Annotated in this window: 70 protein-coding genes and 1 tRNA gene; 41 read left to right on the forward strand and 30 right to left on the reverse strand. The window is 70.5% G+C overall.

Annotated elements, in window-relative coordinates:
• Positions 1 to 162 precede the first annotated feature (162 nt).
• Complete coding sequence (locus ASE56_RS11955; protein WP_056229953.1) at positions 163 to 801, forward strand: gamma carbonic anhydrase family protein; 639 nt, start codon at positions 163 to 165, stop codon at positions 799 to 801.
• Between the two features lie 33 nt (positions 802 to 834).
• Here ASE56_RS11955 and ASE56_RS11960 read toward each other — a convergent pair whose 3' ends face one another.
• On the reverse strand, positions 835 to 3,507 hold the full coding sequence (locus ASE56_RS11960; protein ID WP_056229956.1) for a phosphoenolpyruvate carboxylase: 2,673 nt from the start codon (positions 3,505 to 3,507) through the stop codon (positions 835 to 837).
• 271 nt (positions 3,508 to 3,778) lie between these two features.
• Between ASE56_RS11960 and ASE56_RS11965 the strand changes: the two genes are divergently transcribed.
• Together ASE56_RS11965 and hisS are read left to right on the forward strand one after the other, a co-directional pair.
• Positions 3,779 to 4,390: a MazG family protein gene (locus ASE56_RS11965; RefSeq protein WP_156371711.1), complete on the forward strand. Its 612-nt coding sequence runs from the start codon at positions 3,779 to 3,781 to the stop codon at positions 4,388 to 4,390.
• A 140-nt stretch (positions 4,391 to 4,530) separates the two neighbouring features.
• A complete protein-coding gene (gene hisS / locus ASE56_RS11970; protein ID WP_056230144.1) occupies positions 4,531 to 5,778 on the forward strand; it encodes a histidine--tRNA ligase in 1,248 nt (415 codons plus the stop codon).
• A gap of 63 nt (positions 5,779 to 5,841) precedes the next feature.
• On the opposite strand, the gene ASE56_RS11975 is transcribed toward hisS, so the two are convergent.
• Complete coding sequence (locus ASE56_RS11975; protein ID WP_056229963.1) at positions 5,842 to 6,699, reverse strand: helix-turn-helix transcriptional regulator; 858 nt, start codon at positions 6,697 to 6,699, stop codon at positions 5,842 to 5,844.
• Positions 6,700 to 6,825: 126 nt separating this feature from the next.
• Here ASE56_RS11975 and ASE56_RS11980 point away from each other — a divergent pair, with 126 nt between their 5' ends.
• From ASE56_RS11980 to ASE56_RS12030, 11 genes are all read left to right on the forward strand, one after another.
• On the forward strand, positions 6,826 to 8,271 hold the full coding sequence (locus tag ASE56_RS11980; RefSeq protein ID WP_056229966.1) for an MFS transporter: 1,446 nt from the start codon (positions 6,826 to 6,828) through the stop codon (positions 8,269 to 8,271).
• A gap of 109 nt (positions 8,272 to 8,380) precedes the next feature.
• On the forward strand, positions 8,381 to 9,229 hold the full coding sequence (locus ASE56_RS11985; RefSeq protein WP_056229969.1) for an SGNH/GDSL hydrolase family protein: 849 nt from the start codon (positions 8,381 to 8,383) through the stop codon (positions 9,227 to 9,229).
• A 196-nt stretch (positions 9,230 to 9,425) separates the two neighbouring features.
• The gene (locus ASE56_RS11990) at positions 9,426 to 10,217 is read left to right on the forward strand and encodes a cytochrome c oxidase assembly protein (protein ID WP_235556994.1); all 792 of its coding nucleotides are present in this window, start codon (positions 9,426 to 9,428) and stop codon (positions 10,215 to 10,217) included.
• Positions 10,218 to 10,248: 31 nt separating this feature from the next.
• On the forward strand, positions 10,249 to 10,917 hold the full coding sequence (locus ASE56_RS11995) for an O-methyltransferase (protein WP_056229976.1): 669 nt from the start codon (positions 10,249 to 10,251) through the stop codon (positions 10,915 to 10,917).
• Positions 10,918 to 11,013: 96 nt separating this feature from the next.
• Positions 11,014 to 12,294, forward strand: coding sequence for a phosphopyruvate hydratase (gene eno / locus ASE56_RS12000; RefSeq protein ID WP_056229978.1), 1,281 nt, complete (start codon positions 11,014 to 11,016; stop codon positions 12,292 to 12,294).
• 162 nt (positions 12,295 to 12,456) lie between these two features.
• A complete protein-coding gene (locus tag ASE56_RS12005; RefSeq protein WP_235556995.1) occupies positions 12,457 to 13,074 on the forward strand; it encodes a septum formation initiator family protein in 618 nt (205 codons plus the stop codon).
• 43 nt (positions 13,075 to 13,117) lie between these two features.
• Positions 13,118 to 13,636, forward strand: coding sequence for a DUF501 domain-containing protein (locus tag ASE56_RS12010; RefSeq protein WP_056230150.1), 519 nt, complete (start codon positions 13,118 to 13,120; stop codon positions 13,634 to 13,636).
• Positions 13,633 to 14,988, forward strand: coding sequence for a S8 family serine peptidase (locus ASE56_RS12015; RefSeq protein WP_056229982.1), 1,356 nt, complete (start codon positions 13,633 to 13,635; stop codon positions 14,986 to 14,988). Before ASE56_RS12010 ends, ASE56_RS12015 begins: the two co-directional genes overlap by 4 nt.
• The gene (locus ASE56_RS12020; protein WP_235556996.1) at positions 14,985 to 16,388 is read left to right on the forward strand and encodes an NAD(P)/FAD-dependent oxidoreductase; all 1,404 of its coding nucleotides are present in this window, start codon (positions 14,985 to 14,987) and stop codon (positions 16,386 to 16,388) included. The genes ASE56_RS12015 and ASE56_RS12020 overlap by 4 nt, the downstream gene beginning before the upstream one ends.
• 292 nt (positions 16,389 to 16,680) lie before the next feature.
• A tRNA-Leu gene (locus tag ASE56_RS12025) sits at positions 16,681 to 16,756 on the forward strand.
• Positions 16,757 to 16,864: 108 nt separating this feature from the next.
• Positions 16,865 to 17,434 carry a LemA family protein gene (locus ASE56_RS12030; RefSeq protein ID WP_056229986.1) on the forward strand — a complete coding sequence of 190 codons (570 nt, stop codon included), beginning with the start codon at positions 16,865 to 16,867 and terminating at the stop codon, positions 17,432 to 17,434.
• A 39-nt stretch (positions 17,435 to 17,473) separates the two neighbouring features.
• On the opposite strand, the gene ASE56_RS12035 is transcribed toward ASE56_RS12030, so the two are convergent.
• A complete protein-coding gene (locus ASE56_RS12035) occupies positions 17,474 to 18,715 on the reverse strand; it encodes a winged helix-turn-helix domain-containing protein (RefSeq protein WP_056229991.1) in 1,242 nt (413 codons plus the stop codon).
• A gap of 71 nt (positions 18,716 to 18,786) precedes the next feature.
• On the opposite strand from ASE56_RS12035, the gene ASE56_RS12040 reads away from it, so the two are divergent.
• Both ASE56_RS12040 and ilvA read left to right on the forward strand, forming a co-directional pair.
• Positions 18,787 to 19,977, forward strand: coding sequence for an AI-2E family transporter (locus ASE56_RS12040; RefSeq protein ID WP_056229994.1), 1,191 nt, complete (start codon positions 18,787 to 18,789; stop codon positions 19,975 to 19,977).
• The gene (ilvA, locus tag ASE56_RS12045; protein WP_056229997.1) at positions 19,974 to 21,203 is read left to right on the forward strand and encodes a threonine ammonia-lyase; all 1,230 of its coding nucleotides are present in this window, start codon (positions 19,974 to 19,976) and stop codon (positions 21,201 to 21,203) included. The genes ASE56_RS12040 and ilvA overlap by 4 nt, the downstream gene beginning before the upstream one ends.
• 69 nt (positions 21,204 to 21,272) lie before the next feature.
• Here the strand turns inward: ilvA and greA are convergent, their stop codons facing one another.
• Together greA and ASE56_RS12055 are read right to left on the reverse strand one after the other, a co-directional pair.
• Entirely contained in the window at positions 21,273 to 21,764 is a 492-nt protein-coding gene (gene greA / locus ASE56_RS12050) for a transcription elongation factor GreA (RefSeq protein WP_056230000.1), read from the reverse strand.
• Positions 21,765 to 21,867: 103 nt separating this feature from the next.
• A complete protein-coding gene (locus ASE56_RS12055) occupies positions 21,868 to 22,263 on the reverse strand; it encodes a DUF4307 domain-containing protein (RefSeq protein WP_056230004.1) in 396 nt (131 codons plus the stop codon).
• Between the two features lie 63 nt (positions 22,264 to 22,326).
• Here ASE56_RS12055 and ASE56_RS12060 point away from each other — a divergent pair, with 63 nt between their 5' ends.
• The gene (locus ASE56_RS12060; protein WP_056230009.1) at positions 22,327 to 22,602 is read left to right on the forward strand and encodes a hypothetical protein; all 276 of its coding nucleotides are present in this window, start codon (positions 22,327 to 22,329) and stop codon (positions 22,600 to 22,602) included.
• Positions 22,603 to 22,722: 120 nt separating this feature from the next.
• Here ASE56_RS12060 and ASE56_RS12065 read toward each other — a convergent pair whose 3' ends face one another.
• Positions 22,723 to 23,448, reverse strand: coding sequence for a hemolysin III family protein (locus ASE56_RS12065; protein ID WP_056230012.1), 726 nt, complete (start codon positions 23,446 to 23,448; stop codon positions 22,723 to 22,725).
• A 132-nt stretch (positions 23,449 to 23,580) separates the two neighbouring features.
• Here ASE56_RS12065 and ASE56_RS12070 point away from each other — a divergent pair, with 132 nt between their 5' ends.
• Positions 23,581 to 24,354 (forward strand): isoprenyl transferase, encoded by a 774-nt coding sequence (locus ASE56_RS12070; protein WP_056230016.1) that lies wholly within the window; start codon positions 23,581 to 23,583, stop codon positions 24,352 to 24,354.
• 248 nt (positions 24,355 to 24,602) lie between these two features.
• Complete coding sequence (locus ASE56_RS12075) at positions 24,603 to 25,964, forward strand: PhoH family protein (RefSeq protein WP_056230019.1); 1,362 nt, start codon at positions 24,603 to 24,605, stop codon at positions 25,962 to 25,964.
• A 336-nt stretch (positions 25,965 to 26,300) separates the two neighbouring features.
• Here the strand turns inward: ASE56_RS12075 and ASE56_RS12080 are convergent, their stop codons facing one another.
• The 7 genes from ASE56_RS12080 to xseA are packed head-to-tail and all read right to left on the reverse strand — an operon-like array spanning position 26,301 to position 32,778.
• Entirely contained in the window at positions 26,301 to 26,957 is a 657-nt protein-coding gene (locus tag ASE56_RS12080) for a response regulator transcription factor (protein WP_056230022.1), read from the reverse strand.
• Entirely contained in the window at positions 26,954 to 28,369 is a 1,416-nt protein-coding gene (locus ASE56_RS12085) for a cell wall metabolism sensor histidine kinase WalK (RefSeq protein WP_056230026.1), read from the reverse strand. Before ASE56_RS12085 ends, ASE56_RS12080 begins: the two co-directional genes overlap by 4 nt.
• A gap of 49 nt (positions 28,370 to 28,418) precedes the next feature.
• On the reverse strand, positions 28,419 to 29,813 hold the full coding sequence (locus ASE56_RS12090) for a class II fumarate hydratase (protein ID WP_056230029.1): 1,395 nt from the start codon (positions 29,811 to 29,813) through the stop codon (positions 28,419 to 28,421).
• 32 nt (positions 29,814 to 29,845) lie between these two features.
• Positions 29,846 to 30,520, reverse strand: coding sequence for a carbonic anhydrase (locus ASE56_RS12095; protein ID WP_143017995.1), 675 nt, complete (start codon positions 30,518 to 30,520; stop codon positions 29,846 to 29,848).
• 8 nt (positions 30,521 to 30,528) lie between these two features.
• Complete coding sequence (locus tag ASE56_RS12100) at positions 30,529 to 31,161, reverse strand: DUF4245 family protein (RefSeq protein ID WP_056230037.1); 633 nt, start codon at positions 31,159 to 31,161, stop codon at positions 30,529 to 30,531.
• Entirely contained in the window at positions 31,161 to 31,388 is a 228-nt protein-coding gene (locus ASE56_RS12105; protein ID WP_174799685.1) for an exodeoxyribonuclease VII small subunit, read from the reverse strand. Before ASE56_RS12105 ends, ASE56_RS12100 begins: the two co-directional genes overlap by 1 nt.
• Positions 31,389 to 31,398: 10 nt before the next feature.
• Positions 31,399 to 32,778: an exodeoxyribonuclease VII large subunit gene (xseA, locus tag ASE56_RS12110; protein WP_082450580.1), complete on the reverse strand. Its 1,380-nt coding sequence runs from the start codon at positions 32,776 to 32,778 to the stop codon at positions 31,399 to 31,401.
• Between the two features lie 139 nt (positions 32,779 to 32,917).
• Between xseA and ASE56_RS12115 the strand changes: the two genes are divergently transcribed.
• From ASE56_RS12115 to ASE56_RS12135, 5 genes are read left to right on the forward strand one after another with little or no spacing between them, the layout of a single operon-like run.
• On the forward strand, positions 32,918 to 33,979 hold the full coding sequence (locus ASE56_RS12115) for a 4-hydroxy-3-methylbut-2-enyl diphosphate reductase (protein ID WP_176786405.1): 1,062 nt from the start codon (positions 32,918 to 32,920) through the stop codon (positions 33,977 to 33,979).
• Positions 33,976 to 34,566 carry a DUF6264 family protein gene (locus ASE56_RS12120; protein WP_056230046.1) on the forward strand — a complete coding sequence of 197 codons (591 nt, stop codon included), beginning with the start codon at positions 33,976 to 33,978 and terminating at the stop codon, positions 34,564 to 34,566. Before ASE56_RS12115 ends, ASE56_RS12120 begins: the two co-directional genes overlap by 4 nt.
• A 55-nt stretch (positions 34,567 to 34,621) precedes the next feature.
• The gene (locus tag ASE56_RS12125; RefSeq protein ID WP_056230049.1) at positions 34,622 to 35,125 is read left to right on the forward strand and encodes a sigma-70 family RNA polymerase sigma factor; all 504 of its coding nucleotides are present in this window, start codon (positions 34,622 to 34,624) and stop codon (positions 35,123 to 35,125) included.
• Positions 35,122 to 35,820: an anti-sigma factor gene (locus tag ASE56_RS12130; RefSeq protein WP_056230053.1), complete on the forward strand. Its 699-nt coding sequence runs from the start codon at positions 35,122 to 35,124 to the stop codon at positions 35,818 to 35,820. Before ASE56_RS12125 ends, ASE56_RS12130 begins: the two co-directional genes overlap by 4 nt.
• 44 nt (positions 35,821 to 35,864) lie before the next feature.
• Positions 35,865 to 36,410 (forward strand): MOSC domain-containing protein, encoded by a 546-nt coding sequence (locus ASE56_RS12135; protein ID WP_056230057.1) that lies wholly within the window; start codon positions 35,865 to 35,867, stop codon positions 36,408 to 36,410.
• A gap of 260 nt (positions 36,411 to 36,670) precedes the next feature.
• Here ASE56_RS12135 and fbaA read toward each other — a convergent pair whose 3' ends face one another.
• The gene (gene fbaA, locus ASE56_RS12140; protein ID WP_056230060.1) at positions 36,671 to 37,699 is read right to left on the reverse strand and encodes a class II fructose-bisphosphate aldolase; all 1,029 of its coding nucleotides are present in this window, start codon (positions 37,697 to 37,699) and stop codon (positions 36,671 to 36,673) included.
• 177 nt (positions 37,700 to 37,876) lie between these two features.
• Between fbaA and glpX the strand changes: the two genes are divergently transcribed.
• Positions 37,877 to 38,866 (forward strand): class II fructose-bisphosphatase, encoded by a 990-nt coding sequence (gene glpX / locus ASE56_RS12145; protein WP_056230063.1) that lies wholly within the window; start codon positions 37,877 to 37,879, stop codon positions 38,864 to 38,866.
• Positions 38,867 to 39,119: 253 nt separating this feature from the next.
• The gene (locus tag ASE56_RS12150) at positions 39,120 to 39,332 is read left to right on the forward strand and encodes a hypothetical protein (RefSeq protein ID WP_056230066.1); all 213 of its coding nucleotides are present in this window, start codon (positions 39,120 to 39,122) and stop codon (positions 39,330 to 39,332) included.
• A 114-nt stretch (positions 39,333 to 39,446) separates the two neighbouring features.
• On the opposite strand, the gene ASE56_RS12155 is transcribed toward ASE56_RS12150, so the two are convergent.
• Together ASE56_RS12155 and ASE56_RS12160 are read right to left on the reverse strand one after the other, a co-directional pair.
• Entirely contained in the window at positions 39,447 to 40,778 is a 1,332-nt protein-coding gene (locus ASE56_RS12155; protein WP_056230069.1) for a DNA recombination protein RmuC, read from the reverse strand.
• A gap of 54 nt (positions 40,779 to 40,832) precedes the next feature.
• Positions 40,833 to 41,426, reverse strand: a complete 594-nt coding sequence (locus ASE56_RS12160) for a 3'-5' exonuclease (protein WP_056230072.1) — start codon at positions 41,424 to 41,426, stop codon at positions 40,833 to 40,835.
• A 228-nt stretch (positions 41,427 to 41,654) separates the two neighbouring features.
• On the opposite strand from ASE56_RS12160, the gene ASE56_RS12165 reads away from it, so the two are divergent.
• The 5 genes from ASE56_RS12165 to ASE56_RS12185 all read left to right on the forward strand — a co-directional run bounded on the left by ASE56_RS12165 (position 41,655) and on the right by ASE56_RS12185 (position 45,714).
• Positions 41,655 to 42,404 (forward strand): class I SAM-dependent methyltransferase, encoded by a 750-nt coding sequence (locus ASE56_RS12165; RefSeq protein ID WP_056230074.1) that lies wholly within the window; start codon positions 41,655 to 41,657, stop codon positions 42,402 to 42,404.
• Positions 42,405 to 42,443: 39 nt separating this feature from the next.
• On the forward strand, positions 42,444 to 43,517 hold the full coding sequence (gene ychF, locus ASE56_RS12170) for a redox-regulated ATPase YchF (RefSeq protein ID WP_056230077.1): 1,074 nt from the start codon (positions 42,444 to 42,446) through the stop codon (positions 43,515 to 43,517).
• A 284-nt stretch (positions 43,518 to 43,801) separates the two neighbouring features.
• Positions 43,802 to 44,260, forward strand: coding sequence for a hypothetical protein (locus tag ASE56_RS12175; RefSeq protein WP_156371707.1), 459 nt, complete (start codon positions 43,802 to 43,804; stop codon positions 44,258 to 44,260).
• Between the two features lie 189 nt (positions 44,261 to 44,449).
• Positions 44,450 to 44,896: a DUF4279 domain-containing protein gene (locus tag ASE56_RS12180; RefSeq protein ID WP_056230083.1), complete on the forward strand. Its 447-nt coding sequence runs from the start codon at positions 44,450 to 44,452 to the stop codon at positions 44,894 to 44,896.
• On the forward strand, positions 44,893 to 45,714 hold the full coding sequence (locus tag ASE56_RS12185) for a hypothetical protein (RefSeq protein WP_056230087.1): 822 nt from the start codon (positions 44,893 to 44,895) through the stop codon (positions 45,712 to 45,714). The genes ASE56_RS12180 and ASE56_RS12185 overlap by 4 nt, the downstream gene beginning before the upstream one ends.
• 7 nt (positions 45,715 to 45,721) lie before the next feature.
• Here ASE56_RS12185 and ASE56_RS12190 read toward each other — a convergent pair whose 3' ends face one another.
• The 4 genes from ASE56_RS12190 to ASE56_RS12205 form a co-directional block, all read right to left on the reverse strand.
• The gene (locus ASE56_RS12190; RefSeq protein WP_056230090.1) at positions 45,722 to 46,660 is read right to left on the reverse strand and encodes an ADP-ribosylglycohydrolase family protein; all 939 of its coding nucleotides are present in this window, start codon (positions 46,658 to 46,660) and stop codon (positions 45,722 to 45,724) included.
• A gap of 28 nt (positions 46,661 to 46,688) precedes the next feature.
• Positions 46,689 to 47,306 (reverse strand): hypothetical protein, encoded by a 618-nt coding sequence (locus tag ASE56_RS12195; protein WP_056230093.1) that lies wholly within the window; start codon positions 47,304 to 47,306, stop codon positions 46,689 to 46,691.
• Between the two features lie 92 nt (positions 47,307 to 47,398).
• Positions 47,399 to 48,067 carry a hypothetical protein gene (locus tag ASE56_RS12200; RefSeq protein ID WP_056230096.1) on the reverse strand — a complete coding sequence of 223 codons (669 nt, stop codon included), beginning with the start codon at positions 48,065 to 48,067 and terminating at the stop codon, positions 47,399 to 47,401.
• A gap of 122 nt (positions 48,068 to 48,189) precedes the next feature.
• Positions 48,190 to 49,497, reverse strand: coding sequence for a D-alanyl-D-alanine carboxypeptidase family protein (locus ASE56_RS12205; protein WP_235556997.1), 1,308 nt, complete (start codon positions 49,495 to 49,497; stop codon positions 48,190 to 48,192).
• A 152-nt stretch (positions 49,498 to 49,649) separates the two neighbouring features.
• Here ASE56_RS12205 and ASE56_RS16615 point away from each other — a divergent pair, with 152 nt between their 5' ends.
• Both ASE56_RS16615 and ASE56_RS12210 read left to right on the forward strand, forming a co-directional pair.
• On the forward strand, positions 49,650 to 49,820 hold the full coding sequence (locus tag ASE56_RS16615; RefSeq protein ID WP_074697048.1) for a CsbD family protein: 171 nt from the start codon (positions 49,650 to 49,652) through the stop codon (positions 49,818 to 49,820).
• Between the two features lie 114 nt (positions 49,821 to 49,934).
• Complete coding sequence (locus ASE56_RS12210; RefSeq protein WP_056230098.1) at positions 49,935 to 50,903, forward strand: aldose 1-epimerase family protein; 969 nt, start codon at positions 49,935 to 49,937, stop codon at positions 50,901 to 50,903.
• A gap of 69 nt (positions 50,904 to 50,972) precedes the next feature.
• Here the strand turns inward: ASE56_RS12210 and ASE56_RS12215 are convergent, their stop codons facing one another.
• Positions 50,973 to 51,383: a hypothetical protein gene (locus ASE56_RS12215; RefSeq protein WP_056230101.1), complete on the reverse strand. Its 411-nt coding sequence runs from the start codon at positions 51,381 to 51,383 to the stop codon at positions 50,973 to 50,975.
• Between the two features lie 172 nt (positions 51,384 to 51,555).
• Here ASE56_RS12215 and ASE56_RS12220 point away from each other — a divergent pair, with 172 nt between their 5' ends.
• Together ASE56_RS12220 and ASE56_RS12225 are read left to right on the forward strand one after the other, a co-directional pair.
• The gene (locus ASE56_RS12220; RefSeq protein WP_056230105.1) at positions 51,556 to 52,962 is read left to right on the forward strand and encodes a flotillin family protein; all 1,407 of its coding nucleotides are present in this window, start codon (positions 51,556 to 51,558) and stop codon (positions 52,960 to 52,962) included.
• Positions 52,963 to 52,974: 12 nt separating this feature from the next.
• On the forward strand, positions 52,975 to 53,799 hold the full coding sequence (locus ASE56_RS12225; protein WP_056230108.1) for a DNA-formamidopyrimidine glycosylase family protein: 825 nt from the start codon (positions 52,975 to 52,977) through the stop codon (positions 53,797 to 53,799).
• Between the two features lie 145 nt (positions 53,800 to 53,944).
• On the opposite strand, the gene ASE56_RS12230 is transcribed toward ASE56_RS12225, so the two are convergent.
• The gene (locus ASE56_RS12230) at positions 53,945 to 54,493 is read right to left on the reverse strand and encodes a type 1 glutamine amidotransferase domain-containing protein (protein WP_056230112.1); all 549 of its coding nucleotides are present in this window, start codon (positions 54,491 to 54,493) and stop codon (positions 53,945 to 53,947) included.
• 142 nt (positions 54,494 to 54,635) lie between these two features.
• On the opposite strand from ASE56_RS12230, the gene ASE56_RS17030 reads away from it, so the two are divergent.
• Positions 54,636 to 54,776 (forward strand): hypothetical protein, encoded by a 141-nt coding sequence (locus ASE56_RS17030; protein ID WP_156371708.1) that lies wholly within the window; start codon positions 54,636 to 54,638, stop codon positions 54,774 to 54,776.
• Positions 54,777 to 55,058: 282 nt separating this feature from the next.
• Here ASE56_RS17030 and ASE56_RS12235 read toward each other — a convergent pair whose 3' ends face one another.
• Positions 55,059 to 56,549: an MDR family MFS transporter gene (locus ASE56_RS12235; protein WP_056230115.1), complete on the reverse strand. Its 1,491-nt coding sequence runs from the start codon at positions 56,547 to 56,549 to the stop codon at positions 55,059 to 55,061.
• 194 nt (positions 56,550 to 56,743) lie between these two features.
• Between ASE56_RS12235 and ASE56_RS12240 the strand changes: the two genes are divergently transcribed.
• Positions 56,744 to 58,684: an ABC transporter ATP-binding protein gene (locus tag ASE56_RS12240; protein ID WP_056230160.1), complete on the forward strand. Its 1,941-nt coding sequence runs from the start codon at positions 56,744 to 56,746 to the stop codon at positions 58,682 to 58,684.
• Positions 58,685 to 58,818: 134 nt separating this feature from the next.
• On the opposite strand, the gene ASE56_RS12245 is transcribed toward ASE56_RS12240, so the two are convergent.
• The 6 genes from ASE56_RS12245 to ASE56_RS12270 are packed head-to-tail and all read right to left on the reverse strand — an operon-like array spanning position 58,819 to position 65,381.
• Positions 58,819 to 59,715 carry a glycosyltransferase family 2 protein gene (locus ASE56_RS12245; protein ID WP_056230118.1) on the reverse strand — a complete coding sequence of 299 codons (897 nt, stop codon included), beginning with the start codon at positions 59,713 to 59,715 and terminating at the stop codon, positions 58,819 to 58,821.
• Entirely contained in the window at positions 59,712 to 60,842 is a 1,131-nt protein-coding gene (locus ASE56_RS12250) for a cysteine desulfurase family protein (protein WP_082450582.1), read from the reverse strand. Before ASE56_RS12250 ends, ASE56_RS12245 begins: the two co-directional genes overlap by 4 nt.
• Positions 60,839 to 61,696, reverse strand: coding sequence for a carboxylating nicotinate-nucleotide diphosphorylase (gene nadC / locus ASE56_RS12255; RefSeq protein ID WP_056230122.1), 858 nt, complete (start codon positions 61,694 to 61,696; stop codon positions 60,839 to 60,841). The genes ASE56_RS12250 and nadC overlap by 4 nt, the downstream gene beginning before the upstream one ends.
• On the reverse strand, positions 61,690 to 63,306 hold the full coding sequence (nadB, locus tag ASE56_RS12260; RefSeq protein ID WP_082450585.1) for an L-aspartate oxidase: 1,617 nt from the start codon (positions 63,304 to 63,306) through the stop codon (positions 61,690 to 61,692). Before nadB ends, nadC begins: the two co-directional genes overlap by 7 nt.
• Positions 63,303 to 64,634, reverse strand: coding sequence for a quinolinate synthase NadA (gene nadA / locus ASE56_RS12265; RefSeq protein WP_056230124.1), 1,332 nt, complete (start codon positions 64,632 to 64,634; stop codon positions 63,303 to 63,305). The genes nadB and nadA overlap by 4 nt, the downstream gene beginning before the upstream one ends.
• A gap of 12 nt (positions 64,635 to 64,646) precedes the next feature.
• Positions 64,647 to 65,381: an NUDIX domain-containing protein gene (locus tag ASE56_RS12270; RefSeq protein WP_176786404.1), complete on the reverse strand. Its 735-nt coding sequence runs from the start codon at positions 65,379 to 65,381 to the stop codon at positions 64,647 to 64,649.
• Positions 65,382 to 65,692: 311 nt separating this feature from the next.
• Between ASE56_RS12270 and ASE56_RS12275 the strand changes: the two genes are divergently transcribed.
• Complete coding sequence (locus ASE56_RS12275; protein ID WP_056230128.1) at positions 65,693 to 66,868, forward strand: MarP family serine protease; 1,176 nt, start codon at positions 65,693 to 65,695, stop codon at positions 66,866 to 66,868.
• A 54-nt stretch (positions 66,869 to 66,922) separates the two neighbouring features.
• Here the strand turns inward: ASE56_RS12275 and ASE56_RS12280 are convergent, their stop codons facing one another.
• Positions 66,923 to 69,514 (reverse strand): LuxR C-terminal-related transcriptional regulator, encoded by a 2,592-nt coding sequence (locus ASE56_RS12280; protein ID WP_056230131.1) that lies wholly within the window; start codon positions 69,512 to 69,514, stop codon positions 66,923 to 66,925.
• Positions 69,515 to 69,657: 143 nt separating this feature from the next.
• Between ASE56_RS12280 and ASE56_RS12285 the strand changes: the two genes are divergently transcribed.
• The 3 genes from ASE56_RS12285 (at position 69,658) to ASE56_RS12295 (ending at position 80,962) form a co-directional block, all read left to right on the forward strand.
• Positions 69,658 to 78,741, forward strand: a complete 9,084-nt coding sequence (locus ASE56_RS12285) for an Ig-like domain-containing protein (protein WP_056230134.1) — start codon at positions 69,658 to 69,660, stop codon at positions 78,739 to 78,741.
• Positions 78,742 to 78,890: 149 nt separating this feature from the next.
• Entirely contained in the window at positions 78,891 to 79,136 is a 246-nt protein-coding gene (locus ASE56_RS12290; protein WP_162234512.1) for a hypothetical protein, read from the forward strand.
• On the forward strand, positions 79,133 to 80,962 hold the full coding sequence (locus ASE56_RS12295) for an alpha/beta hydrolase (protein ID WP_056230140.1): 1,830 nt from the start codon (positions 79,133 to 79,135) through the stop codon (positions 80,960 to 80,962). Before ASE56_RS12290 ends, ASE56_RS12295 begins: the two co-directional genes overlap by 4 nt.
• The last annotated feature ends 268 nt before the right edge of the window (positions 80,963 to 81,230 follow it).

Below are 81,230 nucleotides of genomic sequence, written 5' to 3' on the forward strand. Positions count from 1 at the left end.
CCCGGTGATCGACCCCGGTCGAACGCCCGGGGATTGGGTTTCAGCGCCGGTGCCCACACCACCTCGAGAAGGTGGTGTGGGCACCGGCGCTTCGCCGTACCCCGGCATATCGATGGGGGCGACCCCGGGTCTACGCTGACGGCACCGAGAAGGGACGCCGTCATGCTCTACACACACCTGGGGGTCGAGCCCCGGGTCCACCCCGATGCCACCATCGCCCCCACGGCGGTGATCAGCGGCGACGTGAGGATAGGCGCCAGATGCCAAGTTCTCCACGGTGCGGTGATCACGTCCGAGGGGAGCCCCGTCGTCCTCGGCGACGACTCCATCGTGATGGAGAACGCTCTCGTGCGCGCGAGCTCGGCGCATGCCGTCCACGTCGGTGCCCACACCCTGATCGGCCCGATGGCGAGCATTGCGGGCGCCGACATCGGCGAGGAGGTCTTTCTCGCGACCGGCACGCGCATCTTCAACGGCGCGGTGGTGGGCGATCGCAGCGAAGTGCGGATCAACGCCGTCGTGCACGTGCGCACCCTGCTGCCCCCGGACACCGTCGTTCCGATCGCCTGGGTGGCCGTGGGGCATCCCCTGCAGATCCTGCCTCCCGACCGGCACGAGGAGATCTGGGCCGCACAGAAGGAACTCGACTTCCCGGGTTACGTCTTCGCCTTGGATCGGCAGACGCCCGATCTCATGGTGCAGCTCACGGAACGTTATGGTCGAAGCTTGTCGCGGCACCGGACGGATCGACGCGTGGACCACGAGACCGTAGACATCACGAAAGACGCGCCGCCCCTCTGAGAGAGGAGCGGCGCGCCGTATCAGTCCTGAACGTCAGCCGGTGTTCTGCAGACCGGCGGCCACTCCGCTCACCGACAGCAGCAGGAGGCGCTGGTGTTCGGCATCCGGAGTCGGGTTGTCGGCGTCCGCATCCCGCAGCGCGCGCAGAGCCCGGAGCTGCAGAAGCGAGAGCGCGTCGACGTAGGGACTGCGCATCTTGACGGCGCGCTGGAGGATGGGCTTGTTGCCCAGCAGGTCGCCTCCGGTGATGCGCTCGACCCAGGATCGGGTGAGGAGCATCTCGTCCATCACGAGCTGCGCGAGGTCGTCGCGGTCGCCGAGGGCCAGGTAGCGGCGGGCAATGCGCTCGTCGGCCTTGGCGAGGCTCATGGCGACGTTGTCGATCATCGTGCGGAACAGCGGCCACTGCTCGTACGCGTCGCGCAGACGCTGCTCGTCGCCCACAGCGTCGAGGGCGGTGCCCAGACCGAACCAGCCGGCGAGGTTGATGCGCGCCTGCGTCCACGAGAACACCCACGGGATGGCGCGGAGGTCCTCGAGCGATTCGACCGACAGACCGCGTCGCGCGGGACGCGAACCGAGCGCCAGATGTCCGAGTTCTTCCATCGGGGTGACCGTCGCGAACCACGGTGCGAAGCCCGGAGCCTTGACGAGGGCGAAGAACCGCTCGCGCGAAGCGACGTCCATCGTGCTCGCCACGTCGGCGAACGCCTCGGCGGCGCCACGATTACGACGTTCGATCGAGGGGGAGGATGCCGTGAGAACGGCGGCCGCCACCTGATCGATGTGACGCATGGCGATGTCCGCGTCGCCGTACCGAGCGAAGATGACCTCGCCCTGCTCGGTGAGCTTGAACCGGCCGTCCACCGAGTGGGGCGGCTGCGCGAGGATCGCGGAGTTGGCGGGCCCACCGCCGCGGCCCAGGGCCCCGCCGCGACCGTGGAACAGCGTCAGTTCGATGCCCTCGGCCTGGGCCCATGTGGAGATCTCGGCTTGGGCCTCGTAGAGGGCGAGGTTCGCCGCGACCGGGCCGACGTCCTTCGACGAGTCGGAGTAGCCGAGCATGACCTCGAGGCGGCGACCCGTGGCATCCAGTCGGCTCACGAACGAGGGGTGCGACACGATCTCGGCCAGGATGCCGGGAGCCGCCTGCAGGTCGGCGAAGGTCTCGAACAGCGGGATGACATCGAGCACCGGAAGCGTCTCGCCCGGGCCCATCGCGTACGAGGCGAGTTCGTGCACGTTGGCGAGGTCTTCGGCCGACTGTGTGAAGGAGACGATGTAGCGTCCGGCGGCGCGCGGTCCGAAGCGCTCCTGCACGTACGCGATCGAGCGGAAGACCTCGAGGACCTCGTCAGTCTGCTCGCTCCGGGCTCCGCCGGCGCGCAGTTCGTCGAGGACCTTGCGGTGCACGGCGGAGTGCTGACGCACCTCGAGCTCGGTCAGGTGGAAGCCGTAGGTCTCGACCTGCCACACGAGACGCTGCAGGGCGCCGTAGGCCTGACGAGCGGCACCCGCCGCCACCAGCGAATCCTGCACGGTGCGCAGGTCGGCGAGCAGGTGCTCGGGGTCGCGGTACGCGAGGTCGGCGTTGCGGGTACGGGTCGCCGCGATCTTGCGGGCGAGCAGCAGCAGGATCCGCCGGTGCGGCTCATCGGGGGAGCGCTCGGCGATCTCGGCCGCAGCGTCCTCGTCGGCGGCGCGCAAGCGGTGCCACAGCGCGACGAGAGCGTCGCTGGGCGGGGTGCTCTCGGCATCCAGGGTCAAACCGCGCCCCACGCGCTGGGTCGTGCGCTCGAGCCCGAGGAGCACGTGCTCGCTCGCGATCGCGGCGGCCTTGCGGGTGACGGATGCCGTGACGAAGGGGTTTCCGTCACGGTCGCCGCCGACCCACGAGCCGACGCGCACGAACGGCTTGACGATCGGCGCGCGGGATCCGGCGTTCTCGCCCTGCAGGATGTCGTCGATGCGGCGGTAGACGCGCGGGACCGCGGTGTAGAGCGTCTCATCGAACACGGACATGACGGAGCGGACCTCGTCGACGGGCGACGGCTTCTCACGCCGTAGAGGGGCGGTGCGCCAGAGCGTGTCGATCTCTTCGAGCATGCGACGCTCGGCACGACGGCTCTCGGTGCCACCCGCGGAGGCATCGTCGTGCTCCGACAGCAGCTCGGAAAGACGTCGGATGCTGGTCGATATCGCGCGGCGGCGGGCCTCGGTGGGGTGCGCGGTGAAGACCGGGTGGAAGCGGAGCGCCTGGAGGCGTGCGAGCGCCGTCTCTTCGCCGACCTCGCTCGAGAGCCGCTCGAAAGCGCTCGCGATCGTGTCGGGGGTGCCGCTGCGCGAGGGATGATCGCCACGCTCGCGCAGCACGCGGACGCGCTGGTGCTCCTCGACGAGGTTCACGAGATGGAAGTAGGCCGTGAAGGCCCGGGCCACCTCGTCCGCCCGCTCGATCGAGAAGCCGTCGGCGATCGCGGCCGCCCGTTCGAACGCCTCGGGCGTCTCGTCGGTGTAGGCCTGGATCGTCGCCGATCGCAGTCGCTCGACGTCGTCGTACAGTCCGGGGGAGCCGCTCTCCTGAAGGACGCGGCCCAAGAGCGATCCCAGCAGGCGCACATCGGCACGCATCTGTTCGGGGAGCTCCTGGCCGGCTTCGAAGCGGCCCACGAGGTCGATGGCCTCGGTCGGGGTCAGTTCACGCACACGCCCCAGATTATCGGCGTCGAGGGGGCATCGATTCACGTGTAACGGCATGCGACGGTCCGGCGGGTCGAACACCGGACAATCTTCGGCCGCGCCCGGGTGTCACCGCAGTGATTCGGGGCGCGGGGGCTCGGCATCCCGAAATCTCCGGCGTACGGCACGGGCGGGCGCCGCACGCCTCGGGGCGGGGGATACTCGTGGCGAGCGGACCGCCGGGCCCGCCGAAGGAGGAACCGTGAGCGACGACGCCCTGCGGGAGGCCGCCGACACCATGCGAACCGTGCGCGCGCGCTGCGCCTGGACGCGGACCATCGACCACCGCGATCTCGTGCCGTACCTCGTCGAAGAGAGTGCCGAGGTCATCGACGCCGTCGAGTCCGGCACGCGCAGCGACCTCCGCGAGGAGCTCGGCGACCTGCTCTGGCAGGTCCTGTTCCATGCCGAGATCGCCGCGGGCGATGTCGACGATCCCTTCGACATCGACGACGTCGCCCGGGGACTCACCGAGAAGATGGTGCGGCGGCATCCGCACGTGTTCGCGGATGCCGTGGCCACCACACCCGAAGAGGTGCTGGTGCACTGGAATGCGGCCAAGGCCGCCGAGAAGAGCACGCGCACCAGCGTGCTCGACGGGGTCAGCGACCACATGCCCGCTCTCGCGCTCGCGCAGAAGGTGATGGGGAAGGCCGCGCAGGTCGGTGTCTGCGCGCCGACGCATCACCTGGCCGACCCCGCGACCGAAGCGGAGCTCGGCGACGCGCTGCTGACCCTGGTGCATCTGGCGCGCTCGCGCGGCTGGGACGCCGAGCGCGCCCTGCGCGAACGCGTGCGCGACCTGCGGACCGAGGTGCGTGAGGCGGAGGCGGAGGCGGGCCCGCGATGACGGGCTCCGCGTGAGCGCACACGGTCCGGTGCGGCCGGAGCGGGTGATCTCGACCGCCGGCGGGCGACGCGCCGGACGACGGACCGCCCGCGCCGCTCTGGAAGAATGGGGCCGTGGCATCCGTGAACCCGCCGCGCGGCATGCGCGACTTCCTCCCCGCTGACAAGGCCCGTCGCGAGCGCGTGCTCGCCGTCATCCGCGAGCGTTACCGCGCCCACGGCTTCGACGAGATCGAGACCCCCGTCATGGAGGACTACGACCGCCTGCACGCCGGGATCGGCGGCGACAACGAGAAGCTGTCGTTCAGCATCCTCAAGCGGGGGATGGATGCCGAGGGCATCCGCGCCGCCGCCGACGACCCTGCCGCGCTGGCCGACCTGGGCCTGCGCTACGACCTCACCGTGCCCCTCGCCCGGTTCTACGCCACGCACCGCGCACAGCTCCCGACGGTGTTCCGCTCGATCCAAATCGCCCCGGTCTGGCGCGCCGAGCGCCCGCAGAAGGGGCGCTACCGCCAGTTCATGCAGTGCGACATCGACATCATCGGCGACGCCTCGGCGCGTGCCGAGGCCGAACTGATGACCGCGAGCCTCGACGTCCTCGACGCGCTGGGTCTCGAGGGCGGGTCGATCCGCGTCAATGACCGGCGCGCCCTCGACGCGATGCTCGACGTCTTCGGCTTCGCGCCCGATGAGCGCCCGGGTGTGCTCATCACGATCGACAAGCTCGACAAGGTCGGCCCCTCGGGGGTGGTGGAAGAGCTGCGCGGACGCGGGGTGAACGCCTCGGCCGTCGACGCCTTCGCCGCCTACCTGGAGCGGGCCGCGGCCGAGCCGTCGTTCGACGAGCCCGGCATCCGCGCGGCGCTGCCCGACGGCATCCCGGACGAGGTCGTCGCGCACCTCGTCGATCTCGGCGACACGGTGGCCGCCGCGCGCGGGGGAGCCGTTCCCCTGGTCTTCGACCCGTTCCTCGTGCGGGGCATGGGCTACTACACGGGCACGATCTTCGAGCTCGCCCACCCGAGCGTCGACTACTCGCTCGGCGGCGGCGGCCGGTACGACGGCATGATCGGGCGCTTCCTCGGCCAGCAGGTTCCGGCCGTGGGCTTTTCGATCGGGTTCGAGCGCATCGTCGACCTGCTGCCGGCCACCGACGCCGACGGCGAGCGCGCGATCGTCCTCGTCCACGATCGCGAGGTGTCGTTCGCGCGACTGCTCGCGCTGAAGACGGCGCTCATCGCCGACGGCGCGCGCGTGCGCGTGGAGCAACGCGCGAAGAACATGAAAGCGCTGCTCGAGCGTTCCGCGGCGGACGGCTACGCCTCGTTCGCGAGCGTGAACGCCGACACGACCCCCGAGACCCTCGAGGTCAAACCGCTCGCCTGACGACGACGGGAGGGGATGCCGGCCACCGCTGCCGTGCCCCGACCCACGGCGCGCGGGTCGGGGTCACGCCACCGCGCTGATGAGGGCTTCGGCAGGGTTCTCCGCGGCGAGGCGTTCCAGGCGAACCGCGGTCTCGGCATCGCGCGGAGAGAACCACACCACGCGCGAGCCCAGACCGTCGTCGATCCAGAGACTGGACATCTCGAGATGGAGTTCGCCCACGCGGGCGTGGACGAGGTGCTTGTTCGCGTTGCGTTCTCCTCCGACGTCGCCGAGCCGCCACAGTTCGGCGAAGCGCGGGGACTCCTCCTCGAGTTCGGCGACGAAACGCTGCCAGGAGGGTTCCTCGTGGTGGCGGCCGTACGCGGCGCGCAGGCGCGCGGCGATCCTCCGCTGGGCGTGGTCGAGGTCGACGTGCGAACGCTGCCACTCGGAATCGGTGAACAGCAGAACGGCGCAATTGCGTCGCTCGGCGGGCATCTCGTCGAGGTCGTCGAAGAGATACCGGTACGCGCGGTTGTAGGCGCGGATGTCGAAACGCGCGGTCTGGACCGCGGCCGGGTAGGGGAGGAGCTTCTCGAGCAGGTCGAGATGAGTGGCTCCGACGCACAGCCGCGCCTCGCGGTCGGGCACCGGCAGGTCGGCGAGGGCGAACAGGTGGTCTCGTTCGTCATCGCTCAGCCGGAGTGCTCGCGCGATCGCGGCGACGACCTGGGCGGAGGCCGCGATCGGACGCCCCTGCTCGAGCCAGGTGTACCAGGTCAGCCCCACCCCGGCGAGCTGTGCGACCTCTTCGCGGCGCAGGCCAGCGACGCGGCGTCGTATCCCCTCGGGAAGCCCCACGTCGGAGGGGCGGAGGCGCGCTCGTCTACTGCGGAGGAACCCCGCGAATTCGGCGCGCACATCGTCGGATCGAGTCATGGCATCCCTCCCTCTCCGGCGATCATAGGACGCGCTTCCATCATCGCGACGTCGGAGGGGAGTGGTGCCACTACCAGGATGAGCGCACTCCTGGTACCAGGATGCGACGGCCCGCATGCTGGCACCATGACGACTTCTGCACACCCCGGCACCGCGACCGCTCCGGTGCCTATCCGCCCCGGCGCTTCCGCCGAGGTGCCCACGTGGCGCTACCTCGGATTCCTCCTGGGGCCCGGGGTGGGGACCTTCGCCTTCAACGCGGTGACCGTGATCCTGCCGACTCTCCGTGAGCGGTTCGGGGCGGGGGACGTCGCCCTCGAGCTCGTGATCGCGGGGTACGGCATCCCGTTCGCCGTGCTCCTCATCCTGGGCGGCCGACTGGGCGATCGCTTTGGGCGGCACCGTCTCTACGTCGTCGGGATGGGGCTCTTCCTCATCTCGGCGATCGCCTGCGCCCTCGCACCGTCGATCGAGACGCTCATCGCCGCCCGCATCGTGCAGGGAGTCGGAGCGGCGCTCTGCACACCCCAGGTGCTCGCGACGATCCAGGCGACATCGCAGGGCGCGGCGCGCACCCGCGCGATCGCCGCGTTCGGGGCGAGCGGCGGCATCGGCGCCGCCGTCGGCCAGGTCGCGGGAGGGGCACTGGCAGCCTTGTCTTTCGGGCCGGTCGAGGGATGGCGCGCGGTCTTCGTGGTCGTCGCGCTCATCGCCGTCGCCGCGATCTCGCTCGCCCCTCTGGCACCTCGCTCCCGCGCGCACGAGGTCGTCGCGATCGACCTGGTGGGCACGGCGGCACTCGGCCTCGGCATCCTGGCTGTCTCGGTGGCGCTGACCTTCGGTCCGGTCTGGAACTGGTCGTGGCCCGTGGCGGTCACGCTGGTCGTCGCGGCGGTGTCTCTGGGGGCGATGTGGATGCACCAGAACGCGATCGAACGCTCGGGCCGGGTTCCCCTGCTGCCGCCCAGCGTGCTGCGACTGCGGCCCCTGCAGCTGGGCCTGGCCGCCGCGGCGCTCTTCTTCGCCGGGTACTCGGCCCTGCTCTACGTCTTCCCGCGCGCGGTCGAGGCCGGAGGGCTGTCGTCACTCGAGGCCGGAATGGCTCTCTTGCCGTTCGCCGTCGTGTTCGCCGCGATGTCGCTGGCCGTCGCTCGCATCCAGGCCAAGATCGGGGACTCGACCCTCGTGCTCGGCGTCTCGATGCAGATCGTCGCGCTCGTCGGAATGGCGGTGACGCTCGTCTTCGGGTGGGGGCACGACATCGGCCTCTGGCTGCAGCCCGCTCTCGTCGTGCTCGGGGCGGGGCAGGCGCTCATCTTCTCGCCGCTCACCCAGCTCGTGGTGCGCGAGGTGCCCGTCGAGGCTGCCGGCCTGTCGGGCGGGATGTTCAGCACCGCGCAGCAGCTCGCCCTCTCGTTCGGTGTGATCGTCATCGGAGGAATCGTGACGCTCACCGGCGTCGCCGGCCGCACCGAGCTGCTCGCGGGGCTCGCCCTCGACATCGTGCTGGCGGTGGCCGTGCTCGCTCTCGCCGTGGCCCTGCGCGCGCGGAGCCGGTCGGCGGCGCGGTGAGTCGCGGCATCCCGTCTGAATGGTGTTCACGGGATGCCGGGAGCCCGACGTCTCCCCACCGTCACGGCGCGTCCACCGCTCGTTCACCGCGGGCGGGTGTCATCGGAGGATGCGAACGCGTCGACCGGTGACCCTGACCGCGGCGTCGGTCGTCGCGCTCGCCGGCGCCGGGGCCGTGGGGCTGCGGACCCTCATCTCCCGTCAGGCGGCGATCGCCCGGCGCCGCATCGGCAAGCCCCTCGGCGAGCAGGCGCTCGACGCCGACCGCGTCTGGCGCCGCAAGAAGCACCCGGGCGAGCCGGTCGAGCTGCTCGTGCTCGGCGACTCGATCGCCGCGGGTCTCGGCGCGGGACACCGTCGAGACACGCTCGGCGCGCGGCTGGCGAAGGGCATCGCCCGTGAGGCCGGGCGCCCGGTGCGGTTGCGGACCGCCGCGGTGGTGGGTTCGGAGACCTCGGCCCTGGCCGGTCAGGTCGCCGCGCTCCCGGAGGGGTACCGGCCGGATGCCGCGGTCATCGTCGTGGGCGGGAACGACGTGACGCACCGCATACCGGCGTCGCGCTCGGCGGAGCAGCTGGAGCAGGTCGTGCGCGAGTTGCGAGGGCGCGGGATACCTGTCGTCGTCGGCACGTGTCCCGACCTCGGGACCCTCCGGGCGATTCCGCAGCCGCTGCGCGCTCTCGCGGCCCGCTCGTCGCGGCAGCTGGCGTCGGCGCAGTCCGCGGCGGTCCACCGTGCCGGAGGGCGGGTCGTGGCCCTCGCGCGGGCGGTCGGCCCGGTGTTCGCCGAGCGACCCGACGAGATGTTCAGCGTGGACCGGTTCCACCCCAGCGCACTCGGGTACCGGCGGACGGCGGACGCGCTGCTCCCGGCGGTGCTCGCGGCTCTCGAACCGGTGCGTCGGCCCGGCGCGCTCGTCGGTGATGTGCCGGACCGCGCGAGCGAGCAGAACTCCTGAATCGCTGATCGGGCGAGCACGTCCCGCGCCGGATTCCTGCGGCTCAGGCGCCACGCGCGCCGAAACCTCAGGAGTTCGGTCCGCCCCCGATCCCCGGCGGACGCATAGCTCGCGGTTCTACCGTTCTTCCACGCCTCCCATCGATGTCTTCCTCAGCACCTGGCGCGCCGATCCGATCACGCTCGGCGTGCTCTTCGTGGCATCCGCGGTCTACCTCTCGGGCGTTCGACGCGTCCGCCGACGCGGAGAGACCTGGCCCGTACTGCGCACGATCGGCTTCTTCGCGCTCGGGCTGCTGCCCTACGCGGTGATCGAGTTCGGCTTCCTCGGGGTGTACTCATCAGAGCTGCGGTGGGCGTTCTCGACGCGCGTCGCCCTGCTCATCTTCGCGGTCCCCGCCGGTATCGCGGCCGGGCGCCCGCTCGACCTCGTCCCCTCGGGCATCCGCGAACGCTTCCTCGCGTCGAGGATCACGCGCGTCTTCGGCAACGCGATGGTCGCCACCGTCGTCATCGCCGCGGTCTTCTGCCTCTTCCTCACCCCGATCGCCGGCATCCTGCGCGTGAATCCGGTGGTCGAAGCCTCGCTCGGGATCGTCGTGCCCCTCGTCGGGCTCGCGATGGTGCTGCCGATGATGGCGCTCGGCGCGGTCCACACCGGCACCTTCATCGCGATCGAGTTCCTGCTCGCGTTCGTCGAGCTGCTGATCGACTCGGTGCCCGGTCTGCTGATGCGTCTGAACGACAACGTGCTGGATCTGATCCCGGATGCCACGCAGGCGGTGTCGTGGTGGCCCTCGCTGCTGCACGACCAGCACCTCGCGGGCGACATGATCTGGTTCATCGCCGAGTTCGCCGACGTGCCGATCCTCGTGATCCTCATGGTCCGGTGGATGCGCAGCGACCGGGTCGAGGCCAAGGGCTTCGACGACCTCTCGGACGAGGAGTACGACGAGATGACGCGCGCCCACCTGCGCGGAGAGCGTTGACCCGCCGCTCGCACGCCGACAGGCTGGGGGAGTGCGCACCCACGAAGACGTCGACGCGTTCCTGACCGAGACCCTCATCGGGGCCGACCCCGCGGGAGAAGCCGCGCTCGCCGCCCAGCACGAGGCCGGACTGCCCGCGATCGAGGTGGCGCCGGTCAACGCGAAATTCCTGCACCTGCTCACGCGGATCGCCGGCGCGCGGCGAGTGCTCGAGGTCGGCACTCTCGGTGGGTACTCGACGATCTGGTTCGCCCGGGCCGTCGGCGAGACGGGACGGGTCGTCACCATCGAGGCGGAGCCGGCGAACGCCGAGATCGCCCGCGCCAACCTCGCGCGTGCGGGAGTCGCGGATCGCGTCGAGGTGCGCGTCGGCCGCGGAGCGGACGTGCTGCCGACCCTCGTCGACGAGGAGCCGTTCGACCTCGTCTTCATCGACGCCGACAAGGAATCGAACGAGACCTACCTCGACTGGGCCGCGCGCCTCGGCCGACCCGGCACGGTCGTGGTGCTCGACAACGTCGTGCGCGGGGGAGAGGTCGCCGACGCCGACACGCCCGACGGCAAGGTGCAAGGCGCTCGCCGCGGCATCCTGATGCTCGGCGCCGACCCCCGTTTCGACGCCACCGCCCTGCAGACCCTCGACCGAAAGGGGTGGGACGGGGTGGCGGTGGCGATCGTGGTGGATCCGACCGCGTCCTGACTCGGCCGCACGCCCGACGGACGGGGTCACTAGACTCGACCACGGACCGACGACGCTCCGCCCCCTCTCCACCCAAGAACCAACGAGGAGTCCTTCGTGGCACTTATCGAGGCTGTCAACGCGCGCGAGATCCTGGATTCGCGCGGTAACCCGACCGTCGAGGTGGAGGTGCTCCTCGACGACGGAATCGTCCAGCGGGCCGCCGTCCCCTCCGGCGCGTCCACCGGCGCGTTCGAGGCCTACGAGCTGCGCGACGGCGACAAGAGCCGCTACAGCGGCAAGGGCGTGCTGAAGGCCGTCGCCGCGGTCGTCGACGAGCTCGGCCCCGCCATCGAGGGCGTCGAGGCCAGCGAGCAGCGCATCATCGACGAGATCCTCATCGAGACCGACGGCACCGAGAACAAGTCGCGCACCGGCGCCAACGCCATTCTCGGCGTCTCGCTCGCCGTGGCCAAGGCCGCCGCCGACAGCGCCGACCTTCCCCTCTTCCGCTACCTCGGCGGACCCAACGCGCACCTGCTGCCCGTTCCGCTGTTCAACGTCATCAACGGTGGCGAGCACGCCGACAACGGCATCGACTTCCAGGAGTTCTTCCTGGCCCCCATCGGCGCCGAGACCTACGGCGAGTCGCTGCGCTGGGGCACCGAGGTCTACCACGTCCTCAAGGGCGAGCTGAAGTCGGCCGGCTACAACACCGGCCTGGGCGACGAGGGCGGCTTCGCCCCCGACCTGCCCAGCAACCGCGAGGGTCTCGACTTCCTGATCCGCGCGATCGAGAAGGCCGGGTTCACCCCCGGCGCGGACATCGCCGTCGGCCTCGACGTCGCCGCCACCGAGTTCTACAAGGACGGCGTCTACACGGTCGAGGGCAAGGAGTGGAGCGTCGACACGCTCGTCGACTACTTCGCCGACCTCGTCGCGAACTTCCCGATCGTCACGATCGAGGACGCCCTCGCCGAGGACGACTGGGACGGCTGGAAGAAGCTGACGGATGCCATCGGCTCCAAGGTCCAGCTCGTCGGTGACGACCTGTTCGTCACCAACCCGAAGCGCCTGCAGCAGGGCATCGACCTCGGCGTCGCCAACTCGCTGCTGGTCAAGGTCAACCAGATCGGCACGCTGTCCGAGACGCTCGACGCGATCTCGCTGGCCACCCGCTCGGGCTACACCTCGATGCTGTCGCACCGCTCAGGCGAGACCGAGGACACCACCATCGCCGACCTCGCCGTCGCGGTCAACGCCGGCCAGATCAAGACCGGCGCCCCGGCACGTAGCGAGCGCGTCGCGAAGTACAACCAGCTGCTCCGCATCGAAGAAGACCTCGGCACCGCCGCGGTCTTCGCGGGCCGCTCGGCGTTCCCCCGCTTCAAGGGCTGATCGACCGACCATCGAGGAGGGGGAGCCGCACGGTTCCCCCTCCTTCGTCGTTTTCGCTGGACGGATGCCGAGCACCCGGCGCGTCCCCAGGGGCCCCCGGGCCGGCGACGTAGACTCACTCGCGGCCCGAATCCCGGGCGGGATGACGACGAAAGGGATGCCGTGGAGCGACCGACACTGCCGCCCCGCCGTCCCGCGGCATCCGAGGCTCCGACGTCGCGTTCCAAGGCGTCGAAGAGCTCGGCGAAGGCGCCCGCGCGTCCCGTGCGACAGCCCGTGCGCCCCTCGGCCGAGGAACGCCGCGTCGACGTGCGCGAGTGGCTCGGGCGGGTGCGCATCTCGGGCTTCGTCGTGATCATGCTGGGCCTGGTCGTGCTCGGGACCTTCGTGCTCGTCCCGACGGTAGGGACGTACATGGATCAGCGTCAGCAGATCCAGGCGTTGCGGAGCGCTGTGCAGCTGAGCAAGTCCGAGGTCGCCGACCTGCAGACCCAGCGCGATCGATGGTCGGACCCCGCGTACATCCGGACGCAGGCGCGCGAGCGGCTCGGGTACACCTTCCCCGGCGAGGTCGTCTACCTCATCGACAACGACCTCCCCGCCTCGGCGACACCGCAGGAGCAGGACGACGTCAGCGGAGACGTGGGGCAGACCCGTACCGACTGGATGGCGCAGCTCGTCCGCTCGGTCACCTCGTCGGGCGCCGCGCAGGTCGCCGTCCCCGACATCACGATCGGCGTCCCGGACCCGACTCCCGCGCCCGACGCCCCGGCCGGCTGAGCGGCCCGACGGAGTGTCGGAGACCCCGGGTACCCTGGAGTCGATGACTACCGCAACGCTTCCCCCCGCCTCCGACGCCGACCTGGCCGTTCTGCAGTCGCAGCTCGGCCGTGTACCGCGCGGCGTCGTGGGGATCGCCGCGCGCTGCGTGTGCGGCAATCCGACCGTGGTGGCGACCTCGCCGCGTCTCGACGACGGCAGCCCGTTCCCCACGTTCTACTACCTCACCCACCCCGCCGCGACGGCGGCGATGTCGGTGCTCGAGGCGGGGCACGTCATGAAGGAGTTCTCCGACGAGCTCGCCGAAGACGAAGAGCTGCAGCAGCAGTACCGCGCGGCCCACGAGGCGTACCTCCGCGACCGCGCAGCGTACGGCGAGCCCGAAGAGATCGCCGGCATCTCGGCCGGAGGCATGCCCACGCGCGTGAAGTGTTTGCACGCCCTGGCGGGGCACGCGCTCGCGGCCGGCCCCGGCGTCAATCCGATCGGCGACCGCGCCCTCGCGCGCGGCACCTGGTCGCCCGAGCGGTGCCAGTGCGAAAGCCCCGGGACCGGCGGATGAAGCGCGTCGTCGCCGTCGTGGCATCCGTTCTTCTCGTGACGGTGCTGAGCGGCGCGACGACCATGCCCGCGGCGGCCGTGTCGGTCCCGGCGTCGGTCAGTCCGCAGGCGCCCGCCAATCCTGTGCCCGAGGATCCGACCGATTCGGTCCGCGCGGGCGAGTACTGGCTCGACCAGTACGGCGTCCGAGAGGCATGGAAGACGACGCGCGGCGCGGGGCAGAAGATCGCCGTCATCGACACCGGGATCGGGCGCGGTCCCGCCGAGTTCAACGGAGCCGTCGCGGGTGGCACCGACGTCTCGGGCGTGGGGGCCGCCGACGGACGCACCCCCGTCGGTGCCGTCGACGCGAACCACGGCAGCTGGGTGGCCTCTCTCGCCGCGGCACGCGGCACCGGTAACGGTCGCGGCATGATCGGCGTGGCGCCCGAAGCCGAGCTGCTGTCCATCTCGGTCGGCTTCGGGGCTGCGAGCACCAAGCCCTTCACCGACCAGATCGCGGACGCCATCCGCTGGGCGGTCGACAACGGTGCGACGGTCATCAACATGTCGTTGACGACCAACACCCTCGACTGGGACACCAGCTGGGACACCGCTTTCGAGTACGCCTTCGACCACGACGTCGTGATCGTGGTCGCCGCGGGCAACAGGGGGAGCGGCACCGACCGCGTGGGCGCCCCCGCCACCATTCCGGGGGTGCTCGCCGTGGGAGGCGTCGACCCGACCGGCGCGGCGAGCAACGACGCGTCGACGCAGGGCATCACCATCGGGCTCTCCGCCCCGAGCGAGCGACTCATCGGCGTCTCGGCCGACGGCACCCTGGTGCAGTGGAACGGAACGAGTGGCGCCGCCCCGATCGTCGCCGGCATCGCCGCTCTCGTCCGCGCCGCGCATCCGGGAATGGATGCCGACAACGTCCTCAACCGCCTGATCCAGACGGCGAAGCCGGCCGCGGGCGCTTCCGCGCGACCCGACAAGCTCTACGGGTACGGTCTGGTGGATGCCGCGGCCGCCGTGTCGGCGCGGGTCGAGACCGTGTCGGAGAACCCGCTGGGGAGCCTCGAGGAATGGATCCGGCTGTACCGCCGGGCGGACGCGCAGCCGTCGCCCGAGCCGACCTCGACCCCGGTCGTCATCCCCCCGCTGCCGCCGATCGAAGCCGCGCCGGCGGCGAGCTCGCCCCTGCTGCCGTCTCGCGATAGCGTTCTGTACGGATCGCTGCCGCTCGGTGCCGCCACACTGACCGCTATAATGATTGCGCTCGGTGTCACTGCTGCTGCCCGGCGAATCCGACAGGCGCGCGTCTCCCGCGAGCCGAGCCGCACCACAAACGAGGAGTCCCTCACATCGTGACCACTACCGTGCCCAGAATCCTCATCGTCGGTGGGGGCTATGCAGGTTTCTACACCGCCTGGAAGCTCGAGAAGCTCCTCGGCCGTAACGAAGCCGACGTCACGCTCGTCGACCCGCTGCCGTACATGACGTATCAGCCCTTCCTCCCCGAGGTCGCTGCGGGCGAGATCGAGCCGCGCCACGTCGTGGTGGGCCTTCGTCGCCACCTCAAGCGCACGACGGTCATCGCGGGCAAGATCACGGGCATCTCGCACGCGACCAAGACCGCGACGATCACGCCGATCGCCGGTGACGAGACCTTCGAGCAGAGCTACGACCACATCGTCGTGACCGCCGGTGCCGTCTCGCGCACCTTCCCGATCCCCGGCATCGCCGACAACGCGATCGGACTCAAGACGATCGAAGAGGCCGTCGCCATCCGCGACCGCCTCACGTCGAACTTCGACAAGGCGTCGGTGCTGCCGGCCGGCCCCGAGCGCGACCGTCTGCTGACCGTCGTGGTCGTCGGCGGCGGATTCGCCGGTATCGAGGTCTTCGCCGAGCTCCGTGCCTACGCGTCGTCGCTACTGAAGCAGTACCCGACCCTGTCGTTCGACGACACGCACTTCCACCTCATCGAGGCCATGGGGCGCATCATGCCCGAGGTCTCGCAGAAGACGAGCGAGTGGGTTCTCGCCGACCTCGCGAAGAAGGGTGCCTTCGTGCACCTCGACACGCAGGTCAAGGGTGCCGTCGACGGCATCGTCGAGCTCTCCACCGGTGAGAACCTCCCGACCGACCTGATCATCTGGACGGCCGGAGTCATGGCCAACCCCACGGTCGTCCGTGGCAGCGACCTCCCCGTCGAAGAGCGCGGTCGCATCCGCACCCGCCCCGACCTGCGCGTCGGAACCGACGACGAAATCGTCGAGGGTGCCTGGGCGGCCGGCGACGTTTCAGCGGTTCCCGACCTCTCGGGTGGCGGTGTCGGCGGTTTCTGCGTCCCCAACGCGCAGCACGCGGTGCGCCAGGGCAAGCTCATGGCCAAGAACCTCGTGGCCGTCCTTCGCGGCGAAGAGCCCAAGGAGTACAACCACAAGAACCTCGGTGCCGTCGCCGGCCTGGGCCTGTACAACGGTGCGTTCCAGTCGGGCAACATTGCTCTGACCGGTCTCATCGCGTGGTTCGCCCACCGTGGGTACCACGGCCTGGCCATGCCCACGTGGGAGCGCAAGTTCCGCGTGGTCGGCGACTGGATGCAGAACTTCTTCCACGGCCGCGAGGTCGTCAACCTCGAGGCCGTTCAGAAGCCCCGTGCCGCGTTCGAGGAGTTCGCCGCGCGTCCGCGTCCGGCAGCTCCCGCCGCCGAGGCCCCCGCGGCTCCGGCCGAGAAGAAGGCCGAGCCCGTCGCGGCCAAGTAAGCCCTCGTTCGAGACCCCCGCGCCCCTGGGTGCGGGGGTCTCGTCGTTTCCGGATGCCGCGGGGCCACTTTCGCCGCCCCGTCACGGGTGAGGCATTCCGCGCCGGGTTGCGGCGTCCGGGGTCCGCGTGTCGGGGTGGCTGTGCCGGGCGTGCGTGATCGGAGCGGTGCGGCGTCTCGTCGTGGCCCCGGGGCCACCTACGCCGCCCCGAGGCCACTTTCGCCGCCCCATAACGGGTGCGGCACCCCGCGCGACCGGCGCGCGGCCGCCCCGCGATACGGTGGAGGCTCGGGCCCCCGTAGCCCAATGGCAGAGGCAGGCGACTTAAAATCGCTTCAGTGTGGGTTCGAGTCCCACCGGGGGTACCAGTGCTCCGTCTCGTGGACATCCCCTGGGAGTCCCCGGCCGCTGCCCGTAACGCTGTGCGGCCCGCGGTTACACTGAAGGGCAATCTCTCGAACGGAGTGTGGGGACTTATGTGGGAGTGGCTCGTACCGGTCATCGTGATCGTCGGCATCCTGATCATCGCCGGCATCTACCTGTGGGCCACCTATAACGCCCTCGTCGCGCTGAACGTGCGTGTCGACGAGGCGTGGAGTGACATCACGGTCCAGCTCAAGCGACGCGCCGACCTGCTGCCCAACCTCATCGAGACGGTGAAGGGGTACGCGGCTCACGAGAAGGCCGTGTTCGAGAACGTCACGCGCGCCCGCGCCGAGACGCTCTCGGCGCAGAGCCCTGCCGAGGCCGGTGTCGCCGAGGGCCACATGCAGCAGGCGCTGAAGTCGCTGTTCGCGGTCGCCGAGGCGTACCCGCAGCTCCAGGCCAGCCAGAACTTCCTGCAGCTTCAGCACTCGATCGTCGACACCGAAGACAAGATCCAGGCGTCGCGCCGGTTCTACAACGGCGGAGTGCGCGAGCTGAACACCAAGATCAAGGTGTTCCCCAACAACCTCTTCGCCCGTCAGCTCGGCTTCCACGAGCGGGAGTTCTTCGAGGTCATCGACGGCGCCGCGATCGCCGAACCGCCCCGCGTGCAGTTCTGACGAATCGCGCCCCCTCCGCTTCGGCAGAAGGGGCGCGTTTCAGTTCGCGCGACCATCGGGGTGGTCATGCCGCTCGGCGCGCAGGGCCCCGGCCAGGTCATCGGTGGCATCACCCCACCGCGACACGGTGACGCGGTCCAGGCCCTGCCAGCGCGCTGCCGTGAGCAGCTCGGCGGCGACACGGTCGGCGGCATCCGGCGCAGCACCCTGCTCCCACCACGCGGACTGGACGCGCAGGGCGCCCGACGCGCGATCGGCCTTGAGGTCCACCCGGCCGACCACGTCGTCTCCGACGAGGACGGGCAGCGAGTAGTACCCGAACCGGCGCTGGGGGGCCGGTGTGTAGATCTCGATGCGGTAGTCGAAGTCGAACAGGCGCTCGGCGCGATCGCGGAACCACACGACCGGGTCGAACGGGGTGAGGATCGCCGCGGCATCCACTCTGCGGGGGCGCGCGGCGTCGCGGTGCAGCCACGCTTTGGCGGGGCGGCCGGCGATCGCCCAGCCCTCGACCTCGACGGGGATCAGCTCTCCGTCCTCGACGAGATCGTGGATCGCCGCCATCACCGCGGGACGATCGCGGACGCGCCAGTAATCGGCCAGGTCGGCGGCCGTCGCGACGCCGTAGGCCACAGCGGCGCGGCGCACCAGCTCGGCGATCGCCTCGGGACGGGGGACGGCGGTCTGCAGGGCCTCGGAGGGCAGGACGTCGGATGCCAGGGCGTAGCGCCGCTCGAAGCCGCGCCGCCCCGCGATGGCCACCTCTCCGAACAGCCACAGGCGTTCCAGGCCGTTCTTGACGTCGTCCCAGCCCCACCACGACCCACGCGACCCGCTGCGCGCATCGTGGTCGATCTCGGCCGGGCGCAGGGGGCCGCGGTCGGCGAGCTCGTCGCGGAGCCACTGCAGGAGGGGCTGATTGGCCTCGGCCCAGGCATCGTGCCCGTACTTCGCCCGCAGATCGTCGCGGCGGAACTGCAGCAGCGGCCAGTCGTCGACCGACACCAGCGAGGCGACGTGCGCCCACGACTCCACCCACGACGGACGCCGGGCGAAGGCCAGCTTGTCGAGCAGGGCCGTGTCGTAGGCGCCGAGGCGCGCGAACAGCGGCATGTAGTGCGAGCGCGAGAAGACGTTGACGGAGTCGATCTGGAGGATGCGCATGCGGTGCAGAGCGCTGGTGATCTGCCGGGTGCCGACGGTGCCGGGCCGGGGGCGGGCGAAGCCCTGGGCGGCCAAGGCGATGCGGCGGGCGTCGGCGCGACGAAGCGTCGTGGTCATGTCTGTCACCGTATCGGCCACCTCCGACATGCTCGGCGGTGCATGTCGGAGGGCGGCGGTAGGCTGACGGGATGAGCGGCACTGATCCCGAACCTCGCGGATCGTTCCTCGACGCCCTCAAGCGGCGCACGGTCTCGAGCGACCTGCAACCGCCGGTGCCCCCGGCGCTGCGACAGGCCACGGCCTACGCCTGGCGCCTGCTCGTGATCGCGGCCGCCCTGGCCGTCGTGGTGTTCGTGGTCATCCAGCTGAAGCTGCTGGTCGTGCCGCTGCTCATCGCGATCCTCGTCACTGCGCTGGTGTGGCCGGCCTTCTCGTTCCTGCAGCGCCACCGGTGGCCGAAGTGGCTGGCCATCGTCGTCACGGTCCTCGGTACCATCGCCGTCATCTCGGGGCTGGTCTGGCTGGCCGTCTGGCAGATCACGCGCGAGTTCGGTTCGGTCCGTCAGCGCACCGTCGACGCCGTCTCGCAGTTCCGCCAGTACCTCATCGACGGTCCGCTCCACCTGAGCGCTCAGCAGATCGACGACGGGCTCCGGCAGGCGGGTACCTTCCTGCAGCAGCAGGCGGAGGTGCTCTGGACCGGTGCGCTGGCGATCGGCACCACGATCGGTCACGTCGGAACCGGCGTGCTGCTGACGCTGTTCATCCTGCTCTGCCTGCTCGCCGACGGCGGCGGCATCTGGCGTTGGACGACCCGGTTGTTCCCCCGCGTCGCGCGTCCCGCCGTCGACGGAGCCGGTCGCGCGGGGTGGCGCACCGTGAAGAGCTACGCGCGCACGCAGCTGCTCGTCGCCACGATCGACGCGATCGGCATCGGCCTGGGCGCCTTCCTGCTGGGCGTGCCGCTGTCGATCCCCATCGCCGTCCTGGTGTTCCTCGGCGCGTTCATCCCCTTCGTCGGCGCCGTCGCCACGGGAGCCCTCGCCGTCTTCATCGCGCTGGTCTACAACGGTCCACTCATCGCCCTGTTCATGCTCATCGTCGTGTTGGCCGTGCAGCAGATCGAGAGCCACATCCTGCAGCCGATCCTCATGGGCTCCGCCGTGAAGGTGCACCCCCTCGCGGTCGTGCTCGTGGTGGCGGGCGGCGCGATGGTCGGCGGCATCGCCGGAGCGCTCTTCGCGGTACCGCTCGCCGCATTCGTGAACGTCGTCGCCGTCTATCTGAGCACCAAGGCGTGGAAGCGCGACGGTGAGGTTTTGGCATCCCCGGATCTGATCTGGCGGACCGTCCCGCGCGAGCGCGGAAGGAGATCATGAACGACACTCCCACCCTGGCCGAGTTCGAGGATGCCGCGCAGAACCTGCGCGGCATCATCACGCGAACCCCGCTCGATGAGTCGCTGCATCTGACCGAGCTCCTCGGCGTGCCGGTGAGCCTCAAGCTCGAGAACCTCCAGCGCACCGGTTCGTTCAAGATCCGCGGCGCGACCTACCGCCTCTCGCGTCTCACGGCCGAGGAGCGCGCGCGCGGCGTCGTCGCGGCATCCGCGGGCAACCACGCTCAGGGCGTGGCCCTGGCCGCGCAGCAGCTCGGCATCGCGGCGACGATCTTCATGCCGTTGGGCGTGCCCGTGCCCAAGCTCCTCGCCACGCGAGGGTACGGCGCCGAGGTGATCCTCGAGGGTGCGACCGTCGAGACGCCGCTCCGCCTGGCCGCTGAGTTCGCCGAGCGCACGGGGGCCGTGCTGATCCATCCCTTCGACCACCGCGACATCGTCGTGGGTCAAGGGACGCTGGGCCTCGAGCTCGTCGAGGACATGCCCGACCTCGAGACGGTGATCGTCGGGATCGGCGGGGGAGGGCTCGCCGCGGGCGTCGCCGCCGCGGTGAAGGCCCGGGCGGCCGCCGAGGGGCGCGAGGTCCGCATCATCGGCGTGCAGGCGCACAACTCCGCCGCCTACCCCTCGTCGCTCGCCGCGGGATACCCCATGCAGGTCGAGACGACGCCGACGATCGCCGACGGCATCGCCGTCGCCCGTCCCGGTGACCTGCCCTTCGAACTGATCCGCCAATACGTCGACGAGGTCGTCACCGTGACCGAGGACGACATCGCTCGAGCGCTCCTCGTCCTCCTCGAGCGCGCCAAGCAGGTCGTCGAACCGGCGGGGGCCGTGGGTGTCGCAGCGATCCTGGCGGGCAAGGTGAAAGCGACCGGCCCGACCGTCACGATCCTCTCGGGGGGCAACATCGACCCCCTCCTGCTGCAACGGGTCGTGGCGCACGGGCTCTCGGCATCCGGTCGCTACATGTCCCTTCGCATTCCGCTGCCCGACCGCCCGGGCCAGCTCGCTCGGGTGTCCGAGCTGCTCGCCGGCGTGGGCGCCAACGTGATCGAGGTGCTGCATACGCGTCACGGTCAGGGACTGCAGATCAGCGAGGTGATCCTTCAGCTGAGCGTCGAGACGCGCGGTGAGGAGCACCGGGCTCTGGTCATCCAGACGCTCGAGGACGCCGGGTTCGTCGCGACCGTCGTCCCCAACTGACCCGAGAGCAGAAACGCCGCGAGCCGCCCCACCCGGTGACGGGGGAGCGGCTCGCGGGCGACAGGCGGGTTACTGGCCCGAGTACGTCTCGACCTTGACGACCTCGACCGAGATCTCTTTGCCGTTGGGCGCGGTGTACGAGCCCTTGTCGCCCTCTTTGAGGCCCATGATGGCCGCGCCGAGGGGCGAGGCCTCGCTGTAGACGTCGAGCTCGGAGTTGGCCGCGATCTCGCGGTTGCCGAGGAGGAACTTCTCCTCGCCGCCCGCGACGATCGCGGTCACGACGGTGCCCGACTCGACGACGCCGTGGCTCTCGGGGGCTTCGCCGACCTTGGCGTCCTTGAGCAGCTGCTGCAGGGTACGGATGCGGGCCTCCTGCTTGCCCTGCTCGTCCTTGGCGGCGTGGTAGCCGCCGTTCTCTTTGAGGTCTCCCTCTTCGCGGGCGGCCTCGATGCGCTTGGCGATCTCTTCCCGGCCCGTCGTCGAGAGGTGCTCGAGTTCGTTATGAAGGCGGTCGTAGGCGTCTTGCGTGAGGAACGTCACCTGAGCGTCGTTGGACACGGGTACTCCTTCGTCGAGGCGCTGACGGCGCGCGTGCGGCCGCCGGCGGGGGATATGTCGAACGCCCCGGCATCGAGCCGGGGCGCGTCGTGATCCCGCGAGTTTACGGCACCCAGCAGGCGTTGACAAAACCGGTCGTCGCCAGCGAGAGCGTCGGAATCGTCTCGGAGAAGGCGCGGGATGCGTCGTCGGATGCCGGGTACTGCACGACCCTCCAGCCCACGGTGCCGTGGTCTTCGTCGCGTGCCTCGAGGGCGCAGGCGACCGGCTTGCCGACGGGGGCGGTGATCTGGAAACTCGCCGTGACGGACTTGTCGTCGGTGACGGTGAAACCGGTGTCTGTGGCCGTGACCGAGGCGGCACTGCTGGCGAACGTCGTGTAACCGAGATACCCGATGGCACCGAGCGCGAGCACCGCGACGATCGACCAGCCGACGATGCGCCGTCGGGGCGACCGCGTGCGCCCGTAACGGTCATCGAGCAGGGCTTGCGTCGTCATGGTCTCCCCGGGCTTTAGGCTGGAGTACCAGGCTACGCGCTTCCGCCCGGACCGAAGGACTCCATGCACTCCGTGATCGTCGCTCTCGCGACCACACCCTCCCCGGTCGTCACGCCCGACGAGTCGATCGTGACGCCCGGGCCGCTCGGCTTCGCCGCGATCGCCTTCATCGGCGTCGCGGTCTTCCTCCTCGTGTGGGACATGCTGCGTCGCATCCGCCGTGGTCGGTACCGCGAAGAAGTGAATGCGGAGCTGGATGCCGAGGAGCAGGCGCGCGCCGCCGAGAACGCCAGCGCAGTCGACGACCAGGACATCGACCCGGCCGCTCCCCGCGACTGAGCGGTTGTCGGAGGCCCCGGCGTCCGGCATCGCCATCACCGTGTGACTCGCTGATGATCGTCGCCTCAGACCTTTCCGAGGCGACGCATCCTGGCGACTCGCGCGGGATGCGTGGCGCGATCAGCCGCCGTGGTACGCGGGGGCGAGCGAGATCAGCAGGCACGCCGTCCAGTGGCAGAGGAACGCCAGCACGGTGCACACGTGGAAGATCTCGTGGAACCCGAAGTGCCCCGGCCACGGGTTGGGCTTCTTGAGCGCGTAGACGATCGCGCCGGCCGTGTAGAGCAGTCCGCCGACGACGACCAGCACCATCATCGCGACGTTCGCCGCGAGCAGGTCGCCGAGGTACATCACGGCGGCCCACCCGAGCGCGAGGTACAGCGCGACGTACAGCCAGCGCGGAGCGTTGATCCAGAAGACCCGGAACAGGATGCCGAGGATCGCTCCACCCCACACGATCGACAGCAGCAGCGTGGTCTTGGGGGTCGGCAGGGCCAGGACGGCCAGGGGCGTGTACGTGCCGGCGATCAGCAGGAAGATGTTGGCGTGGTCGATGCGCTTGAGCACGGCCAGCGTCTTCGGCTTCCAGTGGAAGCGGTGGTAGAGCGCGGAGTTGCCGAACAGCAGCATCGACGTCACCATGAACACCGCCGCCGCCCACTTGGCGGGCGTGCCCTGGGCGAGGGCGATCAGGACGATGCCGGCGACGATCGCGACGGGGAACGTGCCCGCGTGGATCCAGCCGCGCCAGGTGGGCTTGAGATCGGCCTGCGCGCCCAGAGCGCCCGCCTCCAAGAGGGGGAGCTGGGGCAGGTCGGGGCCGTCTGCGGGGGGCGAGCTCGTCACGCTTCGACCCTACGTCGGCCCCCATGCTCCGGGTGGTACATGGGCGATCCGCTCACCGTTCCCCCAGGAAGCGTCACCCGTTTCAGACCCGTGACGTCGCCCGTGACGCGGTAGCGTAGGCGGGTGGCGCGTATGCGGAAGAACGAGGGGCGAGGCCCCCTCTACCGTCTCTACATCTCGCGCCTTCGCCGTCGCATGCCGGCCACCGTGCCGCACCACGTCGCGATGATGATCGACGGCAACCGTCGGTGGGCGCGACAGCTCGGCTACGACAGCGCCGCGCACGGTCACCGCGCGGGGGCGGCCAAGATGCACGAGTTCCTCCGCTGGTGCGACGACCTCGGCATCGAGGTGGTGTCGCTGTACCTGCTCTCGAACGACAACCTCGTCAAGCGCGACAGTCAGGAGCTGCAGGACCTGCTCGAGATCATCGCCGAGCTGGCCGCGGAGCTCTCGCACGAGCCGAACTGGCGGGTCAAGCACGTGGGCCGCGCCGAGGGCCTGCCGACGGAGCTCGCCGAGGTGTTGCACGAGGTCACCGAGCGCACGCGGGGGCACAAGGGTCTGCACGTCAATCTCGCCGTCGGGTACGGCGGTCGGAGCGAGATCGTGGATGCCGTGCGCTCGATCATCGCCAAGCACGATCAGTCGGGTGGATCCCTCGAAGAGCTCGCCGCGAGTCTCACCCCGGAGCAGATCGGCGAGCACCTGTACACGGGCGGCCAGGCCGATCCCGACCTCGTCATCCGCACCTCGGGCGAGCAGCGGCTCAGCGACTTCCTGCTCTGGCAGTCCGCGCACTCGGAGTTCTACTTCGTCGAGGCCCTCGGTCCCGACCTGCGCGAGGTGGACTTCCTGCGCGCGATCCGCGACTTCGCGGCGCGCGACCGACGCTTCGGGCAGTAACACTTGCCCCGCGCGGCGGCGCCGGCGCACGGCATCCGGTGAACTACTTCGCGGCCGCGAGCCGCGCGAACGCGCTGTTCACGAACTCGTCATATTCGCGGCGTGTTAACGACCCTCGAGGGTGTCGCGGAGTCGTACGGTGATCACATCGGACACGGAGTCCGGTCGAGTCGACCTTCGGATCGCGACTCGTGACCCACAGGTCGACTCGTGACAACCGGGTGATTCACCCGGGTCGGGAGTGGGTTGTGACTGCACGAGCACCGTACGACCAGCGTCACGTCGTCGAGAGCACCGAGTCCGAAGCGGGAGTCGACCAGGCTCTTCGCACGTACGTCCTGGACACCTCCGTCCTGCTGAGCGATCCGCGAGCGTTCTTCCGCTTCGCCGAGAACTCCGTCGTGATCCCCGTCGTGGTGATCACCGAGCTGGAAGGGAAGCGTCACGACCCCGAGATCGGGTATTTCGCCCGCCAGGCCCTGCGTCACCTCGACGAACTCCGCATCGAGCACGGCCGCCTGGACTTCCCCGTCCCGGTCGGGACCGACGGCACGCTCCGCGTCGAGCTGAACAACACCGACCAGCAGGTGCTGCCCTCGGGGATGCGCACCGGCGGCAACGACAGCCGGATCCTCGCCGTCGCGATGAACCTCGCGCAGGACGGCGCCGAGGTCACCGTGGTGTCGAAGGACCTCCCGATGCGCGTGAAGGCGGCATCCCTCGGTCTGAGCACCGAGGAGTACCTCGCCGAGCAGGCGATGGACTCCGGGTGGACCGGGATCGCCTCGATCGACCTCTCGGGCGATGAGATCTCCGACCTCTACGAGACCGAAGTGGGCGTCAGCGAAACAGTGAAGGGGCTGCCGATCAACACCGGCCTCGTCATCCACTCCGAGCGCGGATCGGCGCTCGGCCGGGTGACCGGCAAGGGGGAGTACCGCCTGGTGCGCGGTGACCGCGACGCGTTCGGGTTGCACGGGCGCTCGGCCGAGCAGCGCATCGCGCTCGACCTGCTCCTCGACCCCGAGGTGGGGATCGTCTCGCTCGGCGGCCGGGCCGGCACCGGGAAGTCGGCGCTGGCGCTGTGCGCGGCGTTGGAGGCCGTGCTCGAACGTCAGCAGCAGAAGAAGATCATCGTCTTCCGCCCCCTCTTCGCCGTCGGCGGCCAGGAGCTCGGCTACCTCCCGGGCGACCAGGCCGAGAAGATGGGCCCCTGGGGGCAGGCGGTCTTCGACACGCTGGGTTCGGTCGTCTCGGGCAACGTGCTCGAAGAGGTGCTCGCTCGGGGTCTGCTCGAGGTGCTCCCGCTCACGCACATCCGCGGCCGGTCGCTCCACGACGCGTTCGTGATCGTCGACGAGGCGCAGTCGCTCGAGCGCAACGTGCTGCTCACCGTGCTGAGCCGCATCGGCCAGAACTCCCGCGTGGTGCTGACGCACGACGTGGGCCAGCGCGACAACCTGCGTGTCGGTCGGCACGACGGCGTCGCCTCGGTGATCGAGACGCTCAAGGGCCACGGTCTGTTCGGTCACGTCACCCTCACGCGGTCCGAGCGTTCGGCCATCGCCGCGCTCGTGACGGAGCTGCTGGAGGCCGGCGAGCTCTCGTAACGGTGAAGAGAGAGGGGCCGGGATGCCGTGGCATCCCGGCCCCTCTTCGTCTGTGCCGGAGTGGCTGAGGCGTGCCTCGATCGGGGTGACCGGCGCCGGACGAGGCCGCGACGGAAGATGAGAGGGTTCTCATTCGGGGCTCGCCGGGTTCTCACAATGGCCCGTCAGAGTAGAGCCATCGACGAGGGAAACCTCGTCACCCGCCTCGGCGGTTCCCCCAGGAAAAACACGAGAACGTCACGTGCAGGTCACCGCTCTTCGGGTGAGTCGGAAGACCACCGTGGGCGTCTCCCCAAACCCCCGGTTCCCCCGCCGGGGGTTTTCGGGTTTTCTGCGTCATTCCCAGCGATAGCCCGCGCCGCGCACGGTGACGATATGGGATTGGCCGATCTTGGCCCGCAGATATCGCACGTAGACATCGACCACGTTGGACGACGGGTCGAAGTCCATCCCCCACACGCGGCTGAGCAGCTGCTCGCGGCTGAGGACCTGACCCGCGTGGCGGATGAACTCCTCGGCCAGCGAGAACTCGCGCGCGCTCAGGTCGATCTCGCGACTGCCGACCGTCGCCCGCCGCGCGAGGACATCGAGCGAGACGTCTCCGTGCGCGACCGTCATCGGCCCCACGGTCATCGGCTCGCGCATGCGTGACCGCACACGGGCGAGAAGCTCGTCGAACTTGAAGGGCTTGGCGACGTAGTCGTTGGCCCCGGCGTCGAGCCCGTCGACGGTGTCTCTCGTACTCGTGCGGGCGGTGAGCATGATGACCGGGATCTGCGACCCCTGGCCGCGAATGCTCCGCAGCACCTCGAAACCGTCGAGCGTCGGCAGCCCGACGTCGAGCAGGACCAGGTCGACGTCGCCCGAGAGCGCGGTGTCGAGGGCCTCCGCCCCGTCGGCGACGATGAGGGTCTGGTAGCCCGCGGACTCCAGTCCCTTCGCGACGAACGCCGAGATGCGTTCCTCGTCTTCCGCGATGAGGATGCGTGTCATCCGGTGGCCTCTCTCTGCATGACGACGTCACCGGCGCGCACGGGCGTCGGGAGCTCCGCGGGGGACTGGGCCCCGGTCACGGGGATGTGCAGGGCCACGGTCGCGCCACCGCCGGGGGTGTCGCCGACGGTGCAGTGTCCGTCGTGCGCCTTGGCGATGGCATCCACGATCGACAGTCCCAGCCCCGATCCGTCCACTCCGCGCCCGGTCGAGAGCCGGTCGAAGCGGCGGAAGACGCGATGACGCGCGGCGGGCGGGATGCCGGGGCCGTGGTCGCGCACCCAGAGGTGCGCCGTCGTGTCGTCGGCCGTGCTGCCGATCTCGATCGAGGTGCCCTCGGGGGTGTACTTCGCGGCGTTGTCGGCCAGCTGGAGCCACGCCTGCACGAGGCGGTCCGCGTCGCCGTGGATGCGGACGCGAGCCCGCTGGTCGATCGTCCACGTGTGGCCGGGGATGGCGCCGGCGAGTTCGGCGACGCGGTCGGTCAGCGCCCCGACGTCGATGACCGCGGCCTCGAGCGCCCCGCTCTCGACGTCGGCCAGGGTGTCGATGTCGTCGACCAGTCGCGAGAGCCGGTCGAGTTCGGCGATGCCGAGCTCACGCGTCTCGGTGACGTCGTGGGGGTCGGCGGGATTCATCATCTCGAGGTGGCCGCGGACGATTGTGATGGGGGTCTTCAACTCGTGCCGGACGTCGTCGAGCAACTGCCGCTGCGCGTCGACCGACATCGCCAGGCGATCGAGCATCGAGTTCACCGAGGTGGTGAGGTCGGAGATCTCGTCGTTCCCGTGCGCGCGCAGGCGCGTGCCCAGGTCGTCGATCGTGATGGCGTCGGTGGTGTCGCGCAGACGCCGGAGCGGCGAGAACAGGCGTCCCGTCACGAACCAGCCGGCGACCCCGACGAGCAGCAGCACCACGAGCGCCGAGATCCCGTAGGTGACGGTCGAGAGCGTGACGAGCTCCATGCGCTGATCGATCGAGATGACCTGCACGACGACTCCGCCGCGCGTCTCGACGGCCGCGTACAGGACGGGGCCGTGATCGCTGTCGAGGCGGCCCCGGTCGTTGCCGAGGCTGATCTGATCGGCGAGGGATGCCACGAGCCCCGCGTCGTCGCCGACGGAGAGTCCCGGCGGGGCCGGCGTCGTCGCGAGCACGCGGGTGCCGTCGAGCGCCACCGTGCCATCGGTGCGGCCGGGGATGGTCGCGGCGACGAGGGCGGCGGCATCCTGGCTGCTCGTCGACAGCGTCGAATCGAAACCGTCGAGCTGGCGCTCGGCATTGGCCACGACACGTTCGCTCTGCACGAGGAACGTGACGCCGCCCGCGATGATCATCCCGAGCAGCACGACGCCGAGGATCGCGCCGAGGAAACGCACGCGCGTCGAGACGGGTCTCGGCGTGCGGCTCATCCTCTGATTATGGCGCGCCTCGGCGTCGTGGATGTGCGGGTGCGGTCGATCAGCCCGGGTGGGTCATCGACAGCAGGTCGAGCTTGGCGTCGAGCACCTCTTCGGTGATCTCTCCGCGTTCGACGTAGCCGAGGTCGATGACCGCCTCGCGCACCGTGATGCCCTTGGCGACGGAGTGCTTCGCGATCTTGGCCGCGGCCTCGTAACCGATGACCTTGTTGAGCGGCGTGACGATCGAGGGCGACATGCCGGCGAACGCCTCGGCGCGCGCGACGTTGGCCTCGAGGCCGTCGATGGTCTTGTCTGCCAGCACCCGCATCGCGTTGGAGAGCAGGCGGATCGACTCCAGCAGAGCGGTACCCATCACGGGGATCGCGACGTTGAGCTCGAAAGAGCCCGAGGCGCCGGCCCAGGCGACGGTGGCGTCGTTGCCGATCACGCGGGCGCACACCATGAGCGTGGCCTCGGGCACGACCGGATTGACCTTGCCGGGCATGATCGAGGAGCCGGGCTGCAGGTCGGGGATGTGCAGCTCGCCGAGGCCGGTGTTGGGGCCCGATCCCATCCAGCGGATGTCGTTGTTGATCTTGGTGAGCGAGACCGCGATGGTGCGGAGGGCTCCGGATGCCTCGACGAGGCCGTCGCGGTTGGCCTGCGCCTCGAAGTGGTCCTTCGCCTCGGTGATGGGCAGCTGGGTCTCGGCCGCGAGCAGCTCGATGACCTTCTGCGGGAAGCCGAGGGGGGTGTTGATGCCGGTGCCGACGGCCGTGCCGCCGAGGGGCACCTCGCCGACGCGGGGGAGGACGGCCTCGACGCGCTCGATGCCGAGGCGCATCTGGCGCGCGTAGCCGCCGAACTCCTGACCGAGGGTGACGGGGGTGGCGTCCATGAGGTGGGTGCGGCCCGACTTCACGATGCCCTTCCAGGCGTCGGCCTTGGTCTCGAGCGTTGTCGCGAGGTGCTGGAGCGCCGGGATGAGGTCGGTGATGAGGGCCTGGGTGACCGCGATGTGCACCGAGGTGGGGAAGACGTCGTTCGAGGACTGCGACGCGTTGACGTGGTCGTTGGGGTGAACCGTGTCGCCGAGGATGCGGGTCGCGAGGGTCGCGAGCACCTCGTTCATGTTCATGTTCGACGAGGTGCCGCTGCCGGTCTGGTAGGTGTCGACCGGGAAGTGCGCATCGTGCGCGCCCGTGACGACCTCGTCGGCGGCCTGGGCGATGGCATCCGCGATGCCCCCGTCGAGGGTGCCGAGCTCTTTGTTGGCGAGGGCGGCAGCCTTCTTGATGCGCGCGAGCGCCGCGATCTGCGTCGACTCGAGGCCCGAGCCCGAGATGGGGAAGTTCTCGACGGCGCGCTGCGTCTGCGCGGCGTAGAGGGCGTCCTTGGGGACCCGCACCTCACCCATGGTGTCGTGTTCGATGCGGTACTCGATGTCGGTCACGTCGTCGTTCCTCCAGGTCGTTCGTTCGGTTGTCAGATGCGGGCGTCTTCGACGCGGGGGTCGTCGACGCGCGGGTCGTCGACATCGCCCACGATGACGACGGGGAAGGCCTCGCCCTCGTCGAGGCGGTAGTTCGCGCCGACCACGGCGACGCGGCCCTCGGCCACGGCCTCGCTGATCAGCTCGGAGGCGCGCAGCAGCTCGCCCACGGTGTGGCGCAGATGTTCGCGGCCCACGAGCTCGGGGTCGACGACGTCGGGCAGCTGGCCGTCCACGGCCGAGGCGCGCTGAACGCGGCGGACGGCGGGCACGATGGGGGCGATCTGGCGCCAGATGTACGCGGGGAGGGTCGGGGCGTCGACGCCCGTGCTCTCGATCGCTGCGCCGACCGCTCCGCAGGCGTCGTGCGCGAGCACCACGATGAGGGGGACCTCCAGCACGCCCACGGCGTACTCGAGGCTGCCGATGACCGAGTCCGAGATGACCTGGCCGGCGTTGCGGACGACGAACAGATCGCCGAGGCCCTCGTCGAAGATGATCTCGGCGGCGAGGCGCGAGTCGGAGCATCCGAAGAGCGCCGCCGTCGGGTGCTGCGAGCTCGCGAGCTCGGTGCGACGTTCCACGTCTTGACGCGGGTGCGCGGGTGCGCCGGAGACGAAACGCTCGTTGCCCTCCACCATCTGCTGCCAGACCTGACGGGGGCTCATGCGCTCGCTCACGGGACCTCTCTCAACTGCTCAATCTGCGATGTGACGGAGGCGGCCGCGAGGGCCGCGGTCTCGGGGGCGGCATCGCCGTAGACGAGCACGTAGTCGGGCCCGGCCGGGGTGGCGAGGGCGTAATCGACGTTGCCCGTACCCGAGGGGTTCGAGGGGCGGTAGACGTTCCACGTGATGCCGTCGATCTCGGTCGTCTCGGTGCTGCGCGTGCCGTCGAGAACCTGACCGACCCAGGCCTCGTCGGCGTCGAGACCCTGAGCGACGCGGAGGAACCCGCTTTCGCCCGATCGCACGTAGACCATGGTCCACGCCTCGGTGCCGCCGACGCCCTCGGTGCTGGCCTGGTTGACCCGCCATCCCTCGCCGAGAGACGGCGAGAGCACCGGCCGACCGAGATCGCGCTGCATGTCGGCCGCGAGGGCGGGCACGTCGATCTCGGGGCGGGGGGCGGGCTCGCCGCGGGGGACGGCCGCCACGACGACCAGGACGACCGCGACCGTCACGAGCAGGGCCGCGATGAGGTTGCGAAACGTCTTGCTCGAGCGGTACCGACGCGAGGACTCGGCTTTGCGGTCGGCGGTTTCTTGCGGGGTCTCGGGTCGGCCGAGATGCGCGACGACGCGAGCCATCAGTCGTCTCCCTCGCCGCGGGCGGCGTCGAGGCGGCGCTTGGCCCCGAGCAGCCACTCCTCGCAGCGGGCGTAGAGCTTCTCGCCGCGCTCCCAGAGCGCGAGGGACTCTTCGAGGGTCGGGGCGCCCTGCTCGAGTTCGGCGACCACGCGCACGAGTTCGTCGCGGGCCTGTTCGAACGACAGAGTGGCGACGTCGACGGCGGGGCCGGGGGTCGTCGCGGTCATGGCATCCATTCTAGGCGCGCCCCACCGACACCCCGTCGCCGGGTGCCTCGTCGTCGAGCGGACGATCGACGGATGCCGCGGAGCCGGCCAGGTCGGCCGAGGAAGCGCCGTGTGCGACGGCGTCTGGCACGGCGCCGTCCGAACGGGCGGCCACGGTTCCCTGCTCGACCGTGAGCCGCAGGGCGGTTCCGGCCGGGGCGTGGGCGGCGTCGCGCAGCACCGAGCCGTCGGGGAGCTGGGCGATGGCGTACCCCCGGGCGAGAGTGGCGAGCGGCGAGAGGGCGCGGAGCCCTGCCCCGAGCTCGCTGGTGCGCCGACGCTCTCCTTCGATGCGGCGATCGACGATGTCGCGCCCCCGGTTCGAAAGCATCCACAGCTCCTGCGCGCGGGAGGTGAGCAGGGAGTGCGGGTTGCGCAGAGCGGGACGCGAGCGGATCTGTTCGAGCTGCGCGATGTCGTGGAGGACGCGCTGGGTGAGACGTCCGGTCAGTCGGGCGCGCAACTGCGAGACCAGTGCCCGCTGCTCGCTGACGTCGGGGACCACGCGCTTGGCGGCGTCGGTGGGCGTCGAGGCGCGCACGTCGGCGACCTCGTCGAGGAGCGGTCGGTCGTTCTCGTGCCCGATCGCGCTGACGATCGGAGTGGATGCCGCGGCCACCGCACGCAGCAGGCGCTCGTCGCTGAAGCCGAGGAGCGTCTGCGGATCCCCGCCGCCGCGTGCGATCACGATCACGTCGACCTCGGGGTCGGCATCGAGGATCCTCAGGGCCGCGAGCGTTTCGGGAACGCACCGGTCGCCCTGGACGGCGGCGTGCTGTGTGCGGAAACGGACGCGGGGCCAACGCAGTTCGGCGTTGCGGTGCACGTCCTTCTCGGCATCCGAGTTCTCGCCCGTGATGAGACCGATGCAGTGAGGGAGGAAGGGCAGCTTCTTCTTGCGGACGGGGTCGAACAACCCCTCCGAACGCAGCTGCACGCGCAGGCGCTCGAGGCGCTCGAGCTGTTCGCCCAAGCCCACGTGTCGCATCGCCGAGATCGCGAACGAGAAGTCTCCGGTGCGCGGGAAGTAGTCGGCCTTCACGCACGCGACGACGTGGTCGCCGACCTTGAGGTCTTTGGGCAACCGGTTGAGCGTGCTCGACCAGATGCGGAAGGCCACCGTCGACTCGGTGCCGAGGTCCTTCAGCCGCCCGAAGACGTTGCCGCCGCGGCGGTTGAACGAGGTGATCTCACCTTCGACCCAGACCGATCCCCAGCGCTCGATGAAGCCCCGGATCGTGTCGTTCAGCCGGGACACCGAGGTGGGGGCATCGGTGGAGGAGTCGCGGGGGTGCACGCTGTCGGCGGGCGGGGCGTGACCTGCGACGGTCTCGGGCTGGAAAGAGGTCATGTCACTCGCTGGGATGCACGCCGTCGGCGGGGGCCGCGAGAGCCGGACGTCTCTCGGGAGGGAAGGTCCCATGCTATCCGGCCGGGTCGCGTCGGGGAGGTTCGGCCGTCGTCCAGGGGCGCCCCCGTAGAATCGAGGGGTGAGCTCACCTGCCGTGCACCTGCCCGTTCCCCGCATCCCGGGTCGACGCGGGCGGCTTCAGGACGTCCCCGTCCAGGGCAAGAAGAAGGTGTTGCTCGCGGCACCCCGCGGCTACTGCGCCGGTGTCGACCGAGCGGTCATCGCCGTCGAGAAGGCCCTGGAGCGCTACGGCGCCCCCGTGTATGTGCGCAAGCAGATCGTGCACAACATCCACGTCGTGACCGAGCTCGAGAAGAAGGGCGCGATCTTCGTCGAAGAGGTCGACGAGGTCCCCGCCGGCTCCCACGTCGTCTTCAGCGCGCACGGTGTCTCGCCGGCCGTCGTGTCCGCGGCATCCGATCGGGGTCTGCAGGCCATCGACGCCACGTGCCCCCTCGTGACGAAGGTTCACCGCGAGGCCGTGCGCTTCGCCCGTGACGACTTCGAGATCCTGCTGATCGGCCACGAGGGCCACGAAGAAGTCGAGGGCACCGCCGGAGAAGCCCCCGAACACGTCACCGTCGTGAACTCTCCCGACCACGCCGACACCATCGAGGTGCGCGACCCGTCGAAGGTCGTGTGGCTGTCGCAGACCACGCTGTCGGTCGACGAGACGATGGAGACCGTGCGGCGTCTGCGCGAGCGCTTCCCCGAGCTGCAGGATCCGCCCTCCGACGATATCTGCTACGCCACCCAGAACCGCCAGGTCGCGATCAAGAAGGTCGCCGTCGGCGCCGACCTCGTGATCGTCGTGGGTTCGGCGAACAGCTCCAACAGCGTGCGCCTGGTCGAGGTCGCCCTCGAGCACGGCGCGAAGGCCGCCTACCGCGTCGACTACGTCGACGAGGTGAAGCAGGAGTGGCTCGAGGGTGTCGAGACCGTCGGCGTCACCAGCGGCGCCTCGGTGCCCGAGGTGCTCGTGACCGAGGTCCTCGAAGAGCTCGCCGGCGCCGGCTACCGCGACGTCGAAGAGGTGCGCACCGCCGAGGAAGACCTGATCTTCTCGCTCCCCAAGGAGCTACGACAGGATGCCAGCGGCAAGCGCGACGAGCGCGCGCTGGGCGGCCGGGGCCGCGCGTGAGCGACGTCGACCCGCGCACCCCGTCCGCGGCGGACGAGGCTCGTCCCCGCCCGCAGTACGGCGAGTACGCCACCCCCGAGGAGCAGCGGGCGCGCATCCGCCGTCCGGAGGTGACCGAGGCCCTCGAGGCGGGCGTGGCCCCGCAGCCGGAGCATGCCCCCGAACCCCGCGCCGCGGCGAAGCCCGGGCCCATGCCCGCCCCCACAACCCGCGGCGGCCAGGTCGACCGGATCGTGACGTTCGGTCTGTTGATCTACGGGCTGTTCTCCGTCGTCACCACGATCATCCAGCTGCTCAATTTCCCCGAGTACGCGAACAACTTCGCGCGGGTCTTCCAGGTCGACGCGACGTTCACCAACCTGACCGCCGGGTACCTCTGGGGTGCGGCGGCCGCGGCCGTCACCGGGATCGGGTGGCTTCTGACCGCCATGTTCACCTGGCGGTCCATGAGGCGCGGGCGTATTTCGTTCTGGATCCCGATCGTCGGCGCGCTGGTCTCGACGGTCATCGCGGCCGTCCTGTCGCTCATCGGCATGGCGAGTGACCCGCAGTTCCTGACGGCCGTCATGGGCACCGTCTCGAACTGAACCGAACCCCACGGCATCCCGTGTTCCTAGAAGAAGAGGGAGAGGGGATGCCGCTGTGCGAGACGACCACGCGCAACTGACCGCGCTGTACGACGCGCACGCGACCCCCGTCTGGCGTTACGTCGTGAGCCTCACCGGCGATCACGCGGGCGCCGACGACGTCGTGCAGGAGACGCTGCTGCGCGCGTGGCGTACGCCACGCGTCATGAGCGACGACCCGGCCTCCCTGCGCTCGTGGATGTACACCGTGGCCCGCAACATCGTCATCGACGAGGCGCGGAGCGCGCGGCGCCGGCACGAGCAGCCCGTCGACGAACTCCCCGAGACCGTCCGCGACGACGACACCGACGCGATGTTCGACGCGCTTCTGGTCGAGGAGGCGCTCGCCACCCTCACACCCGATCACCGCGCCGTCATCGTCAGCGCCTACTACGGCGGACGCAGCGTCGCACAGACGGCAGACGAGCTCGGCATCCCGACGGGCACCGTCAAATCGCGACTGCATTACGCGGTGCGGGCATTGCGGCTCGCGCTGCAGGAAAGGGGGGTGACCCGATGAACGACGATCACGAACGTCTGTCGATGTCGGACGGCGCCTACGTGCTCGGAGCGCTGTGCGCCTCCGACCGCGCCGAATTCGAAGCGCACCTGGCGGTGTGCGCCATCTGTCGCGCCTCCGTCGCAGAATTGGCTCCGACCGCGGGACTCCTCTCGCGACTGTCGCCCGAACGCGCCCGAGCGCTCAGTGCGACGACGGGCCCCATTCCGCTCGCCTCGCCCGATCCGTCTTTGCGCGGACGCGTGGTCGAGGTCGCGCGGCGTCGCCGGAAGCGGCGCATCACCGCGTGGACGCTCGCGGCATCCATCGCCCTGGTGGCGGTCGCGGTGCCGAGCGTGTTCGCCGTGAACAGTGCGATGCAGCAGTCGGCGGGTACCGTCTACGCCCTCGACGACGTCGCCGGTGCACCCCTCGAGGCCTCGGTGAAGCTCACTTCCGCGCCGTGGGGGACCCGCATCGACCTCGTGTGCCAGTACACCGGTCAGGTGCTCGACGCCCCGCCCGGGGGCTGGCCCTACGCTCTCGCCATCACCGACGACTCGGGGACGACGAGCGTGCTCTCGACCTGGCGCGCCGACCCGGGCTCGACCACCGAACTGAGCGCGGGGACCGACCTCTCCGCCTCGAACATCGGCGCGGTCGAGATCCGCTCTCTCGACGGCGACACGGTCGTGATGCGGCGCGAGTTCGACTGAGGGCCGCGTCCGCGCGCCGCCGCCGCACGCTCTAGCATCGACGCATGCCTCGACTCGTCGCCGTCTGCGTCGTTCACAGCCTGTGCCCGGATTCCGGGTCGATCGGGGTGACGGCGATCGACAAGCGTCCGCTCGAGGGGAAGGTCCGCGTCGGCAAGCTCGGCCTCCGCTCCGACGTGCAAGCGAGCCGCAAACACCACGGCGGGCCGGAAAAGGCCGTCTACGCGTACGCCCAGGACGACGCCGACTTCTGGGAGGGCGAGCTCGATCGGGAGCTGCGCCCGGGATGGTTCGGCGAGAACCTCCGCGTCGAGGGACTCGACGTCAACGGAGCGCGGATCGGCGAGGTCTGGCGCATCGGCGACACCGTCGAGCTCGAGGTCACGATGCCCCGAACGCCCTGTGCGACGTTCGCCCGGTGGGTCGGTGGGTCGGCAGCGCGTGGCTGGGTCAAGCGCTTCTCGGACGAGGGGCGCCTCGGCGCCTACCTGCGTGTCCGTCGCGCCGGAGAGATCCGAGCGGGGGATGCCATCGAGGTGCTCTCGTCGCCCCACGGAGCGCCCACGGTGCTCGAGGTGTACCGCAGCTGAGGCGCGTCCGGCCCCGGTCGGCGCACCCGCGCTCGGCTGTGCGATCGCGCGGGGCGTCCTGCCTCGCCGGTGGCGCGAGACGGCAATTCGCTGACTCGTCCGTTGCAGGCTGACACCCGGTTGTCAGCGAGATGCCGTCTCGGCGTGCAGGAGGGGCGCGTGCGGGGGATGCCGGGACAGCGGCGGGGGCCGAGGCGCGGCAACCGGAAACGACGAACGCCCCGGCGGGAGAGCCGGGGCGTTCGCGGGATGACGAGGTGTCAGCTCTTCGAGTGGCCGAACGAGCCGAGCTGCTTCGTGGCCTCGACCACGCGGACGGCCATCGCCGACTCGGCGACCTTGCCCCAGGCGCGGGGGTCGTACTGCTTCTTGTTGCCGACCTCGCCGTCGAGCTTGAGCACGCCCTCGTAGTTCGAGAACATGTAGCCCGCGATCGAGCGCGTGAAGGCGTACTGGGTGTCGGTGTCGATGTTCATCTTCACGACGCCGTTGGCGACGGCGAGGGCGATCTCGTCGTCGGTCGAGCCGCTGCCGCCGTGGAAGACGAGGTCGAGGGGCTTGGGGCCGGTGCCGAACTTCGCGGCGATGCCCTCCTGGATCTCGCCGAGCAGCTCGGGGCGGAGCTTGACGCCACCGGGCTTGTACACGCCGTGCACGTTGCCGAAGGTCAGGGCCGAGATGTAGCGGCCGTTCTCGCCGAGGCCGAGGCGCTCGACGGCCTTGGTCACGTCGGCGACCGTCGTGTACAGGGCCTCGTTCGAGCCCTCGTGCTGGACGCCGTCCTCTTCGCCGCCGACCACGCCGACCTCGATCTCGAGGATGGCGTTGATGTTCTTCATGCGGGGGAGGAGCTCCGCCGCGATGTCGATGTTCTCGTCGAGGGGAACGGCCGAGCCGTCCCACATGTGCGACTGGAAGATCGGGTTGCGACCGGCCTTGACCTCTTCTTCGGAGGCCTCGAGCAGCGGAAGGACGAAGCCGGGCAGGGCGTCCTTGGGGCAGTGGTCGGTGTGCAGGGCGACCGTGATCGGGTAGTTCTTCGCGACCTCGGTCACGTACTTGGCGAAGGCGAGGGCGCCGGTGGCGCGGGCCTTGACCGTGTGACCGGCGAAGTAGTCGGCACCACCGGTGGTGACCTGGAGGATGCCGTCGGAGCCGGCCTCGGTCAGGCCCTGGAGCACCGAGTTGATGGTCTGCGAGCTCGAGACGTTGATCGCGGGATACGCGAAGCCGCCGGCCTTCGCGCGGTCCAGCATGTCGGCGTACTGCTCAGGGGAAGCGACGGGCATGGAGGTGCTCCTTGGTGTTGTCGGGACACCGTCACTCTAGCGAAGCCGCCGGATCGTGACGGTGCGGGCGCGGCAGGAACCGGGCGGTTCTGCTGATCCGTTAAGAACGGCGATTCCTTCGTTGCACGTCCGGTCAAAACCCGCGATTGTCACCGGATCGCTGGATACAGTGGCCCCATGGTGAGCCTGACTGCCGACATGAGCCCTTTGCACCCCGACCGGAACCTGGCGCTCGAGCTGGTGAGGGCGACCGAAGCGGCATCCATCCGCGCCGTCCCCTTCATCGGCCGCGGCGACAAGGAAGCCGCCGACGGCGCAGCCGTCGACGCGATGCGTGCGTTCTTCAGCACCGTCAACTTCGACGGCACGATCGTCATCGGCGAGGGCGAGAAGGACAACGCCCCCATGCTCTACAACGGAGAGCGCGTCGGAAGCGGCCGCGGGCCCCAGTGCGACGTCGCGGTCGACCCGATCGACGGCACCTCGCTCACGGCCGCGGGCCGCCAGAACGCCCTGTCGGTCATCGCCGTGTCCGACCAGGGCACGATGCTCGACGCGTCCAGCGTCTTCTACATGGACAAGCTTGTCACCGGGCCCGCCGGTGTCGGTGTCGTCGACATCCGCCTCCCCATCGCCGAGAACATCCGCTTGCTGGCCAAGGCCCTCGGCAAGCCCGTCGACGAGATCGTCGTGTCGGTGCTGAATCGTCCGCGTCACGAGAAGCTCATCGCCGAGATCCGCGAGGCGGGGGCGGGCACGCGCCTCATGAGCGACGGCGACGTCGCCGGCGGCATCAACGCCGCCCGCCACAACGCCCGCACCGACATGTGCGTCGGCATCGGCGGCAGCCCCGAGGGCATCGTCACCGCGTGCGCGATCAAGGCGCTGGGTGGTCACATCCAGGGCGTGCTCGCCCCGCGGACCGACGACGAGAAGGAGAAGGGTCGGGATGCCGGCCTCGACGTCGACGGCCAGGTCTACGAAGCCGATGGTCTGGTGAAGGGCAAGAACACGATCTTCGTCGCCACGGGCGTGACCGACGGCCAGCTCGTGCAGGGAGTCCGCCGCGATGGCGACTTCATCTACACCGAGAGCGTCGTGCTGCGCGGCGCCTCGGGAACGCTCCGCCGCATCTCGTCCGAGCACCTGACGTCGAAGTGGCTGTGACGCCGCGGCGCTGAATTCGTCGTTTCCTGAGACAGCATCTCGCGGACGGAGCGGTCGCCCGGGGCAGCCGTGACATCAGCGGGGTGCTGTTTCGGCGTTCGGCGAGAGGCGCACGGTCGTCGCCTCGACGTGCAGATACAGCCGGGCGTGTCGTGACGCAAGCGTGACCGGTAACGGAAGCCCTGTCTGGCAGAATCTCTAGGAGTGTCAACGGCGACGCTGTGTTCTTCCGAGACCCGAAGGGGGATCGTCCATGGCAGCAGCTCCGACGAATCAGACCGCACCTCAGACAGGTGCACAGGCGGTCATCGCCAGCGCGGTCGACCCTGCACGCCGCCCCGACGTGCTGTTGCGCGTCCGGCGCGACGAGGGTCACGAGGTCAGCGCGTGGTGGATGGTCGGCGCGTTCGTCGCCGTCTCCGCGGCCGTGGTGAGCCTGCTGAGCTGGGTTCCCGGCGGGGCCTGAACCTTCTCGTCTTTCGGAAGCCGGCCTCCCGGACGGCGGCTCCCGCATTCTCGGCCCTCGTGCCCGGCTCGATGCCGGTAAGGGTTCGAGCATCGCGCGTGTCGGGCCTTGCGCTCACGACTCCGTGTCGGCCAGTCCCGCTCGCTGGCGGATGACACCCAGGTCGGCCCTCGCGGCCGCCTCGGCCGTCTCGACCGGTGACGGGGTGGCTTCGCCGGCGCCATCGAGGTTCTCGATCATCTCCGGCGCGGTCCATCGGCGGGGAGTCGCCTCGATCGCGACGGGAGCGGCGACCGCATCGAGCTTGGTCTCGTCGATGCCGGGGAACTTCCGCGCCGTGACGAGCACACGTGTCTCGAGCGATCCGGCGAACCGGTTGTAACTGTCGACCGTTTTCTCGATCGCGCGGCGCAGGTCGTTCGCGTGCTCGGCGAGTTTGCCGACGCGCTCGTAGAGCTCTGTGCCCAGGGCGAAGAGCGTGCGCGCCTCGTCGGAGACGTCTTGCTGGGTCCACGTGAACGCGACGGTCTTGAGCACCGCCCAGAGGTTGACGGGCGAAGCGAGGGCGACGCGGCGCGTGAACGCGTAGTCGAGCAGCGTCGGGTCTTCGTCGAGGGCCGAGGCCAGCAGTGACTCGCTCGGCAGGAAGCACACGACGAACTCGGGGCTCGTGGTGAGCCCCGCCCAGTACGCCTTCTTTGCGAGGGCGTCGACGTGGGCGCGCACCGCGCGGGCGTGCTTGGTCAGGAATGCGGCGCGGCGGGCTCCGTCGTCGCCGTGCGCCGTGACGGGGATCGCGCTGGCCTGCAGATACGCATCGAGGGGGACCTTGGCATCCACCGCCAAAGACTTGCCGCCGGGGAGGCGCACCACCATGTCGGGGCGACCGGCTCCGGCGTCGCTCGAGATCGCCGTCTGCAGGTCGAAATCGACGTAGCGCGTGAGGCCGGCGGCTTCGACGACCCGGCGGAGCTGCGTCTCGCCCCAGACGCCGCGCGTGGTTCCGGAGCGCATCGCGGAGGCGAGCGACTCGGTCGTCACGCGGAGTGCCTCGTCGGCCTCGCGGGACAGGCGCAGCTGCTCGCCGAGCGCGGTGTACTGCTCGACCCGGTCGCGTTCGAGGCCGTCGACCTTGCGCTGCATCGCATCGAGCGTCTCGCGCACCGGGTCGAGGGCGCGAAGGACGGTCTGCTCGCGACGCTCGCGTTCTTCGCGGGCTGCCTGATCCGCGCGCGACTGCCCCACGAGCTCGCGGTACAGGGCGACCTGGTGGTCGAGCTGCGCCTGCACGCCCGCCCGCGCGGTCTCGGCGGCGGCGACGCGGGCGCCGAGGGTTCGCTGCTCTTCAGCGGCGCGGGCCGCGGTCCGCGAAGAACCCACGAACCACCCGCCGACGACGCCCACGACGAGAGCGAGGATCACGAAGACGAGAGCGATGGCATCCATGGGGTCAGCTTGCACCAGACCTCCGACATCGCCGGAAAGACGGGCCGAGAGGCGTCAGGCGACGGCGCGCTCGACCGGCTCCGCCGCGATCTGCGATACACGGACGCCCAGGTGCGCGGCGAGGGCGTGCACGTCGTCGGCGCCGGCGCGGCGGGCGCAGTCGATCGTGATCTCGGCGCAGGCGACGGCGTCGGCCAGGGCATCGTGGTGGGCGAACGGGGAGCAGCCGGCTTCCTCGGCGACGAGCGGGAGCCGGTAGGAGTCGAGCGTGTAGGTCTTGCGCGACATCTGCACGCTGCACATGTAGCGGTAGGGCGGGCACTCGTCGCCGGTCGCCGCGCACGCCCGGCGCAGCACCGACATGTCGAAACCGGCGTTGTGCGCGACCAGGACGTCGGCTCCCGCGAAGGCGGTGAGGCGCTCGAGTTGCGTCGTCCAATCGGGCGCGTTCACGACATCGGAGGGGTGGATGCCGTGGATCCCGACGTTGATCGGGGCGAAGTGGTCGTGGCCCGGCGGTGGCTTGATGAGCCAGGCGGCCGTGGCGACCACGCGGCCGTTCCGGACGCGGGCCAGACCCACCGCGCACGCGGACGCGCCGCTGGAGTTCGCCGTTTCGAAGTCGATCGCGGTGAAGTCCAGAGCCACGACTCCACCCTCACCCGCGCTCCCGTGGGGGCGAAGAGGCGCGCCGGGGTCGGCGGCATCCGGTCTGCCGATTCGCTCCGGCGGCGGTCGCTGGAACGTTCCGCAGAAAGATGCGTGCCGGCGAGGACCGAGGGGTGGCTGCGGTTACCCGACGCCGGCCGAAGTCCCTGCGTCGTGACCGCGGGGCTGGGGAGGACGTGGGTCGGAGGGGCGGCGTAGGGTCGGGGCATGACCGATCGCGAGAAGTCGACCTCGTTCGGGCAGGCGGCCTCCGCCTACGAATCCGGGCGGCCCGGGTATCCCGCCGAGGCCGTGGCGTGGCTGCTCGAACCCGTGCGCGAGGCCGGCCGCGCGCTGCGCGTCGCCGACGTCGGGGCGGGGACGGGCAAGCTCACTCGCGCGGTCGCCGAGCTCGGCGCCGACGTGGTGGCCGTGGATCCGGATGCCGACATGCTCGCGACCCTGCGCGAGAACGCGCGGGGCGTGCCCACGTTCGTCGGCACGGCCGAGCATCTGCCCCTGCCCGATTCCGGTCTGGACGCCGTCGTCATGGGCCAGGCCTGGCACTGGGTCGACGTCGAGCCGGCGTCGCGAGAGACCGCTCGCGTGCTGCGCAGCGGGGGAGTACTCGGGCTCATCTGGAACATCCGTGACGACCGCGTCGACTGGGTGCGGCGGCTCACCGCGGCCATGGGCGGGTCGAACGCCGAGGTCCTCCTCGCCACGACCGGTCCGCGCGTCGCCGAGCCCTACGGCGAGCTCGAGCACCGTGAATGGTCGTGGGAGAGGCGCATCACCCTGCCGCAACTGCGCGACCTCGTCGTCTCGCGCAGCGACATCATCACGGCCAGCCCCGAGAAGCGCGCGGGCATCGAGGCCGCGGTCGACGGGGTCGTGGCATCCGTCCCCGAACTCGCCGACGGAGGCTCCGTCGCCCTGCCGTACGTCACCCACGCCTTCCGCGCACGGCGACCGTGACGCGGTGACCGGGCTCCGAGCCGGGTAACCTGGACTCCCGTGGCTCTTACCATCGGAATCGTCGGCCTTCCCAACGTCGGAAAGTCGACCCTCTTCAACGCTCTGACCAAGAACTCGGTGCTCGCGGCGAACTACCCGTTCGCCACCATCGAGCCCAACGTCGGGGTCGTGAACCTTCCCGATGTGCGCCTGCAGAAGCTCGCCGACGTGTTCGGCAGCGAGCGGCTCATGCCCGCTGCGGTGTCGTTCGTCGACATCGCCGGAATCGTCCGCGGCGCGAGCGAGGGCGAGGGCCTCGGCAACCAGTTCCTCGCGAACATCCGGGAAGCGGATGCCATCGCGCAGGTCGTCCGCGGATTCGCCGACGACGACGTCGTCCACGTCGACGGTTCGGTCAACCCGGCGAACGACATGGAGACCATCAACGCCGAGCTCCAGCTCGCCGACCTCCAGACGCTCGAGAAGGCGATCACCCGGTACGAGAAAGAGGTCAAGGGCAAGAAGCTCGACCCCTCGGTGCTCGAGGCCGCCAAGGCCGCGCAGGACGCCCTCCAGCGTGGCGTGCTGCTGTCGGCATCCGGAATCGACCTCTCGCCGATCCGCGAACTGGGGCTGCTGACCGCGAAGCCCTTCATCTTCGTCTTCAACGTCGACGAGGCCGTGCTCACCGACCCGTCGCGTAAGGACGAACTCGCCGCTCTGGTCGCCCCTGCGAAGGCCGTCTTCCTCGACGCCAAGATCGAGTCGGAGCTCATCGACCTCGACCCCGAGGACGCCGCCGAACTGCTCGCGTCGACCGGCCAGGACGAGTCGGGTCTCGACCAGCTCGCCCGCATCGGGTTCGACACGCTGGGCCTGCAGACCTACCTCACCGCCGGCCCCAAGGAAGCGCGCGCCTGGACGATTCCGCAGGGCGCGAAGGCGCCGCAGGCGGCCGGTGTCATCCACACTGACTTCGAGAAGGGCTTCATCAAGGCCGAGGTCATCTCGTTCGACGACCTCGTCGAGCTCGGCTCGGTCGCCGAGGCCCGCGCGAAGGGCAAGGCTCGCCTCGAGGGCAAGGATTACGTCATGCAGGACGGCGACGTGGTGGAGTTCCGCTTCAACAACTGAGCGAACGGCGCGCGGCCCCGGCCGCGCGGTGGGGGCGTGAGCGTCTCCCGGACGGACGGTGACTCCGTATACAGTGGGGCTCGCTTCGGGGGGAGATGTTTGATGACCGTTCAGGTCGGGGAATTCGTGTCGCGAGAGCGCGGAGATCTGTCTGCGCAGTCCGCTGAGACGGACGGTAACGCGAACCGCTCTCGGAGGGGCAGGCGATGAGTTCCGACACGTCTGTCGTCGCACGCTACGACGAAGAAAAGCGTGCGGCGGTCGAACGGACTCTGCGAAAGGCCGTGCGCGCGCAGGGCATCGCGGCGATCGCTCTGGCGGTCGTGTGGGGATTTGTCACGCTGCTGCCGATTGCGGTCGTGGCCGCGGACGGACAGGTGACCGCGGCACTCGTGCTCGCGGTGACGCTCGTGGTCCCTCTGGCAATCGGCGCGTTGGGGGTGCGTCAGATCAGGCGGCGGCCGCGTATGCCCGAGATCGCGGTCGCGATCACCCCGACGAGCGTGCAGTTTCCCGCCCTCGAACGACCGTCTGCTTCTGCTCCCCGGGTGCGTGCTGAGCAGTGGGTCCGCGAAGGCACGACCGCCGAGATCCGCCCGGCATCCGGTCTGTTGCAGGCGCCCCTCGTCGTCTTCACTCGGCAGGACGGCGGCAAGCTCCGGCGCCGCACGGTCTCCGCCGAGAACCTGGATATCGATCCGCGGATCCTCGTCGATGCGCTCGGCGGGACGGCTTCCGCGTAGCAGGTGTTTCGCGGGGCTGCCGAGAGGGTGTGCGAAATCGCGGCGGCCACTGCGGCGGGTGATGGCAGGTGCTGCGAGCGGCGTGCGCTGCTTCTCGGAACGGCTCATATACCCGCCGAACGGGACCCTGCACGCAGCGACTGGGCGCCCGAAGAACGCTCGGTCTGGCGGCGCACTAGCCTTGCGCACATGATCAGGCGCAACCGTGCGTCGCTGTGCGTGTACAGCGACAAGTACAGCGTGCCGCAAATCACCGAGATGCTCGGAGTGGAGCCGGAACGCTCGGGAGACATCGGTGACCCGACGCCGTCCGGGCGCGCCGGTCGGAACCTCACGCCGCCTTACGCGAGGTATCAGCGCACGTTCTGGTGCCTGCACGAAGACGCGGACGACACGGACGCCGAGGATCAGACCGGCTTCTCCGCTGTGCGGAAGGTGGTCGATCGGGTGCTTCCCGTCGCCCACAAGCTCGCCGACCTTCGAAACGACGGAGAGACGATCATCTGGTGGTCGGGCGACTCCGACAGCACGCAGGGAGGCTTCGTCCTAGAAGCGGACCTTCTCGCGAAGATCAGTGTCCTCGGATGCCATCTCTCCGGCACCACGTTCCTCGGCGAGGAAGGGTCGGCCACGTGACCACCCCCGAGCACACGCGCATCGACGATCTCGCCGCCTTCGCCGCGGCCAACGGCTGGACGTCCCAGCCGACCGCCGAGCCTCCCGCGCTCTCGGGTGACATGTGGGAGTACGCCACGGCGGGCAACGTCCAGGACCGCATCGCCGGCGCGGACTGGGAGGCCGGCCGGATCGTCGGCGGGGCGAGAAAGGCCGAAAACGTTCGCCAGAACGGCATCGTCACCATTCGGACGAGCGTGTCGGTCAACGTGCCGGTGAGGAGCATCAACCTCGGCTACCTGGCGATCCGACTGCCCCGGCACCTGCCGCACTTCGTGCTCGATGCGCGGAGCAACGACGGCATCCTGTCATCGCTCCAGCACCGACCGCAGCGGAGGCAGCGACTCTCTCTCGAGGGCGACTTCGACACGCACTTCCACCTCTTCGCGCCGAAGGGCTACGAGCGCGATGCGCTCTACGTCTTCGCGCCCGATCTCATGGCGCTGCTGATCGACGAGACGGGCGACCTCGACGTCGAGGTGCGTGACGACATGCTGATCGTGTACCGGCCCGGCGGGTTCGACCTCCACGATCCCGCGGTCTGGGAGCGCTTCGCGCGCATCCGGGCCACGGTGGGCGCGAAGGCGTGGACCCAGACCGACGGGTACAGCGACGATCGGGCAGCGCCGGGGCTGTCCGCATCCGTCGGTCCGGAGGGGCGCCGACTGAAGCGCAGTCTGCCGCGATGGGTGTGGATCGGGATCGGAATCGCCGCCGCTGCCCTGCTCGTTCCGGTGGGGGTGCTGATCACGGTGTTCAGCGTGGCGAACCCCCTCTGACGCGGCGTCAGGCCCCCACGGCTGCCCGCGCGCGGCGCGCGAGCTCGGTGCCGTCGATACCCGGCCAGCCGTGCAGGCCCTCGGCGTGCGAGGCGGGAAGCGCGTCGGCGCCCCACACGGCGCCCGCGAGCGAGCCGGCGATGGCCGCGACCGTGTCGGTGTCGTTCCCGCCGCGCACGGCGCGCTCGATCGCGTCGAGCGGCGTCGCCGCGCCCGAGACGGCGGCGAGGGCGCCCTGGAACGCCCGGACGATCCACCCGTTCGCCTGTTCGAAGTCCCGCGGATGCCGGCCCTCGGTCGCGTCGATGAGATCGCCCCACCGACCGCGGCGCTCGGCGGGCACGAGATCGAGCTGCGCGCGCATGTCGAGTTCCCCGGTCAGGATGCCGTGGCGGATCGCCCCGCACCACAGAGCGCACGCGTCGAGGTTGTCGTCCTCCCAGTGGGTGAGGCGAGCGACGGCGCCGGCGGCCGCGGCGAGATCCTCGCGCGGGCGATCGAGATAGCCGAGGGCGACGGGACCCGTGCGCATGAGCGAGCCGTTGCCTCCGCTGCGACCCGACGCGTCGTGCACGGCGCGGGATGCCGCGGTGATGGCATCCATTCCTCCGCCGGCGGGGATGCGGGACAGGACCTGGCGCGTCTGGGCACCGACGTCGAGGGCCTCGCGCGCCCACTCCTTCCAGCGGTGCACGATCGTCTCGAGCGAGGAGGGGTCTTCGAGGCGGTGTCCGGCGGCGAGTTCGTCGAGGATCGGAACGGCCATGCTCGTGTCGTCGGTCCACTCGCGCTCGCCGTGGCCGAAATGCCCGCGTCCGAACGCGGGCACGACCTCGTCGGCGAGGGCAGGGCCGAACTCGTAGGCGGAGCCGAGGGCGTCGCCCGCGGCCGAGACGAGGACGGCGCCGATGGCGCGATCGACCTGTGCGGGGGAGGGGGCGCTCATGACCTCAGCCTAGGAGCGACGTCTCTTCTCAGACGCGTGCAGCGCTGAGGGCGCTCGGTGAAAGCTCGACGAGACCTTCCCCGGGCGTCCACCGCCACCTCGTGCCGAGGCCATCGGCGTACTCCAACCGGGTGATGGAGCGATCGCCGGCGACGGTGAAGGGGTCGAGAACGTCAGCCTCGCGGACTGGTCGGGGAATACCGTCCCAGGAGGATTGCAGGGCGAGCCCTCGGTTCTGGACGAAGAACTGTCCGGGCGGCAGCACCTTCATGCGGATGATGTGGGTGTTCTCGCCCGGGCCAGCCACGTGAACTTCGACGTCGTAGAACACGGCCGACGTCGGGCTCTGGTTCGAGACGACGACCCCGTATCGGCGACCGCTTTCATCTCGGTCGGCCGCCCACCATGAGGCGACGCTGCCCGCCAACTGGCGACGGTCGCGCGCTCGGTCGACCTCGTCTCGTTGGGCTTCGCGCGTAGCCGAGTCGCGCGCGGAGGCGACGGCCTCTTGACGCGTCTCGTCAGCGGTCCTGTTCGCGGCGAGCGCGACGCGGAGCGCGAAGATACTCAAGATGCACCCCAGGACGGCGGCGAGCGCCGCGACCCAATCGGCGAGGGTTCCGGGTTCGAGAGGGAGTGGCGACATGCCCCTCACGTTAGGGCGAGGCGCCGGTCCGGGGCGAGGAGATGCACTGTGTTTCACCCGGGGCATCCGCGCGTTTCACCCGCAAAGGGGGATCAGATGTCGCTGTAGTCGTTCGCCGGCAGGATGAGTTGCGTCACCGCGTCGCCGTCGAGCACGAGCATCACGTACTCGCGCCCCACCTCGCCCGGGCGTTGGAGGGACTGCGTCCCCGGTACGTCGCGCGTGTCGAGGCGCAGCGCGGTGGAGTCGAAGCCCTCCGTGGCGCCCGCCGCGACCGCCTCGGCGCGGGTCGAGCCGACACCGATGCCGCCCGTGGTGACGACCGGGTGGCCGGACACCGTGGGCGTGGTCACGCGGACGGTGGCGCCGCGGGGGGATCCGTCATTGGGTACGTTCACGGTGAATCCCGGCCAAGTGAGCGCGGTGAGCTCGAGGGTGCCGCCGTAGGGGCCCTCGACCGCCGACTGCGTGGGGGCCGTGCCGAGCGCCGCCGTCCACGCGTCGACGGAGTTCAGCGAGTACTCGAGGGTCGACCCCGCGGCGATCGAGGCGCTGTCGAGAGAGACGATCAGGACGGCATCGCTCGCCGGGGCTGCCGCGTCGGCCGTGGGTGAGACCGTCGGAGTGGGCTTCTCCGACGGGGTGAAGGCGGGCGTCGGCGAAGCCGCTTCCGTCGGCTCGGGGGAGGGCTGCGGGACGCACGCGCTCAGACCGAGGGCCAGAACGGCCGTGAACGTCAGAAGGGGGACTGTTCGCCTCATAGACGAACGCTATCGGCCCCGCGGTTGGTCTTCAACGAGCCCCGGACGCGCCGCGGTCGATGACACCGCGAGGGTTCGGCATCCGGTCGACTCGTTCCCGGGGAAGCGGGCGTCCTCGGTGCTCAGCCCAGCTCGCTCGGGTGCGTCAGCCGCCACCACAGGGACGGCTCCTCGATCGCTCCCTGGATCTTCACCTCGGCCGACGTCGTCTGCGGCCCCGCGGTCCACGTGACCGAGCCGACGACCTCGCCGTCGGCGTAGTTCTGCGGGGTCGTGGTGTCGAGGGTGACCGAGACGGGTGTGTCCGACCACGTATGGAGTTTGGTCGTCGTGGCCAGCACGAGCGACGCGCTCGAGCCCCACGGGGTCGAGATGGTGCCGAGGTCGTCGCCGACCGTGCCGAGCGGGATGTCGTGGAAGCCGTCGCTGATGCTCTGGAGGAGGTTGCGGACGTCCGCGTCGGTGCTGTCGTGGGTCTCGCCACCCAGTCGCACGCCCGTGATTTGCAGGGGAGAACCGATTCCCACGTCGAGTGACGAGGTGAACAGCAGGTTGAAGGTGCCGTCGCCGAGGTTGCCGGTCTTCAGACCCGTGACGCCGAGGGTCCCCAGCAGGTCGTTGGTGTTGGTGACCGTGCCGGCGCCGGTGATCTGCGCCGATCGGGTGCCGGCGATCTGGGCGATGACCGGGTTCGCCTCGGCCAGTTTCGCGAGCGCCAGCAGATCGCTCGGGGTGCTGGCGTTGCGGGAGTCGATGCCCGTGGCATCCACGATCCGGGTGTCGTTCAGACCGTTCTTGCTCAGCCACGATCGAGCCGCCGACACGTACGCCCCCTCGGAACCAAACCCCCACCGGGCGATGGCGACGGCGTAGTTGGCGGCCGAGGGCAGCAGCATGGTCGTGAGCGAGTCGTGCAGCGACAGCTTCAGTCCGTCGGGCATCGGCGCGATGACCGCGCCCTGCACGTAGAACTGGTCGTACAGATCGGTGTCGGCCTCGGTGTACGAGATGGTCGGCCCGGGGTCGGTCGGCCCGCTCAGCGGGTGGGCGTCGAGGACGACCAGGGCGGTGACGAGTTTCGAGATGCTCGCGAGGGAGCGCGAGTCGTTCCCTCCCGACGCGGCGAAGGACTGGGCCGCATCAGGGCCGAGGTAGTCGGCGCCTCCGTCGACGCGCAGCAGAGTCTCGCCTCCGGCGGGGAGGGCGAGGGATGCCGCCGCCCCGGCGTTCGCGGCAGGAGCCTGCGAAGTGACGGTCGGGGCAGGTAGAGCGGCGGACGAGGCCCACCACACGTAGCCACCGCCCCCGCCGAGGATGAGGAGGGTGACGACGAGGAAGACGATGAGGACGACGCGCCCGGCGCGACCGCTCGGCTGCGGCTCTCGCGGTGCTTCCTCGAGGAGGTCGCCGAAATCGGCGAGCGTGCTCACGAGATATCTCCAGGGTCCCCCACCTCTCGAACCTATTGGTTTCTCTTCCCCACCACGACCTGAAATTCAAGCCCCCCTTTTCTCCGGAGGTCGGCGGCTTACCGTGTACGCACATCGGGAGATACCCGAAGACCACACGGGAGGAGCCGACTATGGGACTCGACGACAAGATCAAGAACGCTGCGGAGAACATCGCTGGCAAGGCGAAGGAAGCCACGGGCAAGGCGACGGACAACGAGCGCCTCGAGGCCGAAGGTCAGGCTGACCAGACCAAGGCCCATGCCAAGCAGGCCGGCGAGAACGTCAAGGACGCCTTCAAGTAAGTCGCCCTCCCCGAAATGCCCCGATCCGTGTGGATCGGGGCATTTCGTCTGTTCGGATGAAATCCGGGGGAGGGGATGCCGGGGTGCCGGGGCCGCGGCCGGGATAATGGCGACATGACCGCTGCCGTTCCCACCGAGACCCCCACCGTGGTCTCGGGCACCCCCGTCGTCCTCCGCGCACACGGCTACGAAGCCGCGATCGCGAGCGTCGGCGCCTCCCTCCGCTCCCTGACGTACGAGGGCCGCGACCTCGTCGTTCCCTTCGATGCCGACGAGCTCCGTCCCGGCTACCGGGGGACGACGCTCGCCCCCTGGCCGAATCGCGTGGTCGACGGCATCCACCACTTCGACGGCGTCGAGCACCAGCTGCCGCTGACCGAGCCGAACCGCGGGCACGCGCTGCACGGGCTGCTGTCATGGGTCGACTGGAACATCCTCGAGGCGTCCGATGACGCCGTCACCCTGACCGCGACCGTCACCGCGCAGGCCGGGTACCCCTGGTGGCTCGTCGTCTCGACCACCTACCGCCTTGCGGCGAACGGCCTCACGCAGACCGTGCGCGCCACGAACCTGTCGGACACACCGGCGCCTTGGGGCACGGGACCCCACCCGTACCTCGTCGCGGGCCCCGCGACCCTCGACGAGTGGACGCTCGGCCTGCCCGCCGACACCGTTCTCGAAGTCACCCCCGATCGGCTCGCGCCGGTGGCACTGGCATCCGTCACCTCCGACGCCGAGCGCTTCGACTTCCGCGACGAGCGGGTGCTGGGTGCCGTCGAGATCGACCACGCCTACGCGGGACTGATCCGGGATGCCGACGGCCGCGCGACCGTCACGCTCACCGATCCCTCGGGCACCGGCGTCGAGATGAGCTGGGCGGGGGAGTGCGCGTGGGTGCAGATCCACACCGCCGATCTGCCCGACGGTCCCGGCACACCCGGTCATCGCGCCGGCCTCGCCGTCGAACCGATGACCTGCGCACCCGACGCGTTCAACGACGACGCCTACGACTTCGACACGGGCGTCGTCTCGCTCGACCCCGGAGCCTCGCACGACGCCGAGTGGACCATCTCGGCGCGCTGAGACCCTGCCAACGACAGAACCGCCCCGGAGTGATCCGGGGCGGTTCTGTTCATGTGGGTGGTCCGTCGGTCAGAGGACCTGGGCCCCGCACATCCCGCAGTCGCCACCCGCGGAGACCTCGACGAAGCAGTCGGGGCACATCGCGCGCGTGGGGCGGTCGGTGATCGGGGTGGGCTTGAGGCTCGGCGCGCGACGCTCCTTGGGAGTGGACGCGGCACGGGCGCGGCGGGCCTCGATGGTGGGGGCCGGCGGCGGCGGCGGGGCGGCCGGCTTGTGTGCCTCGCAGTAGAACCGCACGAACCCGCCGTGGTGCTTGGGGTGGCGGTGCTTCACGGCCCACAGCTCGGTGCGCTCGTACAGCGGACCCTCAGTGCCGCAGGCGACGCAGCGGGTGGCTTCGCCCGGGACGACCTCGGAGACGAGCACGGGAGCATCGAAGCGGATGGCATCTCGCCAGTCCTGCGACGAAACGATCTTCATGGGGGACCCTTCTCGGGCGGTTCGGGCCGCCCACCCTCAACGGTACGCTCCTCCCCACCCCCGCGGGGACCGGAATCGTGCGCAGAAGGGGTGGACACCGCCCGCGGGCCCCCGGATAGGTTGGAAGGAATTCCCCCGTACCGCGGTTCGCGGTACCCGTCGAAGGAGAAGTATGGAACTCGCCGCCCTCGGAGCCATCGGCGTCATCGCCGCCATCGTCGTGGTGGTCGCGATCGTCGTGATGATCGTGCTCAGCCTGGTGATCCGCGGCTGGTACCGCGTCGCGAAGGCCGACGAAGCGCTGGTCATCGTCGGAAAGCGGCAGAAGAGCGCCGACGGCGAGTCCTCGCGCATCACCGTGATCACGGGCGGCGGCGCGATCGTCAACCCGCTGACGCAGCGCGGCGAGATGATCTCGTTGCGCGCGCGCCAGATCAAGATGGAGCCGACCGCGCAGTCGTCCAACGGCGTCACCGTCAACGTCAGCGGCGTGGCCCTGGTCAAGATCGGATCCGACCCGGAGTCGGTGCGCCGCGCGGCCGAGCGTTTCGCCTCGCAGGACAAGGCGATCGAGCAGTTCACGACCGAGCAGCTCGAGGGTGCGCTGCGTGGTGTCGTCGCGACGCTGACCGTCGAAGAGCTGATGCGCGACCGCCAGCGTCTCTCGGACCAGATCGCCGAGGGCATCAAGGCCGACCTTTCGTCGCAGGGCCTGATCCTCGACTCGTTCCAGATTCAGGGCGTCACCGACACCAACGGGTACATCTCCGCCCTCGGTGCGACCGAGGTCGAGCGCGTCAAGCGCGAGGCGGAGGTCGCCCGCATCAACGCGGTCCGCGAGATCCGCGCGCGCCAGATCGCCACGGACGAGGCCAACCTCATCGAGCAGACCAAGCTCGACAAGAACAGCGCCGCGGCCAAGGCCGAGGTCGGTCGCGCCAATGCCGAGGCCGAGCAGGCCGAGGCACTGACCCGCGCCGAGCGCCGCCAGGCCGTCCTGCAGCAGGAGGCCCAGAACACGCAGGCCCGCCTGGAATCCGAGGTCTCCCGCGTCGCCGACGCCGACCTCTACCAGCGCCAGAAGGATGCCGACGCCGAGGCCTACGCGCAGATCAAGGCCGCCCAGGCCCGCGCCGAGATCGCCGAGCAAGAAGCCGCCGCCGTGCGCGTGCGCGCCGAGGCCGACGCCCAGGCCGTCCGCCTGGCCGGTGAAGCCCGCGCCGAGGCGATCCGCGCCGAGGCCGAGGCGTTGTCGCACAACCAGGAGGCCCTGCTCGCGCAGCGCGCCCTCGAGGCCCTGGTGCCGATGATGGCGGAGTTCGCCAAGGGCTACGACCGCGTCGGCAACATCACCGTCCTCGGCGGCGAGGGCGCCAGCGGTCACCTCGCGACGGAATCGGCGACGGGCCTGCGCTCGTCGTTCGAAGCGGTCAAGGCGGCGACGGGCATCGACCTGACGCAGATCATCCAGGGTCGGGTCGTTGCGGACGCGTTCACGAACCCCCAGCACGCCGGCGAATCCGCCCAGACGCGCTCGTACCCGGCCCCGACCACGCCCTCGGCGTCGTCGGAGTCGTGATCGGAGCGACCGGTGCCTGAGGCACCCGAGGTCGAGGCGCTCGCGCTCTTCCTGCGCGAGCGCCTCACCGGTTGCGCCGTGACCGGCGTCGAGCTCGTCGAGGGGCGGGCGCTGAAGACCCGAGCGCGGCCGCTCGACGAGCTCGTCGGTCGTACCGTGACCGCGGTGACTCGCCACGGCAAGCACATCGACCTCGATCTCGACGGTGTGCACCTGGGTCTGGGCTTCGGGCGGGCCGGGTGGGCGACCTGGAGTGACGGGCCCGCGGACGACGACGCCCCCGCGGGAGCGGCTGTCATCGCGCGGATCGTGTTCGACCACGGCATCCTGGGCATCACTGATGCCGCGGAGTGGCTGTCGGTGCAGCTCCATGTCGTCGATGCGGCCGACGAGGTGCCCTCGGTCGCGAAACTCGGACCGGATGCCGCGGACCCCAGCTATTCGCGAGACAAGCTCGCCGAAGCCCTCGGGCGGCGGCGCAAGCAGCTCAAGGCGCTGTTGCAGGAGCAGGAGACGCTCGCGGGCATCGGCAACGCCTACTCGGACGAGATCCTCTTCGCCGCGCGACTGTCGCCCACCGCCCACGCCGCAGCCCTCAGCGACGATGACATCATCCGGTTGCACCATGCGCTGCACGACACCCTGACCGCTGCCGTCATCGCACGTCGCGGAGTCCCGATCGCCGAGCAGAAGGCCGCGAAGGTCGCGTCGATGCGCGTGCACGGGCGTACGGGAGAGCCCTGCCCCGATTGCGGCGGGGTGATCGAGGACATCCCCGGCACGAAGGGCGGCGGGCAGTGGTGCCCGTCCTGCCAGACGCTGCCCGCGGACGCCTGAGCGGCGCGCCCCGGCGCGCAGCCCGTGTGAGGGGTCGATACGTGTCGCCCCGCGCGTCGCTCGGCGACACGTTCTGACCCCTCGGGCGGCGGGGACGACGAAGGGGCCCCGCACCGAAGTGCGGGGCCCCTTCGTCGCGGAATGCTCAGGCGGTCTGGCCGGAGTGCTTTCCTTCGGCGACCTCTTCGACGAGCTTCGCGTTGAACGCGGGCAGGTCATCGGGGTTACGGCTCGAGACCAAGCCCTGGTCGACGTGCACCTCTTCGTCGACCCACGTGGCACCGGCGTTGCGCAGGTCGGTCTGCAGCGTGGGGTAGCTCGTGAGCGTGCGGCCCTTGAGCACGTCGGCCTCGGTGAGGATCCATCCGCCGTGGCAGATGACGGCGACCGGCTTGTGCTGGTCGAAGAAGCCACGGGTGAACGACACGGCGTCCTTCACGATGCGGATGTCGTCGGCGTTCTGCACGCCGCCGGGGAGCACGAGGGCGTCGAAGTCGCCCGCCGAGGCGCCGGAGACGGAGAGGTCGACCTTCTGCTCGTGGCCCTTCTCGCCGCTGATGCTGTCGTCGTTCGGCGAGACGAGGACCGCCTCGGCTCCGGCGGAGGTCACGGCCTCCCACGGGCTGGTCAGCTCGCTGTCTTCGAATCCGTCGGTGGCGAGGAACGCGATGCGCTTTCCGGTGAGGTCGGTCATGGGAAGCCCTTCTTTCTCGATCGGGGGTGCTTCCACGCTAAGAACCGGGCGAGACGGAGAGACGGGGGTTGCGGATGCCGGACCCCGGCGTTACCTGAATCGCGCGGCCCCCGCGCTCGCGCGCAGGCGTAGCATGGAGCGCATGTCCGCTGACACCACCTCTGACACCACCGCCGCGTCGAAGCCGCTGATCGCGCTGCTCAACGCTCCCGGTGTCGAGACCGACACCACAGAGAAGCCTTCCGCGTCGCAGTGCTGCGGCGGCGGTTCCTGCTCGCTCTGATTCCGTGCTGGTGCGTGTCGCGCTGGCCCTCGCCGCCGTGCGCGCTCTGACGGAGCGCCGGCGCGTGTCGTAATGATCTTGCGCCGTGGCTTATCGCTCTGACTTCAGCCAGCGCTCGTCACGCTGACCGCACGCATCGCGTGTCGCATCGACGCCGCGCTGGCGCGTGCCTCAGTGCGGCGCCGCGTAGGACGGCTGCAGACCCTCCGCCCGTCCCGGGTCGGGGAGCTGGCGTGTCTCGCAAGACCGGGCGGGCGCGGGCGCGCCCACCCGGTGCCGAGGTCAGTGTGCGGCGACAGGCGCGTCGGCGTCTTCGGCCTCCGTCGGTTTGCGGACGAAGCACGCGAGGACGACCGCTGCGGTGGCGATGACCGCGCCGACGATGAACGAGGCGTGGACGCCCGACGCGACGGCTCCGGCCTGATCGACACCACCGGCGAGAGCGGCGCTGGAGAACACGGTCATGATGGCCACGAAACCGGCCGTACCCGCCGCGCCGGCCACCTGCTGCGCGGTGCCCACCACGGCACTGCCGTGCGAGTACAACCGGCGGGGGAGCGAGCCGAGCGCAGAGGTCATCAGCGGTGTGAAGACGAGGCCCAGCCCGAGGTTGAGAGCGAGGTACACCGTCACGATCCACCAGATGGGCGTGTCCTGACCGAAAGTGAGCGCCATCGTCCACAGCACCGCGGCCGCGATCAGCATGCCGGGGATGACGAGCGGGGTCGGCCCGAAGCGGTCGAAGAGGCGGCCGACGATCGGGGCCATCACGCCCATGAGCACGCCACCCGGAAGCAGCATGAGACCCACCGTGAGGCTGCTGAGACCGAGCGCCTGCTGCAGGAAGATCGGCAGCAGGATGAGCGAGCCGAAGAGCGCGGCCATCACGATCGCGACCAGCGGCACAGCGAGACGGAACGACGAACTCTGGAACACGCGCAGGTCGAGAAGAGCGGAGTCGGAGCGCTGCAGGCGGAGCTGACGGATCACGAAGACGGTGACGAAGACCGCGCCGACGGCGAGGGGGATCCACACCGGAACGGACGAGTGCCCGGATGCCGACTCGCCGATGGCACTGAGGCCGTAGACGAGACCCCCGAAGCCGATCGCCGACAGGACCACGGAGAGCACGTCGAATCGTGCGTCGGGACGGGTCTGGGTGACGTTGCGGACCCAGCGGGCACCGAGCGCGATGGCCACGAGGGCGATCGGGAGGATGAGCCAGAAGATCGCGTGCCAGGTGAGAGCCGACAGGATGAGACCGGACACGGTCGGGCCGACCGCGGGAGCGACGGCGATGACGATCGTGACGACGCCCATGACCCGACCGCGCTTGTTCGCGGGGACCAGGTTCAGGACGGTGGTGAACAGCAACGGCATCATGACGCCCGTGCCCATCGCCTGGACGATGCGGCCCGCGAGCAGGACGCCGAAGGCCGGAGCGAGTGCGGCGACGAGGGTACCGAGAGCGAAGATGCCCATCGCGCTGAAGAAGACGACGCGGATGGGGAAGCGCTCGAGGAGGAAGCCGGTCAGGGGGATGACGACGGCCATCGTCAACAGGAACGCCGAAGTGAGCCACTGTCCGGTGGCGGCGCTCACGCCGAAGTCGGCCATGATCGCGGGCAGAGCGACGGACATCGTGGTCTCGTTGAGGATGACGACGAACGCGGCGACGACGAGCAGAGCGATGACGGGGCCGGGGCGGGGCGCGGGCGCCGCGGGTGCGGCGGCGTGGGGTCGGGAGACGGGAACGGTGCCGGTGGCGGCCATGACGAGGTCCTTTACGTGCGGGGGGCTTCGTGGCGCCACGGAGGGCGACTGCGAGGGTCACAACGGAGGTGCGGCCCGGGTTATTCCGACGGCGGGTCCACGGATCGGAGGAGACCCGCTCGCGACCCTATCGGGTGCCCCCGACATCGCCGGAGCCGGAGCCGGTGTCGGTGGTCGGACGTAGGCTGACGATCATGAGCATGGGGATGGGCGGGAGTATGTTCCGCGGCGTGGATGCCGAGGTGCAGCGCCGTCGCAACGCGCAGGCCCCGCGCGTGGCCCACCTCGGTCGCCGCGTCGTCGACCTGTTCCGGCCCTATCGCGCTCGCATCGTCTTCACCGCGCTCCTCGTCGTGGTGGGCGCGGCCGTCGCCGTCGTCCCGCCGCTGCTGGTGCAGCGGATCTTCGACGACGCGTTGTTCCCCGTCGACGGGTCGAGCCCCGACCTCTCACTGCTCGCCTTCCTGGTCAGCATCATGATCGGACTCTTCCTGGTCTCGGCGGCCCTCAACGTGGGCCAGACCTGGCTCACCGCCACGGTCGGCAACCGGGTCACCGGAGATCTGCGCACGCGCCTGTTCGATCACCTCCAAGACATGGAGCTCGGCTTCTTCACCCGCACCAAGACGGGCGTCATCCAGTCTCGTCTGCAGAACGACGTCGGCGGTGTCTCGGGCGTGCTGACGAACACGGTCACGAGCATCCTCGGAAACGCGGTGACGGTCATCGCGTCGCTGGTCGCGATGATCCTCATCGACTGGCGACTGACCCTGATCGCGGTCGCGCTCATGCCCTTCCTCCTCGTCGTGCAACGCCGCGTGGGCCAGGTGCGGGCGCGCATCGCGGGCGAGACGCAGGAGTCGCTGTCGGAGCTGTCGGCGATCACGCAAGAGACCCTCAGCGTCTCCGGCATCCTGCTGTCGAAGTCGTTCAACCGCCAGCGCACGGAATCCGCCCGCTTCGACGCCGAGAACGACAATCAGGTCCGTCTACAGGTGCGCCGGGCCATGAGCGGCCAGGGCTTCTTCGCCGTGGTTCAAGTGATCATGTCGAGTGTTCCCGCGGTCATCTACCTCGTCGCGGGGTACCTCATCGGAGGCGGCGCGGGAGCGATCACGGCAGGAACGATCGTGGCGTTCACCACCGTGCAGGCTCGGTTGCTCATGCCGTTGATGGGGCTCATGCGCGTCGCGCTCGACGTGCAGACCTCGTCGGCGCTGTTCGCCCGCATCTTCGAGTACCTCGACCTGCGTCCCGCGATCGTCGACGAGCCCGACGCGCGGCCCGTCTCGGCCGCTCCGGGACCGGTGGGGCGCATCGAGTTCCGCGACGTCGAGTTCCGCTACCCCGACGCCCCCGCGCAGGCGCGGCCCACCCTCGACGGCGTCTCGTTCACGGTGGAGCCCGGCCAGCACGTCGCGTTCGTCGGCCCATCGGGCGCAGGCAAGACCACGATCCTCTACCTGACTCCGCGCATGTACGAGGCGACCGGGGGAGCGGTGATGTTCTCGGGCGCCGACGTGCGCACCCTCGACCGGGCCTCGATCATCGACGAGATCGGCATCGTCTCGCAAGAGACCTACCTGTTCCACGCGACCGTGCGCGAGAACCTGCGCTACGCCCGCCCCGACGCCACAGACGCCGAGATCGAGGCCGCGTGCCGCGCGGCGAACATCCACCACGTCATCGCCTCGTTCGAGGCGGGCTACGACACCATCGTGGGCGAGCGCGGCTACCGTCTGTCGGGCGGAGAGAAGCAACGCATCGCGATCGCGCGCGTGCTGCTGAAGGACCCGCCGGTCCTCCTGCTCGACGAGGCCACGAGCGCCCTCGACACGGTGTCGGAGCGCATCGTGCAAGAGGCCCTCGAGACGGCCTCGCACGGACGCACGACCCTGTCGATCGCGCACCGCCTGTCGACGGTCATCGGCGCCGACCGAATCCACGTGGTGGATGCCGGCCGCATCGTCGAATCGGGAACGCACAGTGAGCTGCTGGCCCAGGGCGGCCTGTACGCGAGCCTCGCGGCCGAACAGCTCGCGGCGTCGTTCGTCCTCGCCGAGGAGCAGCTCGACGAAGCGGGCCTCGCCCGTGCCGCCCTTCCCGCGCGACGCGCCGACGAGGCACCCGCCTGAGGCGCCCGCCATCAGACCGGACGGGCGCGGGTCCGCCGCGTGCACAACGGCGGAGCTTTCCAACCGCGCGCCGTGTAACGGCATCCGCCATCGGCGTGTCGGGCGGGGCTCCGCGGTTTTGCCCCGGGCGGGCGTCAGCCGGGCAGGGTCTCGACGAACGCCTCGAGCGCGATGCGGTACGCGGGGTCGGGGTGCGACTCGGCGATGCGCTCGAGCGGCGGCAGGTCCAGGGTGCGGATCAGCGCCCCGCGTTCCCGCACGGCCGCGTCGGCTCCGGCGGCCCGCAGGACCGCGATTCCCTCACCGAGAGCGTCGAGGTAGTCGCGCAGGATGTCGAGTTCGCTGAGTCGCTGGGTGATCGACCCGCCCTCGCGGCGCTGGCGCCAGTCGACCACGACGTCGGGGATGACGTCGAACGCCGCCGCCAGCGTGTACATGCGCTGCGTGAGGACCTGGTCTTCGTAGTAACGCCCCTCGGGGAACCGCAGGTCGTGCTCGCGCCAGAAGGCGGTGCGGCTCATCTTCGACCACGCCACGATGTTGCCCGAGGCTGCGGGGTGCTCCGCGAGCGTCGTGCGCTCACGGGCGGGATCGGTGGATGCCGACACCCAGGGCTGCACCTCTCCGGCGACGTAGGCGGGGGTGTCGGCATCCGGTCGCAGACGTACGTAGGCGCCCACCGCGAAGTCGCTGCCGGTGCGATCGAGCGTGTCGGCCAGGCGCGAGAGGGCGTGGGGGCGCATGACGTCGTCGGCGTCGAGGAACGCGGTGTACGGGGTGTCGACCCGTGCGAGGCCGGTGTTGCGGGCGGCTCCGAGCCCCCGCCGTGAGGTGTGCCGCTCGAGGCGGAACCGCGGGTCGGCGGAGGCGGCGTCGGCGAAGATGCGCGCTGTGTCATCGTTCGAGGCGTCGTCGACGAGGATCGCGCTCCAGTGCGGGTGCGTCTGCGCCCGCAGGGAGTCGAGGGCTTCCTCGGCGAAGGTGGCGACGTCGAACCCGGGGACGATGACGGTGACGGGGGTGGAACTCACCCGCGCGATCCTACGGCGGTGACGGCGGTGGCGACGGCATCTGCCACGTCGTCGAGAGAAGCGGTGAGACCGTGCGGGAGAGTGAACCGCACGGCGGTGCGGGCGTCGTCGTGCGCGACGCCGATCGCGAGCAGCACGTGCGACGCCTCGTCGCTGCCGGCCGCGCACGCGGATCCGCTGGAGGACACGATGCCGCGCCGCTCTAGCTCGAGCAGCACGGTCTCGCCGTTGGTGCCGGGGAAGACAAAGCTCGCTGTCCCGGGGAGGCGATGCGTCGGGTGACCGGTCAGACGCGCGCCGGGAACGAGGGCGAGCACGCGGGCGATGAACGCGTCGCGCAGGGCGCCGACCCGGGCGACCTCGTCGGCCCTTTCGGTCTCGGCGAGGGTGAGGGCGGTGGCGATCCCCACGGCTCCGGCGACGTCGGGGGTGCCCGAGCGACGGCCGCGCTCCTGCCCGCCGCCGTGCAGCAGCGGCTCGAACGGCAGGCGTCCGCGCACGGCCAGGATGCCCGTGCCCTTCGGGGCGCCGAGCTTGTGTCCGGCGATGGTGACGGCATCCGCCCCCGTCCCCGACAGCGGCAGCCACCCCGCAGCCTGCACGGCGTCGAGGTGCAGGGGCACCCCGCGGGCGTGCGCGACGGCGGCGAGCGCGGCGACGTCTTGCACCGTGCCGATCTCGTTGTTGGCATAGCCCACCGACACGAGGGCCGTATCGTCGCGCAGCGCTGCGGCGAGCGCCTCGGGGGTCAGGGTTCCGGTGTCGTCGACGGGTGCGTGGGTGATCTCGACGCCGTGGAGGCGGTGCAGGTAGTCGGCCGAGGCGAGCACCGATTCGTGCTCGATCGCGGTGGTGACGAGGTGCCGCCGCTCCGACCCCAGGACGATCCCCTTGATCGCGGCGTTGTTCGATTCGGTGCCGCCCGAGGTGAACAGCACGTCTGCGGGGCGCATGCCCAGTACGGCGGCGACGCGACGGCGGGCGTCGTCGAGGGCGGATGCCGCGGCCTCACCCACCTCGTGATGGCTCGACGGGTTGCCGAAGTAGCGGGTGAGGTACGGGGTCATGGCCTCGAGCACCTCGGGGCGCACGGGGGTGGTGGCGGCGTTGTCGAGGTAGAGGCTCACGCCGTCTCGATGCGGATGTCGAGCCCGAGGTCGAGGGCGGATGCCGAGTGGGTGAGGGCTCCGACCGAGATGACGTCGACCCCGGTCTCGGCGATCGCGCGGACGGTCTCGAGGCTCACGCCCCCTGATGCTTCGACCTGCGCGGCGCCGGCGATGCGGGCGACACCGGTGCGCAGGTCGTCGAGCGAGAAGTTGTCGAGCATGATGGTGCCGACCCCGGCCGCGAGCACCGCGTCGATCTGGTCGAGGCGGTCGACCTCGACCTCGACGTGCGTGGTGTGGGGGAGACGCGCGATCGCACTCTCGAGTGCCTGGGTCACCGACACACCCTGCGCGGTCAGCACGGCGAGGTGGTTGTCCTTGGCCATCACGGCATCCGAGAGCGAAAAGCGGTGGTTGTGCCCGCCGCCGTCGCGCACGGCCTGCCGCTCGATCGCGCGCAGGCCGGGCGTGGTCTTGCGCGTGTCGACGATGCGCGCGCCGGTGTGGGCGACCTCGGCGACGTAGCGGGCGGTGAGGGTGGCGATGCCCGACATGCGCTGCGCGAAGTTGAGCCCGATGCGCTCGGCGGTCAGCACCGCACGCGCAGGGCCCGTGACCACGGCGAGCGTGTCACCAGGGGAGAAACGCTCGCCGTCTGCGACGAGATGCTCGACGGAGGTCGAGGGGTCGGTGAGGGTGAAGGCGGCGGCGAACACCGCGGCTCCGCTGAAGACGCCCTCGACCCGCGCGACGAGCTCCGCGCGGGCGACGGCGTTCTCGGGGATGAGGGTCTCACTCGTGAGGTCGCCCCACGGTGCGTCTTCTTCGAGGGCGGCGGTGACGACGCGGTCGATGGCGGAACGGGTCAGCATGCGAGCACCTTCGAGGGGGAGGAGGGGGCGGATGCCGCGGCGGCGGGCCCGCGGGCGGGTGAGGGGTCGCGAGGGTCGGCGTCGGTCCCCGAGGCCTCGACCGCAACGACGGTGGCGAGGACGCGAGTGTCGGCGCCGACCGCCGGCGCAGCGATCGAACCGGTCTCGGCGTCGGAGCGGAAGTGCGCGCCGACGGATGCCGTGCGCCGCAACGCCGCGTCGACCACGTGCGACGCGACGAGCAACAGGTTCGCGTCTTCGACACCGAGGGCTGCGCCGGCTGTGCGCCACGCGGCGAGGATCCCGGCGGCCCGGGTGAGACCCGCGGCGTCGCGCATGAGCCCCGCGTCGGTCCACATCAGCTGCTGGAGCGCCGCGCGGGTGAAGGGCGGGGCAGCGGCGTCCGGGACTTCCCGAAGGGGGACGGGCGCGACGGCGGCGACGGGCCAGAGCGTGTCGCGGCCTACGGCCTCTCCTGCGCGTGCGCCGAACACCGCGCCCTCGAGCAGGGAGTTCGAGGCCAGGCGGTTGGCGCCGTGCACGCCCGTGCGGGCGGTCTCGCCGACCGCGTAGAGCCCGGGGACCGTCGTGCGTCCGTCGAGGTCGGTCACGACCCCGCCCATCAGGTAGTGCGCCGCGGGGGTCACCGGGATCGTCTCGCGACCCCAGTCGAGACCGCGCTCGCGCACGGCGGCGTCGATCGTGGGGAAGCGCTGCGCGAGGCGCTCGTCGCCGATGGCAGTGGCATCGAGCCGCACCGGGCGACCGCCCTGCGCCGCCATCGCGCGCGCGTTGGCGCGGGCCACGACGTCGCGCGGGGCGAGCTCGCCATCGGGGTGGGCGTCGAACGCGAAGCGGCGGCCGGTGTCGTCGACGAGGGTCGCGCCCTCTCCGCGCACGGCTTCCGACACGAGGAACGGTGCGCCCACGGCCAGCGCGGTCGGGTGGAACTGCACGAACTCGAGGTCGGCGACGGCGGCGCCCGCGCGAACCGCCGCGGCGATGCCGTCGCCCGTGGCCCCGAGCGGGTTGGTGGTGTGGGCGTAGAGCTGCCCGGCACCACCGGTGGCGAGGATCACCGCGTCGGCGGTGAGGCGCTCGCCGCCGTCGAGCTCGATGCCGACGACGCGTCCGTTCGCGATCAGCAGGTCGCGCAGCAGCGCGTGCTCGCGCAGCTCGATGGCCGCGGCCCGGACAGCGTCGCCGAGAGCGGCCTGGATCGCCGCTCCCGTCGCGTCTCCGCCGGCGTGCAGCACGCGCGCGACGGCGTGGGCCGCCTCCAGCCCACGCGAGAAGTCGCCGTCGGCGGCGCGATCGAAGTCCACGCCCCGCGCGACGAGCTCGGCGATGCGGGTCGGGCCCTCGCCGACGAGGACGTCCACGGCATCCGGATCATTCAGACCGGCGCCGGCCGTGAGCGTGTCGGCGGCGTGCGAGGCCACGGTGTCGGCGGGGGAGGTGACCGCCGCGATCCCGCCCTGCGCCCACCGCGTGTTGGTGTCGGGCAGGGCGCCCTTCGTCACGACCGTGACACGGCATCCGGACTCGGCCGCGTGCAGCGCCGCCGTGAGACCGGCGATGCCGCTGCCGACCACGACGACGGTGGTCACTTCACCGCGCCGTTCGGCTTGGCCGCGAGCATGCGCTCGAGGGCGACGGTCGCGGGCTCGGCGACGTCGGCCGGGACCGTGATGCGGTTGACGACCTCGCCCGCGACGAGCGACTCCAACACCCAGGCGAGGTAGCCGGGGTGGATGCGGTACATCGTCGAGCAGGGGCACACCACCGGGTCGAGGCAGAAGATCTCGTGTTGCGGGTACTGGGCGGCCAGGCGCTGCACGAGATTGATCTCGGTGCCGATCGCGAAGGTCGTGGGCTCGGTCGCGGCGGCGATGGCCTTGCGGATGATGTCGGTCGAGCCCGCTTCGTCGGCGGCGTCGACCACGTCCATCGGACACTCGGGGTGCACGATCACGCGCACGCCCGGGTGTTCGGCGCGGGCCTTGTCGATCTGGTCGACGGTGAAGCGGCGGTGCACCGAGCAGAAGCCGTGCCAGAGGATGACGCGGCTGTCTTCGATCACCTCGGCTGTCGAGCCGCCGAGCGGCTTCCGCGGGTTCCACATCGGCATCTGTTCGAGGGGCACGCCCATCGCCTTGGCGGTGTTGCGGCCCAGGTGCTGGTCGGGGAAGAACAGCACGCGACGACCGCGTGCGAACGCCCACTCGAGCACGGTGCGCGCGTTCGACGAGGTGCAGACGATTCCGCCGTGACGACCGACGAAGCCCTTAATGGCGGCGGAGGAGTTCATGTACGTCACCGGGATCACGGGGACCAGGCCCTCGGCATCCGGGGTCTCAAGGTCTCCGAGCACGTCTTCGAGCTGTTCCCAGCACTCCTCGACCTGGTCGATGTCGGCCATGTCGGCCATCGAGCAGCCCGCGGCCAGGTTCGGCAGGATGACGGCCTGGTCGGGGCGCGACAGCAGGTCGGCGGTCTCGGCCATGAAGTGCACGCCGCAGAACACGATCGCCTCGGCCTCGGGGCGCTCCTTCGCGGCGTTCGCGAGCTGGAACGAGTCGCCCACGTAGTCGGCGTGACGCACCACCTCTTCGCGCTGGTAGAAGTGCCCGAGCACGACGACCCGGTCGCCGAGCGTCGCCTTCGCCGCGCGGACGCGGGCGTCGAGCTCGTCGTCGGACGCGTCGCGGTACTCCTGCGGCAGCTCGCCCTGGCGCGGCGCCCCGGTGGGGATGACGTCGCCCATCGACGAGCCGGGGCCGTAGCCGGGGCGCGTGTCGAAGTCCCAGGGGCCGACGGCGAGGTCGGTCGTGCAGGTCGCATCGGTCGAGGCGCCCGAGACGATCGCCTGGATCGCGTGGTCGACGCTGGGGTCGATCGCGGGGCGGGGCTGCAGGGTGAGAGGCGTGGCGGACATGGGCGTTTCCGATCAGTGACGGGACGGGAGCGGGCCGCGGTCGGCGAGCTCCACGTCGCGGTTGTAGCGGTAGAGGCGGGCGGGTCGGTGGCTTCCGGTGCGGAAGCGCTCGGTCGGGATGAGGGTGTCGGACGTGTCGACCTGGCGACGGAAGTTCGCCGGGTCGAGGCGCTTGCCGAGGATCGACTCGGTCACTTCACGCAGGTCGGCGAGCGTGAACTCGTCGGGCAGCAGGCCGTGGGCGATGCGGCTGTAGCCGACCTTGTTGCGCAGGCGCCACAGCGTGTACTCGACGATGTCGTTGTGGTCGAAGGCGAGGGCCGGGAGGTCGGTCGCGTCGAACCACTCGACGTTCTCGGGGGCGTCGCCCTCGCGGGCGTGCGCGGCCACCTGGGCGTCGACCTCGTCGGAGCGCAGCAGCGCCCAATAGACGATCGACACCACGCGCGTGGGGGAGCGGTCGACCGCCCCGAACGCGTACAGCTGCTCGAGGTAGCTGGGGGTGAGGCCGGTGGTTTCGGCGAGGGTTCGGGATGCCGCGGCGTCGAGCCCCTCGCTCGCGTCGAGCCAGCCGCCGGGCAGTGCCCACCGCCCGCCGAACGGATCGCGTGTGCGGCGCACCAGGGGGAGCGAGAGGACGGGTTCGTCGTCGGCGTCGCGGCGCACGCTGAAGATCACGGTCGACACCGCGACGCGCACGTCGGCGTCGCGGGACTCGGGCTGAGGGGTTCGTGTCATGGTGACCATATCTCCGGAACCGATCTTAGTGTCATTCCGACTCGAAGGGCGAATTCGCGGTGGAGGCTGCGGGTCGGGGTGTGCGGCGTGGCCCCGGGTCCACGCTCGACGCCCCGGGGCCACGGACGGACGGGGGTTCGGGCGCCCAGGCGGGCTCGGGCGGGGCCGCGTGTCCAGACGGCGTGGCCCCGGGTCCACGTTCGACGCCGCGGGGCTACGGACGGACGGGGCCACGGGCGCACAGGCCCCCCCCCGCCCCGCGCGTCGAAAGGGTTCTCTCAGACGGGCGTTCTAGCCTCGAAGCGAACACAGGAGGTCGGATGCCGATCGTCGACATCGCCCTGATCGCCCTTCTGGCGGTCGCACTCGCCGTGGGGCTCTCCCGGGGCTTCCTCGCCACCATCGGCTTCTTCGCGGGGCTCGCGCTCGGGGCGGTCGCCGCCTACTGGGTGCTTCCGTTCGTGGGGCAGTGGGTCACCGACCTCGCATGGCGAGGACCCGCCATGATCGGCGCGGGCATCGCCCTGCTCGTCATCGGCTCGGGTCTCGGCAGCGCCGTCGGCAATTTCTTCCGGCGCGGCGCCGACCGCATCAAGCTGCGCGTGCCCGAGCGCCTCCTCGGCGGTGTGGTGAACGTGGCCGCCGCCGCCCTCACCATCTCGTTCGTCGCCGGCTCCCTGACCCCGGTCGGCGTGCCCGTCGTCTCCGCCGCGCTCGGCTCCTCGACCGTGGTGCGCACGATCGACGACCTCACCCCGGCACCCGTGCGCGGAGCGCTCGCCGACCTGCGCGGAACGATCTTCGCCGACGGCATCCCTCGCCTGGGCGAGCTCATCCAGATCGGCCCGGTCCCCACGACCCCGAGCATCGCCCTCGACGACCCCGCACTGACCCAGGCGGCGCAGTCGGTGGCGCGGATCTCGGGCACCGCCTACGCCTGCGGCATCACCTCGAGCGGGTCGGGCTTCGTCGTCGCCGACGGCCGCGTCGTCACGAACGCCCACGTCGTCGCGGGCGTGGACACCCCGCTGGTCGAGCTGCCGGGTCGTCCGGCGCGCGAGGGACGCGTGGTGTACTTCGACCCGGTCGACGACATCGCGGTGATCTCTGTGGATCAGTTGGATGCCGCCTCCCTGCCGATCGCGCAGACGCTGGCCGTCGGTTCTCCCGCCGTCGTGCAGGGGTACCCGGGTGGCGGCCCCTTCACCTCGGGGAGCGCGCAGATCCTGTCGGAGGGCACGGTTCCGGTGCCCGACATCTACGACGATTCCTCCGCCCCGCGTGACATCTACGCCCTGGCCGGGATCGTCCGGCCGGGCAACTCGGGCGGCCCGTTGCTGACCACGTCCGGTCAGGTCGCGGGGATCGTCTTCGCTCGATCCGACACCGACGACAACGTCGGCTACGCCATGACCCCCGCCGAACTCGAGCCCGTGATGGCCCAGATGGGGTCGTTGTCGGCTCCCGTGGCATCCGGGAGCTGCACGCGGGGCTGACGGACCACGCCCGTCGGCGGCCGCGTCACACGCCGCGGGCGGGCACCTGCGAGGTCACGCGATCGCGGCGGCGGTGACGACCTCGCGGAGTTCGTCGCGCCCGCTCACGCCGAGCTTGCGATAGACGGCGGCGAGGTGGTTCTCGACCGTGCGGTGCGACAGGCCCAGGCTCTCGGCGATCTCTCGATTGCGTGCTCGTGTGGCCGCGGCGCTGGCGACGGCCCACTCGCGCGCCGTGAGCAGGTCGGCGACGCCGGAGCGCGCCGTCGGCGAGGGCGACAGGAGCGCACCGACGCGGGTGACGATGACGCGAGCGCGGCGGGCGGCGGTCGCCGCGTCGGGGTGGGCTCCGAGCGCCAGAGTCTGGCGGGCCGCGTCGTAGGCGGCGGCGAGGTATCCGGCCGTCTCGAGCCCCTGGGCTGCGGCGACGAGCGCGGTGGGATCCCCCTGCTCGAGGGCTTCTCCGTACGCGACGAACAGGCGCACCGAGGGGCCGGCGTGGTGGGCCGGAAACCGGCGCAGCACCGCGAGGACCGCGGACGGCTGCCCCATGCGGATGGCGCTCAAGGCGGCGAGAGCGAGCCACCAGTCGTGGTGGCGTCCCTCGGCGGCTTCCACGGCGCGTTCGACCGGGGCCGCCGGTGACGGCGCACCCGCACGGAAGGCGAGCCACGATTCGGCTTGCGCCGCCTCGAGGTCGGTGATGACCAGAGCCCGCATGCCCGGGGTGAGCCGGTCCAGGCATTCCTGCGCCTCCGCGGGACGCCCGAGCCAAGCGGCGACCGTCGCGCGCGTGCCGATCGCCAGCCCCTCGAAGGCGAGGAGGTCCCGCCACGCGAGCTCGTACGTCGCCTCGCGGGCGTGCAGCAGGGCGCCGTCGGCATCCCCCTGCATGAACGCACTCCACGAGGCGCCGAGCGTCCAGATGCCCACGGCCTCGCTGAGGCGGTGCGTCGCGTGCTCGCGGAACGCCTCGCGCGCGGCGGGGAGGTTGGCGTCCGCGCAATCGGCGACGGCCTCCGCGTAGTCGAACAGTTCGGCGGCGTGCCGGATGACGGCGAGCGCCGCCCGCGCGTGCGGGCGCCCGGCGGCGATCCCCGCGCGGGCGGCGACCGTGTCGCCCGACAGGCAGGCCGCCAGGACGGCCGACAGCATGGGGTCGAGCGACGCGACCGCCGCCTCGGCTCCGTCGGTGCCCAGGCGACCGCCGGTCAGGGTCTCGCGGGGCAGGTCGCCGAGCATGATCTGCCACTTGGTCATGCTCGTGCGCAGGAACGCGGCTGCTTGGGGATCGGTGATCCGCTCGAGGGCGTCACCCGTCACGCGGTAGGCGCGCGCGGGATCCTCCCGCCGGAGCGACCAGTACGAACCGGCGCGCGACGCGGCCAGCGCCAGGGCGGCGTCATCGGGCGCGACGCGGACGGCGAGGTCCATCGCCCGGTCGGCGTCGTCATGGCGTCCGAGCAGCCACAGGGACTCTCCTCGCAGCACGACCGCGTCGGTCGGTACCGGTTCTCGGCGCTCCTCCGCGAGGGCGAGGGCACGAGAGCCGAGGTCGACGGCGAGCGCGTGGAAGCCCAGGGCGGTGCAGGTCCGTGCGGCGGCGGCGAGCTCTTCCGTCGCGGGCGGGGTGTCGCCGTCGCTGGCGAGGGTGATGCGGGTGAGCCGACTGCGGGGATCGTCGTACCCGGTGAGTCGGGCGGACGCGTGCGCAGCGGTCTCGCGGCGGTGGGCGGGTGGCATCCCGTCCGAGATCACCTCGCCCACGAGCGGCGAGACGATGCGCACGCGATCGGGGGTGCCCACGGCGAGCCCTGCCTCGACCAGGGCGGCGACATCGGCTTCGGCGAGGACGTCCCGGGGAAGCGACGTCGACACCGCCAGCAGTCCGAGCGCCTCCGCTCGAGCGCTTCCGGCGAGCTCGACCCACTCGGCGACGAGCTCGCGCAGACGGCTCGGCGGTGAGGGCCGCCCCAGGTCCAGCCCGAGCGGGGTCTGCCGGGCGAGTCCCGAGCGCAGGGACTGCGCGACGAGGAGGCTGAGGAACAGCGGATGCGCGCCCACGCGGTCCAGGAACGCGACCAGGCTCGGCGGGGAGACCCGGCCTCGCGCGGCCAGGTCGATCACCGCGACGGCCTCGTCGTCGCTGAGCGGGGGCACCGCGATGCGCTCGAGAAGCCCCTCATCACCGAGGCGACGGAGGGGCGCGGGGAGCGTCTGCCCGACGCGCGCCGTCAACAGGACCCGCACCCCGTACGACCGGACGAGTTGATGCACCGTGGCCGCGGACACGTCGTCGAGCCACGCGGCGGCATCGATCACCAGAACCGTCGTCTTCGCCGTGCCGGCCAGTCGCGCCGTCACGCGCTGCAGGCGGCGAGCGGGATCGTCGTCGGCTTCTCGAGTCGGGTCGAGCCGCAGCAGAGGAAGAAGAGCAGCGAGAGGGATGCCACGGAGCTCGGGCAGCGCGAAGGTGCGCACGACGTCGAACCCGCGCTCGCCGAGGCGATCGGCGAGGTGCTCGGACAGATGGGTGGCGCCCGCGCCGGGCACGCCCTCGATGAGCCACGCGCGGCCCCGCCCGGCCTCGATGCGGTCGGCGAGGGCGGCGACCCGGTCGCCGTCGGGGGCACCCGGGCTCTTCACGTCGATCAGTATGCCGTGCGCGTGAGGACCCTCGGCGCAGTCCTGTCCGATTCACGTCGTCGCAGCCGTGCCCGGGTCGTGTCGGCATGAGTAGGTGGGTTCCACCTAGGGGTTGACAGTCCGCCGTCAGCGAACATGAGCACATGCTCTTGGGTGCCCTGCGTGATTCCGGTCGAGCCATCGCGTCGTCGTGGTGGAGGCTGCTGGTGGTGCAGGCGATCTTCGCCGTCGCTCTGACCGTGGTCTTCTTCGCCCTGGGCGTCGCGCTCGCCGCCCAGGGCACTGCCCTGTACGACTGGGTATCCGAGGCGCCGGCGACGGTCGAGCCTCGCATCGCCGCGGTCGGTGTGCTCGCGTCGGCGATCGTCGCCCTGGCGGGTTCTCCCCTCGTGCTCGTCACGATCGCGGCGCTCGCGCGCCTGGTCGACGCCTCGCTGGCGGGCCAGCGCCCGCGGATCTGGCGCTCGGTGGGGACCGGGGTGCGGCTCGTCCCGCGTCTTCTTTTCGCCGCGGGGATCTCCGTCCTCGCCGCCGCCCTCGCTTTCATCTGCGCCCCCTTCGTGAGCGCGCTGGGCCTTCTCGCGCTCGGAGTCCTCGGCATCCGCTCCCTCATCCGCCATCGAAGCGGACGACCGGATGCCACCCGCTGGCGCCTGTGGCTGGTGCTCGCCGTGCCCTTCGGGGTGCTGTGGCGCGTGCTCCCCACGGCGGTGCTGCTCGTGCCCGCCGCCGTGCTGGAGCCGGCGTGGCCGCGCGCGGCCGTGATCGCCGCAGAGAAGGCGGCAGCCGGTCGTCGCTGGCGGATCCTCGGGGCGTGGCTGTTCAGCGTGCTCGTCCCGCTCGCCCTCGTGACCGCGGCCGGTCTGCTCGGGCAGACGCTCGATGCCACCTTCGGCGCTCTGCTGTCGGGGGTCGTGCCGCTCGTGGTCGCTCCGCTGCCTCTGGTGGTGGCTGTCGCGCTCTACCGTCGTGCGGCGGGCCCGTCGGGGCGCATCTTCCGCGTGGCGTCGCCCGTGGTTCCTTCGACGACACCGGTGCCCTCTCCGGTGATGGCGCGCGTGGCGACGGCCGTGGTGATGGCGCTGGTCCTGCCCCTGGGGGCGGCGACCACGGGCTCCGCCGCGATTGCTCGGGATGCCGCCACCCCGGTCACCTCGTTCACGGTCACTTCTGCGACGGACACGACGGATGCCACGGCCCTCGCGTCCCAGAAGGCCTCGTGTCTCGCGGGCAGCGGGGACTGCACCCTGCGCGCCGCGCTCGCCGCCGCGGCGGACGTCGCCGCATCGGGGGCGCCGCGGGCGACCATCACGATCTCGGGTGCCCCGGTCATCACGCTGGCGGCTCCTCTGCGCTTCGAGCCCGACACGGTGACCACCGGCGGGGGGTCCGGCGGCACCGGGGGAGAGGAACAACCCGGAACGGGGGAGGATCACCCTGCGCCGACGCCGGCCCCGTCCGAGACGACGCCCTCGGAGACGATCCCGTCCGAGGCCCCCGCTCCCGTGCAGACCGAGAGTCCGTCGGAGGGCGGTGACCCGTCGCCCACGTCTTCGGAGACACCTGCGCCCTCGCCCGAGCCCTCGGCATCCGAGGCTCCCGCTGCATCGTCGACGGGCGAGCTCGGCAGTGCCGTCATGAAGCTCGCGTCGAACGTCGTCACGTCGGCGCAGACCACCTCGGAGCAGTCGCCGTCCTCCGACGAGTCGCCGTCGCAGGAGACCGGCTCGGGCGGGGGAGCCGGCGGAGGGGGCACCTCGGCGATCACGAGCGGCACTCTCGACATCATCGGCAACGGCGCCGTGATCGACGGTGGCGGAACGATGCGCCTGCTGTGGGCCGCGAGCGATCACTGGGCGCTCTCGATCAGCGACCTCACCCTGCGGGGCGGCTTCGACACGTACACCGGCGGAGCGCTCATCGCCGCGATGACGTCCACGACCCTCACGCGCACGGTCTTCCGCGGCAACCAGGGCGGCTTCAGCGCCGGTGCCGTGTTCGCGCGCGACCTGACCGTCGACTCGAGCACCTTCCTCGACAACACTCTCTCGCTGGGTTCCGAGGGCTCGCGTGGCGCGGCGATCTACACCACGGGTGCGACGACCATCGTCAACTCCACGTTCGGCCGCAACAAGATCACCGACCAGTGGGACAAGACGCGCAATCAAGGCGCGGACGTGTGGGCCGACGCCGGCATGACGGTCGTCAACTCGACCTTCGTCGACTTCGACGGCGGATCGCTGGGCAGCCCGTCGACCAGCACCGACGGGGGCGCGGTGCCGACCTCGACGGTGCGGAACTCCCTGTTCAGCACGAACGCGATCGATACCCCCGCCCTCGCCTGCTCTGGTCGTCTGTCGGGCGACCACAACGCGCACGCTCAGGGCGACGGCAGCTGCCCCGGCTCGCCGACCGTGAACCGCGGCCAGTCGTACTTCGGGGCTCTCGATGAGACCGGCGCCGTCCCCGTCTATCCGCTCGGCGGGGCGCAGCTGAACGTTGTCGCCGGCACGGGAATCGACTGCCCGAGCCTCGACGCGCGCGGCGGCCACCGCCCCGCACAGGGGTGCGATCTGGGAGCGATGCAATTCGACGGCTCCACCGTTCTCTCGGCCAGCGCGGAGCCGGACGCCGATGTGCGCGGCAGCGCGACCTTCCGGGCCACGGTGCGGGCGATCACCCCGAGCGCCGCGCAGGGCACCGTCACCTTCACCGTCGATGGCGCGACCTACGGTCCGATCCCCCTCACGCAGGCATCGATCCCCAACGGCATCACCGACACCGCGGTCGTGCAGGTTCCGAGTCTGAAGGGCGGGGCCTCCTACGATTACTCCGCCGTTTTCACCGGCAGCTCTCCCTATACCGACAGCACCTCGATCACGCAGACGCTCACGATTGCGGGCGACGTCGTCGCGGTCTCGCTGGCCTGCGCGCCGGAGACCCCGCGCGCCGCGTGCTCCGGCTCCGACTGGACCCTCGAAGATGCCGCGGCGCTCACCGCCGTCGTGTCCGTCGCCGATGATCAGCCGGGCACGGTCGTGCTGGCCTCCGACGCGGCCGGCAAGACCGTCGTCGCCGGGCCGGTCGCGGTGGCCGAGGGGACGGCATCCTTCCTCCTCTCCGCCGAGAGCATCGGCGTCGGCCGTCACGCGCTCTGGGCCGTTTACACCCGCGACGACGCGTCCGGGGGTGGCGCGACGGCGAGCGCGCAGACACTGCTGATCCGCTCCGCGGCCACGGTCACCCTGTCGTTCCCCGCCGCGACCGCCGTCTACGGCGACCCCGTCGGAGCGGCCGCGACGGTGACCGTCAGCGGGCGGGGGCCCATCCCGACGGGGACGGTCTCGGTCGGCGGCTATACCGCCACCCTCGACGCGCAGGGCCGCGCGGTCGTGCCAGGCGTGCGCTACGCGTGGGGTGCCGATTCCTTCACCGCCACGTACTTCGGTGACGAGGTGTACGGCCGAGGGACGTCCGAGAGCGTGGGGCTCCACCTCACCGCGGCGGAGACGACCACCGCTTTCGATTCCTCCAGCCCCTCATCGGTGACGGCCGGACTGCCGTTCACGACGACGGTCGTCGTCGACACGCTCTCCCCGAGCACGGCGACGCCGAGCGGGGCCCTGACCCTGCTGTCGGACGGTGTCGCGGTGACGGCGGCGAAGATCGGGGTGGTCTCGGCGAGCGATGCCCGGGCGGTCTACACGGTCGTCGTCCCCGGCGACGCGCTCGCCGTCGGCGACCACGTCCTCACGGCCGCCTTCTCGAGCGCGTCCGGGTTCTCGGCATCCGTCTCGGCGGCGCACCCCGTGCGCGTTCTCTCGACCGCGACGACGACCGCTCTGCAGGCGTCGTCGACGGCCGTGCACTGGGACGATTCCGTCTCGTTCACCGCGACGGTGACCACCGGCGGCGACGCACGGACGCCCACGGGTTCGGTGGAGTTCGTCCGGGGATCCTCCGTGCTCGGATCGGTGGCTCTGGCCGCGTGCGCGACGGGTTCGGGATGCGCCACCGCGACCTTCACCGCCCCGGCCGGGTCGCTCGGCGTGGGCGGCGGCGCCGTCACGGCCCGATACGTCGGATCGCCGGTGTTCGCGGGGTCTGCGTCGACCGCGATCGACGTCACCGTCGCACGGGCCACGCCGACGCTGACCGTCGACGCCCCCGGCTCCGTCGCGTACTCCGCGGGAGCAGCCGTGGAGGTGAAACTCGCCGCGAGCGGGCTGAGCCCCGAAAACGCCACTGTGACGCTCCGTGCCGTCTCGGCCGACGGCACAACGGCATCGCTCGGATCGCTCTCGCTGGCCACGGGTGCCGCGCGCGTCCGGGTCGGCGGCGCGCTCCTCCCCGGGGTGTACACCCTGGTCGCCGACTTCGGTGGTGACGACCAGTTCGACTCCGCGTCGACCTCGCGGTCGCTCTCGGTCACCGCCGCGCCGACGAGCACCACCCTCGACACTGACGAGTCCCGAACCCTGCCGTGGAACAGCGACCTGGGAGTGGGGGTGAGCGTGAAGAACGCGGCGGGAGACGTCCGCCCCGACGGCGTCGTGATCGTCACGCTGACCAACATCGAGGTCGGACGCGTGACCCTGGCGTCCGCCGATGACACGGGCGTCGCAGGTGAGCGCCATGTCGTGGTGCCCGTCACCTTCGGTGCGCAGATCCCGAGTCTCGCGTACTCGGGTGCGCTCACCGCGAGCTTCGAGCCGACCGGGCCTTTCGCCGGGTCTTCGGCGAGGGATGCCACGGGCTCCCTCGCCGCGCAGAAGATCACCCTGACGCCGCGCGAGACGCAGGCCGCGGTCACGGCGACGGCGCAACTCGGCGGGTTCGTCGAGGCCGTCGCGACCGTCAGCGTTCCCGGGGCCCCGGCCGGGTTCGTCGCCCGCGGCGCCGTGCGCTTCGTCCTGACCGGACCGGATGGGCGTGACATCGGCGACGAGACCGCCACGCTGGAGAACGGTGTCGCCACACTCTCGTCGACACGGCTCGGCGGCATCCGCACCACCTCTCTGGGCTGGTACACCGTCTCGGTCACGTACCTCGGACAACCGTGGGACGACCGATACGTCACACCCCAGGGCGGAAGCTACGCGTTCGATCAGGTGCAGCTATTTGCTGGAGCGCCGACGTTCGCTCTGACCGCGCCAACCGCCGTCCAGGTGGGATCGACGCTGTCGGTGCCCGTGACGATGAGCGGCACGGTGACGCCCTCCGGCACGATCCGTATCCGCAGCGCCGACAATCTCCTCGGCGACCTCGGCACGACGGTTCCTCTTGAGAACGGGTCCGCCACGGCGACTTTCCCGCTGCCGTCGACGCTCAGGAATATGGATGCCGACTACCGCTTCGTGATCGACTACTCCGGCGATGACGCGAACACGCGCAGCACGAGCCAGGAGTTCACCGTTCGCGTGACGCGCGTCCCCACCCGGGTGGTGCTCGCCCCGGCCGACCAGCGGCCCGGTGCGACAGCGGTCTTCTCCGACACGGTGACCTCCTACCAGGTGACGGTCGACGCCGACGGGCTTCAGCCGACGGGCTTCGTTCAGCTCACGCGGAACGGAAAGCCATTCGCGACCGGTGCCGTGACCGCCACCGGCACCGTGCGGGTGTCCGCTCGCACCTTCGCTGCGAGCAGCGGCACGATCGAGGCGCGCTTCCTCCCCGACGAGGATCGGTTCGCGCAGAGTTACACCGCGATCGAGCAGGACTGGACGGCCGCCCCGGTTGTGGTGACGCTGGATCCCGGACAACCGCAGGCCGGCCAGTCGAGCCCGGTCACGGTGTCCGTCCGCTACGCGCACGAGGCGAATCCGCTCCTACTCGGTGAGGCCCTCCCGGCCCACGCCCCGCAAGGGTCCGTCGTGATCGACGACGGACAGGGCGCGACGTGCACCGCGTTCGTCGGACCTCGAGACGGAGACGGCGACCGAACGGCATCCGGCACCTGCACCCTCACCTTCGGCGATGGCGGATACCGCATCCTGACCGCGAAGTATCTTGGTGCCGACAACTACGCACCGGGCTCGGGGTCGGCCTTCGTCGAATTCGACCGCTCTAAGCCCACCGTCAGCCTGACTGTCGGCCAGAACGAGCGGTGGGGTGGCCTGACCACCGTTCCCGTGTCGTGGTCGGTGGCGGGGCCGCGTGCGGCAGGCGATCTCGGCACGATCGAGATCCGTCGCGGCGACACCGTGGTGTGCACGGCGGCGGTGCTCAGCGGCACCTGCCAGGTCACGTTGCCGGCGTACCAGCGGACGACCGATGACGCTCTGTTCACCCTCGAGTACAGCGGGACGACGGCGTGGAAGCCCGCAACCGTCACGCGACAGGGCCGGATCGTCGCGTGCGTCCCCTTCGCAGCACCTGCCTCGTCTCCGGCGGGTTCGGCGAACATCGAACTCGTGACGGTCCCCGACTGCGGAGGGGGCGCGGGCTACTTCGAATCGACGCCCGTCTTCGTGCGGGTCACGCCCGGAGAGAAGTACGACGTCGACGACGTCGCCGTCAACGGCGTCTCGCTCGGAGCGACCACCGGCCAGTTCGTCGACCCGCCCGTGTCGATCGCCGGCCCGAACTCCCTCCGCCCCATGACGGTCACCGCGACCACGAGCGTCCGGTGCGTTCCCGTCATCCTGTCGGTGCAGAACTACGATGGGGCCGTCCTGCCGGTCGACGCGCTCCGCTATGACGTTCGCGGCAAGTGCGGTTACACCGTCAAACGCACCGGCGATCGGGTCGAGACCACCGCCGCATGGGATTCCGACCTCACCGTCTCGATCGACCGCTCGAAACTGCGCTCACGCGAGCAGTTCGTGGGATGGGGAGACGGCGCGCAGCTCATCAGCGGCGACGGCGTCCGTGCCGACTCGATCACGGTGAAGGTGACGCCCGACACCGCTTTCGTGTCGGCTGCTGTGGGGCCGAAGTGCTACGCCCTTCCTGAGATCGCCCAGCCGATCGGCGGCACCATCACGATCGACACCGCGTCGAACTGCTACGACCGGGTGGCCGGCACGTCGGCTTACCGCTACGGCACGACCGTCGTGGGAACGCTGAAGGACGCGGGCGCCGGCGCCAAGACGTACTTCGCCTCGTGGGCGGGCAGCACGGATAGATACTCGCCGATCTCAGAGAGCACCGCGCCTCTGGGAAGTCGCCGGTTCTCGTTCTCCGTCGGTGACCGCCCGTTCACGATCGGTGCCACCTACGGCACCTGTGTGTCGCTCTCGACGTCGATGGCGGGCGATCTGTACCAGGACGCGAAAGTCGACATCCAGACGCCCGGCAATTGCCCGGCGGTGGGCGGCACGGCGTCTTCGCCCTGGTACCTCTCCGGCACCGCGGTGACGATGGAGGCCACGGGCGGCTCCAGCGGACTGACCTTCCTCGGGTGGGCGGGGCTTCCGGTGAAGGGGACGGCCACCGCGATCGCGAAGGTGACCGCTGTCCTCACCCAGGACACTTCCGCTGTCGCGGCCTACGGCAAGTGGCAGAACTGCAAGCGCATCGACATTTCGTCGCAGCCGGCGGGCGCTCTCGACGTCAGCCTCGACTTCGGCCCGCAAGGGAACCCGTGCGACGTGCCGTACAAGGGGGTGACCGCCCGCTTCTACGACCAGGGCACCGAAGGCGGTCAGGAGCTCACGGTGAATGCCACCCCGATCAGCGAGGCCGCGAAGGGCGCCACGATCGTGTGGGCCTCGAAGTCGAACACCCTCACCGACGTCGGGAACGGGCCGAAGGCGAAGGAGGACCGCCCCGCGGTCAATATGTGGCAGGAAGGTTCGTACCTGCTGCAGAAGTTCCACGGCGACTCCACCGTCGTGGCGCGAGCGTGCGAATTCGCCTCGATCTCGGCGCGAATCCTCTCGCCCTCGGGTGCGGTGCTGCCCGATCTGTACGCGACCAATCAGGTCAAGGGCAGTCCGATCGAGGACTACATCTCCACCGCTCCGGCCGACTGCGGCGTCGGGGGGAACCCGCGATACACGCGGGGTGGATACGCCTGGCTGGCGGGGACGGATCTGCAGCTCCGGGCGGCCGTCGATCCCGAGGCGTTCAGCGTCGTCTCGTGGGAGGGTGACGCCTCGGGCACCGGCACCAGCCCCGACGCACCCGTGGTGCTCTCCGGTGCGGGCCGAACGGCAGAGGGCGACTACCTGCACAAGCGTGTGACCGCGACGTTGCAGGCCAAGTGCTACACGCTGTCGCTGCCGCACGACACCCAGGAGCTGACGGTCATGACACCGCCGAACTGCCCGGGGGAGGATCAGACGCTGCCCTGGTTGGACGATTCGATGGGCCCTCTGGCGTTCACGATGACGCGCCCCACGACGTATCGCTACCTCGGCGGCACGGACGTCGTCGTGCGCGCCACCACGGGAGGCAACCCGCGATTCCGACACTGGAGCTCAGGCGCGGACTCCACGAGCAGCGAAGACGGAGAGTACGCCGGAGTTCACATGTCGAGCGACAAGACGCTCGTCGCCTACTACTCGTCGACGTCGGTCTCGGAGGACCTCAAGGACTTCGGCGACAGCTTCGTCATGACGATGTCGACGACCGCGAAGGTCATGACCGGCTTCGCCACGGCTGCGGCGGGAGCGTACGTCCGCTCGCTCACCAGCGTGGTGGGCATTGCGGGAGTGGCGCTGTCGGCCACCGCGGACGCGTTGACGGCGTTGAACGTCAGCGGAAAGGCCGTCGACGGGATCCGAAGCGCGGGGCAGACCATCAACTCTGTCGTCGACATGTTGGCGGCTCCGTTCGATTGCCTGACCGCCTACTCCGCCGGGGGCGACGACAACATGCTGTACGCCATGCAGAGCTTCATCGGCGGTGGCATCGCCCTCGGTGCCGGCTACGGAACGCAGACGAAGACGGTTTTCGGTACCTCGACCCGTTTCACCAAGATGGTGAATTCCGTCGAGTCCGCCCTCATCGCGGCTGAGCCCGCACTGGCAGGGGTCTCGGCGACGGGACTGGCCATCAAGGCCACGGTCGCGGCGTCGCAAGCGAAGGCGAAAGCGGCCAAGGGCGGGCAGACGGCGGCCGGCGTGTGGACGGACAAGGCGGGGACCAACGCCTTCGCCGCGTGCATGCAGAAGAAGATGGCCGCGGGCCTCGACACCCTCGCCTACGCGGTCACCTTCGGCGACTACACCCCCTCGAGCGACGCCTCATGGCTGAAGGGCCTGGCTCCCGGTACGGGGTGACGGTCGCCGCGGGGTGACGAGCGGCGCGGGTGAATTCACCGGGTGAAATCCACTCCAGGACTCCGCTGCCGATGCGTCTGATGTCTAGTCTCTTGCGCGTGGGGGACATTTCAATCTGCGTCGACGAGGTGCGGCGGGTGGCGACGAAAATGAGCGATGTCTTGCCGGACCTGTCGCAACTGCGAGACGTTTCCGTTGCCGACCAGCCCGACCTCAGTCTTGCTGTGGCGGAGTTCGTCGGGTGCATGAACGACTGCACCGCGGAGCGTCAGCGCGGTGTCGACGCGCTCGTGACCGGACTCCGTGAGGTGGCGGACATGTTCGAGAGCATGGATGCCGACGCCCAGGCCGACGTGCGAGCGCTGGGTGCCGTCGAGGGGTGGACCGTCGAATGAAAGCCGAACTCGGAAGCACCCGGGACCCCTCCCTGTTGATCCCCGGTGACGTCGGCGAGCTTCATCGCGCCGCAGCCGCGTGGCGGGCGCGCGCTGAGAGCGCGCAGGATGTGGGTTCGGCGCTTCACTCGATGCGAACGGTTCCCGACTGGGCCGGTGAAGCGGCCGATGCGTACGAGACCCGCGCGGGCACGGTGGCATCCGGGTGGACCGCCATGGCAACGGCCTTCCGCTCCGGCCAGTCCGCGCTCGAGGACGTCGCGGCCGCGATTGACGCCGCGCGCGCAAAGGCGGGAGACGCGATCGATCTCTGGGACCAGGCTGACGCCCTCGATGCGGCAGCGTTCGAGGACGCGCCTGCTGAATCGACCGGCTGGCTCGGACCCGACCGGCGAGCTTTCCTGGGGTCCGCGCCGCGGGCCGAGGCGCGGGCGGTCCTCGCCGATGCGCGCACCGCGCTGAGCATTGCGACGCAGAAGGCCGAGGCGGCGCTTCGTGCCGCGATCGCCGCGCCCGGGCTCGGTGCGGATGAATGGGCGGCCATTTTGACCGGCTGCGCGAACTCCAGCCAAGTGCTCGATGCGCTCGCGGGTGCGGATGCCGCCAGCCTTGCGGCCCTTCTTCGGGCGCGACCGAGTCTCGCCGGAGTCCTCGCCCAGGCGGAGCCCGCCGCCGTCGCACCGTGGTGGGCGCAACTCGACGACTCTCAGAGGGACGCTCTCATCCACGCGGCTCCTGCGATCATCGGCAACCTCGGGGGAGTGGCCTATGCGGCTCGCGACGAGGCGAACCGCATCTGGCTCGAGGACCAGCTGGCCGACGCCCGCGCGGCGTTGGCGGAGGCGGAAAGGCCCCCGACGTACGACGAGATCCTCGGCGGCTACGCCGCGGCCCAGGCATATGCCGAGCGGCTCGACCAGGTACGTTCCCGCGTGAAGGGTTTGGAGGACATCGAATCGTCGCTGGCGTCGCCCGACGGGAAGGCGCCGAGGTTTCTCATGTCGCTCACCGCGGATTCCCCGCCGCTCGCGGCCGTCTCGATCGGAGATCTCGATACTGCCGACGACATCACCTACGCGGTGCCCGGCATGGGGACGACAACGGAAGGGATGGGGGATTGGACGCGCGCGGCTCAGAACCTCCTCACGAAACAAGACCGCTCGGATAGTGGAAGTACGCACGCCGTCGTCGCGTGGATCGGATACCAAACTCCTTCGATCCCCGTCGCGGAGGGAGGCTTCGACGTGATGCACAACGACCTCGCCCAGCGCGGGGCGGACAATCTCGCCCGGGATCTGCGCGCGGTCGATGTCGTTCGGGCAGACGCGCAGATCAATGTCGTTGCCCACTCGTATGGCACGACGACATCCTCGTTTGCATTGACGGAGCAGGGGGTGCATGTCGACACCTATGTGACTCTCGGCTCGGCGGGTCTCCCGGCGGGCGTAGAGGAAGCGAGTGATTTGCAGGCCGACCAGGTCTTCGCGGGTCAGGCGCAGGATGTATGGAAGATCGACCCGGCCGGAGGGGACGCATGGGCGTGGACTGGTCGGTTGTCTCCCGACCACCCAATCAACCCGGTGGACCCCGGATTCGGGGCGAACACCTTCAGCGTGGCCGGCGATGCAGGTAGTAAACCCGTTCTCGACCATAATGTTTCCACTCCGGACGGTACGGGATATCTGGACTTCGATACGGAGTCACTGCGCAACGTTGCGCTCGCGACCACCGGCCAGGGGGCACTGGTCTCACCGTACGTACCGCCGGGGCCCACGCCCTTCCAGCAATCGTTGATCGAAGGGATGACCCATGGCCCGATCTACTGACTACGGATATATCAGGGCGCTTGCGGTCGTCGTTATGTTCGGAGCGATTGTTGGGACGCTCGCCGCGTGTGTGGGATCCAAGGAGGATGAGATGAGTCCTGAGCAGGCGAAGGATGCACTTGTTTCAACCGTCGAAGACACTGCTGCCTTGCTAAATGTCAGCGGTTGGACCTGGGACGGGGCGCCGGAGGTCGGAAACTGCGGCCAGCGCAGCGGCGAGCGCGTGAACTACACCTACGGCTATGGCGCCCCGCCGCCCGATGGAGAC

Source organism: Microbacterium sp. Leaf203 (assembly GCF_001421275.1).
Lineage (GTDB): Bacteria > Actinomycetota > Actinomycetes > Actinomycetales > Microbacteriaceae > Microbacterium > Microbacterium testaceum_A.

Bases quoted from the DNA above. Each gene is read 5' to 3' on its own strand.
- fbaA (WP_056230060.1), bottom strand. From the start codon at position 37,699: ATGCCCGTCGCTTCCCCTGAGCAGTACGCCGACATGCTGGACCGCGCG.
- ASE56_RS11985 (WP_056229969.1), top strand. From the start codon at position 8,381: ATGCGAACGCGTCGACCGGTGACCCTGACCGCGGCGTCGGTCGTCGCG.
- ASE56_RS12155 (WP_056230069.1), bottom strand. From the start codon at position 40,778: ATGGATGCCATCGCTCTCGTCTTCGTGATCCTCGCTCTCGTCGTGGGC.
- ASE56_RS12010 (WP_056230150.1), top strand. From the start codon at position 13,118: ATGACTACCGCAACGCTTCCCCCCGCCTCCGACGCCGACCTGGCCGTT.
- ASE56_RS12070 (WP_056230016.1), top strand. From the start codon at position 23,581: ATGCGGAAGAACGAGGGGCGAGGCCCCCTCTACCGTCTCTACATCTCG.
- ASE56_RS12105 (WP_174799685.1), bottom strand. From the start codon at position 31,388: ATGACCGCGACGACCCCCGGCCCCGCCGTCGACGTCGCCACTCTGTCG.
- ASE56_RS11955 (WP_056229953.1), top strand. From the start codon at position 163: ATGCTCTACACACACCTGGGGGTCGAGCCCCGGGTCCACCCCGATGCC.
- nadC (WP_056230122.1), bottom strand. From the start codon at position 61,696: ATGCTGACCCGTTCCGCCATCGACCGCGTCGTCACCGCCGCCCTCGAA.
- ASE56_RS12100 (WP_056230037.1), bottom strand. From the start codon at position 31,161: ATGGCTCGCGTCGTCGCGCATCTCGGCCGACCCGAGACCCCGCAAGAA.
- ASE56_RS12200 (WP_056230096.1), bottom strand. From the start codon at position 48,067: ATGAGGCGAACAGTCCCCCTTCTGACGTTCACGGCCGTTCTGGCCCTC.
- ASE56_RS12295 (WP_056230140.1), top strand. From the start codon at position 79,133: ATGAAAGCCGAACTCGGAAGCACCCGGGACCCCTCCCTGTTGATCCCC.
- nadA (WP_056230124.1), bottom strand. From the start codon at position 64,634: ATGTCCGCCACGCCTCTCACCCTGCAGCCCCGCCCCGCGATCGACCCC.
- hisS (WP_056230144.1), top strand. From the start codon at position 4,531: ATGCGCGACTTCCTCCCCGCTGACAAGGCCCGTCGCGAGCGCGTGCTC.
- ASE56_RS12195 (WP_056230093.1), bottom strand. From the start codon at position 47,306: ATGTCGCCACTCCCTCTCGAACCCGGAACCCTCGCCGATTGGGTCGCG.
- ASE56_RS12270 (WP_176786404.1), bottom strand. From the start codon at position 65,381: ATGGTCACCATGACACGAACCCCTCAGCCCGAGTCCCGCGACGCCGAC.
- glpX (WP_056230063.1), top strand. From the start codon at position 37,877: ATGGTGAGCCTGACTGCCGACATGAGCCCTTTGCACCCCGACCGGAAC.
- ASE56_RS12055 (WP_056230004.1), bottom strand. From the start codon at position 22,263: ATGACGACGCAAGCCCTGCTCGATGACCGTTACGGGCGCACGCGGTCG.
- ASE56_RS12135 (WP_056230057.1), top strand. From the start codon at position 35,865: ATGCCTCGACTCGTCGCCGTCTGCGTCGTTCACAGCCTGTGCCCGGAT.
- ASE56_RS12235 (WP_056230115.1), bottom strand. From the start codon at position 56,549: ATGGCCGCCACCGGCACCGTTCCCGTCTCCCGACCCCACGCCGCCGCA.
- ASE56_RS12015 (WP_056229982.1), top strand. From the start codon at position 13,633: ATGAAGCGCGTCGTCGCCGTCGTGGCATCCGTTCTTCTCGTGACGGTG.
- ASE56_RS12290 (WP_162234512.1), top strand. From the start codon at position 78,891: ATGAGCGATGTCTTGCCGGACCTGTCGCAACTGCGAGACGTTTCCGTT.
- ASE56_RS12040 (WP_056229994.1), top strand. From the start codon at position 18,787: ATGAGCGGCACTGATCCCGAACCTCGCGGATCGTTCCTCGACGCCCTC.
- ASE56_RS11980 (WP_056229966.1), top strand. From the start codon at position 6,826: ATGACGACTTCTGCACACCCCGGCACCGCGACCGCTCCGGTGCCTATC.
- ASE56_RS12275 (WP_056230128.1), top strand. From the start codon at position 65,693: ATGCCGATCGTCGACATCGCCCTGATCGCCCTTCTGGCGGTCGCACTC.
- xseA (WP_082450580.1), bottom strand. From the start codon at position 32,778: ATGACCTCTTTCCAGCCCGAGACCGTCGCAGGTCACGCCCCGCCCGCC.
- ASE56_RS12150 (WP_056230066.1), top strand. From the start codon at position 39,120: ATGGCAGCAGCTCCGACGAATCAGACCGCACCTCAGACAGGTGCACAG.
- ilvA (WP_056229997.1), top strand. From the start codon at position 19,974: ATGAACGACACTCCCACCCTGGCCGAGTTCGAGGATGCCGCGCAGAAC.
- ASE56_RS11965 (WP_156371711.1), top strand. From the start codon at position 3,779: ATGCGAACCGTGCGCGCGCGCTGCGCCTGGACGCGGACCATCGACCAC.
- ASE56_RS12210 (WP_056230098.1), top strand. From the start codon at position 49,935: ATGACCGCTGCCGTTCCCACCGAGACCCCCACCGTGGTCTCGGGCACC.
- ASE56_RS11975 (WP_056229963.1), bottom strand. From the start codon at position 6,699: ATGACTCGATCCGACGATGTGCGCGCCGAATTCGCGGGGTTCCTCCGC.
- ASE56_RS12285 (WP_056230134.1), top strand. From the start codon at position 69,658: ATGCTCTTGGGTGCCCTGCGTGATTCCGGTCGAGCCATCGCGTCGTCG.
- ASE56_RS12095 (WP_143017995.1), bottom strand. From the start codon at position 30,520: ATGAGCCCCCGTCAGGTCTGGCAGCAGATGGTGGAGGGCAACGAGCGT.
- ASE56_RS12165 (WP_056230074.1), top strand. From the start codon at position 41,655: ATGACCGATCGCGAGAAGTCGACCTCGTTCGGGCAGGCGGCCTCCGCC.
- ASE56_RS12080 (WP_056230022.1), bottom strand. From the start codon at position 26,957: ATGACACGCATCCTCATCGCGGAAGACGAGGAACGCATCTCGGCGTTC.
- ASE56_RS12130 (WP_056230053.1), top strand. From the start codon at position 35,122: ATGAACGACGATCACGAACGTCTGTCGATGTCGGACGGCGCCTACGTG.
- ASE56_RS12240 (WP_056230160.1), top strand. From the start codon at position 56,744: ATGAGCATGGGGATGGGCGGGAGTATGTTCCGCGGCGTGGATGCCGAG.
- ASE56_RS17030 (WP_156371708.1), top strand. From the start codon at position 54,636: ATGTCCGCTGACACCACCTCTGACACCACCGCCGCGTCGAAGCCGCTG.
- ASE56_RS12030 (WP_056229986.1), top strand. From the start codon at position 16,865: ATGTGGGAGTGGCTCGTACCGGTCATCGTGATCGTCGGCATCCTGATC.
- ASE56_RS12180 (WP_056230083.1), top strand. From the start codon at position 44,450: ATGATCAGGCGCAACCGTGCGTCGCTGTGCGTGTACAGCGACAAGTAC.
- ASE56_RS12230 (WP_056230112.1), bottom strand. From the start codon at position 54,493: ATGACCGACCTCACCGGAAAGCGCATCGCGTTCCTCGCCACCGACGGA.
- ASE56_RS12190 (WP_056230090.1), bottom strand. From the start codon at position 46,660: ATGAGCGCCCCCTCCCCCGCACAGGTCGATCGCGCCATCGGCGCCGTC.
- ASE56_RS16615 (WP_074697048.1), top strand. From the start codon at position 49,650: ATGGGACTCGACGACAAGATCAAGAACGCTGCGGAGAACATCGCTGGC.
- ASE56_RS12220 (WP_056230105.1), top strand. From the start codon at position 51,556: ATGGAACTCGCCGCCCTCGGAGCCATCGGCGTCATCGCCGCCATCGTC.
- ASE56_RS12060 (WP_056230009.1), top strand. From the start codon at position 22,327: ATGCACTCCGTGATCGTCGCTCTCGCGACCACACCCTCCCCGGTCGTC.
- ASE56_RS12035 (WP_056229991.1), bottom strand. From the start codon at position 18,715: ATGACCACGACGCTTCGTCGCGCCGACGCCCGCCGCATCGCCTTGGCC.
- ASE56_RS12215 (WP_056230101.1), bottom strand. From the start codon at position 51,383: ATGAAGATCGTTTCGTCGCAGGACTGGCGAGATGCCATCCGCTTCGAT.
- ASE56_RS12085 (WP_056230026.1), bottom strand. From the start codon at position 28,369: ATGAGCCGCACGCCGAGACCCGTCTCGACGCGCGTGCGTTTCCTCGGC.